This window comes from Paenibacillus sp. DS2015, assembly GCF_050433705.1.
Lineage (GTDB): Bacteria > Bacillota > Bacilli > Paenibacillales > Paenibacillaceae > Paenibacillus_AQ.
On sequence record NZ_JBNPWS010000021.1, the window covers coordinates 1 to 91,928 of the forward strand.

Below are 91,928 nucleotides of genomic sequence, written 5' to 3' on the forward strand. Positions count from 1 at the left end.
GGCGAAGCAGCACGCGGAGGAAGTAGCCGTGGTGGCGAAGCAGCACGCGGAGGAAGTAGCCGTGGTGGCGAAGCAGCACGCGGAGGAAGTAGCCGCGGTGGCGAAGCAGCACGCGGAGGAAGTAGCCGTGGTGGCGAAGCGCGCGGAGGAAGTGGCCGCGCAGGAAGTACCTTTGGCGGAGGTAACTCACGTGGTGGTTATGCTGGCGGCAAAGGTCGTTCGCGGAGCAAGTAGAGTATTTTTCGGATTAGAGAGGGGCGTGAGCCTCTCTCTTTTTTTTGCATAGATTACGTTCAAGCTGCTCATGATAATACAACATACCCAAGGTCTGTTGTATTTGATGGTTAGAATCTAATAATCAAGGCTGATTCAGTTTATAAAAGCAGGGTTAGGTAGAAGAACAATAGTGAAGTGGAAGGAGATCTTACGATGTCAGAAAATAAACATGTAGTAACCAAAGACGGTGATTTGGAATTGAACAAAGTAGAGGACACAATGGACCGAATCAGTGAGAGTCGTATGAATGGTATCCTAGCTGACTTTGAAGAGTTTCAGAGCTATTTGAATAAAAGACTACGTTTAGCAGAGTCCATTGGTCTTAATGAGGAGCAGTTGGCGCGTACTGCAGAGAAGATTGCTGGATATTTATCTGAGAATGAAGCACCCCGTAACCGTGAAGAGAAGCTTTTGCAGGAGTTATGGAAGGTAGGTACACAAGAAGAGCGACATAAGCTATCTCATATGTTAGTTAAGTTGGCTCGAGTATCGCAATAAGTAAGGGGATGTCTTTTTCCCTATAGGTAGCTAGTTAGTTTAAGCGCAGAGATCCATCCTTCTCCCGTACCTCTGGAGGGGGATTTTTTGAGTATAAATAGATCTGCATACATGCAAGTGGATCATCGAGCTAACCTGCAAACCCAGAGGGATGCTATTTTGTAGAAAAAGGATGGCCCATGGTATAATTTGAGAGCCACTCTAAATAAGAAAGGTCTTGACGACTTATGATAAAGCTTAGCATGCTTGATCAATCGACGATCTCGGAGGGAAGCCATCCAGTAGAGGCACTTGCACAGACCGCTATCATGGCTCAAGAGGCAGAAAAGTTAGGGTATCACCGTTTCTGGGTATCCGAGCATCATTTTGCCATGAGTCTGGCAGGATCAAGTCCTGAGGTGCTGATCTCACATTTAGCCGCTAGAACGTCTACACTCCGGGTAGGATCGGGAGGGGTGATGTTACCGCATTATAGCTCCTATAAAGTCGCTGAGAATTTTCGCTTACTTGAGGGTCTCTATCCTGGCCGAATTGATCTGGGTTTAGGTCGAGCACCAGGTGGGATGCCGCTTGCGACTAAAGCTCTTCAGGAAGGCAAAATACGGGGAGTCGATCGCTATCCCGATCAGTTGGATGATCTAATTGCTTATCTGAATAATAATTTAAGTGATGACCATCGTTTTGCGGGTCTAAAGGCAACTCCAATGGTGGATACCGTTCCAGAAATGTGGTTGCTAGGTTCAAGTGGTGATAGTGCTGTACTTGCAGCGGAGCGTGGAGCGGGATTTGCCTTTGCGCAATTTATTAATGGCCAGGGTGGTAGTGATTATATGCGAAGTTACCAACAACAGTTTCAACCTTCTAGGGTATTCAATACCCCTCAATCCTTAGTAGCGATCTTTGCTATTTGTGCGGATACGGAGGAAGAGGCGAACGAACTGGCTTCGAGTATGGACCTATCTTTGGTTTTATCAGAGAAAGGGGGGGCTTCCACAGGAACACCCTCCATAGAGAAGGCACGGAATTATCCTTACACACCCTATGAACAATTCCGTGTCCAAGAGAACCGGAAACGGATAGTCATTGGGTCACAAGCACAAGTGAAAGAGCAGATATTGCAGATCTGTGAGGATTACAATACGCAAGAAGTGATGGTTGCCAGTATTATGCACCGTTTCGAGGATAAGCTAAAGTCATTCCGTTTGCTTGCTGAGGCTTTTGATCTCCCCAAGGTAGAGGACGGTATCATATAAGTGTGATCATACCCAATATTTGCATTCAGATCGGTTTTAGGTAATGATTAGATGGAAGTATGAGGAATATCATATCACGAGAGCGAGGGTAAATAGATGTCAGTATATAATTTCAAAGCAACGACACCGGCTAATCATGAAGTTCCATTAGATCAATACAAAGGTAAAGTGTTAATTATCGCGAACACAGCTAGTCAATGTGGGTTAACACCACAGTATGGGGAACTTGAGAAGCTATATGAGAAGTATAAGGATCAAGGCTTAGAAATTCTCGGCTTTCCGTGTAACCAATTTGGTGCTCAAGAACCGGGTTCAAGTGAAGAGGCTGAATCTTTTTGTAAGGTGAACTTCGGTGTAACCTTCCCTGTCTTTAGTAAAGTTGAAGTCAATGGTGAAGGCGCAGATCCCTTATTTAAATATTTGAGAGAGCAACAACCAGGAGTAGGCGAAGACAGCTCAATCGCATGGAATTTCACTAAATTTGTAGTGAACCGTGACGGTGAAGTTACTAAACGTTTTGAACCTAAGGAATCCCCGGAGTCTATGACAAGTCTGATTGAGAACCTGTTGTAATCTTATATAAGTTTATAGTGAATCACATATAAAGCCTACTGAATGGCGTATATCCTATTTTGAGTAGGTATTGAGTAAAGACTTTTTGTTATTACAGGCTCTTGCCCGCAATCGTGAATAATTCAACGGTTGCGGGCTTTTATTTGTCTTAGTCGAGGCTGTATCGAGATAATAACTGCCAGATAAGCTCCCTTTGGCTGGTGACCCCTGTCTTGATTGTTGGTTCTCGGCAAAGAAGTTATAGATTTAAAAGCGGAGCGTACCTTGATTTGTTATAATTAGGAAAAGTAATTGGGAGGATACAATTCTATGAACCCAACAACAGACTTCGCGGAAGGATACATCCGCTTCTTGGAGGGAAACCTTGTCTACTTGCGCCCTGTCGAAGTAGAAGATGCCGCAAATTATTATAAAATACTATATCAGCCTGATGTCCGTAGACTAACGGGTACACAGGCTATATTTACACTCTCACAAGTTACAGCTTATCTCGAGAGTAAGGGGGGAGACTCTTCCTCTATTCTACTCTGGATTGCCGTGCGAGACACCAATGAGCACATTGGTGACATTGCGTTTCAGGACATCGATCGTAACAATCGTAGTGCTAACATTCGAATTGCAATCAATGGAGATGAGCATCAGGGCAAGGGCTATGGGTCAGAGGCTTTGCGACTGCTGCTTGATTACGGTTTTGGTATTCTCAATCTCCATCGGATTGAATTGAATGTATTCAGCTACAATGGTCGTGCTTTGCATGTATACGAGAAGCTGGGCTTCGTCCGTGAAGGCGTACAGCGAGATGCACTCTATTATAATCATGCCTATCACGATTCCATCATGATGAGCTTATTGGAGGATGAATATCGGATGCAACTTATAGACTGATGGGAGTATCCACTGGAGATATTTTTCAACAGATCCATGGGCAAATACACAATCTATTTTGAATAAGATTTGATGATCAAACCTTTTCTTATAAATGGTTGGGCTGTTCACCACCATTTTGCTAAGGAAAGGTTTATTTGGTGTGTATTTTGATTAAGAAACGACCCACGCTAGAAGTAATGTTCCTTTCGCGTTGCATTCGTAGACGTTCTGTAGAAAAAGAATCGTATCATTTCGGGTACTTACAACGATTCATTTCATAGTTATTCTGCACTGTATTCAGGTACAATAGGATTATTCGCATGTAGAGATAACATAGATAGAACTATTGGAGGTTACTTACTAGAATGAAACCTATTGTTGAAGTTGCTCAATCCTTCGGTATTGCGGAGGAACATTTAGAGTTGTACGGGAAATTTAAATGTAAATTGAACCCATCTCTTTGGGAAGAAGTAAAGGATCGACCCGATGGTAAGTTAGTATTAGTGACAGCGATGAATCCTACCCCTACGGGTGAAGGAAAGACGCTAACTACAATTGGACTTGCGCAAGCATTGAATGCAATAGGAGAACCCACCATCGCAGCACTTAGAGAGCCTTCTTTAGGTCCATGTTTTGGCATGAAGGGTGGAGCAACGGGAAGTGGTAAAGCGCAAATTGTTCCAGCGGATGATATTAATCTTCATTTCACAGGAGACATCCATGCGATTACCTCGGCTCATAATTTACTGTCAGCGATGATTGATAACCATATATTTCAAGGGAATATACTACGGCTGAATTCAGAGCGTATCGTATGGAAGCGAGTTATGGATATGAATGATCGAAGTCTACGGAAGATCGTCGCAGGTCTTGGAGACGGCAATGGTGTCACGCGTGAGACAGGCTTCATGATTACAACGGCTTCTGAGGTTATGGCTGTGCTCTGTCTCAGTGAGAACTTGACGGATTTAAGGAATAGACTCAGTAGGATGCTAATTGGTTATAACGAAGAAGGAGAGGCTGTAATAGCATCTCAGTTGGGCGCGGTGGAAGCTATGGTTGTTCTACTTAAGGAAGCCATCAAGCCCAATCTCGTGCAGACGATAGAAGGAACGCCAGTCGTGGTGCATGGTGGACCCTTCGCTAATATTGCCCATGGATGTAGTAGTGTGATTGGAACGAAACTTTCTCTGAAATTAGCCAACATAGTCGTGACAGAAGCAGGTTTTGGTGCGGATTTAGGTGCAGAGAAGTTCTTCGATATCAAATGTCGTCAAGCTTCATTGGCTCCTGCTGCTGCCGTACTTGTTGTAACCGTAAAGGCGCTTAAGTATAACGGTGGAGTAGCGAAGCAAGATCTAGGCATGGCCAACGATGAAGCTCTTAAGTCAGGGTTATCCAATATGGAGAGACATATTGAGAACCTTCATAAATTCGGAGTTCCAGTGTTGGTTGCGATTAATCACTATGTTGAAGATACCTCTCAGGAAATAGAATTTGTGAAAGAGCGTTGTCAGCAGCTTGGGGCTCGAGTAGAAGTCTCAAATGTGTGGGCAGAGGGCAGTGTGGGCGGTCGGAAGCTTGCTGAGAGTCTAGTTGAGCTTCTACATGATCAGACGACTACTTTTGCACCGCTCTATGAGGGTGAATTAGATATTCCTGCGAAGATTGAGAAAGTTGTAAGGGAGATTTATCGCGGAGAAGGGGTGTCTTACTCCCCAGCTGCCAAGCGTGGACTTGCAGAGATTATTCGACTTGGATACGAAAGCTTACCCGTATGTATGGCGAAGACGCCCTATTCTTTCTCGGATCAGCCGCGGTTGTTGGGTGCACCGGAAGGTTTTACGATCCATGTTAAAGACATTTCCATCTCCGCTGGCGCAGGGTTTATAGTTGTACACACAGGGAATATTGTGACGATGCCAGGTCTTCCTAAGTCACCTGCTGCGGAGCATATCGCGTTGGATGAACAAGGTGTCATTAACGGATTGATCTGAGTATTATTTCACTTTTTTTCCATAATGTTTAAGGTTATAATCATCCTTAATATAATCTTAACTCATGGAGGAACTTATGGATCGTAAATTAAGAACGATTATTGGAGCTATCGCCATCCTGGTAGGAGTCTTAATTCTTGTCTTTTATCGCGGATCTTCAACATATAGTGAACAAGATATTCCTAGTGATATCGAAAGACGGATCATAGCAAGTGCAGATGGACGTAACGAGGTGTCTGATATAGAAATACGTGATCATAAGATCGTTGGAAAGTACAGGGTCTATCTCTACTCCTACCAGTACCAGGATTCAGGTGAAGCGAATGGCTTCATCATATATGAAGAAACGAAGAGCGAACGATTTACGGTAAAAGATGATAATCAGTTATCTTCTAATTTGAAAAAAGTGAAGTTGAATAAAGGCATGCAATATATCTCTATGGATGGCTATCTCATTTTCTCGGGTATCATTCATGATGAGGACACCAATCGTTTCTCCATAATGTCAGGAACAACTGAGATCACAGATACGTATGAACGAAATAAATATTTCATTAAAGATTACATCCTGAGTAATCCGGAAGAATTTACAATAAAACCATTAGAGCAAGAAATAACAACTCCGTAGCTAGTGAAGTTAGGATGGATTTATTAAGTTGTTATACAAGATACGATGTTGATATGAGAAGGGCTATCTGTGGGGAATGTACCCTCTTCAGATAGCCCTTTTTGAATATAAATGAGGGCTGCTAGGCATAGTAAATAGGTGAATTTAAAATCGTGATCTGCCAAATATTAGATATGACATTCCTCACTCATTTTCATATGTGATCAAGAGTAATTCCTTCTAAATCCTGGAATCCAGCACGGTTAAAGGAGTTACGTAATTGTGAACATTGTGAAAACTTTATCAATGTCTATTGCAATGTGAAATATATCACACTATAATAAGGGACATCAGGTGAAACAATTCACAATACAATGAATTATAAATAGAATGACCATTTGGAGGAGGAAGAAATCATGAAAGTAGTCGTAATAGGATGTACCCACGCCGGAACAGCAGCTATCGTAAACACAGCCAAATTGTATCCAGAAGCTCAAATTACAGTGTACGAACGTAATGATAATATTTCATTCTTATCTTGTGGTATTGCGTTATATGTTGGGGGTGTAGTGAAAGATCCACAAGGACTTTTCTATTCTTCGCCAGAGCAATTGGCTGATCTAGGTGTCAATACCAAGATGCGTCATGAAGTAACGTCAATTGATACAGACAATAAGAAACTAACCGTACGTAGCCTTGTGACAGGTGAACAATTTGATGACACGTATGATAAATTGATCGTTACAACAGGATCATGGCCGATTATTCCGAATATTGAAGGAATCAAATTAGACAATATTCTACTTTCGAAGAACTATAACCACTCCAACACGATTATTGAAAAAGCACAACATGCGAAGCGCATCACCGTGGTAGGCGGAGGTTATATTGGGGTGGAGCTCGTTGAAGCTTTTCAGATGAATGGTAAAGAAGTCACTTTAATTGATAGTGTAGATCGTATTCTGAATAAATATTTGGATCCAGAGTTTACAGAACCTATTCAACAGTCCTTTACGGATAAAGGGATTAAGTTAGCACTTGGAGAGACGGTGACTTCATTTGAAGGCGTCGATGGTAAAGTAACTAAGGTGATTACAACCAAGGGTGAGCATGAAGCAGATTTGGTTATTCTCTGCATTGGCTTCCGTCCGAATACAGAATTACTCAAAGGGCAAGTAGATATGCTGCCTAATGGAGCCATTATTGTAGATAGCTACATGGAGACGAGCAAGAAGGATGTCTTTGCAGCTGGTGATAGCTGTGCGATCCATTACAACCCAACAGGTAAGCATGCATACATTCCTTTGGCAACCAATGCCGTTCGTATGGGAACATTAGTGGCGCGTAACTTGGTAAATCCTACAACTAGATATTTAGGTACGCAAGGAACATCAGGTATCAAAATATATGAGAACAATATTGCGGCTACAGGAATGACAGAATTAGCAGCAAAAGATGAAGGTCTGGATGTAGAGACGGTTACTATGACGGATCATTATCGCCCTGAGTTTATGCCTACATTCGACAGTGTGACCCTGAAGGTTGTCTTCGAGAAATCTACTCGTCGTATTGTAGGAGCACAGTTAATGTCTGAAGTGGACTTGACGCAGTCGATCAATACCATTTCTGTATGTATCCAGAATCGTATGACTGTGGATGAACTAGGATTCATCGACTTTTTCTTCCAACCACACTACAACAAGCCTTGGAACTTCCTGAATACAGCGGGACTACAAGCTTTGCCACCTGTAGCTCATACCAAGAAGGAAATGGCTACCGTATAATCCTATAGATACCTTGTGTAATCAATTAGAACAACCCTTGGCGGATATGCCAAGGGTTGTTTTTGTTATGCTTATTCAACATTTGAATTTCATTTAATGATATGGACACTGAAGGTTATTTACCACAAGCTTCTCCAATTGTCTGAGGATATCTTTAAGCCCATGCTCTTTTTCCAAAAAGGAGATCAGTGCTCGGATCAATATTAACTTGGGATGCTCACACTTTAGTTCTTCTTGAATGAGGAGGGTGGCTTCCTGGAGCTCCTTCTTCTCAGAGTTCGTTATAGAGAGCTCTTTAATCGTCGATATTAGGCGCTGAATGAGTTCGAATATTCGTGTAATATCAGATATGGATTCTCCTTGTAGCGCACATTGCAGATATTCTGTCATATCTGAATCTTGTAATAGCGGTGGTCTATCTTTGACTTGCATATTAGACGCCATATCCTCTATGGATTGAACAATAAATACGGCCATTTCCTGAGTATTCAGCGATTTACTCTCAAAAATCGATAGGAATATAAACTCCCGGACAATGCCATTATAAATAATCACGAGGTCCCAAATATGGGGTTCGATTTCCTCTCCAAATACGCGTATGAGACTCTCCCTATTGTATTTCAGTAGATTCGCCCTTAGACGTAATAAGAAGGGTGCAATTTTTCCATCAGGCACCGTTAACTTCTTCAACTCCTGCATAATGAAATTATTGTTCAAAAAGAACTCAATCTGACATTCCGTTTCGCGAATAAAGACTTCTCTTAAAGAGAGCGTTTGATCTTCACGTATATTTTGAATTTGTTCAGTCATTCTCCCCTGTTGCAACATCAGAACTTCGATGAGTAAATCTTCCTTAGAACTAAAAAAGTTATATACAGAACCTTTTGCCACGCCGCAGTCATCGGCAATGTTCTGTATGGATGTGGCAAGATATCCCCGGTCTAAAAAAAACCGCATTGCTGAATCTAGGATTTTTCTTTTGGTTACACTCACTTTCTCCCTCTTTTCAAGAATATATTGACTTTAGTTAAAAAATAAGTAGAATTAGTTTATCTTATATGACTAACTGGTTTTATTTAAAACTATATGGTCAATAGTACGAATTATTTCATTGTTGGTCAAGATAGAAAGAAGAATAGGAGAGAAATAACTGAATGTCTATCCCAAATGCAACAACTGCACCAGTCAATACAGAATTCTCCATCAAGGCGATTATTGCCCCTCTTATGGCGGTTATCCTAGGAATGATTATGGTCATCCTGGACAGTACCGTTATCAATGTGGCTATACCGAACTTAGAAGAATATTTCGGAACCACCTTGAAATCGATTCAGTGGACCATTACTGGATATACGCTAGCTTTATCGGCCGTTATCCCGTTGGCAGGATGGATGACAGATAAGTACGGAGCTAAACGGATATTCCTGATCACGATTACTTTATTCACGCTTGGATCTGTGCTTTGTTCACTGGCTCAGACCGCAGATCAACTTATTATATTCAGAATTATCCAAGGACTTGGCGGTGGTATGGTTGCTCCGATCGGGATGGCCATGGTCTTCAGACTTGCTCCACCTGAGAAGAGAGGGGCGGTTATGGGGATGCTAGGTATTCCCATGCTACTTGCTCCTGCTGCTGGACCTATTCTATCAGGTTGGCTGATCGAAGTTGCCTCATGGCATTGGATTTTCCTTATTAACGTACCCATCGGTATCGCTGCTGTTATTGTAGGTATTAAGTTCCTTCCTAAATTTGAGAACAAGAAGGTTCCTTCCTTGGATATTCTCGGAATGATTCTCGCACCCATCGCATTTGCCATGTTAGCCTATGGTGTGAGTGAGGGAGCAGCAGATTGGACATCTATAAATGCGAGAGTTGGATTGATTGTTGGTGGCGTTGCGCTCATCCTCTTTATCATTGTAGAGCTTAAACAGAAAGAACCTTTGTTAGAGCTTCGTGTTTTTGGATCCTCTGACTTCACACGCGGTGTGATCTTGTCTTGGATATTTCAGATCGCTATGTTTGGTGCCATTCTGATGATCCCGCTATATTTACAAAATGTAAGAGGTTTTACTGCGCTAGAAAGTGGTTATACGACACTGGCTCAGGCCCTAGCTTCGATGGTCTTTATGCCTATTGGAGGGAAACTGTTCGATAAGTGGGGTGCTCGACCACTTGCTCTGGTGGGTATGACAATAATATCTGTAGGCTTATTCATGCTTTCTCAGATAACCGTAGATACGGCGATATTTATGGTCGTACTTCCACTTATTCTTATGGGAGCAGGAATGGGTCTAACGATGATGCCACTAAATACCCATGTATTGAACGCAGCTCCACGTAGACTTGTAAACCGTGTAACTCCTTTAACAGCAGCTACACAACAAGTTGTCACATCATTTGCTATCGCTGGACTGACTGGATATCTAACTTCCAAAATAGTGAGTTATACGACGACTTCATCTACACCTGAAAACCCTCTACCAAGTATAGCATCTGCCTTCGGTGATACCTTCTTCTTGACAGCTTGTATTGCGGTTGCCGGACTATTGTTAAGCGTAATCTTGCGCAAACCACGGATGAAACCAGGCGATGAACTTGCAGAAGGTGAAGAAATGCCTGATGTAAAGACGATGATTTCACATTAATTTAAATTAGAGAAAATGAAGATTATTACACAAAAGGATGTCCCACTGGCCATGAAATGGCTGTAGGACATCCTTTTGTGTGTCAAGAGTCAACATTATTTTGAAAAATTCTGAGCCACCAATAAATGCTATCAAATCCGGATCCATTGCGTGGAACAGCGTTTAAATTATATTCGAAATCTGCTTCTTGCCAATCAATTAGAACTGACTCCATTTCTCCCTAAGCCCTAAACTTCCATTGCACTGGCTAGTGTGACGAGCTTTCTTATCGTTTCCCAGTTACGTATGGTCGAAGGTACGGCCAACTTCTGAATGTTATTGACAAGTTTAGAATTGCGTATACTATGACGGAATAAAAGGTGGATCTCACGGCCTTCTAGTCTATAATCATCATCTTTACTTCTGGAAGTGTTCAGTCGTTCAATCTGTTCTTGTGAAGGTTCTTCAAGCAATAGGGAAACGTAGAGACTCTCTCCTACAGATGAGGCCTCCGCTTCGGAAACTTCTTCTTCTGAGAATAGGCAATTCTCTGAAATTCTCTTTAACTCCTCGGCCGTTCTAATAATAACAATGATCGAGAAACCAAAGACAGCCTTGATTTCATGTTCAATTCGCTTTCGTAGCGGCTCGACCTCTTCATTCGATTCAAATAGAACATTTCCGCTTTGAATATATGTCTGAACTCGGCTCAGACCCATCGCTTCGAATGTACGCTTCAATTCGGCCATCTTAATCTTATTCTTTCCACCCACATTAATCCCTCGTAACAGCGCAATATAGACCGTCATCTCAAGCACTTCCCTCTATTGGTTTATTATTTTAGCCTGAATGGTGATTATAGTACATCGGCATGGCATACTGTGATTATAATCATTCATGTGATGTGAAACAATTCATATGATGTGAAATAATTCACGTTTAATATTATATTGTGATATATGTAACGTTTCTTATCAAATCAATTGCGTTACAATAGAATTAAATACACAAGATTTGAAGTATTAATTGGATCAAAGGAGATCATACACATGGCCTATTACAAACCGCAGCAAATAGCTGAACTAACGGTAGAAACAGGGACAAAGAAAGCACATAATCCATTATTAACGGTACTTATACTTGGTTTCTTAGGTGGTGCTTTTATCGCACTTGGCTTTTTATTAGATATCCGTGTTATTGCGGGAGCGCCTAAGGAATGGGAAACTATCGCTAATTTTATTGGAGCTTCTATCTTCCCAGTAGGTTTAATACTCGTACTTTTGGCTGGTGGTGAACTGTTAACGGGTAATATGATGGCTGTACCCCTTGCGTGGATGGCTAAGAAGATCTCATTCGCTGCCGTTCTGAAGAATCTCATTCTGATTACGTTAAGTAACTTTGTGGGTGCGTTATTTATCGCCTATTTCTTCGGACACATCGTAGGCCTCACAGGGAGTGGCGTATATTTAGATAAGGTAGTTGATATGGCAGGCCATAAATTAGATGTTAGTTTCGTACAGGCTTTCGTTTCAGGTATTGGTTGTAACTGGTTAGTAGCTTTGGCTGTGTGGCTATCATATGGTGCAGATAATATGAGCGGCAAAATTATGGGGATCTGGTTTCCGACAATGGCTTTCGTGGCTATTGGATTCCAGCACGTCGTGGCGAATATGTTCCTTATCCCGGCAGCCATTTTTGAAGGATATTATTCATGGGGAGAGTACCTGGTGAATTTCGTTCCTGTATGGCTTGGTAATCTGACCGGGGGTGTCGTCTTTGTTGCCGCCGCCTATTGGATGTCTTATTTACGCGAACCAAGTGCCGCCCACGGAACATTACCTAGTCATGTGCAAGCGAAAGATAATAAGCAGAAGCATGCTTGATAGACTAGGGCTGTGAACAGCGGTAGGACATCGCTAAGACAGCAATCGAACAGCAATCGAACATCAAAGTACATCGTAACCATACAGCATCAAAGTATCACAGTATCATCATCGATAGGTCTTCCTTACGAGGGGGCCTTTTTTGAATTACAAATCAAAAAAATTCGCCCTGTTCGAGTTCGGGGGAACGAAACTTGAACAGGGCGAATTTATGATGAAATTCATGGGATATAATAGAAATAATAATCCCTATTCTGCTAGTTATTTTTTACCCTAATCATATAAAATCGAAACACCCTTCAATCTTGTTAGAGTTTTCTTTGCAGAATTGTGGGAGCCGTTTTATGATAGACGTACATATGAAGAGGCAGGAATGGTGAAGAGGTCTATTTTTCAAAGGTAATATAGATTTGAGACATCTGGGAAATGACATCTGAAGAGAATGTTACAAACGCACCCTTATAGAAATAATAGTGTTTAAGCCACAAGGTTGATTATTCTTCGGGCAGTTCGCTCGTGGGGCTACTGATTACGATGTTTGTGTTCCAAGAACTAGGACATAATATGGCAGATGCGGGACTCGTTATTCTTATTCCATCATTAGGTGGAATAGTAGGGAAAATGGTTAGGCGTAATAGCTATATCAAAAAGATAGGTGTTGTAGATTTGTTTAGAAAGGGGTGGTGGGTATGAAATTCAAACAACGTACGATAGCTATCCGTTTATCCGAAATGAAGGATGCGCAGCAAATGATGGATCTAGATGCCATTGTATGGCAGGATTATAATGCTCCTGAACCTCTAAATTGGACCTCACGTGAAGACTTTCTACGTCACTGTCAGCCTGGATTACAGCTTGTTGCGGTCATCGAGGATGAAATCTGCGGCTATGTAGGATTTCGGTATCCAACGTTACTACAGAGCAATCGTCATGTGTATGAGATTAACATCGCTGTACATCCTCGTTATCAGCATGAAGGAATTGGAACAAGATTGATCGAAGCGGTGAAGGAATGGGCAGCTAGTGAAGGCAAGACAAAGTTGAGCTTACGTGTGCTTTCTACGAATCCTAACGCATTGAAATTCTATGAGAAGCTTGGTTTTGTGAGAGAAGGACGACTTATGAATGAGTTCTATGTGAATGGGAACTATGTGGATGATATTTTAATGGGATTCTATTTATAGACTAGTTTGTTAGGGTATCTGATTTCTTTCTCTTAAGAATAGATCTATCTTAATCCTAAATTTAGTGAAGGAGCATCATACAATAGTGAATTTACAAATCGTTTCTGTAAACGTTGGGAAGCCAGTTACTGTTGAATATAAGGGTAAATCATTACAGACCGGAATATATAAAGAACAAGTGGAAGGTAGAGTATTTGTTGGTTCGGAACAAATGACGGGGGATGGACAAGCCGATCTTGTGCATCATGGTGGCCTTGATAAGGCCGTGTGTGCATATCCTTATGAGCATTATTCCCATTGGGAAAAGGAGCTGGATAGGAAATTAGACTATTCTGCTTTCGGTGAGAATTTAACGGTCATGGGATTGCTTGAAACTGAAGTGTACATTGGGGATATTTATCAAGTGGGGGAAGTGGTGCTTCAGGTCAGCCAACCAAGGTATCCTTGCTTTAAGCTGTCCCAGAAGCACGGAGTAACAAACCTTCCAGCCCGGGTCATTGAGACGGGTTACAGTGGGTTCTACTTGCGTGTACTGCAAGAGGGTTATCTATCGGTAGCGTCTACCTTAAAGAAGCTTGAGTCGCATCCAGCACAACTTACGATAGCTGAAGTGTTACATTTAATGACCCATGGCCGAGATGCCGAGCAGGTTGAACAATTAAAGAAAGCTGCCGAACTAGATGTATTGGCCTTAGACCTAAGACAAAGATTTCAAGGCTGGCTTCATATGTAACGAATTATCTTACTTGTCTCCACTCACTTAGGATCATGCCATAGATGGCATGATTAACGTGGCCTTGGGCTAGCTGCTCAGCTTCACGTACAATACCTTCCAGTACAAATCCAAGACGTTCAGGTATAGCGCGGCTAGGATGATTTCCTGTAGCACAACGAATTTCGACTCGGTTGAGATGCATCTCCATAAATGCATAGTCTATGAAAGTTCTGCAGGCACTACTCATGAGACCTTGCCCTTCATAACCTTTGCCCAGCCAGTAACCGATACTAACGGAACGATTGCGCCAATCAATCTCATGGAAGCCAATAATACCTGCAAGCTCACCACGTGTCCAAATACCGGCACTAATACCACCATTCTCGGCTCCTTGCTTAACGGCATTCTTAATAAAGTTGAGTGTATGGTTAACTTCCGTAATGGAATCAACCCATGGAAGCCACTCTCGTAGTTTGTCACGTGAACGATTCGTTAGATCAAATAACTGTTTTGCGTGCTGGTGTGCTAGTGGTTTTAGTTCAGTCTGTTCATCTAAAACATAAGTAAACATGCCATGCAGCCCTTCTTTCCATTCTTAATAGAGTTACCTTGAGCGAGTCTGTTTCACATTTTGTTCGAGGGAATATAAATCATCCTCTAGCGAGGTCATTTGCTGTCTAACGAGGTGTCTAGAATCACTAAGTGCTTGATTATAGACAATGGGTGCCATATGCGACATGAAGAAGTCCATCACACTATCAGCGGCGAGATCACCAATAATCTCTCCACGCTCTTTTTCGAAATATTGTTGAATAAGTAGAATGACCTGATCTCGTTGATCTTTTGAAAGTTTCATCGTTTTCATATACAGAGTACCTCCTAAAATTTACATCGTCCCTATTCATGCTACCTCATAACAAATCCCCCGTCAAAAGGGTAGAGGTGAGGCTTATTGAACTATCGACGCATTACGGGTATATTTATATGAAGAGTTTTAGTACAGGAATAGACAGATAATATAAGGACGAAAGGTTGATTGTCATGGAGAACCCAAGTACACCCTCCAATTTTATTAAGAATGTGATAACGGAAGACCTGAACTCCGGTAAGGTAAAAGAAGTAGTAACACGTTTTCCTCCGGAGCCTAACGGTTATTTACATATCGGACACGCTAGGGCGATCTGGATTAACTTCACCCTAGCCGACGAATTTGGTGGAAGGACTCATCTGAGATTTGATGATACGAATCCCATTAAAGAGGACACAGAATATGTGAATTCCATTCAAGAGGACGTAAAGTGGCTCGGTTTCGAGTGGGAGGAGCTCCGATTTGCATCTGATTATTTTGATGAAATGTACAGCCGTGCTGTCGTGTTAATCAAGAAGGGCAAAGCATACATTGATGATCTTAGTGCGGATCAGATTCGTGAGACTCGAGGTACGTTGACGGAACCTGGTAGTAATAGTCCATACCGTGATCGTAGCGTAGAAGAGAATCTGGAGTTGTTTGAAGGCATGCGTTCGGGTAAATTTGCTGACGGTGGCAAGGTGTTACGTGCCAAGATTGATATGTCCTCACCTAATATTAACCTACGTGACCCTGTTATTTATCGCATATCTCATACTTATCATCACAATACAGGGGATAAATGGTGTATCTACCCTATGTATGCTTTCGCACATCCATTAGAGGATGCTATCGAGGGAATCACACATTCCTTATGTTCACTGGAATTCGAAGATCAACGTCCGTTCTATGATTGGGTAGTGGCTGAATGTGAAATGCCGAATGTACCCCATCAATATGAGTTCGGGCGCTTGAATGTGGCACAGACGTTAACAAGTAAACGTAAGTTGAAGTTACTGGTTGATCAACAGCATGTGGATGGCTGGGATGATCCGCGGATGCCAACAATTTCAGGACTACGTCGTCTGGGTTATACGCCGGAGGCGATTCGTAACTTCATTTATGAGACGGGTATTTCTAAGAGCCAAGGCGTCGTGGATCGTCAAATGCTGGAGCACTTTATCCGTGAAGATCTGAAGTTGAAAGCTCCTCGTACGATGGCTGTATTGAATCCGCTAAAAGTGGTTATTACGAATTATCCAGAAGGCCAAAGTGAATGGCTGGAAGCAGAGAATAATAGTGAAAATCCTGAGATGGGCAATCGGCAAATTCCCTTCTCACGTGAAATATATATTGAACAAGATGATTTCATGGAGGTTCCACCTAATAAATATTTCCGGCTATTCCCGGGTAACGAAGTAAGATTGAAGAATGCTTATTTCATTAAGTGTAACGAGGTTATCAAGGATGAGGAAGGGAAAGTCGTTGAAATTCATTGTACCTATGATCCTGAGACGAAGAGTGGAAGTGGATTTACCGGTCGTAAGGTGAAAGGCACGATCCATTGGATTGAGGCGAGTCAAGCCGTTCCGGCTGAATTCCGCTTATTCGAACCACTGATAAATGATGAGGAAGTTGAAGAGGAAGTCATTGAAGGGGCACAAGAGAAGACGTTCCTTGATCAATTGAATCCCAATTCGCTTGAGATTGTCCAAGGATATGTAGAACCTGGAATGAGAGTGGTAGCACCTCAGGATAAATTCCAATTTTTCCGGCACGGCTACTTTAACGTCGATTCCAAATACTCCACACCTGGACATCCAGTATTTAACCGGATCGTCTCGTTAAAAAGTTCCTTCAAACTTAAATAAACCAATTAAAAATAACGAGCCTGTAGGATTTTAACTACGGGCTCGTTATTTTTAATTTATTTCAGATCTGTGAACAGCACCTGATCTTCATTAGAGTCATCCAAATCTTCTTCCTGTTTAGGGGAAGGTGGCGTATACCCATGTTTTGCAATGACGTACCACATGGATCCAAATCCTAGGGCGCCAATGAAGGCGAACAAGGTACCTGTTCTATACATAGCTTCAGCACCAAAGCTCTGGAATATCCATCCACCCATGAATCCACCGACGATACCTGCGAAACCACTCCATGTTAGCGTATATACTGCTTGACCTGTTGCACGGTAAGGCTTGGGAACGAGGAGGAGGCTAAGCTGTGTACCCACATAGAAATAGCCTCCAAAGGTAATACAATGAAACACTTGGATCAATACAACCTGGATGGGGAGGGTGGCATCAGCCATAAGCATCCAACGAAAGCCAAAGAGTAAGCTTACGAGTGCGAGGCAACCCATCAACCAAGAAATGTTACGTTTGAGGTAACGATGAAACAGTAAAAATACAGCGACCTCAAAAAAGGAAGATAAGAATACGGCTAATCCTACCATCTTTTTGGAACCGCCAAGTTCTGTAATGTATAGAGACATAAATGTGTTATTCATGGCATTAGGAATGGAGACTACAACACCAAGAACAATAAATGAGAGAAAATAACGATTTACCAATATATTTGCGAATCCTCTAATATATAATGTGGGCGATTCCGAAGGCTTCTGAAGCTTAGGAAGTAGCATGAGTACTCCTATCGCCAACATAAGTAGAACTGTGAATACAATGGATATTTTTGCTACACCTGTCCAGTCTAGAATCAGTCCGGTAGCTATGGCGATGACGCCCCATCCTAGAGAACCCCACAGGCGGAAGGATCCGAATTTATAGCTTGTATCTTCAATATATCCAAGAATAAGACTATTACTGTGCGAGAACACAGGAGACTGGAAGAAGAAGAATAGAACCATAGATATATATACCAAGACAAAGGTATCAGATTGGAATACAAATTGAACCATAACTAGTGTCCCTATCATCATAATAAGGAGTACTCGTTTCATATTATGAACTCGTTCGCTCCAGAATCTCCAAAAAGGATTAGCCAATAGAGAAACGATAGGACCTAAAGCTAACAAGCTCCCAATTTCAAATTTGTTCATCCCAGCATCCTGCAAGTACAGTTGAAAGAAGCTAGTGAAGATTACCATAGTACCGTATATCAAAAAGTTAAACAGCTTTAAAGAGGATAAGGAAGATTTCGTATCTATGGATTCACGCAATAGCGACATTCCTTTCCGACTGATTGCTCTAACCGATAATGAATTCTTAGGAGGCAACAACAACACTTTATCACGTGTTGAAAGTGGTTTCAAACCATAAATTAAGCGAATTCCTAGATATTATAAATATCTCTCTAATTAAAGGGGAAATAAATGTAGTCAACACTTACGATTCATGCGGTGGATGATGAGACTGGCCCATCCAATAGCCATTTGTGGCTGTCTAGATCAGTTTATACTTTCTTGAATAAATATAACCACTGTACGAATGAATCATATATGGATGATGATGAGTTTACTCAAATAATGCACACTTGGGGATACACCTGCAGGTTATAGAAGAGTATAAGGTGACAAATTATATAGTAAGCGCTTGCAATATGAGTTATGATAGCGTTCAAGGTAGCCGATTCCCCCTAGTAATCGTATGCCGTGTATTGATAGAATATGATCCTCGTATAAGCGGGGATCCCTTTTTTTTGAAGTAGTAGGTGTAGGTGTAGGTGGTTATTATTTAGGCGGCGTAGTGTGAAGTAGATCACTTAAACTATTTAACATTTGATGTATTATTAAATCAAGAAAGCGCTATCTTTACGACTGCAGAGGAGGTTATGAATGATATGATGACCATGACTATAGAATCTTTAGATGAGTCTAAGGTATGCTTGAAGTGGATAGAGGGAAGAGGATGGGGTTATCAACTACTGATTGATTTCTTAGGTGGTCCACCGAGCTTGTCTTTAATCGCCCAATGGCGTCAGTATATGATGATGAGAGATGAGATTGTACTCACAGAGGGCGGACAGAAGCTGCAACAATTATTATCAGGCATCGCTCCACAGCAACTGATGGAAGTATGTATGACAGAAGAATCTGAATACAGGCGATTGTTTGATAGTGAGAATTCCATGTTTCCTTCCCTCTGTGAGAGTGTTTATCGCGGTTTGAAGGGGGAGGATCTTGCGAATTGTATGATGGATATCCATGAGATGTACGCTCACCATGGCATTGTCTTTAATAAGTTGAATCATGAGCGGGATGATCATATCGTTCTAGAGCTTGAATTTATGGCTGTACTTGTAGAACGCACTTTAGATAGCAAGCGGATCCATAGCTCACATCTTGAGCTTATTGATTCCCAGATTCAATTCCTTGATCAACATCTATTACAATGGGTCCCATTGCTTGCTGAGGATCTCTCCTTCATCACTCGGAGCCCCTTATATATGGAAGTTGCAAATGTTCTCAAAGAATTTATTACGGATGACATGAAGATGCTTTGTGCTTGGCGTGCTAGTATGATCTAATCATATCTCTACATTTAGGGATACATAGCCACATAACCACATAAGACGTATATAAGCTGGGGCCTTGGAAAGAGAAGGAACCGGCTTTTTTGTTGAAATGAGTCAAAGTAGTGACGTACATACCCCTATTCATCGTAATACGAATACCATCTTTTTGAGACGATATCGTCGTATCGTTAAGTTTCTATCCCTTGATCAGCGTTATTTCTATTCCTTGCTGAATCATTGCTATATCTTCAAGAGTGACCTTGCCGGCCATCTTATTCAACGTATTGGCAGTTCCACAGGCTGCACCAAGTAGAAGTACATCTTGGATGTCGGACCCACGATATAATGCAGAGACGAGCCCTGCCATCATGGCATCGCCACTGCCCACAGGATTGACAGCTTCTACCTGAGGAATATGGATTCGATACTGATAGTCAGCAGATACAGCGAGTGCACCGCGTTCTCCTTGGGATACAACAACAAACGGTGTACCCTCTTTGATAAAGGAAGACATAGCCTGAAGAGTAGATAGGTCATTACCTGGAGCTATTCCTAGCAGTTCGGCTAATTCATGCTCATTTAGCTTCACCAGATCTGGTCTTCCATGGAGACCTTCACGAAGGGCTTCGCCGCTGGCATCTAGGGCAACCTTGGCTCCCTGGTGATGGGCAATTTCGGTAAGCTCGGCATAGATCCATGAGGGACATCCTGAAGGTATACTACCAGAGAGGACAATACAGCTAGAGGATTTAGCTAATTGTTCAATTTTGTGACGTAGCCGTTGTAAGTCTATCTGGGTAATGGGTGGCCCAACCTCAATAAGCTCAGTGTGAGTACCTTGTGTAGGATCAAGGATGGTAATCGCACGCCTTGATTCGCCGTGCGCAAGAGTCAGGAAATCAGTAGGAATGGATTCTTCCTTCAGACCTGAGAGAATAGCAGCGCCGTTGTAGCCAGCAACGAAACCCGTTGTAGTCACACCTTCACCTAAAGCATGAACTACACGAGCAACATTAACACCTTTGCCGCCAGGAACGGATAGGTATTCATGGGTTCTATGTAGATGATCTACATAAAAGTTAGACACGGTATAGGTAATATCTAAGGCTGCATTTAAAGTGACCGTTGTAATCATCATGTGTAACTCCTTTACGAACTTAAATTCTAAAGATGGTTATACATACGTTATTTTATCATGAATGAGATCTGATATACGACGATACATCGAAAAGACGCGCCCACCTTTCCCAGAGGGAAAAGAGAACGCGTCTTTAAGTTCATTCGCTATACGTTGGAACGATTCCTTTTCAAAAAAATTTAAATCTCGATTAGCGTGCGATTAATCCTGTACTTTAGGTTTTCTGAATTTCATCAAGAATTCATATACAATCGGTACGATGACTAGTGTTAACACTGTAGAACTGATCAGACCACCAATAACAGTGATTCCGAGTCCGCGGGATATAATACCCGCACTGTCCTCAAGTCCAGTAACGAGTGGCAGCAATGCGCCAATAGTGGCTAGAGCAGTCATGAGGATTGGACGAAGACGTGTTCCACCTGCTTCGAGTAACGCTTCACGTGTAGTCATGCCTTCTTCTTCTTTATGAATAACGCGGTGAATGAGAACGATGGCATTCGTCACCACGATCCCAATGAGCATAAGCGCGCCCATAAGGGAGGACACATTCAGTGTTTCCTTAGCAAGCAACAATCCGACGAGCGCGCCGATGACTGTGAATGGTAAGGAGAACAGGATGGCGAATGGTGCGAGACCACCACCGAAAGTTACGACGAGCACAAAGTACACTACAGCGATAGCGGCCGCCATGGCAAGACCAAGCTGCTTGAAGGTGTCATTAATTTGTTCCGTCGACCCCCCAAATGTGATCTCGATCCCATCAGGCTTATTGATCTCTTTAATTTTAGCTTCAAGATCGGTAGAAGCGCTACCCACATCTGCGGTAATGATATTAGCCGTAATAGAAACAGTCATTTTACCATCTGTACGTGTAATGGAGTTAGGGGAGACACCCTTCTCTACCTTGGCTACGTCCTTGATGGGAACGGCCATACCCAGTGGAGAAATAATAGTCTCATTACTGATCTCATTCATATTTTTATAATCATTCGTGTCTGTTTCAATGTAAACTTTATAGTTTTTGTCATCTACTTCTATTTCAGTTAGAACGGGACGCTCACGAACAGGACTCAGTTTCATGGCAATCTGCCCTGCAGTAAGTCCAAGTGAACTCAATTTCTCCTGATCAGCTACAATCGTATATTGATCATAAGAAGTAGATAGACTAGTCTTCGCTTTGTCGAAGTGTTCTGTATCTTCCTGAACGAGTTGTAGAATTTGGTCGGATATCGGCTTGATATCTTCGAGACTATCACCGAATACACTAACGCTGAGACCCGAACCAAGCATGCCGCCAGTCATATCAAGGGTTGCCCATACGCCTTTTGGAACTTCCTTTTGTAAATTTTCAACCAGTTCTTTCTGGACATCTTCGAAGTTCTTAGTATCGGTATTGTATTCTATATAGAATAACCCTGAGGTGGATGCACCAGCCCCACCCATAGGATTACTACCTCCAATGGAATATTGCATCTTCTCAACACCTGGTTGGTTTAGGATATACTTCTCCGCCTCCAAAGCACGTTTCTCAACAACGTTCAGTGGGTCACCAGGTTCAGGTGAATAGGTTACCATTGCAAACTTATCTTTTTGTTCCGGCATGAAGCTCGTGCCGATCAATGGATATAAGAATAAGCTGCCGACGAGCATAAGAACGGCTATTCCGAAGGTTATCAATTTATGATTCAAGGTCCAGTTCAGGATGCGTTGATATCCTTTAGCCATTTTTCCTATTTCATGATGATTGGAAGCCTTCTTCTTCAGTTTGATACCCTTCTTGAACAGTGTATGTGCAAGCATAGGTACAATCGTAATCGCGATAATGAGTGAAGCAAGTAGAGCAAACACCATCGTTAATGCGAAGGGTAGGAACAACTCACCGACCATACCACTTACGAAAGCTAGAGGTAGGAATACCGCAATGGTTACAATGGTAGATGACATAATCGGAACGAACATCTCACTTGTGGCTTCACGTACTAATTCACGACCACGTAGCTTCTCACCAGGGTCTGTCATTCGTCTATAAATATTCTCAATAACGACAATAGAGTCATCGATAACCCGACCTATGGCTACGGTCATCGCACCAAGTGTCATCATATTTAGCGTAATGTCCATTTGCCATAACACAAGTAGAGCTGCAAGTAGTGATAGTGGGATGGAGATAATCGAAATAATAGTAGAGCGGATATTTCTTAGAAATAATAGAATGATAATGACAGCGAACAAGGCTCCGAAGACTGCTTTGCTAAGCATGGTATTAACAGAATCCTCAATAGGTTGCCCTTGGTCAAGCAGTGTTGTCAATTCCAATCCATCATAATCGCTCTTCAAATCAGTTGCTTTGTCTTTCACAGCGTTCACGACATCAACCGTATTCGCATCATTGTCCTTCACAATTTGAATACCTATGGATTCGACACCATCGGTACGGGAGATGGATTCGGCTTTACCAATAACTTCAATATTGGCAATCTCACTTAGCTTAATCGTAGGGATGCCAACAGCAGTTGCTGTTATTGGAGCTTCAGTAGTCGGAGTTGGAGTTGCTGTTGCACCTTCAGCTTGTGGACCCGCTGAAATTCCCGGTTGAGCGCCAGGAGCTGAACTGCTCATGTTGGGAACGACGGGAATCGTAAGATTCTTTAAATCATCCAGATTAACGATATTACCATCTACTACAACGGCCTTTTGAGATTGTTCTAGATTGAATAGTCCTAGAGGTACTCGTAGTGATGAACCCTGTACAATACCTTGGACCGTGTCTTGGGTAAGACCGAGTTCTTTCATTTTATCTTCATTGAATTTGAGTTGTACTTCTTTCACATATTGTCCTGATATGCTCACGGTAGCCACACCTGGGATTTTCTCCAATTCTGGTTTAACTTGATTCTCAATGACACGTGTTAACTCTTCCAAATCCTTAGCATTGTTGTTAGAGGCACTTAGAGAAACAACCGGAAATGAACTTATGCTGAACTTGGAAATCGTAGGTTTTTGCGCACCATCTGGTAAAGTGACTTCATTAAGGGCTTCACGTACAGCCGCAGTGGCTTGATCCAGATTAGTACCATAGTCGAACTCCATGGCTATGGAAGAGGCGTTCTCCATGGAGGTAGAAGAGACGGTCTTCACGCCATCTACATTACGCAGACGTTTCTCTAGCGGGATCGTGACGTCCTGGACAACACCTTCAGGAGCGGCACCGGGATAAATAGCCGTAATACTTAAAAAGGGAATATTGATATTAGGCATGGTCTCTTGCTTCATTGTGACTCCAGCGAATAATCCAGCAGCAGTGACAATAATGGTCAGAATCCAGATGGCAAACTTGTTATTCAATGAGAAATTAATAATACCTTTCATAATATGGATCTCCACTCCTCTTTCTATCTGTTCTTATTTTTACAACTTAAAGTGAACGGTCAGACTGACCAATGAAGTATAATTTAACGATCTCCAGTAACTCTTTCTTCATATCCTCAACTTCGGGAATTTGCTCTAGATTAGCTAGCATACCCATTAGAATAGCCCGACGAGGCTGATTGTTTACAAGCTCAGTCTCCAATATATGTATGGATTCAAGAGCATCCGTAAGCTGATCTCCCTCACATAATTTCTCTTTTAAAACGAATCTCATCTCTTTGGATATAAGTAAGGGATGGCGTTGAATACTAGCTTGTTTCCGGTCGGTATTGAACCAATGTGACAAGATATCTGAAGGAATAAGGGGTTCATAGTGGTTAGTTAGCATGCTATCTGCGACATGATCGAGTAAGAAAATTAATTGGTTGGACATATTTCGAATATTCAACGGTAGATATTCAGGAATAAACATAATCCGAATGTAGGAAATTAACATCCCACTAACCATCAAAATTAAATCCAATGTATAGGGTTTCAATTCGGGACCATAAATCGTTTCAAGTTTAGTCTTGAACCAATCTATTGTTGTGAATTGATCTTCAAAGATGCATCCTGACATTTCGTTTTTAGGGGGGTTTGCCCCGTCCATTAATTGATGTTTTACAAATTCACGTAGCTCAAGCATGTGGCTGAGAAGAGTTTCAAATTGTTGTTGGAGCTGCTCTTTCGGAGAGAGTTGTGTCTCTAGCTCGACTTGCATTATACTGTTGCTAATCATATGGATGCAGTATAAATAAATACTTTTTTCTAATTCTTCTTTCGATTTGAAATGAAGATAAAGACTTCCCTTAGACATCCCACAGACTTCGGCTATTTCTTGCATAGATGTTGAAGAGATTCCTTTAGTGGAGAATAGCTGCAAAGCGGCTTTCAGAATATGATTCTTCTTGTCCGTTGTTTTCTGAGACAACGTCTTGTTCTCTCCTTTCAGAACTACAGGGTTCCATTATTGACTGATCAGTCAATATTATAATATAAAGAAAAGGCGGTTACAACTTTCACTGTTAAGTGAAGTCCTAACCGCCTTTTGTTATGAAATCAATTTAAGTCCAATAGCGGAAACAAGGATCATGGAGATGAACATCATACGCTTCCATTCCTTCTTCTCGCCAAACATGAGCATCCCTACGACAGCACTTCCGACCGTTCCGATTCCTGTCCATACAGCATAGGCTGTTCCCATGGACAGACTTGTCATGGCGTATGAGAGTAGACTGAAGCTTAAGACAAATGAGCAAGCCATTAGCAGATAGAATTTCCATCCCTTATGATCGGCAACCCCCTTCATTCCGATCACGCCGAAGACTTCACATATACCTGCTCCAATAATTGCTAACCAAGCCATCAGACAGTCACCTCCTGCTGTTGCTCATGGTTATCTGTAATCATTTTCAGACCCATGACGCCCACTAATAGTAGGAGGATGAGTAACACCTTGGATATGCGGAAAGGTTCACCGAACACAAGCATCTCTGCAAGGACGGTTCCTCCAGTCCCTAGACCGGTAAATACCGCATAGACTGTTCCAATCGGAAGGCGTTTTGTAGCGGCTACAATGAGGCTGAAGCTGATAATAATCGTAATGCCCGTCAAGATCCATTCGAAAACCGTGTCAGCATGCTTCAAGCCCGATACCCAGAAGACCTCTACAATGCCTCCTATAAATACATAAAGCCAACTGCGATTCATAATGTTACTCCTTTACTCTTGGTGAGATTTAATGTAATGTATACCAGCCCAAAAGATGGGCCATGCAGCTTCAATTCTCTTCTCAGATTTGCTGAATCCCCCATAAATGATCTCTATCGTGATTCCGTCAATAAGTGTCATATAAGCGATAGCAATATTTTTAGTTGAATAGAGCATAAGGTCGTTTTGTTCAGACGTTTGCGCTAATAGTTTGGCTAAAGAGTCCTCCAATGATTCGAGAAAAGGATAAACAAGCTGCATAACCTCGTCATATAGATGAGTGGGCGGGAAGAAGGACATACGCAGCACGAATTTACTCTCGCCTTCAAGTGCATACTCTTCCTGAAGGAAATAGAGTAACCCCTTGAGCTGCATCGCGAGTTCTTGGTGTCTATTATTCAGAAAATATCGCTTGATACGGTGCTTTTCTTCAACTAGCGCTAACTTGAGCACTTCCAAGAACAAATCGTCTTTTCCTTTGAAATGGGCGTATATAGAAGGTTTCCGAATTCCAACTTCTTCTGCCACTTTACGAAGAGAGGTTCCCTCGAATCCATCCTTTGCAAAATGAGCAAGAGCCACTTTTTGAATTTTCTGTTTCGATGTCAAAATGAAGTTCACCACGCCTTCCTACCTATCGTTCGTTAGGTAATTATTTCACGTTCCAGGGAGGGTGTCAACGTGGTTATAGTAAAATTTCTATTTACTTGTAAAGTAGAGATAGGAAGATGATTATGAATCATGTACAATGTATCTTGTTATAAGAAATTAAGAAATTAATAGTAGTGCTCTCTAAATGAAGCTGACTAGAAGTGAGGGGAAGTATGAGAAGGGGATTGCAGGTTGTACTGATTGCCGCAATTTTATTTGCATTTTATTATTTTGGGTTCGGGGTAGTGGGTCATACAGCGGGGACAATTGTTAGTATATTTTCAACACTTACGGTCATTTCATTATGTTTTATTATTTTTATGGAAAATCGTAACCCATCCACCACATTGGCTTGGATTTTGTTGTTAGCCCTAATTCCGGTGGTTGGCCTTATATTTTACTTCCTATTCGGACAGAACTACTTCAAACGACGTAAGTTTGATAAGAAAATGGTTCGTGACATGGAAGCCTATCAAAGAATAGAGAATGAGGAGCTCCGGATCCATCAAGATCTGTCACAGTTTACATTCAACCAGCAACAGTTAATGAAATTATCGCAGCGTTTAGCACGCACCGCGATTTCATTCTCAACGGAGACGACGATCCTCACCAATGGAGAACAGACCTTCTCCACCTTGTTGAGAGAGCTTGAGCAAGCCAAGCATCATATCCATATGGAATATTACATTTTTCGTGCAGATGATATAGGAACACGAATTCAACAAATACTTATCCACAAGGCTAAATCTGGCATTAAAGTTAGATTTATGTATGATGCCGTAGGTAGCCTTCAATTGTCTAAATCCTTTCTACAAGAGTTGGTAGATTCGGGTGTGCATGTAGTTGCCTTTGGCAATGCGAAGACGATGTTCTTCTCCAGTCGGGTGAATTATCGCAACCATCGCAAGATTGTTGTTATCGATGGGAACGTGGGCTTTATTGGTGGACTGAATGTGGGAGATGAATATTTAAGTCGGAGTACAACTTACGGATTCTGGCGCGATACACATATGTTTGTTAAAGGTGAGGCCGTAAGGACATTACAGATTATCTTCTTACAAGATTGGCTGTATATGACAGGAGAGAAATTTTTAGATCAGGAATACTTATCACCAGCACTGGGTAGCATTGGGGATGGTGCGGTTCAGATGATTGCAAGTGGACCCGATAACGAGCGCCGTGTACTCCGTAATATCTTCTTCTCTATGATTACTTCAGCCAAATCGAGTATATGGCTAGCTACACCCTATTTTATTCCGAATGATGATATCCTAACGGCGCTACGTGTGGCTGCATTATCAGGGATAGATGTCAGGATTCTATTCCCTGCAAAGCCGGACAAGTGGCTTCCATTCTATGCCTCTCATTCGTATTTTCCTTCCTTAATCGAGGCAGGTGTGAAGATATATGAATATGAGAAAGGGTTCCTTCACTCCAAGTTGCTGATCGTGGATGGGGAGATGGCAACCATTGGCACGACCAACATGGACATGCGTAGCTTGAATCTTAATTTTGAAGTCAATGCTCTGTTAGTCCATACACAAAGTGTTCAACAAATGGTGTCAGACTTTAATCGAGATTTGAAATCAGCTACACTGATCGATAGAGAAGAGTTCAAGAACAAGAAAGTATGGGAGCGATTCTTAGAGTCTGCAGCACGCTTAATGTCACCTTTACTTTAGAAAGTAATGCAACTGGAGATAATAAAAAATAGTGCAATTGAAGATAATAAAAAGCATCCGTTAATTTAATCATGACGGATGCTTTTTATTGAAATATAAGAATTTATATGTTGTACATAATAAATGATCCTGATATTTTTACGAGAAACGGATGCCGTCCCTTGAAAGGACGGCGCAGCCGTTTCTTCTCATGTCATTTGCTATTAAAAACAGGGTTAGAATGTCGTTAAACCAAGGATTTTCTGTAATCTAAAGACAACATCTTTTAACCAAGTAGTATCCTCTTGATAAGCATCGAGTGGTAAGGTATACTGCGCATCTTCGTTAGACCAGAGTCGGTCAAAGTAAGCACTTATTTCATGATCTAATGTCGAACCCGCAGGAGCGGATATCCAGAGATCATTTTCTAAATTGTAATCGTCCAAATTGCGAGAGGTGAAGTTGGTCGATCCACCAATGATAACTGAATCGTCTACAGGCTTCGCGATATACAAAAGCTTGGAGTGATATTGTTCTTTCGTTGTGTTGTACCAACGAATATGGATAGCTTCCTTAGATCTAATAGACAATTCGGCAGCTACGGGCCTATTGGGGATACCGATCTTATCCCGTCCGAAGGCGTTCTGGTTAGGATCAAGGATCAGTCGAACATCCACGCCGCGAGCTGCCGCATCCAGTAGTGCATTCAGAACCTTTTCATCTGCTAAATAGAACATTCCCATCCATACAGTGTCCCCTTGGCTTGCCTGCTTGATTTCTTCCAATACATACTTATACACTTTTCCTTCTGTTAAGTACCTTACACCCATAGCATCATTAGATATGGTTTGGTTACTTGGCTTGGAGGTATACTCTGGCAGTTTAATATCACTAGAAAGGTTAGCAGCGGACTGCTCGGTAGCTAGAATATCTTTGATGATATCTCCTTGTACCTCAAAGGCGATATTAGAATGGTAGGCACTTGCATCATGGACATTTCCAGAGGAGACCAGGGCGGTATTCTCACTAATAACGACCTTGCGATGATTGGCTTTTACATTAAGGAGTTCAAGATAAGACCGGAGTGTAAGATTTGGACCATTACTTGCCATAAGATTAGGAAGGTGTCCATTGCCTGATTGTCCGAACCACTGAAAAAAGGTACGCCACACCGATGAATATACGGGTGTAGAGTCTCGTAAAGGATCAACATCCGTCATGATGACTTGAATGCCTGCTGTGCTCATTTCCTCAAGGAGATGATTTGGAGCAGAATCATAATTCGTATTGACTTGATCTGTAATGAAGATGATGTCCATGTCAGGGTATTGTTGTTGCTGAGCAATAAGCTTGTCTGTTAGCATACGGCTAACTTTAGGGTAAGAGTCACCTTCATGGGTGTAATCATTAAAAAGGAATAAATCAATGACGAGAAACTGCTTAGATTCTTCCACAATAGTTAGCATTCTTTTTAAAATTTGTTGTTCATATATTATTTTTCCACTCTCATTAGGATAGGTAAGATCATGCCAGAATTGGATGCTGTTGACTTGGTAGAGTGGGCTTTCATAAGAAGTTCCCTGTGGTAGTGGCTTATAAACGTGGTATAGCATAACGGCGAGCAACCATAGAATAATTAAGCCCAAGATTGTGTATATCCTTAGTTTACGACGTTTCTTCCGTTGAGGATTAATATTGTTATTTCTTGTGATGTGTTTCGTATATGGGGAGTGAAATCCCATGAATGATCATCCTCTCTTATGTACCCTACCCAAGTGTATTAACGTCAGAGTCTGATTTTGAAGCAGGTCGAGGTCAATTATGGTAAGAAATCAGCATAGTCTGGATGTCCGGTCAAAGGATGATGGGTTATTGCTTGTATGTCTGCATCAAACGATGAAATGATCTCTATATCAATGAAGGGTTGATGAACTAGTGACTTGTTGGGGGAGGCATGCCATGGCATGTCTTATGATATAATAGTAGGTATTAGAGGGAGCAGATCTGCTCACAGTCAAAGGAGAACTTGATATGAACGAGAGACAAGCCCCTGAAAGCCAAGATCCATCGCTATCAGGTAATCGTGATCTGAACGGTGTATCTAAAGAATCACTCATGCCTGAAGTGTCTACAGGTGAGCGTAAAATAGAGCATGTCCGCCTTTGTCTAGAAGAAGAGGTCGGTGGTGCAGGGATAACGGCTGGCTTTGAAAAATACCGTTTTCGGCACTGTGCATTACCGGAATTTAATTTCGCTGATATTAGTACGGAGACTAGCTTTCTAGGCCGATCACTCCGTACACCATTATTAATTAGCTCTATGACCGGTGGTAGTAAGGCGACGGGTGCCATTAATGTACGTCTGGCAGAAGCGGCTGAAAGTCGAGGCTGGGCGCTTGGTGTGGGTTCTGTCCGTGCGGCAGTTGAACGTGAAGAGTTGGCCGCTACTTTCTATGTTCGGGATAAGGCGCCGAGTGTGCCTATCATAGCGAATCTAGGTGCGGTGCAGCTGAATTATGGATTTGGACCAGCGGATTGTATGCGTGCTGTCGATATTGCAGGCGCGGACATGCTGGTATTACATTTAAATGGATTGCAGGAAGTATTTCAACCTGAAGGAAATACGAACTTTGGCAGCCTATTGTCACGAATTGCGGAAGTATGCCGTGAGCTTACGATTCCTGTTGGCGTGAAGGAAGTAGGCTGGGGTATTGATGGGGAGACTGCGGCAAGATTATATGACGCAGGAGTTGCATTCATAGACGTGGCGGGTGCCGGGGGCACATCTTGGAGCCAAGTCGAGAAGTTTCGTAGCCGCGATGCGGTACGCCGCGTGGCCGCGGAGGCATTCGCAGGGTGGGGAATTCCCACCGCGGAATGTATTGCTGAGGTGCGGGAGGTTTCTCCGCACGGAGGCTTGATCGGCAGCGGTGGGCTGAACAGCGGCGTGGATGCCGCTAAAGCATTGGCGCTTGGTGCCGATCTAGCGGGGTTTGGCCGCGGCCTACTTGGACCGGCTGTGCAGTCGGAGGAGGCGCTCCATGAACGCCTCGCAATCGTGGAGCTGGAGCTAAGAATAGCGATGTTCGGGATCGGCGTTGCCGATATTTCAGCGCTACGGTCAACGCAGCGATTAGTGCAGGTTTAGCAGAGAGGGGTAGGTTACTCTAATACTCATGATTCCTATATTGCTCAAATTACTCAAGAATGTAGGCGTTTATCACGTCTTGTTGTAGTGTGAGAGATAAGAATGGGTGGTCTAGTTCATTTGCGTGGATAACGGGAGTCGCCTTGGCGTATATTACGAATGAGTGATCTTCACTAATTCACACTCCGGGAGGCATCCATGCATGAGTAGTAAAAACAAAGATATGCTTCCAATATCGAGAGAAACGGTCGAAGTGGAAGGGGTATATGAGAATGAAAGTGGACAAGAGCAGTACTTGCGTAGAGGGGAAGAATTCCCTGCCGATTTGGTGCTCGGAAATACGGAATGGGAAATGACGGAGCTCGCTCTTGAGAACCATTCCGACGGCCAAACGGATAAGCGTCTGATTCCTAAGAAAGATAACGAAAACACATAACGAAATAACGGACGCCCTTCATCACCGGATTTCTATTCCTGCGATGAAGGGCGTTTGTAATTATATAAATTACGCTTCGCATAGAGGATAAGAAAGTAGCCATAGATATAGAGATCCACCCTAATGTATAGGTGACTGTCTTCTAGTCCTTGCTGGGTTATATGTTCTAATATATAATGGGAAAGATCAAGCCATAAATATAGTGAGATCTAAAGATCTAATACCTAAAATGGGAGTTGTCATATAAATGGTTTTAAGAGCGGGAATTGTTGGTTTGCCGAATGTAGGTAAGTCCACGTTGTTTAATGCAATCACACAAGCAGGGGCAGAAGCTGCCAATTATCCTTTCTGTACTATTGATCCGAACGTTGGAGTTGTTGAGGTGCCTGATGAGCGCTTGGATAAGCTTACAGAGTTAGTTGTACCGAAGAAGACTGTGCCTACGGCATTCGAATTCGTTGATATTGCTGGACTCGTACGTGGTGCGAGCAAAGGCGAAGGACTAGGCAATAAATTCCTTGCTCATATTCGTGAAGTGGATGCCATTGTGCATGTGGTTCGATGCTTTGAAGATGAGAATGTGACCCATGTTGACGGGAAAGTGAATCCAGTCAGCGATATCCAGACGATTAATCTAGAGCTTATTCTTGCCGATCTCGAAAGTATCGAGAAGAAGATCGATCGTGCGCGTAAGAATATAAAGAACGGTGAGAAGAAAATTGTACAAGAAGTTGAGGTTCTTGAACGTGTAAAGGAAGCTCTTTACAACGACATGCCTGCACGGAGTGTGGATCTGAGTGAAGATGATCTAGCGATTATTCGCGATCTTCATTTACTTACGCTTAAGCCTGTTCTGTATGCAGCGAATGTGAGTGAAGAGGGTGTAGCCGATGCAGACAACAACCCTTATGTGCAACAAGTGAAGGATTTCGCAGCAGCAGAGAACGCGGCGGTTGTGCCAATCAGTGCTAAGGTAGAATCGGAAATTGCAGAATTGGAAGGCGAAGACAAGGCGATGTTCCTAGAAGAGTTAGGACTGGCGGAGTCAGGTCTTAATCTTCTGATCAAAGCCGCTTATCGTCTATTAGGCTTGTACACTTATTTCACAGCAGGTGTTCAAGAGGTTCGTGCATGGACGATCATCAAAGGAACGAAAGCTCCACAAGCAGCAGGTGTCATTCATACTGATTTCGAACGCGGATTTATTCGTGCTGAAGTGGTGGCGTATGTTGATCTTGTCGCGGCAGGTTCCATGAATGGTGCCAAAGAACGTGGGCAACTGCGCTTAGAAGGTAAGGAGTATTTGGTTAAAGACGGAGATGTTATGCACTTCCGTTTCAACGTATAGCGACTATCCAAGTAACGCGAATGAGCTTGCCACAAGGGAGGCTTATTCGCGTTACTTGCATGGGTGCCCATGCAACACACTGGATCTATTCAACATGCATAAAGTATGATATAATAAAGAGTCATAAAAAATAATAAATGAAGTTTATTTTGATATAGGAGAGGTGACCCCCAATGTTGGACCGATTACAATCCTTGGCGGACCGCTACGAGAAATTGAGCGAAATGCTCTGTGATCCCGATGTTGCTAACGATAATACGCGATTGCGGGAGTATTCTAAAGAACAATCAGACTTACAGCCTGCGTTTGAGGCTTTTACTGAATATAGAACAGTTGTAGAAGAGCTAAACTCAGCAAAGGCAATGCAGGCTGAGAAGCTAGATGACGAGATGCGTGAAATGGTTAAGATGGAAATTGATGAGTTATCAACACGTCACGATGAGCTAGAGAGCCAGATTCGTCTACTGCTTCTTCCTAAAGACCCTAATGATGATAAGAATGTCATTGTGGAAATTCGTGGTGCAGCAGGCGGAGACGAAGCGGCATTGTTTGCTGCTGATCTTTATCGGATGTATACCCGTTATGCTGACTCACAGGGATGGCGAGTAGAGTTAATGGATGTGAATAGTAACGACCTTGGTGGCTTTAAAGAGGTTATTTTCTCCATTAACGGTAACGGTGCCTATAGTAAGATGAAATATGAAAGTGGTGCACACCGTGTGCAGCGCATTCCAACAACTGAATCGGGTGGACGGATTCATACGTCAACTTCAACGGTAGCTGTAATGCCAGAAGCGGAAGAATTTGAGATTGAAATTCATGATAAAGATATTCGTGTGGATACGTTCTGTTCTAGTGGTGCAGGTGGACAATCCGTTAATACGACGAAATCTGCTGTCCGAGTGACTCACATCCCTACGGGTATCGTGGCAACTTGCCAAGATGGTAAGTCGCAGAATAAGAATAAAGATTCAGCTCTTAAAGTACTTCGTACGCGGATCTCAGATATGTCGCGTCTAGAGGAAGAAGCTAAGTACGCAGGTGAGCGTAAAAGCAAAGTAGGTACGGGCGATCGTAGTGAACGTATTCGTACGTATAACTTTCCGCAAGGCCGTGTAACAGATCATCGTATTGGTCTGACTATGCACAGACTAGAACAAGTAATGAATGGTGATATTGCCGATATTATTGCTGCGCTAAGTATTGCTGAGCAGACAGAATTGATGGATAGTGGGGAATAATGTTGTGAACAGAGATCGTTTCAACTTAGCACCCAATCAGAGTATAAGGGAAGCCTTTGTGGAGGCTTCCTCTTTTTTGACGGATTGCGGCGTATTGGAGCCGCAGCGTAATGCCCAGCTACTGTTGGAACATGTGCTGGGTCTAATGGGCACCGCCTATTACATGGCGTTGCCTGAACCTTTCCCCGCGGCTAAAGCTGCCGCGTGGGTGGACGCGGTTACCCGCAAAGCGGCGGGTGAACCGGCGCAGTACATCATCGGCGAGCAGGAGTTCTACGGCCTGCTCTTTAACGTGACCTCGGCCGTGCTGATCCCGCGGCCGGAGACTGAGCTGCTGGTCGAAGCGATCCAGCAGCAAGCTGCCCGGATCTGGCCGGGCAGCACCGCCGTGCCGGCGGGAGCACCTGCGCCGCTGGGCGCGCAGCACTCCGCGGTGGCCGAGCAGCAGCTCGTGGCCGCCGACATTGGCACCGGCAGCGGCGCCATCGCCGTGACGCTGGCGGTGCAGGCACCACGCTGGCACGTGCACGCCAGCGACATCTCGCCGGCGGCGCTGCGCGTAGCCGAGCGTAATGCGGCGCGCCTTGCGGCAGCCGTAACCTTCCACGAAGGCGACTTGCTGGCGCCGTTCGCGGGGATGAGGTTGGACATCGTTGTGTCCAACCCGCCCTATATACCGGCGGCGGATATCGCCGGTCTCCAGCGTGAAGTGCGCGACTTCGAGCCGCGCATGGCGCTAGATGGGGGTGCGGATGGGCTATTGCCTTACCGCATCATGATGGAGCAGTTAACACTGCTCGCAGCACCTCCGCGCTTGATCGGATTTGAGCTAGGTATGGGACAAGCGGGTGATGTTGCCCAATTGTTGCGTGAAGCAGGGCACTGGAATGAGATTGTAATCGTACCTGACTTCGCGGGGATTGAGCGTCATGTACTTGGAGTAAGAATTTAGCATTTACTTTAGGGCGAGTATTCGCCTTTCATTACTTATCAGTTCTCCGATCTGTTACTGTCATTGTCCAATTGAATTTAGTTGGAGTATTCCTATACAATAGAGAGAAGTGCTCTATAAGGCACAAGAGGTGAAATACCTTGGCACAGGAGGGCGGCACATGCTTCAAAAGCTAAAAAGAATAGATTTCGTCGTTTTGTTAGTTCTAATAGCGCTCATGGCGATTAGCATATTGTCTTTATATAGCGTAACTAATGGAAGAGATAGCACCGGTTTAGATGGGCATCATATTAAAATGTTGAAGTATTACGCGGTTTCTTTTGTTGCCTTCATTGCGATGGTCTTGATTGACTATCGACTATTGATCAAATATGCCTGGGTTATTTACTTAGTGGGCTTGGCTTTACTTGGGGTTGTAAGTTTCGTAGGAGAAGCGAAGAACGGAGCAACAGGTTGGTTGGAATTGCCTGGGGTTTCATTACAGCCAGCAGAGCTGTTTAAACTATGCCTAATTATCTTCCTGACCTCCGTTCTTGTGCGGATCAATAAGAATCAGCTCTCCTTTTGGAGAAATGTTGTGCCCGTAGGCATGATTGCTTTCGTTCCGTTTGTTATCGTTATTTTACAGAATGACCTCGGGAATTCATTTAGCTATGTCATTATTCTGATTGGCCTACTCTGGATTGGGAATGTCAAATTCTCACATGCATTAATTGGTCTAGTTATCATGCTCGGAGCCCTCATTGGGGGCATTCAAGGATATATCCATTACCATGATGATATTAAGACAGCGCTAGAGTCTATTAAAAAGGATCACTGGATCGAACGGCTCGATCCTTGGCTTGTTCCTGAGAAGGCAACGGCTAAAGCAAGTTACCATACAGACAATGCCAAGCTTGCTATTGCTTCTGGGGGCATGGTTGGAGAAGGATATATGCAAGGAACTTCTGTTCAAAGTGAACGTGTACCTTATACGTATTCCGATTCCATCTTTGTGCAGATCGCAGAGGAATTTGGCTTCGTAGGAGCTTCTGTGTTGCTGCTGTTATACTTCGTGCTGATTCACCGAATGATTCTGATCTCATTGGAGTGTAAGAATCGAGCAGGGCCCTATCTCATTGTAGGTATCGTGGCTATGATGTTATATCAAATATTTGAGAACATTGGGGCCTTTATCGGGATTATGCCATTAACGGGGATTACCCTTCCCTTTATTAGTTACGGAGGAACTTCGCTACTCATAAACATGGTTAGTATCGGAATCGTTATGAGTGTTCGTGTTCACAGTCAGGAACCGGATGATGATTTAGTCGTTCAGAGTTCCAACTATTCTTCTGCAAGCTCTAAATAATGAATGTACCAGACGTCACTCTATGAAGCTACCTTGGCTAATAGGGTGGCTTTTTGTATTTTAATAGTCATTCATTATTTTAATAGATTAAGAGTTTAACCTCTCTAGAAATGGACATACTAATCCATATGAAGTGATAGAGGGGAGCGGCTTTAGAAATGAGGAACAGAGTCATAGGATCTGATGCACGACGCATCTTAGTAAAGAATACAGCTATTATATTTAGTATATTATTTCTGTTAGTTATGTCTTGGGAAGCGCAACGTACAGATGCATCTGTGGTGGAGGGGCTTATCCCGCAGGAGTCTATTCGATTACGTATTCTAGCCAATTCAGATAGAACCGGAGATCAGATAGTTAAGAAGGAAATTCGTGATGTTATTGTGGAACAGATGAACGGATGGGTGCAGGAGTTGGAAGACCCACAAAGCTTAGACCAAGCACGAGCAGTCATTCAACAACACCTTCTTGAGTTAAATAACTTGGTGGGAAAAGAGCTAGCCGATCGAGGAATACACTATACTTATAATGTTGAGCTCGGAATGGTTGCTTTTCCGACTAAATTATATGGGGGCACCGTATACCCAGCAGGTGACTATGAGGCATTAAGAATTACACTCGGTGAGGGAAAGGGACAGAATTGGTGGTGTGTACTATTCCCGCCATTATGCTTCATTGATGCTGGAACGGGTGATGCCGTAGCTACGGCAGCAGCTTCTACAGTAGAGGCTAAGAGTGAGGGTGGAGATGCAGAAGAAACCTCTGATGTTCCTGAAGTACGCTTTTTCTTATGGGATATGATTCTAGGGTTAATAGAGTGGATTAAGGGATTGTTCGTCTAGATAGATTGAACAATAACTTCTCCTCCAAATTTCTATAGATTCTAAGGAGAATCAAAATAATAGGCTGATCTTTAGTTCATTCTATAACGCTTAGTTACTTTGTTTTTATACAGGTTCATGGTAAAATTCTTGTATCTTAAGTGAAGGTGCTGAAGGTGCTTATTCTCTGCTCAAACGTTCGATGACTTCGTTCATTGTTCAATCGCAGATGGGGGCACTTTTTTCGTTTACAGTTGGCTCAAGGGTGGTAAATATAATTATTAATTTTGAGAAAGCATGTGATATACAATGGGAATGAACATAAATGAGGGTAAATATGATCATAAATATGATGAGAAGAACGAGAGTGATTCTCATACAACTTACTGGAATGTCAAGGCGATGGTTGATCAGAAGAGACGATCGAAGCAAGAAGTCACTCGTGAAGCTGATGACATTCAAGAAGCAGCTCAGTTATTAGCAAAAGGAGGAATTGTAGCCTTTCCAACGGAAACGGTGTATGGACTTGGTGCAGATGCACGGAGTACAACCGCAGTCGAAGCAGTATTTATTGCCAAGGGAAGACCCGCAGATAATCCACTTATTGTACATATAGCCAACCACATGCAATTAGATGAGATTGTGACAGAAGTTCATCCTGTAGCTGCTGCATTGATGGAGGCATTCTGGCCGGGCCCGCTGACCCTAGTATTACCACTGCGCGATGGGGTGTTGTCCCCACGGGTGACTGCAGGATTAGATACCGTGGGTGTACGTATGCCAGATCACCCTGTCGCGCTCCAGCTTATCGCCGAGTCGGGGTGTCCTATTGCGGCACCAAGTGCCAATCGATCTGGGAGACCGAGTCCTACGCTAGCAGATCACGTGATGGAGGACTTAGAGGGGCGAATTGATGGGATTTTGGACGGTGGCCCAACAGGTGTCGGGCTGGAGTCAACGGTTGTACAGGTCCAAACAAATGGTGAAATTGTCGTGCTAAGACCGGGTGGTATTACAACTGAACAATTATCTCAGGTAGAGGGTGTGGTTATCCATTCTGACTTAGCCTTTTCACAATCAGCATCTGAGGAGGATATTGTGCCAACATCAGATGCACTTGAAGGAACAGACTTATTTCAAATATCCAATACAGATCGTGACTCCTCCTTAGCTCCGAGATCGCCGGGTATGAAATATACGCATTATGCACCACGGGGTACGCTTAGTATTGTAAAAGGTAGCTCACCTCAGATTGTCGCGGATTGGGTTATAACTCGGCTTGATGAAGCTGTGAGTTACGGAGAGATTGTAGGAATCATGTTCTTTGATGAACATAAGGGGTTGTATCAAGATCACCCTAATCTTTGTATGGTTTCTATGGGACCCTTGTCATCGTTAGAAGCTGTAGCTCACTCCTTGTACGCGGGGTTACGTCAGCTCGACGAAGCAGGTATCACCTTTATTCTAGCAGAAGCTTGCCCTGAGGTGGGACTAGGGACAGCAGTCATGAACCGTTTGTCGAAGGCTGCTGGAGGCCGTGTAATCTTAGTATAGTCAAATGATTAGGCGGGCCCTCCCTTCAAGAATCCCTGTCATGAATTACTCCTTGTCCGCATAAATTTGTACAAGAAGCTAAGGGACTTGGAGGAATATTTATGTGGGAGACTTCTGCCAGTTTGGGGCAGCTGATTACGATTTTAATTATGGCATTGGCTTTAGGGCTTGATGCATTTTCGCTCAGTGTGGGGATTGGGATGAAGGGCATCCGGTTGCTACATATTTTTAGAATTAGCTTATGGGTGGGTGTTTTTCACGTTATTATGCCATTGCTAGGTATTGTTATAGGTCAATATGTCAGCTTGCTTTTGGGCACGATAGCAGGCTATGTTGCAGGCGGATTATTGATTCTGCTTGGGGGGCATATGGTTGTGAATGCTTTTCATGGTAGTATGACGAAGATCGTAGATTACCGTTCTTGGATTGGGATAAGTATTTTCTCGTTAAGTGTCAGTGTTGACTCATTTTCAGTCGGGGTTTCTCTGGGGATGTTTAATAGCAATGTATTGATAACCGTTCTTGCATTTGGTATGTGTGGTGCCTTAATGTCGGTATTAGGCCTTCTTCTAGGACGAAAAGTGGGTCATAATCTTGGGGAGTATGGAGAAGCTTTAGGAGGCGCTATACTTCTAGCATTTGGACTGTTGTTTATCTTTTGATACAATATAGAAAGAATTGACTCATGGGAGGTGGACAGGGCATGTTACGTATTTTGTTCGTGTGTACAGGCAATACATGTCGTAGTCCGATGGCTGAAGGCATTCTTCGTAAGTTAGCTAAGGAACGAGGTATTGCGCTTGAGGTTGAATCTGCTGGAGTGTCTGCTGTTGAAGGGGTTCCTATATCCCGTCACGCGGAGGCGGTGCTACGTGACCATGATATTAACGATCACATCACCTCGCTCCCGTTAAGGCATGATATTGTAACCTCGGCGGATCTTATTTTAACGTTAACACAGAGCCATAAGCAACATGTCATTCGGAACTTTCCTCAATCGCTGAGTAAGGTTTATACACTCAAGGAATATGCCGAAGATGATGAAGTGGTGCTAAGAGAATTACAAGAGCTAGACAGTCTATATGCTACTTGGGCAGTGAACAAGGCATTAGGTCAAGATTTAGATCGCAAGGAGCGCGAGCGGTTGATTGAGATACAGCAGCGTGTTCCGAGCTTTGATATATCTGATCCTTTTGGGGGATCACGGGAAGATTATGAAGTGACGGCAGCAGAAATTCGGACGGCTATAGATCGTATGTTGGACAAGCTACAACATGAGCGAAGTTCTTAGTCTTGAAATATAAGAAAGACTAAGTTTTCACTAACCTCTTTGCTTATATTTCTACGAGATACAGTTACCATTGCTTTAAGGATGACGAAGTGATTTCTTGTGGATCGAATACATTCCTAAATGTACGTTGCTTTTCAGTTGGGATTGCTTTATTATGAATTTAAATGAAAAACACGGTTCCGATGTAACTGGCGACTATGTGGAGAAACCACGATGGAGCATCGGGATATACGGCCGGTCGCCTGGGCACAAGAGCAATTCTACGAGACACTCGTAGACTGCTCTTTTTTCGTCTTCTAACCCTAGTAATGAGGTATAATGGTACAAGCGAGTAAGAAGCGAATTTGAGGAGGTTTTTCAACAAGATGAAGATTATTTTAGGAACTGACCATGCAGGTGTGGGCTTGAAACAAGACGTTATTGCAGTTATTCAGAAGCTAGGACATGAGGTAATAGACGTGGGGTGTAATTGCTCTGATTCTGTTGATTATCCAGACTATGCTCTTCCAGTATGCGAACAGGTTGTTGCCGGTGCGGCAGATCGAGGGATATTGATCTGTGGTACCGGGATTGGAATGAGTATAGCTGCTAATAAGGTGCCTGGTATTCGTTGCGCTTTAGTCCATGATGTATTTTCTGCTAAGGCTACAAGAGAACATAACGATACGAATGTGCTGGCTATGGGCGAACGCGTCATTGGACCGGGGCTTGCTGAGGAAATCGTCAAGGAATGGCTGAGTACAGAGTTTAGTGGGGGAGAACGCCACATGAATCGAGTAAACAAAGTCAAGGCCATTGAAGAAAAGTATCGGCAAGTCTAGGGGGCCCTTATGAATAACAATCAGGTGCTTTCTCTAAAGGAGCAGGTAGCGCTTGTCCTTCGTGAATTAGTGGAGATGGCTAAGCTTGGGCCAGGTAAGTTACTTGTAGTCGGTACGAGCACGAGTGAAGTGGTAGGCAAACGAATTGGAACATCTGGAGCTTTGGAAGTTGCAAATGATCTACTTGCTGGAATTGAGGACGTTCGTAGTGAATTTGGATTTCATATCACGTATCAGTGTTGTGAGCATTTGAATCGCGCATTAGTGATGGAGCGGTCACTATTAGAGGAACTCCGTCTGACAGAGGTTGCCGCAGTGCCTCATCCGAGAGCAGGAGGATCGATGGCGTCCGCTGCATACCGCTCCATGGAAGATCCTTGTCTTGCAGAATCGGTAGAAGCTCATGCTGGAATCGATATTGGGGAGACGATGATCGGAATGCATCTACTTCGTGTTGCGGTTCCTTTTAGACCAAGCATCCGTTATATAGGAGAAGCACGCGTAAATACAGCCTATACAAGACCGAAGCTGATTGGTGGAGAACGAGCACAATATGTTCTTGAACATTCAGATCAAGAAAAGAATGAGTCTCATCTGTGCGATTAACTTGTATTTACCTTGGAATCGATAGTGTATACTTTCAAACAAAATTTTAGGAGGAATATGAATTATGGACCAATTGCGCAAGAGTGACCCAGCTGTACTGGAAGCTATGGGATTAGAGTTAGCACGTCAACGCAGTAACATTGAGCTGATAGCTTCAGAGAACATTGTAAGTGAAGCGGTAATGGAAGCTATGGGTTCTGTACTGACTAATAAATATGCTGAAGGATATCCTGGCAAAAGATATTATGGTGGTTGTGAGCACGTTGATATCGTTGAGGATATTGCTCGTGACCGTGCCAAAGAATTGTTTGGAGCAGAGCATGTTAACGTACAGCCACACTCCGGTGCACAAGCGAATATGGCTGTTTATCTAGCAGCACTTAAACCTGGAGATACCGTTCTAGGGATGAACTTGGCACATGGTGGACACTTAACTCACGGTAGCCCTGCTAATGCTTCAGGTCTTCTATATAACTTTGTAGCTTATGGTGTTCAAGAAGATACCTTCCTAATTGATTATGCTGAAGTACGTAAGCTTGCGTTCAAACATCGTCCTAAGTTACTAGTGGCGGGTGCTAGTGCTTATCCTCGTACGATTGACTTTGAAGCACTTGCTTCAATCGCCAATGACGTAGGTGCGTTGTTCATGGTAGATATGGCTCATATTGCTGGACTTGTTGCTGCTGGTCTTCACCCTAGCCCAGTGCCACATGCTCATTTTGTAACAACAACTACACACAAAACGCTTCGCGGTCCGCGTGGAGGTATGATCATGTGTAGACAACCATGGGCGCAAGCCATTGATAAAGCCGTATTCCCAGGTATGCAAGGTGGACCTTTGATGCATGTCATTGCTTCCAAAGCAGTAGCCTTTAAGGAAGCACTTGATCCGTCATTTAAGGTATATGCTGAGAATGTAGTTAAGAATGCACAAGTTCTGGCTGAAACACTGATTAGCGAAGGTCTGAACGTCGTTTCTGGAGGTACAGATAATCACCTCATGTTAATCGATACACGTAGTTTGAACATTACGGGTAAAGTAGCAGAGAAAGTGCTTGATTCTATTGGTATCACTGTGAACAAGAACGCAATTCCTTTTGATCCAACAAGTCCTTTTGTTACTAGTGGTATTCGTATTGGTACGCCTGCAGCTACATCACGTGGTATGGACGAGAAGGCGATGGTTGCAATTGGTGAGATTATCGCGCTAACGTTGAAGAACACGGAAGACGAAGTTGTGCTTGCGCAAGCCGCTGCAAGAGTGGCTGAACTAACAGATCAATATCCGCTATATACAGACTTGAAATATTAGAAATTGTTCAAAAATTCATCTATAGGATTAGGATTCAAATGATGAAGTGATGAATATACAGCGAATGAACGGTTTTTTTATTCGCCTGTAACGACCCTCCCGATAGCAGTGAAAGAGACCCATTAACTTTTCTGGGTTCCATACTGTTATGGGGTGGGTTCTTTTGTTAATATTTACATAGTAATTCCTCATTGGCAGAGTCTGATCTTAACAGTTAGGGTTGAGTTAATCTTATTCAAGGTGATTAGCTCGTACCTTCTTAACGTAGTTATTCGTATTCTTTGTTCACAGACTTGAAATAAACATGTCCTACGTAGGTGCAAATTCTTTTGCGGGAATGATATAATAGACAGGGTTTGCAGATACTACAAAGAAGGCATAAGAATTGTATGCTCATAGAGACATACATCTACGGAGGGGCTATTATGGGAAAATTGGTGATTTGTGATCATCCTTTAATTCAACACAAGTTAACTTTTATACGAGATGTGGATACGAACACGAAAGACTTTAGAGAACTTGTTGATGAAGTAGCGACATTGATGGCATATGAGATTACAAGAGAAATTCAATTGGAGTCCGTTACAGTTCAGACTCCTGTTGCAGAAACAGAAGGTCATGTTATTTCAGGTCGTATGCTGGGGTTAATTCCAATCTTACGTGCTGGACTTGGAATGCTGGATGGGATGTTGAAGCTTATTCCTGCTGCGAAGGTTGGACATGTAGGATTGTTCCGTGATCCAGAAACGTTGCAGCCCGTGGAATATTATACGAAGCTTCCAACAGACGTTACGGAGCGTCAATTGATCGTGATTGATCCGATGTTGGCAACAGGGGGTTCAGCTATTGCGGCTATTGATGTGCTAAAGAAACGTGGATGCACTCAGATCAAGATGATGAATCTAATCGCTGCTCCAGAAGGAGTCAAAGCGGTGCAAGATGCACATCCAGATGTTGATATTTATGTTGCTGCCCTTGATGAAAGATTAGATGAACACGGATATATTATCCCTGGATTAGGGGATGCAGGAGACCGTCTATACGGAACCAAGTAAGGAGTGATAATGAGCATGTCAAAAATTAAAGTAATGACGATTTTCGGGGTTCGCCCAGAAGCAATCAAGATGGCACCGCTTATTCTGGAACTACAGAAGCATCCAGAGCATATTGAATCGATTGTTTGCGTTACGGCGCAGCACCGTCAACTGCTCGACCAAGTGCTTGATGTATTCGGAATCCATCCGGATTATGACTTAGATGTAATGAAGGAATCTCAGTCGTTAAATGAAATATCTATTCGTGTATTAGAAGGTTTAGAACCGGTTCTACGTGAGGTGAAGCCTGATATTGTATTGGTACACGGGGATACATTAACGACATTTTTGGCAAGCTATGCTTCAATGATGCAGCAGATCAAAGTGGGTCATGTGGAAGCTGGACTTCGAACATGGAATAAGTTATCTCCATTCCCAGAAGAAATGAACCGTCAATTGACGGGTATTCTTGCTGATCTTCATTTTGCCCCTACGGATTGGTCTGCGGGGAATTTGAAGAAGGAGAATAAATCAGAGTCAAGTATATATATCACAGGCAATACCGTGACAGATGTGTTTCAATATACTGTACAGCAAGATTACCGTCATCCTGTGTTAGATTGGGCAGCAGGCAAAAAACTTATTCTGATGACGGCGCATCGCAGGGAGTCTCAAGGCGAACCGCACCGTCATATTTTCCGTGCTATTAAACGGATTGCCGACGAATTTGAGGATATAGCGATTGTGTACCCTGTTCATCCAAGTCCCGCTGTGAAAGAACCAGCGTATGAGATATTAGGGAATCATCCTCGAATTAAACTGATCGATCCACTGGATGTTGTGGACTTGCATAACTTTTATCCGCATACCCATCTAATTCTAACGGACTCTGGTGGCTTGCAAGAAGAGGCGCCATCCTTCGGTGTTCCGGTACTTGTACTTCGTGATACGACGGAACGTCCTGAGGGAATCGAGGCAGGAACACTTGAATTAGTGGGTACTGATGAAGAGAAGGTGTATGAACGGACCAAGAATCTTTTGAGTAATCAGGAAGCCTATGACATCATGAGCAGGGCCGCCAACCCATACGGTGATGGACGTGCGTCAGAAAGAATTGTCAATGCGATTCTTCACTATTTCGGAGTTAATGATGAGCGTCCTGAAGAATTTCACAGAATGTTCACAAAGTTGCAAAACGTAGAATAGCCCAAATGGGTGCCCAAAGTTAACAGTGTACAGTTGAACTGTACGGTTTATATGGTTAATAGAGGTGTTTAGACAGTCGGATTCTACTATTTCTAGTCATGAGATTTTAGGGTTCACTTGATTGACAAACTCTTGTAACATTAAGTAAAATTAGTTGGGATTGTATGCGCATGAACGAACCGGATTATAAAAATAACCTTTGGCAGACAGCGTTACATTTGGGTGCCGCTGGAGGTCTGCTATCGACCTATATTCTCATCGGTTTTTTTGGAGGAAAATGGCTTAAAGGTCTTTATAATGGACCTAGTTATTGGCTGGCTATCGGAACCATTTCCGGGCTGGTAGTAGGAGCAGTTCATGTTGTCATATTGATCAAAAACTTTTTGGGGGAACAAGATGGGTGATATAGCTTCCATTCTGAAGGGTGTCACCAGATTGTCATTGGTTATCATGGCAGGGTTAGTAATGGGGTGGGCCCTTCATCCGGAATCCAGAATTTATACCCTCGGTATGGCTGTAGGAATGGTGGCAGGGTTGGTAAATACTAGCTATCTTTCTATGAGAATCCGGAAAGTAATACACGCCGTTACAACCCAAGAATCGAGGGCGTTCAGTCTAGGGTTCTTATCTCGAATTTGTTTCTCTATTCTAGCTGTGATGTTCTCCGTGAAATATGAACATTTTTCACTTGAACTAACCATTGCTGGACTCTTCTTACCGCAGCTTTTGACCATTCCTGTAGGTATATATTTGAGTGTGAAAAAGAAAATTTAATAGATTAAGCGAAAGGAGGGAATACATTTCAATGCACGATATACCCATTATTAATGTAGGGGGACTGAACCTCGATCTCTCTGCAATCATTATGCTCTTGGTGACTGTGACGATCGTTTTTGTACTCGTTAAGCTTTGCGTTAGGAATCTTTCTGTTGAGAACCCTTCCAAACTCCAGAATTTCATGGAGTGGGTTGTGGAGTTTGTTCAGAATCTGATTAACAGTACCATGGATTCGAAGAAGGGGAGACCCTATCTTTCATTGGGATTGACGTTAATTCTGTTCATTCTGGTAGCCAATTTATTGGGACTACCCTTTGCGATCATCACAGAAGCTGACGGCCCGAAGGAAATCTTCGGATATGTGATTGAGGCTACCCGCAATTTGGGACCTGGAGAACATGCTGAACTCCTATGGTGGAAGTCACCCACTGCAGATATCAATATTACGGCTGGGCTTGCAATAGTGGTCTTTATTCTAATGAATTATTTGGGATTAAAATTGAATCGGAAACATTATTTGAAGCATTTTATACTACCATTTCCGATTTTCCTTCCATTGAACATTATCGAGAATTTATCCAAGCCCTTTGCATTAGCACTACGTTTATTTGCAAATATTTTTGCGGGCGAGGTACTCATTACAGTTATTCTTAAGCTGAGTTGGGCATCCATCCCGTTCATGGCAGCATGGCAGGGATTCAGTGTATTTATAGGAGCGCTCCAAGCTTTCATATTCACAATTTTGACGATGGTATACATTGCCCAAATGACAACGCATGAAGAACATTAATTAACTTCAATGAAATAATTTAGATTCTTAGATTAATTTCACAGAAGATATTATATTTAACAAATAATAAGAAGATTTGAAGGAGGATATTCATAATGGAATTTTTAGCAGCAGCTATTGCAGTAGGTTTAGGAGCACTTGGTGCAGGTTTAGGTAACGGTATGATTGTAAGTAAAACGGTGGAGTCCATTGCACGTCAACCAGAGGCTACTGGCGCATTGCAAACAACAATGTTCATCGGTGTTGGTATCGTCGAAGTTGTGCCATTGGCTGCAACAGTTATTGCCTTCCTAATCATGTTTACTTAAATAAAATGTCTAACGGTTTGGCGGGGAGGGCCGATTGTCATCCGCGCCTTCCTTTTGTTTAGAATTGCACTTCGCGTTAACGGAAAGGAGTGACTTCAGTGAGTATTATTTGGGAAGATATGATATGGACCATTGCGGCATTTTTACTTCTTTATTGGTTATTAAATAAATTTGCTTTCGGTAAGTTATTTGATGTCATGGAGAAGCGACGCATGTTAGTTCTGAATCAATTAGAAGATGCTAAACAAACGCGGGAACAAGCAACCCAATATGTTGCAGATCAGAAGATTGCGTTGGATGAAGCTCGTAAAGAAGCATACGATATTATTGAACGCTCTAAACAGACAAGCAGTAAGCAAGCTGAACAGATTATTGAGGAAGCTAGTAATGCTGTAGTACGCCTTAAATCTGAGGCTGTCCGTGATATTGAGAGTGAGAAGAATAAGGCTGTTGAAGCATTGAGAAGTGAAATTGGTACTGTTTCTGTGAAAATTGCATCCAAATTGCTTGATAAAGAAGTTAAAATGGACAATACACAAGAGCACCTCGTGGATCAATACCTCAAAGAGGTAGGAGGAAGATCATGAGTCGAGATACGGTAGTCGCCAAACGGTATGCGAAAGCACTGTTTGATGTGGCATCACAGGAGCAAAGAACCGTTGAAGTAGAACAGGACTTGAAAAGTATCGTGGAAGCTATTCAATCGAATCCAGATATTGAAGCGTTCTTGTCTACACCAAACATTTCCGAAGTCGATAAATTGAATGCGCTCAGTAGGGCTCTTCAAGGTAAGATATCTCAGACTGTGATCAATACCGTGGAATTGCTTGTGAAACGGCGGAGAACGAATATATTCCCCGACCTTCTAGACAGCTACGTCAAATTCGAAGGTGAAAGCCTTGGACGAGCGGATGCAGTCGTATATTCCACTTATCAACTTGATGAACGGGAAAAAGAAACCGTGGCAGCTGAGTTCGGTCAAATTGTGCACAAAAGTATTCGTGTGACCAATGTTATCGACCCTAGTCTGCTCGGAGGATTGAAGGTTGTCATTGGTGATACTTTGTATGACGGCAGTTTGTCTGGCAAGCTTGCGCGTCTGGAACAATCTTTTGCAGGGCAAGCATAGTAGATAGGGGTGAAAATATTGAGTATCAGACCTGAAGAAATTAGTACACTGATTAAAAGTCAAATTGAACAATATAAATCTGATATTGAAGTGGCAGAAGTTGGAACTGTCATTCAAGTTAGTGATGGTATCGCACGTGTGTACGGGCTTGAGAATGCAATGTCCGGGGAACTATTGGAATTTTCCAACGGAGTAGTTGGATTGGTGCTCAACTTGGAAGAAAGTAATGTGGGTGTCGTTATTCTTGGACCTTACACCGACATTAAAGAAGGCGACCAAGTGAAGCGTACAGGTCAAATCATGCAAGTACCTGTAGGTGAAGCTTTACTTGGACGAGTAGTTAACGGACTTGGTGAGCCTATCGATGGTAAAGGACCGATTGCTGCAACCGAATACCGCCCAGTAGAGAGCAATGCACCAGGCGTTATCGATCGTAAATCGGTTCATGAACCGATGCAAACGGGAATTAAAGCCATAGATGCGATGGTTCCTATTGGTCGCGGTCAACGCGAACTTATCATTGGTGACCGTCAAACAGGTAAAACAGCGATTGCAATTGACACCATTATTAACCAAAAGGGTAATGGCGTTAAATGTATCTATGTTGCGATTGGTCAAAAACAATCAACCGTTGCACAAGTCGTTGAGACTCTTCGTCGTCATGGCGCTTTAGAGTACACGATTGTTGTAACAGCATCTGCATCTGATCCATCACCACTACTCTATATCGCACCGTATGCGGGTTGCGCTATGGGTGAATATTTCATGTACAAAGGCGAACATGCACTCATTATTTATGATGACTTGACTAAACAGGCATCTGCTTATCGTGAACTTTCCTTGCTACTTCGTCGCCCACCAGGTCGGGAAGCATATCCAGGGGACGTATTCTATCTTCATTCCCGTTTGTTAGAACGCGCAGCGAAGCTTAGTGATGCAATGGGTGGAGGTTCATTAACGGCACTTCCATTCATCGAAACACAAGCATCGGACGTTGCTGCCTATATTCCTACGAACGTTATTTCCATCACCGATGGTCAAATATTCCTGGAGTCTGAACTATTCTATTCAGGTCAACGCCCAGCTATTAACGTCGGTGTATCCGTATCGCGTGTAGGGGGTTCAGCACAAATTAAGGCAATGAAGAAGGTTGCCGGTGGTCTGAAACTCGACCTTGCGCAATACCGTGAGCTTCAAGCGTTCTCCCAATTCGGTTCGGATCTAGATAAATCGACATTGGCACGTTTGAATCGTGGTGCAAGATTAATGGAAATTCTGAAACAAGGCGTAAACCAACCGCTTCAAGTTGAATATCAAGTCATCAGCTTGTATGCAGCAGTTAAAGGTCATTTGGATGATATTCCAGTATCCGAAATTCGTCGTTTCGAGAAGGAATATTTAACTTTCGTTGAGAGCAATCACCCTGAAATTCTTCAATCCATTCGTGATACGAAGGATCTAACAGCAGACAATGAAACTGCAATTAAAGAAGCTATTGCGAAATTCAAAAAAGGCTTTGCTGTTTCGGTTTAAGTCCTAACTATAGACCGAGCCTTAGGGCTCGGTATCATTCTTTTTGAAAGAATGCTTACGATACTAGTTTTGACTTCGTCAAAACTTAAGTAGGTGCTTACGATGTAAGTTTTGACTTCGTCAAAACTTAAGTTAATGCTTTCGATGCTAGTTTTGACTTCGTCAAAACTTTGAGGTGGTGAAAACATGGCAAGAGGATTACGTGATATTAAACGTCAAATTAAGAGTGTACAGAGTACGAAACAAATCACCAAGGCGATGGAAATGGTAGCCGCTTCGAAGCTAAGAAGAGCTCAGGAGAAGGTCCAAGCAGCTCGCCCATACTCTGACAAGCTTAAAGAAGTTGTGAATAGTATTGCTGCGGCATCCGATGATATTTCACATCCAATGTTTGAACACCGTCCTGTTAAAAAGACAGGGTATCTGGTTATAACTTCGGATCGTGGTCTTGCGGGTGGATATAATGCCAACATCTTGAAAAAAGTAATGGGTACAATTGCTGAACGTCACCAATCCAAAGACGAATACGTGTTGTTCGTTATTGGTCGTAAAGGAAGAGATTACTTCCGTCGTAGAGAGATGCCTATCGGTAAAGACCTCACGGATCTATCGGATTCGCCTTCATTTGCTGACATTAAGTCAATTGCGTATACAGCGGTTCGTCAATTCGAGGATGGTCATATTGATGAGTTATTCATTTGTTATAACCGTTTCATAAATGCTTTGACACAAATTCCTGAATCAGAACAATTGTTGCCAATGCAGACTTTAGAAACGAACAAAGTTGAAGCTAATTATGAGTATGAGCCGTCTGCGGCTGCTGTTCTTTCGTTGCTTCTTCCGAAATATGCTGAAACACTGATTTTTACCGCCCTACTAGATGGTAAAGCTAGTGAACTTGGTTCGAAGATGACGGCGATGGGTAGTGCTACCAAGAACGCAACGAAGATGATCGGCGAATTGCAGCTTACTTATAACCGTGCGCGCCAAGCAGCGATTACTCAAGAAATATCCGAGATTGTGGCAGGAGCGAATGCGCAATCTTAAGATCTACGCTATAGCAGATTTGTAGGAGGGAAACAAAAGATGAACAAAGGACGCGTTGTCAGCATTATGGGTGCGGTTGTCGACATCGAATTTGAACGAGGTCAACTTCCGGAAATCTTCAATGCGATTAAAATTGAAACTGTCCTACCAAATGGTAGACAGATCAATCTGACTTTAGAAGCTTCAAATCACTTAGGGGATAATAGAGTACGTTGTATTGCTATGTCCAGTACAGATGGATTGGTTCGGGGTATGGATGCAGTTGATCAAGGTTCACCGATCTCTGTACCCGTAGGTCCTGCTACATTAGGACGGGTTTTTAATGTACTTGGAGAGCCGATTGACCAAGCAGGAGAAGTGGTATCTGAAATTAAGAATCCAATTCACCGCCAAGCTCCTAAATATGATGAACTGTCAACTCAATCTGAAATGCTTGAAACAGGCATCAAAGTTATCGACCTTCTAGCTCCATATCAAAAAGGTGGTAAAATTGGCCTTTTTGGTGGTGCAGGTGTTGGTAAAACGGTAGCCATTCAAGAACTAATCAACAATATTGCGCAGGAGCATGGTGGTATCTCCGTGTTTGCGGGTGTTGGTGAACGTACACGTGAAGGTAATGACTTGTATCATGAAATGACAGATTCAGGTGTTATTAAGAAGACTGCAATGGTATTTGGTCAAATGAATGAGCCTCCAGGTGCACGTCTACGTGTTGCCTTAACAGGTTTGACGATGGCAGAATATTTCCGCGATCAAGAAGGTAAAGACGTTCTTCTCTTTATCGACAACATCTTCCGTTTTACACAAGCGGGTTCCGAAGTATCCGCATTGCTCGGCCGTATGCCGTCAGCTGTAGGTTACCAACCAACACTGGCAACAGAAATGGGTCAATTACAAGAGCGTATTACTTCTACCAAAAAAGGTTCAGTAACGTCAATTCAAGCGATCTATGTTCCTGCGGATGACTATACGGATCCAGCACCAGCAACAACATTTGCTCACTTAGATGCAACGACAAACTTGGAACGTAAAATCTCCGAAATGGGTATTTACCCTGCCGTAGATCCACTTGCATCAAGCTCCCGCATTCTTACACCGGAAGTTGTTGGTGAAGAACACTACAACGTAGCTCAAGGTGTGAAACAAATCTTGGCGCGTTATAACGAACTTCAAGATATTATTGCGATCCTCGGTATGGACGAGATTAGTGAAGACGATAAATTAACGGTGGGTCGTGCACGTAGAATTCAACGTTTCTTGTCACAACCTTTCCACGTTGCTGAGCAATTCAATGGATTCCCGGGTAAATACGTGCCTGTTAAGGATACAGTACGTAGTTTCAAGGAAATTCTTGAAGGCAAGCACGACAATCTTCCTGAAGCAGCTTTCCTCTTTGTAGGAGCGATTGAAGAAGCAGTTGAAAAAGCGAAGACAATGGAATGAGTCTGAATTAGCCTAGCTGTTCTTTGTTGAATAGCTAGGCCAATGCTTACGAAGTGGCTATTCTTAGAATAGCTAAGCTAATGCTTACGAAGAAGGCTATTTTTCAAATAGCTAAGCCAATGCTTACGAAGAAAGCTATTTTTCAAATAGCTAAGCCAATGCTTACGAAGAAAGCTATTTTTCAAATAGCTTTTAGGAGGGGAAGATATGAGTACCATTTTACTTGAAATTGTGACGCCAGATCATATAGCCTATTCTGGTCAGGTTGAAGGCCTGGTCGTTCGTGGTGTTGAAGGCGCACTTGGTATTTTACCGGGCCATATTCCCTTTGTAACTCCATTACAGGTAGCGCCTATTATTGTTCAATTGGGTAAGGAACAGCACCTCTCAATTGCAATAAGCGGTGGCTTCGTGGAAGTGCGCAAAGATAAAGTGGTTGTGTTGGCTGAGAGTGCTGAACTATCAGAAGAAATCGATGTGGAACGTGCTCGTGCTGCTCAAGAACGTGCTGAACGTCGTTTGGCTGCTCGGAGTACGCAAGATCATATTGATTTCCAACGTGCGGAACTTGCTCTGAAGAGAGCAATGAACCGGATCGATGTATCTGGTCAGAATAAATAATTCTATTTTTAAAAAAACGACCAAACTGGGTTTCCAGTTTGGTCGTTTTTTTATATATGAAAGCACTTAACCTAGGATAGGCGCATAATCTATTGTTAATGCTAACTCTAAGAGGAGTTTGCCGGAATTCACATACGCAACTATCCACTATTTTGCAGAAAACTGATCCTTAGCTGGATTATTTAGCCTCTGCCAAGTATGATATAAGGGTCGCATTGTGTTATTACGAAAATATAGAAAGGGTATGAGAATAGAATTATGGACCTAAGCGGAGCAAATAACGTATCTGGAGTTGTTGGCGTCAGCGGCCTGGTCTCAATCGTAGTGTCACTCTTATGTATTGCGCTGGCATGGTGGGCTCTGCAAAATTTGAAGCTTGATTTATTCATTCGTCATCCAAAGGGTGCACAGGGTAGGCTTCTACAATTGTTTATAGCCATTGTTCTAGGGCATTTTGTATCTAGCTTTATACTGGAATACATGACATGGAGTCAAATGATACGTTACATGTTTTAAGTGTACTGTGTTGGGTTATATGTTACATAGACTGTTTTTGTATTTCTGAGGTCTATGCCATACATATGAACTGTTTTGTCGAATAATAACAATTCATTATGTCAACAATGTGGAATAAGTAAGGTTCTAATAACCTAGATAAATCCATTAAATGATGATATTAGTGGTAATCAATTATAATCTGTAACTCTAAAAAACGCTTGTACACTTGAAATGATCAGTGTTATGATGGCATTTGGGAATAAAAAGTGATTTTTAAAAGTTATCTGAAATAGAAAAATTAGGACGCGGAGGGAATCATTGATGAGCAAATTTATCGTCCGCGGTGGCAATAGATTGACCGGAAGTGTCAAAGTCAGCGGAGCAAAAAACTCAGTTCTTCCGATCATCGCTGCCTCTTTACTGGGGGAAGAAGGGCAAAGTATTATTTATGACGCTCCTCCTCTTGACGATGTGATGACAATTAGTAAAGTACTGGAGTCATTTGGTGTAAGTATTAAATACGATAACGAAGTTATGCATGTAAATGCAGAAACAATAACAAGTTGTGAGGCACCCTATGAGCTGGTTCGCAAAATGCGTGCTTCTTTTCTTGTAATGGGTCCACTATTGACACGTATGGGTTATACCCGAATTTCATTGCCGGGTGGATGTGCAATTGGTACACGACCGATTGATCAGCATCTAAAAGGGTTTGAAGCACTTGGAGCTGAGATTAGTCTAGGACAAGGATTCATTGAAGCGAAAAGTAATGGCAGACTACGGGGCGCCAAGATTTATTTGGACGTTGCAAGCGTAGGGGCTACTGAGAATATTATGATGGCAGCTACTTTAGCTGAAGGTACTACGGTTATTGAGAATGCAGCTAAGGAGCCGGAAATTGTCGATTTAGCTAATTATTTGAATGGGATGGGTGCCAAAGTTCGCGGTGCCGGAACTGGTGTTATCCGAATCGAAGGCGTCGACAAAATGCACGGGGTAAGTCACACCGTTATTCCTGACCGAGTGGAGGCAGGGACATACATGGTTGCTGCTGCCATTACGGGTGGGGATGTGTATGTGGAAGGTGCGATTGCAGACCATCTAGGTCCAGTTATATCCAAGATGCAAGAAATGGGTATAACGATCGAGCCAGATGAGAACGGTGTGCGTGTTATTGCGAAACAACCGCTACGTTCTGTAGATATTAAGACATTGCCGTATCCGGGATTTCCGACGGATATGCAGTCTCAAATGATGTCTCTTCTACTTGTATCTGAAGGTACGAGCGTTGTTACGGAGACTGTATTCGAGAATCGCTTCATGCATGTGGATGAATTTCAACACATGAATGCAGAGATTAAAGTCGAAGGACGCACAGCAATCATCACTGGTGGTGCAAGTTTAAATGGCGCTAAAGTAATGGCTACAGATTTACGAGCAGGTGCAGCGTTAATCTTGTTAGGACTAGTTGCCAATGGAACAACCGAAGTTGAGGGTGTGCATCATATTGATCGCGGATATGTCCATTTGGCTGAGAAGTTGTCTGCACTTGGTGCGGATATTTGGCGAATTTCTGTTGATGAAAAAGTTACTGTCGAACAGCCTTCTCTTAGTGGGTTAGTGAAAGAAGATATTAAGCATTTCTCAGCACAGCCTACCTGGGTATAATAATCGTTAAGAGTCATTAAGTGCGCTTTAATTGTGGAAGATTAGGTCCTATGGACCTGATCTTTTTTTTGAATATTAGGATATTAATTTTGATACATATTTTTATCAATAAGCCAATAGGTCCTTCGGGGATAGCATTGGTTTATTCTTGTTGTATCAGAACTCAGTAACTTCTATCCCCTCTTCTATTTCTCATTTCAGTGAATCTCTTTCTCTCTTAAAAGGTTCTATCAGCTCTTTCAAACTCATATTTATAAGATAGGAATGAAAGAAATCATAGTAGATAGAAGACACTAGGAGATGAGGGTTGCTGAAAAATGAAAGATCCATATAAACAAATCAATGTGATTATTGAACCCATGGGTACATTTGAGGAATCTAATAACCTGCGTGAGGGCTTCCCGCGCGCATATGTACGACAGCACCTTTTGCTAGTCCCGCGTAAGGACATAGGTGAGTCAACAGCGTTGCCTTTTCCGTGTACGGGCGAGATAGGAACCGATGAGGCATCACAACCTTCAACTCCACGTACGCGTCGGGCTAAGTTAGGAACAACGAAGTCAACACCACCAATAACTCCGCGTACAGCTAAGTTAGGCACAACGAAGTCAGCGTCACTACCAATAACTCCGCGTACAGCTGAGTTATTCTTATTATCGCGGGAACATGCTACCGTTGGCGAACTGCCGCAGCTACGCCGGGTGCGAGCGGCCAAACGGCCCGCACCCGGAGCTAGATTGCGCGCGAGCCGCCAAGTCGCCCGCCTTCGCCTACGGCGCTGGGGCGCAGCAGCTAAGCGCCAGCGCCCCAATAGCAGCGCCAAGTGGCGCTTACACCCCGCCGTACTTGCGGCGGGGGCTCTGCTTGCGCTAGCGCTGCTGCTGCCCGTGCTGGTGGTGATGATTCCCCACCAGCCCAACCCACCGGCGCCTGAGATCGCGGCGCCGGGCGTTCAGCACCCTTCCGCACCTGTGGAAGCGGAAGAGCCTAATGTGTCCGTCTATTTAACCAAGACGGGACAGATAGAGACGCTACCGCTTGAAGAGTATGTAACAGGTGTCATCGCTGCGGAGATGCCTGCAGATTTCGAATTCGAAGCACTCAAGGCGCAAGCGATTGCAGCAAGGACTTTTATCGTTCGTCGTTTAATGTCGAATGATAAGAGTGGAGTGCCTGCAACAGGTGAAGGTGCCATTGTAACGGATACCGTTAATCATCAAGCCTATATTTCTAAGGATACCTTAGAGACGGAATGGAAACAGAAGGGGAAAGAAGCACAGTTAGAGAAGTTAATACGTGCTACGCAGGCTAGTCGAAATACGGTGATGACGTATCAAGGTAAGCCGATTACCGCTTCATTCTTTTCCACAAGCAATGGGTATACTGAGAATTCAGAAGAATATTGGACAGAAGCTATTCCTTATTTACGGAGTGTATCCAGTCCATGGGATTCTAAGATTGCCCCTCACTATAAAGATACGGTAACCATTAGTCAGAAGGAGTTTTCGAATAAATTAGGGTTATCGAATAGTGCCATTTCTGCGCTAGCAATGGGGAAGTCATCTAAAGACTCTCTTATTCACATTATTTCAACGACAACAGGGCACCGGATTAAGGAGTTGAACATTGATGGCATTACTTTTAGTGGACGAGAGGTAAGAGAGAAATTGGGTTTACGTTCTAGTCAATTCACTTGGACTCTATCAGGTAACGATATTGAGATCACGACGTACGGATATGGGCATGGTGTGGGTATGAGTCAGTGGGGGGCTAATGGAATGGCTCAAGAGGGGTATACGGCAACTCAAATTCTCAAACACTACTATACAAGCATTCAGTTTCAACAAGTTACGAATCTATTGCCCGCAAAAAAAATAAATTGAAAGATACGTATAAACGAATCTCACTTGGTAAACAATGGTTACTGAGGTGATAGCATATGAATGAAAAAAACAAGAATCAACCCCAAGGAGATACTCCTAAATATCAAGGAGGAACGGCACCTAAGCCCTCTTCATGGAAAAGTCTGTTGTCCAAACGGTGGGTATACCCGGCAGTCTACATGGCCGCAGCAGCAATCATACTAACCTTAGTGTGGGTCTATCAGGATACCAGCCAGAAATCACTTACCCAAGACCCCACTAATGTGTCGGACAATGTCAGCCTAACTACTAAGATTGGTGCAGATCTTGACCAAGCCGCTGTTGAAGTTATTGCTAAGTCGGAGAACATTGCATGGCCTGTAGCTGTGGCTACAGAAGTGAATATTGTGAAGCCTTTCTATGATCCGAAAGGAACAGCAGAGAATCATCAAGAAGCAATGGTTCAATACAACGATACCTTTGAGCCGAATATCGGTGTCGATCTGGCCCGTGCAGACGATAAGACATTCGAAGTTAAAGCAGCGTTCAGCGGTAAAGTTACTCGTGTTGAAGCACCAACCATTCTTGGTACAGTGGTAGAAGTGACACATCCGAATAACATGAGAACGGTATACCAAAGTTTAACTGATGCCAAAGTTAAGCTTGGCGATGAAGTCAAGCAAGGGGACACCTTGGCTATGGCAGGTCGCAGTGAAATTGAGAAGGATCTTGGAAACCACTTGCACTTTGAAGTGTACGACAATGGTAACCTGGTAAATCCGGCAGAAATTTTTCCAAGTAAATAAATACGGTAGCAATAGGCTATAAGTTAGGTTACTGAGGATGAGAAAGACAGGGAATTTCCTGTCTTTTTTGTGCTTTTAAGAGCTATTTTCAACATCATAAAATCCCTCAAAGGTAACATGTACACAAAAAAAATGGGTCTGACTAAGCTTGTCACACCGTGAAACCGCGAATATATAAGCACGCTCCTCATATAATGTACCAAACTATCCACAAGTAGGGAGGCGGGAGCGTGCACGATTACATCAAAGAACGTACCATTAAGATTGGACGTTGTATCGTGGAGACAAGGAACACGGTCCGGACCATAGCCAAAGAATTTGGCGTGTCGAAGAGCACAGTGCATAAAGATTTGACCGAACGTCTGCCTGAAATTAATCCTGAATTGGCTGATCAAGTGAAGAACATTCTCGAATATCACAAATCGATTCGCCATCTTAGGGGAGGCGAGGCAACCAAAATTAAGTATAAAAAAACGAACAATAAAAAAAGAGAGGCAGTAGGCGTGGTGAAGGGTTAACTTTTGTAGACTTGGCCAAGGAAATCAAGTTGAATGAACCCCCTAAATATGATATGTTAAAAGATGGTATGAGGTCGATTTGTGTAACTTGAAATATTCGAAAATGAAATGATTGTGTAGATTCTTGTCGAATGTAGTTAAGTAACACCGAATGACTATTCAGAACCATACAAAAATAACATTTGGGGGCTCTTTTCATGATGCTTAGCAAGGATATTGGAATTGATCTCGGCACGGCCAATGTGCTCATTTACGTCAAGGGGAAGGGAGTGGTGTTAAACGAACCTTCTGTTGTGACCATTGAAAGAGACACCAAAAAAGTTCTTGCTGTAGGAGAAGATGCACGTCGAATGATCGGACGTACACCAGGCAACATTATGGCTATTCGTCCTTTACGTGATGGAGTTATTGCTGATTTTGAAATTGCAGAAATGATGCTTAGGCACTTTATCGACCGCGTGGGGGCACGTAGCTGGCATAGCCGCCCACGCATCCTGATCTGTGCACCAACGAATATTACATCGGTAGAGCAGAAGTCAATTCGGGAAGCCGCAGAACGCAGTGGCGCCAAAGAAGTATTTCTAGAAGAAGAACCTAAAGCCGCAGCGATTGGTGCGGGGATGAATATATATGAGCCGAGTGGTAACATGGTTATCGATATCGGCGGCGGAACGACAGATGTAGCTGTTCTTTCTATGGGGGACGTCGTTACCGCCTCTTCTATTAAGGTTGCAGGGGACCAATTCGACGAAGCCATTACGAAATACATTAAAGCTAAATATAAATTATTGATCGGTGAACGTACGGCCGAAGATATCAAAATAGCGATCGGAACAGTGCGACCTAGTGGTCGTCAAGCAGAAATGGACATCCGTGGACGAGATATGGTGTCAGGACTGCCGTTAACACTAACAATTACTTCAGTAGAAGTTCAGGAGGCACTGTGGGACTCGGTAGCCTCTATCGTACTAGCCGCTAAATCGGTATTGGAACGTACTCCACCAGAGCTATCTGCTGATATTATTGATCGTGGTGTTATTCTGACAGGTGGTGGAGCATTACTGAATGGACTGGACGAGCTGCTTTCCGATGAACTTCGAGTGCCGGTATTGGTAGCAGAAGATCCCATGCATTGTGTCGTAAAAGGGACGGGAATTATGTTAGATAATTTAGATAAAGTAGTTAAGAAAAGATACTAAGCAGCCGATATAGAAATAAGGTGCTACATATTAGCTTGAGTATAGGCAATTTTCAGAACTCTGGAAATTTGTTGAACGATAGATGAACTGACGAGATGAAGAAGAAGGAGGCGTTAGCTGTATGATAAGAGGACTATATACTGCTGCTGCGGGGATGATGACGGAGCAGCGTCGTCATGATACGATCACACAGAATATTGCTAATATCAATACTACAGGATACAAGCAGGTTGATAGTGTAGCTCGTTCCTTTCCCGAAGTGTTGATCTCCGTTGTGGGTGGAGATGCAAATAATTTAGATCGCAAGCTAGGAAAACTCAATACCGGCGTATACTTGGAAGAAAGTATCTCGATGTTCTTACAGGGAGACGTAACGGAGAGCAATAAACCGACGGACTTTGCCCTTGTATCTGAATTGGGACGTAATGATCCAGCTACAGGACAACCTATTGTTTTTGATGCGGCAGGCAAGTATGTGGATGATACGGGGAACATCTTGTACCGTCCTCAAGCTTTTTTTACTGTACAGGATGACCAAGGCCAAGTCGGTTATACACGGGACGGAAGTTTTCGTGTTAGTAGAACAGGTCAGTTATTAACCTCTACAGGTTATCAGGTTTTGGATGTGAATAATCAGCCGATCGTCGTGACAGGTTCTGTTGAAGATCTCAGAGTGGATGGACAAGGTCGTATTTTAGATAAGGCAACGGGACAGCCGACCGGAGCTAATATAGGGATTAGTATTGTGGAGAATGCCAATGAAATGGTGCGGGATGGCAATGGCGTGTATAGCATAGCAGATCGTGATGCGGCAGGTGTGCGTTTGAGCGCGGCTGACGATAACATGGAAGTAAGACAGGGATACTTAGAGAGATCGAATGTGGACTCTACCCAATCCATGGTAGATATGAATCTTGCCGTACGTGCATATGAAGCGAACCAGAAAGTTATTCAATTCTACGATCGAAGTTTGGATAAGGCTGTGAACGAAATCGGCAGAGTGTAACTAATCATGGTTAAGATGTCTGATACCGTTTCACAATTTATAGGAGGTTAATTATGAACAACTCCGCGATCAGCGCGATGGTTTCCTTAACGAGTATGCAGAATAGACTCAATGTCATTGCTGATAACATTGCGAATCTAGATACCAATGGGTATAAACGTAAAGAGGCTTCTTTTGAAGATACCTTGACACGTGTACAACAACAGGGTGATGATTTCGAACAACCAGGTCGAGTGACTCCTTTAGGATATAACATGGGTTTTGGTATCCGTCTCGCTTCAGTTACTTTAAATATGGAACAGGGAACGCTACAAGAGACAGGTATCCCTACAGACTTGGCAATTGAAGGAAATGCATTATTTGCAGTAGAAAGTAATGGGAATACCGCTTATACTCGTGAGGGAGCATTTCATTTCGTTCCTGATCCTGCAGATGAGAAGTACATGTTACTGGTGAATAACCAGGGTGATCGTGTACTTAATAATGATGATCCATCCGTTCCAGTTAGAGTGCTTGCTAACAGCAAGGTTGCCATTGATGCCACAGGTAATGTATGGACTACACTGCCAGGCTCTACGACAACAAGGATTACGAATAGCATAAGAATAGTAGAGCCACAGAAACCTGAAGGATTGGTTCAATTATCAGGTAATCTATTTACCTTGGCGGCTGGACTTACAACAGACGATGTGTTTGGAGCAGGGTCTCCTTCTCCTACACGTGGAGATAATCCACAAGTGGCTATTCGTTCAGGGTTCTTAGAGAAGTCTAACGTGGACTTAACGACAGAAATGGCTGAGATGGTTCAGGTGCAACGAGCTTATCAATTGACAGCACGTACACTGACCTCAAGTGATACCTTGATGAACCTTGCTAACAATATGCGGGGATAGGAGTTATTCATGAGTAAAGAGAACAAGCCACCGAAGAGAAAAACAGCCACGTGGAGAATTGTATTTCGTTGGATGATTCCACTCTTTCTGTTCTTGTCTTTAATTGGAGGTATGATGGTAGGTTACGTTGTACTGGGTAAGGAAGAGATGTCTGAAGTGTTTCAACTTGAGACTTGGGAACACGTAATGGATCTGATATTTGCCCCATAAGCGGGCCGACATAGTGAGAAGTTTAAGGAAACTCCGTATCTTTGGGAGTTTTCTTTTTATGTATGATAACTGTATAATGATGGGGGACTAACAAGAATATACGGCCCTGCCGTACATGAACAAAAGAACCTTCTCCATTAGGTATTAGATACCTAACCGAGAAGGCCCCTTATCTGAACCTCCACTCTCTGCAGTAGATGAAGGATAATAATAGTATGACCCCATAATCTTATGGTTATTCGAGAGGAGCGCATGACATTGTTAAATATCCAGCAGATTCAAGAAATTATTCCACACAGACCACCATTCCTATTGGTGGACAGAATTCTAGAAATTGAGAATGGTAAACGTGCTGTAGGGATCAAGAATGTGACCATTAATGAACCATTTTTTGTTGGACATTTTCCTGGATATCCTGTAATGCCAGGGGTTCTTATTACGGAAGCGTTGGCTCAAGTGGGGGCTGTCGCTATTTTGAATGTGGAGAGCAATAAAGGGAAAATAGGATTTCTAGCAAGCCTGGATAACTTCCGGTTTCGTGGGCAAGTTGTTCCTGGAGACACACTGAGATTAGAAGTTGAGATCGTTCGTTTGAAGGGAAGCTTTGGTAAGGGTAAGGCAGTAGCCAGTGTTGAAGGTAAAGTCGTAGCTGAAGGCGAGATTATGTTTGCTTTATCAGATCCTGATCCAGTGCAATCATAACTTATAATACATCTAATCTAATCTCCAGATAAGGAAAGGCGGACTTATACATGACATTATTAAGTGAGCAAACTAAAGACCAAATTCAGGAGTGGCTTCAAGACGAGCATATTGATGAGGCTACTAAGCAGGAACTTCGTGATCTTCAGAACGAACCTAATGAATTAGAAGATCGTTTCTATAAAGATTTAGAATTCGGCACAGGGGGACTTCGTGGCATTATTGGTGCAGGCAGTAATCGTATGAATCGTTACACTGTGGGTAAAGCGACGCAAGGTTTCGCACAATATATTCTTGCGAAACACGGAGAAGTTGAGGGTAACCCCTCTGTTGTTATTGCGCATGACTCGAGACATTATTCACCTGAGTTCGCTTTGGAAGCTGCGCTTGTATTAGCGGGTAATGGCATTGTGGCGAAGCTCTTCCCTTCTTTGCGTACCACTCCGCAATTATCGTTCAGTGTGCGTGATTTAGGAGCAACAGGTGGGATTGTAGTAACAGCAAGCCATAATCCACCAGAGTATAATGGATATAAAGTGTATAACGATCAAGGTGGACAGCTTATTCCGCAGGAAGCGGAACAAGTGATTAATTACATACAAGAGGTAGAAGACTTCTCGGCTGTGAAGCGATTAGACCAAGCTACTGCAGAAGCACAAGGCCTGCTAGAATGGCTTGGAGAATCAGATGACGAAGCGTTCATACGTGCGGTTGCAGAGACAAGTGTCAATGCTGAGCTTATTCGTTCAACGTTAGGTAGAGATTTCACAGTTGTATATACTCCACTACATGGTACGGGTAATCTGCCGGTTCGTCGCGTTCTAGAGTCTGTTGGATTTACGGATGTTCATGTCGTGCCTGAGCAAGAACAGCCTGATGCTGAATTCTCGACAGTCAAATCACCAAACCCAGAAGAACGTGAAGCTTTCACACTGGCAATTGAACTTGGACAGAAAATAGGCGCAGATATTCTAATCGGAACAGATCCCGATTGTGATCGGATGGGAGCTGTCGTTAAGAATAAGTCAGGTAAGTATGAAGTGCTTTCAGGAAATCAATCGGGTGCGATCATGATTCACTATTTATTGAGTCAATTGAAGGAAGCGGGACAACTACCGGATAATGGACTGGTTATTAAAACCATTGTAACGAGTGAGATGGGTGCAACAATCGCTAAGCATTATGGCGCAGAAGTAATTAATACGCTGACAGGCTTCAAATACATCGGTGAAAAAATGACACAGTATGAACAATCCGGTGAGTATACGTATTTATTTGGATATGAGGAAAGCTACGGGTATCTGGCAGGTAACTACGCGAGAGATAAGGATGCCGTACTTGCTTCATTACTTATTGCAGAAGCAGGAGCTTATTATAAAGCTCAAGGGAAAACCTTGTATGATGTATTACAGGAGTTATATGAGCAATTCGGATATTTCCAAGAAAGTTTGGAGTCGCGAACGCTCAAGGGTAAAGATGGTGTGGCTCAGATTCAAGCTAAAATGACAGATTGGCGCAGTCAGCCACCACAAGAAGTGATGGGAGTACGTGTACAGCAGGTTCTTGATTATTCCTTAGGATTAAATGGCCTGCCCCAAGAGAATGTACTGAAATTTATGCTGGAAGACGGTTCTTGGTTCTGTTTAAGACCTTCCGGTACGGAACCGAAGATCAAAGTGTATTTTGCAGTTCGTGGTGATTCTTTAAGTGATGCACAAGAACGCATTACATCATTAGCATCTGAAGTTATGGCCCGCGTTGACGCGTAAATAGTTCCGAGATTCCTTGGGTGTACCTCGCATAAGGAATCTCGGAGAAAAGAATGAGGAGGTACTTGTAAAGTGCATCGTAAATGGCAACTTTGGAGCATTTCATCCCGCAAGTGGTTATGGATTCTTGTCGTTATTGGAATTGTAGCAGCACTACCTGTGGCGTATGATCGCTGGAAGACAGAAACATCTTCTAATCATGTGGAATTGGTATTTGACTATCGTGACTTAGTGGACGTAGCTGCATATCAGGCTCATCCACAGGATTATATTAATCAACAGTTAGATCGACTGCAAGCTGCTGGTGTTGGCAGCATGGCTGTGTTTGAAAGTACGTTGAATGAATTTCAACAGACTAAACGGATTACTCTTTATAACAGTAGCGATATTGCTAAAGTAAATAATGAGGTACCGCCGGCAAATGATAATTTGACCTATGTGGTGTTCGCGAACGAGGAATATGCAGATCAGTTATCACCGATTATTGACGGAACATTCCGTCGATTAGGAATCGATGTCACATCGTGGACGTTCCAGGACAGACGTGCGCTCATTATTGATACGCCCGTGGAGAATGCTGTACTTAAACCCATGCAGTCTGATCCGATCACATTAGAGATGCTGCATAATAAAGGATTTACTATTGTGCCTCGTTTGGGTGATAGCCTGCCTTATAATGAAGCGTCCGTGGAGCAGATGCTCACGTATTACGAGTCATTAGGCGTTAAGCGAATCTTGTTCGAAGGGATATCGGTTAAGGGTTTCAACGATCAGGAGGAAATGAAGAGTTTGAACTCCTTCGGAAGATTACTTAAAGAACATGATATTGGTATTTCAGCTATCGAGAACTTAAAGAAGCCCCAACTTGGATTTAATAAGTTGGCGTATATCATCGATTATGATGTAGTACGCTTGTATTCATTAAGTGAAGGGGATGCTAATCGAACTGTAGATGTGATTGCGGATCGATTAGCTCTTGCAAGTAAAGATCGTAACATTCGTATGTTCTATCTCAATGCAGCCCCGTCTCGTAATATGCTCAAGGCATCGATAACGGACCCATTAGATAATTTAATCGATAGTTTGCAAGAGCCTGGTAATGCTATTAGTAAGATGGAGAGCAATGGCTTTACATTAGGACAAGCCACTGCTTTTGATATTCAGGATTCCTCACTACAGCATTATTTGAAATTGATCGTTGTACTAGGTGCAGTGGCCTTTATCGCGCTGATGGTGTCTTATTTCCTCCCTATTCTGACCATTCCAGCGTTTGTGTTTGGAATGATTGGAAGTGCAGGGTTATATGTCCTAAAGCCTGTGTTATTCGAACAGGGACTAGCTCTACTCGTAGCCATTAGTGCCCCAACCATAGCGATGGTGTTGGCTGTTCGCAAGATTAATGAAGTGAACAAGTCTGCGATAGATATGAAACTTAGACGTCGAGTTACACATACCCTAGTTCTGTATATTAAGACATCTATTCTTTCACTTTGTGCAGTTCCTTTTGTAATTGCGTTACTCAATAATGTTACGTACCAATTGGTGTTGGAACAATTCCGTGGTGTTAGCTTGCTTCATTTTGCCCCGATTGCTCTAACAGGTGTGTATGTTCTACTCTATCGTGGGGGTCAGATTGTAACTAGCATGCGTAAATTACTACATGTTCGTATTACAATTCTTGGAGTTATTGTAGCTGGAATTATAGGCGTGATTGGCATGTACTATTTAAGTCGTACAGGTAACAGTGGTAACGTAACTCCGCTTGAAATGTCCTTCCGATCTCTTATGGAGAATACATTCGGTGTTCGCCCACGGAACAAAGAATTCCTGTTGGGACATCCACTATTTATATTAGGTGCCTTCTTGGCATTTAAATATCGGAATGTTATCTTCGTTATGATTGTTGCTTCTATTGGACAATTATCCATTGTAGATACGTTTGCTCATATTCATACCCCAATGATGTTGTCAGTCGTTCGTGATGTAATAGGGTTAGGATTGGGACTTATTATTGGACTTGTAGCAGTTGCGGTATGGCAAATTGCAGAAGGGTGTTGGAAACGATGGTCACCACTCCTCAGACAGTAGTCATATCAGGGTATTATGGCTTCAAGAATAGTGGAGATGAAGCTGTGCTTCAATCGATCCTGACAGCTTTGAAGGTTCAGGGCGAACAAGCGGGGTTTAAGATCGACCCTGTAGTGCTCTCTATTGATCCTGAATGGACAAGTACGACATATGGTGTTCAAGCTGTGCATCGTATGAAGCTAGGTGAAGTAAGACAAGCACTTAAGAACAGTTCTGGGCTAATTAGTGGGGGGGGGAGCCTCCTCCAGGATGCTACAAGTTCTAAAACAATTCCCTACTATTTGAGTGTCATTAAGTTAGCTCAATGGATGAAGAAGCCTACATTTATTTATTCTCAAGGCGTCGGGCCCGTAAACCGTGGTTTCTTTCATCCCATGATTAAATCCGTATTTAACAAATGTGAATATATATCCGTACGTGATTCTCAATCTGCAGACCTATTACAAACGATGGGAATCCAAGGAAAGGCAATCCAGGTGGTGCCTGACCCCGTGATGGGTTTACAGGCAGTGGAAGACAGACTTACCGCGACTCAGGGCGAACCTTATAATACAAATGGGTTGCCCGTCATTGGGATATCTGTTCGTTATTGGGAGAAAGACCGTAAGGAACTTATGGCTATAGCGGATGGACTTCAACTAATTATGAAGAAGCAAGCTGTCCACTTACGTTTCTTACCGTTTCATCTTCCGTCGGATGTGGAAGCTTCGGAATTTATCATGGATCGACTGGGAGATGTAACTTTAGGTGGAAGCTCTGTGAGTCTATGTGAAGATGCTATCCACCCACAGGACATGTTGTTAGAAGTTAGTCGTTGTCAGTTGGTCATAGGGATGCGTCTTCATTGCTTAATTTACGCTGCTAATGCTCAAGTACCCCTAGTTGGTATTTCGTATGATCCGAAGATAAATCATTTCCTCAAGAGATTGGATATGGTACCTGCGGGGGTTACTTCAACGCTAGTAGCTGAAGAAGTATCAACGGCCATTGAGCAGTTATTGTCTCATGAAGAAACTTGGCGTAAGAAACATGAGTTGCAGATTGCGCAGTTGAAGCAAGAAGCACAGGTACCTGCAAAGGTTATTATTGAATACATGTCCTCTAGAAGGTGATTAGTTATGACTACAAATAAATTAAAGAAAATATCTACCGTTTCCATCTATGGTATTCCTGTATGCAAATGGGGGATGAGTGATACAGTACAGTATTTAACTGATGTGATCATATCCCGAGTTCCCCATCAAGTGATAACAGCTAATCCGATTATGGTGATGGCTGCACTGGATGATCCGTCTTATATGACCATTATGCGGAATGCTGAATTGGTTGTTCCTGATGGTACGGGTGTTGTATGGGCAGCTGCTAAGGTGGGTCAACCCGTGCAAGAGCGGGTCGCTGGTTTCGATCTGTTACATGAAATGTTGCGAGTCGGAGAAAACTATCAATGGAAAGTGTATTTACTCGGATCAACTCCGGAAGTGATTCAGGAAACAGCGAGAAGGTTACAAATTCAATATCCAGGGATTGAGGTTGTAGGGTATCGTGATGGCTACTTCGGTCCTAATGATGATGATACAATAATTCAGGAAATTCGCGTGCTCTCGCCAGACATCCTCTTTGTGGCAAGAGCATCGGATACTCAGGAACCTTGGATTGCCCGTTATAAGGAAAAGCTAGCAGTCCCACTAATGATGGGCGTTGGCGGGAGTTTTGATGTCATATCCGGCAAGACGAAACGAGCGCCTAAGGTATTTCAGAAGTTACGAGCGGAATGGTTATATCGCTTGCTTAGTGAGCCAACAAGGTATCGTAGGATGCTTGCATTGCCGCAATTCGTAGCTAAAGTGCTTCGGGACAAAGATAATGTAACAAAAGTTACGTGAAATGAACGAATTTGGGCGATTTCATTAATAAATTGCTGGAATTAAGGATTGGTGTTTATTTTTCTATCGGAGTATAATTTAGTCCGTTAGAGAAAAATGGAGGTTGATTGATTAAATGTTAATGATGTCTATCATCGGCTTGGTTCTGTCTTTGGGACTTGCGCTCTTGTTAACGCCACAAGTGAAGAAGTTTGCATTCAAAGTTGGTGCCATAGACGTTCCCAATGCACGTAAAGTGCATACGAGAGTCATGCCCCGTCTGGGCGGGTTAGGAATTTATCTGGCGTTCATTATAGCACTCTTTCTAGTATTACCCTTTGTATATCCTGATTTATCTCTCCGTGATACTAATTTCATCAAAGCCTTCGTGGTTGGTGGATCGATGATTGTATTGATTGGTGCATTGGATGACCGATTTGAGCTATCTGCTAAAGTTAAACTTCTGGGACAGATTATGGCTGCGTGTGTGGTTGTTTTCGGTTTTGATATATCGGTTGATTTTGTAAACATTCCTTTCCAAGATAACTTTAAATATTTAGAGAGTTGGATTTCGATTCCGCTCACTATATTCTGGATTGTTGGAGTAACGAATGCCATTAATTTAATTGATGGTTTAGATGGACTTGCAGCAGGTGTATCGGCAATCGCCATTGGAACAATTCTAGTCATGTCCCTTCTTATGGGGAATATGATGATAGCTCTTCTATGTATGGTTTTGTTAGGTGCGATTATCGGATTTTTATTCTTTAACTTCCATCCAGCTAAAATATTTATGGGTGACTCAGGATCCTTGTTCTTAGGCTTCTGTCTAGCCATGTTATCATTGCTTGGATTCAAGCAAGTTGCTATTGTGTCTTTTATGACGCCATTAATTATTATCGGGGTTCCTTTATCAGATACTTTCTTTGCAATCATTCGTCGTTGGGTTCATAAGAAGCCTATATTTGCACCAGATAAGGGTCATTTACATCACTGCTTACGTCAACTCGGATTTAGTCATCGTCAATCCGTATTAATTATTTACAGTATTGCGGCCTTCTTCGGAGTGCTTGCGGTCATTCAATCATCCGCGGCATTCTACGATGCGAACTGGGTTACCTTTGTAGTCATCTGTATTATGATGTTCTTTATGCAGATCGGTGCTGAAGTCATAGGTCTGGTAGGTTTGACCAAGAAGCCACTTCTTAGTCTACTCTCTAGATTGAAATTGAAGCCTCATACGGAGCGCGGACCGAAATAATAAGGAATTCATATATTATACTTGAGTTAAGCCTCATCCCTTAGGGATGAGGCTTTTTTATTGTGAATCGTACACTTTCTACCATAAATATAGGTTGATAGGTTTTTTTATCGAATATTTCTTCAAATTTATATCGATTAGACCGATAAAATAGTTAATTGATTAAAAAAGGAGAGATTCATTTCATGCAACGTACCAAGAAGTCATTCATTTGGATGCTTATATTGACACTAGTCGTAGCTATAGTTCAGCCGGGGGTGACACCCACTGCATCAGCAGCAGATGCAGCGACAAGCTATTTCACACCGGATATTCCAGGGATTCGTAATACGGTTGTTCTGACACCAGAAAAAGGCACAGCAAAGGAACAAATATCAAGAGATAACTTATATCATGTAACAGAATCAGAATTAGTGGTTACAGGAACATTTACCAAAGTAACAGGTTCTTCCCTAGGTGTAAATCTTCAACAATTGAATTGGAACCCACAGACTAGTAAGTGGGATGAAGATCCTACTCATGTCGCTCCAGGTGTCGTGCTGTTGGATGTAGATAGACCAGACAATCGCTTTAATGCGAGAGTAACCTTATATCCTGGTGTTAACAAAATTACATTCACTGGGTCACAAGGATTAAATGATCGTTCTGAGACTTTCTATGTGTTATTCGATCAAGTGCCGTACGTTGAGAAGCTTTTAGTGCTTGGTGGCGCAGATAAGCTTAATTTAAATGAAGGCGCTCAATTAGTCATTGCAAGAGATGAGATCACATTGGAAGGTAAAGCACAGAATGCGACAAAGGTTACGATCGGAGTAAATGGTAAGGCGGCGCTTGCTACATCGCTCTTACAGGACGGGACGTTCTTCACTCCGCAATTAAAGCTTAATCCAGGTCTTAATGACTTGAAATTGGTTGTACAGAATGCTTCGGATACACTCACATTTAATTACTCCATATATTATTATGATGAGAAGAATCCGATAGTAGAGATGTATTTGGTTGATTCTATTGGTAATGCCCAGAGTTTATTGGGAGAAGAGCCTATATTTACTGAAACAACCGATAGTGCTGATCTGTTCGTTAAGTTATTGGTTCCCGACAACGCGGGTATAGCATTCCAAGGCTCTGGTGGTATAGTCATGGATAGCACCTCAGTAACGGCGGTTACGTATTATAAGGGGATGAAGGTAGAGGATACTGGCAAGCTAAAAAAAGATCCAGGGTCTGAAGTGTTCATTCCAGGCATAACTACGAACACGCCAGCATATCGTTTAGTAACCTTCTCTGTCGACAATTTTAATTTTAATAAAGATACGGCAGGACTTGTACTGACAGATCAGAATCATAATCTGTCTATCACTTATGGAACAAAAACAATTAATAAAAAAACTGATTTTCAATATATGCAAGGACAGACAGTCATTAAAGATTTAAAGCTACTGAAGGGATATATTCCGAATCCCTCACCACCGACAACTGCTACAAATATTCCTGGAAGTGTGGCGTTGAACGGGGCTAAGGTTGATTCTAGTGATTTCTATATCTTAGTAAGTACGAATAGCGCTCCCGCTAGTCCAAGTAGTTTAATAGCTAATTACTTACCTTTGGCAACTCAGCCTGTTGGTATTACATTAGTAGAGACCTTGTCTGATACCCAATATATTTATAAAATATCTGGGTTTCAGAATGGTAACCAAACGGTTAGATTTAACTATTCAGGTTCAAATGCTTATAAAGATGCTACGATTTCATTTGCATCTAAGAATTATATATATGTAGCTAATCTTACAGATGGGCAGACATATACCATTGATTCAGGCGGTAGTGACCAAATCATTGTTAAAGGACAGTATGTTGATTTCGACACGCTGGCTAGCGATTATTTTGTTGCTGAAGCATATGTTAATGGATTAAAGGTTAGACCCATTGACAATGCGAGTTGGCTGGATGATAAAGGTAATTTCGTATTACCTCTTCTTGTATCAGCGGCTAATGGCCCATTAGTATATGGTGAGAACAGAATTATATTCACTGGAACAGGTTCAGATGATAAAGGACAAACACGCGAAGTCCGTAAAGAGTTACGTATTTACATTGTGGATCAGAATGTCTCTATGGTTACCAAGTTCCAACCAGCAGTAGGTAAGGATCGTCCCATGTTCCCAGAGAGAAATTTCTCTTCAAATAACGAACAACTTGCTAAAATCTTTAACTTGACACCCGATTTTATTTACAATGATAACAAATATACAACTAGCTTAAAGACGTATGATTTAGTGTTGAGAGGTAGCGGAGCTATTAAAGCTAATCTAAACATGGGTACCAAAAATATTTTATCTGTCGACATACCCGAGACTTCAACCGCAGGGACTGAGGCCGTTACCTTTGCTAATGATAGGTATTCCTATGAATTTGCAGGTAGTCGTAGAGACTTTATTATGAGAATTCAAGATTTCGTCACAGACCAACCGGGCACATATGTCTATACATTAGAATTGATTAATGAAACAGGTGCTAAGACAAGTCAGCGTCTTGAACTTGTTAGAGAAGCGAGTTCATATCGTATAATTTCACCTCAACCTACAGTGGGTGATAAGTATGTAGTGAATAAGAACTTTGTACACTTTGATATTGAAGCTGAAGGAGCAACATCAGTTATTATCGATAAAGAACCAGCGTTGAAACGTACCGATCTAGGAGATAACCGTTTCGTGCTGGATTATGTGGGCCTTAAGCAAGATAAATCTACGAAGATTAAAATTCAAATCGTTCGTGGTGGTGTAACCAATACGGATACCATAGAAGTTTTCTATACAGGCACCGTTGCGGTTGATGCGCAGTATATGGCTCCTAAGGTAGCTAATAAGTACAGTGTGTTTAATAAGGCGGTTCAATTGAATTTTCCTAAGGGAACCGTATTACAGGGGACAGATGTTAGAGGTCTAAATAAATACTATCCAGATACTAAACTACTCTTTGGTATCGCTGAGCCCAATTCGGGCGTCGTAGAACGTCGTAATGATTATGGTAATGTCATTGGCTTCCCAGGAACCGGAGAGAATAGTGGTGCGTCAACATGGAATATACCAGATCAATTCTTATTGAATTTCGGTTCCACAGTTAAAACGAACAATTTCAGTCGTGTATCTGAAGTTTACTGGATCAGTGGTGGACTTGGAGAGCTTGGAGATAAGGGGACAGCAGCATATAAGCCAGCAACGAATGGATTAGCTCCGTACTCTGTCGATGGTTTGTTCGGAGACCCAGAAACACCAGCAGAACGTAAAGTAGTACCCTCTCAACGAGGAACGTTGACGTTATCTTATAATACTAATGTAGTAGATGATGCAGGGTACACGATTACTGTGTTCCGCTATAATGCGAATCGTCAATGGGAGAACATTGCAGGGGTAGTAGATTCTAAGAAACATACCGTAACTGTACCGTTTGATGAGTTTGGTTATTATACTGTGATGAAGATGAGCCGTGGTTATTCAGATGTTACGAATCACCAATGGGCTCGTAATGTGTTGAATGCACTATATTCCAAAGGCTTCATGAATAACATACGCTTTGAACAGTTTGGAGCCGATGATCAGACGACAAGAGGTGAGTTCGCTACATTACTTGTTAAGGGGTTAAGTCTTCCTCTTAAGTATAGTAATAAACAAACTTTCGCAGATCTCGTTCCAGGGGCAAGTTCCATCACTTGGGATTATGCACATATTGAGACAGCGGCTAGAGCAGGAATAGTAACAGGCCTTACGGATGGAATATATGGGCCCGATCGCGCAGTTACTCGTGAACAGGCGGCTGTAATGATCGCTCGTGCACTGAAATTGAAGCTTGCAATCAATGACCAGAAACTTAAAGATTCTGTCGCTAAATCCTTCCTAGACTCCGGTAATATTGATTCCTATGCACTGTCTGCGATTCAAGCAGTGACAAAAGCGGGCATTATGTCTGGATCGGCTGTGACACAAGCAGGACAGAAGAAGCCTTCTTATAATTTCAATCCGAAATCGAATATGACTCGGGCAGAAGCAGCTAAGATCGCAGTTGAACTTCTTAAGAAGAGCACGAAAATTTTCCCTAAAAATTTAAGCTAAATTAAGTAGAACCTAATGTAATCAGTGGTCTAGACGTAATGGAGGACAGATTTAGGTCCTCCGTTTTTTATCTACCATTTGTCTGTCTTTGTAATTTCATGGAGTTTAATATACAATAATCATAGAACATAATTTTTTTTGAAGGGTGAAGGCTATCTTATGAAATCGATATATTCTAAGGCTCAAATGGATTATATGAAAGCAAAAACCGTATTTGAGAATAGAGCAAGTGTCATGGAGAAGAAGATTGAAGCAGCACGTAAGACAACGGAGATCTCCCAACAGGTTATGGAAGGTCTAGTTCTTGAAACAGGCTTTCATGATGCGTACAACAACTTGGTATTGGCTGAGAATGCATTAATTGAATGGTCGCACACGACAATTAAGCATGAGAAAACATACCGTGAGAACAAACATCCTATTGAAGATATGTATCAGAACCTGAATGGGAGTCCAGAAATGCGGGCTCAGATTATTCAGTTGGCTATGAAGATTCGTTAAATGCAATAATGAAGGGGACGCCGCGAGGCGTCTTTTTTTATTGTTGAAGTAAGTTTGAATTGGGATATTATAGGTTATATATAATTGAGCTACATTGGAGATTATCCACTGTTCTCGGGTGACTTCATAGAATAAGTGACAAAATTGAAATTATTTTTTTGAAAAAGGTGCAACTTTTAAGAAACATGTGCGTCTAAGTATGTAAGAGTCAATTGATAATGGGAATGTCCCAAGATTGTCCTAAATAAGAAGGTTATCTATTAATTAGAAAATTTATCTTTACGGCAACTTGGACTCATTGTATAATACTCTAAGTAGGATAGGACACTACTCTATTTTTGTGCGATTCTGTTTACCAGTTTCTGTGACATCATCACAGACATCATTTATATTTAAATGCTCAACTCTAGAAAGGGGGTGCAACGACAAATGAGTAATACGAGCCCATTCAATGAAAATAATAAAAATAATAATGTAATGTTCCCCCGAGGAGGAGAAAAAAAGGTTATGAAGAAAATTTTATCAGTAGCTTTATCTACAGCAATGGCATTCTCAATGTTTGCTTCTGTAGCGTTCGCTGACACTGCGGTAACACCAGAATCTAAATTCAACGCACTAAAAGACAAAGGTATTTTCAATGGTTACCCAGATGGTAAAGCACACCTTGAGAAAGAGATGACTCGCGCTGAGTTCGCTAAAGTGATCACTAAAGTTATGGGATTGAAAGAAATCTCAGGTGTTCTTTCTTACAATGATAAGAATTACACTGCTAAGAACTGGGCTGTTACTTATATCGAAGCAGTTAGTGCTGCAGGTCTCATGGAAGGTAAGAACGTAACTAAGAAAATCTTTGACTTCAATGGTAATGTAACAGTTGAAGAATTGGCTGCTGTTCTAGTTCGTGCTTTGGAACTTGAAGTACCAACAACTATAGACAACACTGCTTCCGTTTGGGCTAAGGGTTATGTTCAAGCGGCAATCAACGCTGGTCTAGTTTCTCAATCTTCTAACTTCCAAAAGAATGCAACTCGTACATTGCTAGTAGAAGCAGCTTATGCTGTTGATGAACTTAGAAGTATTCCTACTGTAGCTTCTTATGTAGTATCTGAAGGTGGTAAAGTAGTAGATTTTACTCTTTCCAACAAAGAAGTTGTTAAAGTAACTTTGGAAAAAGCTCTTGAAGCTAACAAAGAAACTGAAATAACTTTCAAAACTGCAGATGGTAAAGAAATCACTACTAAAGTTACTTATGTAGTTGAAAGTGCAACTAAAGTTGTTTCTGCAAGTTCTGTTAACCTTAAAGAAGTAGACGTTGCTTTTGATGGTAAACTTAATGCTGCTACTGCAACTGACAAGAACAACTACTCCATTGATGCAGGTGCAAAAGGAATTAAGTCAATTACTCTTAATGCAGATACTAAGTCAGTTCGTATCTTGTTGAACGAGTCCAGCAAATTTGTACAAGGAACATCTTACAAAGTTGTTGTTAAAAATGTGAAATCTTCTACTGGTACTGTATTGCCACAAGGTGAAGTTTCCTTTACTTCTTCTGACAATGTTTTACCTACAGTAAGTGAAGTGAAAGCTCTCGGAACTAAAGTTATCAAAGTAACTTTCTCCGAGCCGATTGTAGCTCCAACAAGCAGCAACTTCCAATTGGATGACAAAGCTTTTGTTGGTTCTGTAACTCAAGGTGCTAACCAAAGAGAAGTAATCCTTCGTGATTACACAGGTTCGATCTCTGTGGGCACTCACAAATTGACAACTTCCTTAGTTGAAGATTATGCTGGTTTGAAATCTTTGTCAGCAACAACTGAATTTAATGTAGCTGTTGATTCTGAAGGTCCTAAAGTGACTGATATCTCTGCTACTCTAGAGAAAGTTACTGTTACTTTCGATGAAGAAATCGATCCAGCTTCTGTAACTAACGATAGCTTCTACTGGAAAAATGGTACATCTAACAAAACTGGTAAAGTAACGCAAGTTGCTTCCAATGTATATGAAGTTGAATTTAATTCAGATAACCGTCTGCCAGGATATGAGGCTACTTTGTTCGTAGAAGTGAAAGACTACTCCGGTAACGCTAACGCTGTGAAAGAACACAAAATCAACGCTTCTGTTGACTTGGTTCGTCCACAAGTAGTTGAAACTACATTTGGTGACAGAACTAACACATTGACAGTCCGCTTTGACAAAGCTGTAACTGCAGCTGACAAAAAATACTTTACTGTGAAAAAAGGTAGCGATGTAATCCCTGTAAGCAGTGTAGTAGCAGCTGATTCTTCCAACAAAATCTTCTATGTTAATTTCTTTAGTACACTTGCTAGTGGCACTTATAACGTGAAGGTTGCTGATGTTCAAGATACTACTGCGTTGAGAAACACATTGGTAGAATACAATGGTACATTCGTAGCTAATGATACTGCGAACCCATCCATCTCTTCTACTGATTACAATGAATCTACTCGCAAAGTTACTTTGAACTTTGGTCGTGAAATGGATCTTGCAACTATTAATGTAAAAGGTAACTACTACATTAACTTCCAAAAAGATGGAGCTAACGCTCAAAACATCGCTCTTCCTAGTGAAGTTAGCGTGAATGCAGTTAACGGTAGTAAATCCGTAGTGCTTCAGTTCCCAGAATACATCGAAGGAACTAAAGTTACTTTCGGACCGAACGGATCTGTTAAAGGTGTAGTAGCAACTGGTTTGAAATCCAAAACAGGTCAAGTAGTATCTTTGGATTCTTCTAGCCTTAAAGATGCTGCTGCTAACCAATTGAAATGGACTAATGCTGTACAAAAAGATGCTAAGACTTTTGAATTAACGTTCAACCAAGTAATCGCATCTGCAAGTATTGGCGACTTCCAAATCAATGGTGCTTACCCTGCTTCTGTAAGTATTGACGAAAACAAAGTAACATTGAAGGCTTCTGATGAAACTACTGGTGGCACCATCAATTTGTTCGCTAACAACTCGATCGAGACATATTCTAACAATAAATTGAACTTGTCTTCGAATGCTAGCATGCCAGTTAATAACACAGTAGCACCTCGCGTTACTAAAGTTGAAGATATTAGAAGTGCTGTTGACAATTCTTTCATCATCACTTTCTCTACAAGTGTTACAGAGGGAGTATATGGTCAACTTGAGAACGACTTTATTGTTAGAAACACTGGTGTAACTAACTCTCCAAAAATTGCTACAAGTGGTTATACTGCTGAAGTAACTAGTGATACAAAACAAGTTAAAATTACAATTATAGATCCTGATGCACTAAACAAACCAATTTCTGTTCAAGTTCGTAAAGATGCTGAGTACTTAGTATCTGCAACAGATAACAAAGTTGTCGCTGTTGAATCTGGCGTGTATAATGTTGCCGCTCCATCTTCAGCTTCAACTAACGTAAGTGTTACTTCTACAGAAGTAACTAATAAAGTTGATGGTGTGAAAGCTTCTGCTATAGGCGATCAAATTACTTTGACTGCTACAGAAACTGGGATTAACACTGGTAAAATTACAATTGTAACTGCTCCGGTTGCTGGTGTAGTTCCTGCTGCTGGTGAAGTAGCTTCTGGAAGCATTGCTTACAACGCTACTACAAAAACCTATACTGTAGCTGCTGATGTTACTGTTAAAGTTTTGCTTGCTAATATCAATGCTACTCAAGCAGCTGATTATACAGCTAAAGCAATTGTTGATGAGGCTCTTGCTGTAACTGCTGATGATCTGACTTTTGCTGGTGGAGTAGCTTATAAAGCTGGTACATTAACAGTTAAACTGAGCAAAGCTGTAGCTTCAATCAAAGATGATAAAGTTACAATTGATTCCAAAACTTATACTGGTGATAAAGTAGCATTGAACGGTTCTAAAAACGCAATTATTGTTACCTTAGGTGATGATGCTGTTGCTGGCGGACAATTTAAAGCTACTGTAGTGGATGGAACTAAAGAAGTTCCGGTTTCAGTAACTATCGCTTCTAAATAGTTCGGGATTAATTAGAAAGACCAGAGAACTATGTTCTCTGGTTTTTTCTTTTTTATTTGTCCATTTCTAATGTACTTGCGGATGCTAGATTGAGTACTAATTGAGTGGAAATGTCTTAATGAACAACAGGATAATGACGTGGACAAGTACTATTATCTGGATTATTTCTCTACCCTTATTATTCCCAGAAGTAACAATGTTTTATACGTCTAATTACATCAATATTGCAAATAATACTCTTGCAAGAACATCATGCAGGAGGTGTAAGTATAATGGCTAGAAATAATCGGACAGTCGTACCGGAAAGTCGTCAGTTGATCAATCAGATGAAGTATGAGATTGCTGCTGAATTTGGATTAAATGTAGGTGGATATGGTGGGATTGGTGGACTGGATACTGAATTTGGTTCTGAACTTGGACACATAGGTGGAGTATCCAACAGAGGTAACTATAATGGAGGTCATTTGACTTCAAGGGAAAATGGGTCCGTTGGCGGTGAGATTACGAAGCGCTTGATCCAACAAGCAGAGCAAACGCTGTTATAGGAACATAATATATATGATTGAAGTAATTGACTTTATACTATGGAATATGCCAGTGCCGTGATTGACACAGAAAGACAATTACGTTAATATTGCCATTGAGGATTGTACAAGCAACCTTTTCCAATCGGAGAAGGTTCATTTTTTTGCTTACTACTCAGAGAAATGTATAGTGTCCTTATTAGGAAAGCTAAGGAGGTTTTAACATTATGTCTGTCAAAGGACGTCATTTATTTACATCTGAGTCCGTTACCGAAGGACACCCAGATAAAATTTGCGATCAGATCTCTGATGCAGTGTTGGATGCATTCCTAGAGAATGACCCCAATGCACGTGTTGCGTGTGAAGTAGCTGTAGCTACTGGTCTTGTACTTGTTATTGGAGAAATAAGCACTAATTCCGATTATGTAGATATTCCGGCTATTGTTAGAAATACAATTAAGGAAATTGGTTACACTCGTGCCAAATATGGTTTCGACTATAATACATGTGCGGTTCTGACTTCATTAAATGAGCAATCAGCTGATATAGCACAAGGAGTTAATGCTGCCATTGAGAATCGTGACCTTAACCAAATGGATAAGGAAACCGAAAGTATTGGTGCAGGAGATCAAGGATTAATGTTTGGGTTCGCAACGAATGAAACTCCAGAATTAATGCCACTCCCTATTGCTTTGTCACATCGCATTGCACGTCGACTAGCTGAGGTTCGGAAGAACGGTACGCTGAATTATTTGCGTCCAGATGGTAAGACACAAGTGACCATTGAATATTTAGATGATAAGCCTGTGCGTGTAGATACAGTTGTTGTTTCTACTCAGCATGCTGAAGATACTACGCTTGAACAAATTCAAGCTGACATTAAAGAACATGTTATTTTGCCGGTTATTCCTGCTGAATTGCTTGATGCTGACACGAAATATTACATTAATCCTACTGGGCGTTTCGTAATTGGTGGACCCCAAGGAGATGCAGGCCTTACAGGACGTAAGATCATCGTAGATACATACGGTGGTTATGCCCGTCATGGCGGGGGAGCATTCTCTGGTAAGGATCCAACAAAGGTTGACCGTTCTGCAGCTTATGCTGCTCGTTATGTGGCTAAGAATCTAGTAGCTGCGGGTCTTGCTGACAAAGTAGAAATCCAGCTAGCTTACGCTATCGGAGTTGCTACACCTGTATCGATTAATGTAGATACGTATGGTACAGGAAAAGTAAGCGAGGAGAAGTTAGTAGAATTAGTTCATAATAACTTCGACCTTCGTCCTGCTGGTATTATCCGTATGCTTGATCTACGTCGTCCTATTTACAAGCAGACGGCTGCTTATGGACATTTCGGTCGTACAGATCTAGATGTACCTTGGGAACAAGTAGATAAGGCAAGTTTATTGAGAGAACAGGCTGGTCTATAATCAGAGTACATTCATAATATTTAGTTAGGCACGTGCGAATGGGCACGTGCCTTTTTTGTTGCTCAAGTGTCATATATTGCATTTCTAGCATTATAAGTTTGTTGTTCTTCCTTCGAATAATTGTTGTTAATTCTAATAGGTTAGATGATCTTAGCCTGATATGAATGAAGCTAATAAACATATGTTCTACTAAACTATAGAGGTCTTTTTGCCGAAATAAGGAATAGGACTCTTTTTACAGATATATGCTGTTTGTATACATAACGTTGGTTGTTTTAATAAGAGATGATGACATGAAGTAGAAGATAATGTGGAAAGTAGATTGAAGGGAGAATTATATTTATATGAAGAAGAAGATATCATTCTTAATGGCCGCAGTGCTAGCGGTTGAAATTGTATTAGGTGCTGGATCGGGACTTGGGATGGGGGCAGGTATAGGAAACAATACAGCTTATGCAGCCTCCACAGTTATGATTACAAATGTATCACCTATAAATGCCTCAAATAACGTGGATCCTATGTTAGCGAATCTCCAGCTAGAACTCAATGGTGCAGTGGAGAAGAATACAACAGCTACTGCACCCACAGATTCAATTGTAGTTAAAGGAACTTCACTTGTTAATTCAGCCCCAACTAGTACGACCATTCTACCAGCGAATGTTGTGACATCTACAGTGAATAACAGCACGGCTGTCAATATCACCTTACCTGTGAATATACTAACCTATAATACGCAATATGAGGTTACCATTCCGGCAGGATATTTTATTGATCTGAGTAACAGTGATACCTCTGAGGTCACTAAGTGGTCATTTACAACGTCGACTCAGGAGAGTGGCGTTACAGCTACCTTCTCTCTTAATGGACAGACGATTGATCTAGCAGATAAGACGTCGCTTGATTTCAAGTTGAAATTCAGTGCTCCAGTAGTGAAGGGTACAGGTAAGATTAAGTTGATCAGAAAGTCTGATAATGTCGTTAAGAAAGAGATAGATGTCTCTAGTAACTTGGTTCAATTCATAGCTAGTAACCCGGTGAATAATACAGAAGCTACCATGACGATTGATAATTTAGATGATATGAAGTTAGAGGCAGGAACTTCGTATGATTTACTATTAGACTTGGGTGCTTTTAAAGATTCGGATGGTAAATTGATAGCTAGTAAGACTTGGTCATTCTCTACCAAAAGTGCGGCCATCGTCATTAAATCACTTCAACCTGTAAAAGGGGCAACGGCAGTTCTTATTGGTGCTCCTGTGCAAATAACGTTTGATCGTATCGTAACTATGGGTAGCGGATCCATTATTGTTTCTCCTGGAGCCACGAGTGATAGTAGAGCTATTAAGATTCCTGTTACCTCAACAAACATCACTACCGTATCTGGAGTGAGTGTGGTTACGATCCCCTTATCCAGTCTGCTATTATATGGTACCACTTACAATGTGACGGTCCCAGTAGGCGCATACAAGGATGTATACGCAAATTCCTCACCGGCGGTAGGTGGAAGTGAATGGACCTTTACAACCGTTGCTGCTCCTGCCACTCCAGGCTCTATAAGTATTTACAGTATGTCACCATCGCATGGGAGTACGTATGTTAGCTTGAACTCCGAAGTCATTGTGACATTTAGTCATAATGTCGCGTTTAAGAATGGAATTTATAACAACAAGATTACTTTGAAAAAAGCAAACGGAACCATTGTCGCGATTAGTACACCTACGATCAGTGGTTCTCAAGTTAGATTCAAGCCGACAACGTCGCTAGAATCGGACACTAGCTATTATGTAGAGATGGGTTCAGATACATTAGTAGGCTATAGCAATCCTAATATAGCCTTTGGTGGAATTAGTGGAAGTAATGTGTGGAATTTCAGGACCCTTGTCGTAGATAAGACAGCCCCTGTTCTGCAGAGTGCTCAGATGTATAATAATACAACGATTCGTCTCGCTTATAATAAGACACTAGATGGATCAGCTTATTTATACAATGCGAATTTCACGGTTACAGTGAATAATGAGAGTCGCCGAGTAAGCTATGCTTATACTAATGGTGAAAGTGTCTATGTTGTGTTAGAGGTTGGTGTTGCTGTAGGGCAGAAGGTCTTCATCTCTTACAATGGAAGCCTCGGTAATTCAATTCAAGATACCTCTCTGAATAAGGCTGCAACGTTCTCTTTGAAGGAAGTTGCTAATGGGATTGATACAGCTTTGCCTAAGCCAAGAGAAGGAACGATCTATGGGAATAGCTTGTCTCTGACGTTTAATGAAAGTCTGAAGTCACCCTCGAGCAATGCTTATGATCAGTTTGTCGTAACCGCAGATGGTAGTTCTATGGGCATTAGAAGCATGACCCAGAGTGGATCTATGTTATATTTCACCTTAGACAGTTCCGTTAGTAATGGGGAAGTGGTTAAGGTGTCCTATGCTCCGAGTTCATATCCAATCCAAGACTACCGTGGGCAGGATATTGCTGAATTTAAGGATTTCTATATCCGTAATTCCTATGACACCAAGGCTCCTGTCTTTATGGAAGCAGAAGTCTCTGGCAACAAAGTGAAGATTAAATATAATGAAGTTCTGAAGAGCAGCAATATGCCAGCTAAGAACCAGTTATCTGTGCTCGCTAACAACTCACCGATCTTCGTAACAGGGATGGAGATTATAGAGGATCAAGTGGTTCTGACATTAGCATCTTCGATCACCCAAGATCAGACGGTTACCCTCTCTTATGTGCCGGGTTATGGTACGAATAGATTTACAGATCTTAATGGGAATGCAGCAGGATATATTAATTTGGTACCTGTAACCCTAGCAGCAACTACATCGGTTTCTTCGATTAAGTCAGCTACGATCACGGGAAATACACTTAAACTTCAATTCACCACAAGCATGACAACCACGTTAGGAAACATTGCTCTGAATTCGTTATTCACGGTGAGTGTAGATGGTGTGAACCGTACGATTCAATCTACAAGTCTGAGTGGTGATACACTGACTCTTCAACTATCTGCTGGGGTAAGTGCTGGGAACAAGGTTCAAGTCAACTTCAATGCAGGGGTAACCCCAATAAAGGACAGTTCAGGAAATGTCATTCTTTCATTTAGTAAGCTTGATGTTGAGAATAAGCAGACCCAGAATGGTAATACGAGTACAACTATACCTATCGATCTAGCACTACTGAGCTCTAGTGAATTTGGTAGAGCCATGTATACATTAAGCTCTAATGCGGCGACTTGGACGAATGGTACATCAAGGTACAATCAGTCCATTAAGAGATATACGCTGGATCAGAGCAAATTAATAGCAGCTTTTGATTATGTACGGACAGCTAATACCAATAGTCACACAATCGTATTTGAAGTTCCAGCAACAGAGAAGGCGGCTTATGTGAGTATCCCTTTGAATACTTTACAAGAGATATATGCGAAGGATCAAAGTTCTCAGATTGCTGTAAGATTAGATAATAGTATATATAGTTTACCGCTACGAAACATCAATATTGCCGAAATTACTCAAGGTCTGAATATAGTACCATCCAATATTACAATCACAATTCAAATAGAGAAGGTTCCTAGCTATTCAGCTACGACAACGCTCGAAAAGCTGAGACAATCAGGATCAAGTGTTATTATTGAGACTACAGATTTCTATGCGACGGCAGTGAATACTTCATCAAGTCAGTCTGTGCCGTTAAATTCACAAAGTGAGTACCTACTGCGTACGACTAGTGTTGTACAAGGAACAACTTCAACACTTGTGTATTTCGATTCATCGGTTTCCCAAATATCATTCATACCTACAACAATAGCAAGTGGGAATCCGAATACGACTTTAACAGCTAATGCCAAAGGGAATTATATGGTTACAGGTATAACATCTAGTAAGTTCTATGGGGACCTAGACAATCATTGGGCAAAGGATGTCATTGATGAATTAGTCTCCAAGTATGTTATTAGTGGTAGGAATGCAGTTTCATTTGCACCAAACAAGAACATTACGCGTGGCGAATTTGCAGTCTTCATTGCTAATGCTTTAGGTCTTAACGGAGATGCACAAGCAGCAACACGGTTTAAGGATGTCATAACCTCATCAGCAGAAGGTGCCTACATCGGCGCAGCTAGTAAAGCAGGGATCATTAGCGGTTATGCAGATGGCACGTTTAAAGCGGGGAGCTTCATTACAAGAGAACAAATGGCTATAATGGTGGTCCGTGCTATGAATTATGCAGGATATAAGAGCACACTGTCTGAGACACCTTCGCAAACATTGAATGGTTTTAAGGACCGTGCCAAGATTCAATCACCAGAGTCGGTTGCTAAGGTTGTTCAAGAAGGGATATTACAAGGGGTCACAGCGACCTCATTCCAGCCTAAGGGAAATGCGACTCGCGCTCAAGCGGCTGTGATGTTGAAGAGATTACTAGTTACGATAGGCTACCTTTAATATTTTAGTATCGAACAATTATATGTAATGCCATCAGTTGTCATTAACTACTTGAGACCCTATTTCCTAATGAACGAGGAAATAGGGTTTTTTTGTCGTATATTCAACCTTTTTAAAACTAAATCTATCAATTTCGTAACTTTTTCTCTTAAAAACAGTCTATTAGATGTAGTCTTTATTCATAGACAATCGTTTTGTGCAGTTTATATAACTTCGCTAATTAAGATGGGAGAGTAACATTTCATGAAAAGTAACATCGAATACAGTCAGAACAATGGGGTTAGATCGACAGGTAAAAAGTGGCTTGTGATTACGATAGCAGGCTTATTATGGATCGGTCCAGTACTAGGTAGCGGTATACCACTAAACGGTGTAGCTACAGGATCTGTAGCTAGCGCTGCCTCTGCGACGGTTAAGAAGCTGGGAGAAGAAATTATTACCTCGGGTGCTATACTTATGAAGTATCAGTTCACAACGACACGTTCTGGATCGACAGCTAAGGCGTTAGCGGATGTGATTAGAGTTGATCTCGACAACCCTAATGTGAAGCTTGATGTTATGAATGGTAAGGATGGTAAATTCACAACCAAACAAAGCACAGGAGCTATGGCTAAGGAGAATGGAGCTGTGGCTGCTGTGAATGGTGATTATTTCATAACAAGTGGAGAAGGAGCGCAAGGAGCTCCTCTGGGCGGGCAAGTAACAGATGGTGTTCTCATGTCTACTCCTGCCGATTTGAAAGGTATGTATTCCTTTGCAGTTACGACAGCGGGGGAACCACTCATTGACGAGCTAGCTTATGAAGGATCGGTTACGGCTCAAGATGGTGCGTCGTTCGCTTTATCTGGTATTAATAAAACAATCTATTATCCTGAAGGTACAGGTTCAGCCTATAGTCATGTTAATGCCATGTATATGTATACTAGCGCTTGGGCATCGAAAGACCGTCCGAAGGACAGTCTTTCTACACCTACGGAAATTCTGGTGCAGAATGGTATTATTACTCAAATATCCAATAAAGCAGGATTGTCCATCTCTGTTCCAGAAGATGGATTTATTCTGCGGACTCATGGTACAGCGGCTACTTTTGCGAATGCTCATTTCGCAGTAGGGCAGACATTGGATGTTCATTCGATGCTTCGCTCGGAGACTACAGGGAAACAAATGGATCCGACCACTATACAGACGATGATCGGTGGGCATACACTTCTAGTCAATAATGGTAAGGCATCTGCCTTTACACGTGATATCAGTACAATTGCTGGAGTTCGTGCACGTACGGCTCTAGGTTACTCGAAGGATGGGCGTTACGCATACATCATAGCAGCTGAAAAGAATGGAAACAGCTCGGGTATGTCCTTAGCTGAGCTTCAGACGTTCATGGTGAATGTTGGGGTATGGAAGGGAATGAATCTCGATGGCGGTGGCTCTACGACGATGGTGGATCGTCCCTTGGCCGAATCTAATGCGGTACTAAGCTTTGATACGGAATACGGCACAACACAACGTAGTATTGTGAATGCACTGGGTGTATTTAGTACAGCGAAACAGGGAGAGTTGAAAGGGTTCAAGATCAGTGGAGGTACTTCATTATTAATAGGACAGGAAGTATCCTATTCACTCAAGGGATATGATACGTATTATAACCCGATAGATGTGTCTCAAAGTAATCTAAGTTGGACATCTAGTAATAGTAATGTGAAAGTTAGTGGGCAGAAGATTATTGGCGTTAAACCAGGTACAGCTACCATTACTGCCAAGAGCGGTCAAGCGAATACTAGCCTGAAAGTGAACGTATTAGGCGCAAGCGAAATTTCGAGACTGACAATAGCGAATTCGAGTGCGTTGCTGAAAGCGGGCACTACCGTATCTATTCCTGTCACGGCTACAACGAGAGATGGACAGAGTAAGCAGATTGCGGCGAGCGCTCTGAAGTGGGAGTTTATTGGCTTTAAAGGGAAAGTCATAGGTGACCAACTGACCGTATCTTCTGTGGATGCTACAACTAAAGTGGGATATGCTATTGGGCGATATGACGGGTTTAGTACAGTCGTTGTTCTCTCAGGAACGGCTACAGAGAGCATTTGGGAGAATTTCGAGAATGTGAGTTATCCGATTAAATTCACAAGTAACGCAGCACAAGTTACTGGATCTGCATCGATTACTCAAGGTAGCGGCGATCATGCAAGCTCGAAGGTGATGCAGCTTCAATATGATATGACTAAAGGTAGTGGCAAGATGTATGCCTATAGTGAATTGAATGGTACAACAGGTAAGACCGTACCCGCTACTGCGACATCCATGTCTTTGGATGTGGAGGGAGATAATAGTCTAAACTGGCTTCGGACAGAACTGATAGATAGTGATGGGAAGACGGTATATGTTGATCTTGCAAAAACAATCAATTGGAGTGGTTGGAAGACGCTTAACGTTGATTTAAGTGGAAGCAATATTAAATTTCCAGCGAAATTAAAGAGACTATACGTAGTTAATGTAGAAGAAGGACAAGACGAACGAGAGTTAACAGGTAAAGTTTCTTTTGACAACATTAAATTTACGATGCCATCTTTATCTAGTGATGCTAATCTACCACAAGCAAAAGCGACGATGAATATAGGCCTCAAGTCAATGACGGTGAATGGTCAGAAAAAAGCAATAGATGTGGCTCCGATTGTGGCAAATAATACGACGTATGTTCCCATTCGATTTGTTATGGATGCTTTTGGAGGTACAGCAAGTTGGGATGCTACCAATCAAAGAATAACGGTTATACGAGGAAGCAAAGTGCTCGATCTTACGGTGGGTAAGAAGGAGTATATTCTTAACGGGAAGTTGAATAGTTCTCAAGTAGCACCTTTTGTTAAGCAAAGCAGGACTTTAATTCCACTTCGATTAGTGTCCGAGCAACTAGGCCTGAATGTGAAATGGGAACAAAGTACGAAGACCGTAACTATTGAATCATGATATGTTATGATAAGAATTGTAATGGATACGGCAAGGTTAGATATGGAGTAGAAATGGAGTAGATAAGTGGACTTTCAAGCTGAGGCATTAGATAAAGTAATCAAGAATGCTATCGAAGTGGTAGAGAGTAGTAAATATCAAATATTTGAGATCCTAGAGAGTGCTAGGGATGAATTACTTTCTCTGAAACAAGAACTTCAATTCGTGATGAAGGAAACTGAGACAACGCTTAATCGTGTTGATCAACTTGAAATAAACTATCGCCGATCAAGGATTCGGTTGACAGAAGTCAGCCGGGACTTTGTGAGGTATAAAGAAGAGGATATTAAGCAGGCCTATGAGAAGGCAACCCAGTTACAGCTTGATCTGATGATTTATCGTGAGAAAGAGATGTATCTTAAGGCAAGGCGAGACGAATTACAGAAGAGGTCTCGTAGTGTAGAGAATTCTGTAGCCCGTGCCGAAAGTGTCGGATCACAGATGGGTGTGGTCATGGAATATTTAACGGGAGAGATTGGTCAAGTCAACAAGATTATTAAGACGGCCAAGAATCGACAATTTATTGGGTTGAAGATCATCCTGGCTCAAGAAGAAGAACGAAAGCGAATTGCGCGTGAAATACATGATGGTCCTGCACAATTGCTTGCAAATCTAGTTCTTAGGACGGAAATTGTTGAAAGAATGATAGCAAAGCAGGATTTTAATATGGTCCAAGCCGAAATAGTAGATTTAAAGGGACAAGTTCGTGCCAGTCTTGAGGAGATGAGGAAGGTCATATTTAATCTGCGTCCGATGGCACTGGATGATTTAGGACTTATACCTACGCTGCGTAAATTTGTCCATGATTTCGAGGAGCGGACGAGGATTCGTTCATTGTTCGAGACAAGAGGGAAGGAACAACGTTTCTCTTCTGCTATGGAAGCAGCCATCTATCGTCTTGTACAGGAAGCTATAACGAACGCTTTTAAACATGCAGCCCCTACTTATGTATTGGTAGAAATGACATTTCAAGCACAAATGGTCAAAATCGTTATTCAAGATAACGGTTGTGGATTCAAAATCGCACTGATCGAGGAGAAGAGAAATGAGCATTTCGGATTAATAGGTATGCGCGAACGTGTGGAGCTACTAGAGGGCAGGATGGAGATCTCATCCGAACTGGAACAAGGGACTAAAATTGTAATACATATCCCGACGAACGTCGACAAGCGAAAGGAGTAACAGATGGTGAGCATTGATTCTGGGAAAGCAACAATAAAAGTCCTTTTGGCTGATGATCATCAGTTATTTCGTGAAGGTCTTAAGCGGATTTTGAATATGGAAGAGGATATGGAGGTCATCGGCGAGTGTGGAGATGGCATTCAGGTGTTGGAGTTTTGTAATGTAACGAAGCCAGACATTGTTCTTATGGATATAAATATGCCTCTAAAGAATGGTGTGGAGGCAACGGAGAAGCTACGAGGGCTTTTCCCTGATATTAAAGTTATTATATTGTCTATACATGATGATGAGAGTTATGTATTTGAGACGTTACGTAAAGGTGCTAATGGTTACCTTCTGAAAGACATGGAGGCTGAGTCTCTCATTAATGCCATTCGTTCCGTTCATGAAGGGTATGCATTCATACACCCTAAGGTAACGGGTAAATTGATTCAACAACTACGACGCATGACTTATGTGAATGAGGCCGGTGCAATGAGTGAGACTTCGGTTAAAGAAGCCGGTGTTAAATTTGTTGGCGGAGAGAATAATCCGTTAACTCGTCGGGAATCTGAAGTTCTTCGTCTTATGGCTGAAGGAAAGAGTAACAAGATGATTGGCGAGTTCCTCTTCATTAGTGAGAAGACAGTTAAGAACCATGTGAGTAGCATTCTCAGTAAGATGGATGTGGATGATCGCACACAAGCCGTTATAAACGCAATTAAATATGGTTGGGTAACCCTATAGAGTTTGTTCAAAAAGTCATCTATGGACCATGTAGTATCACAATAAGAATATGCAGCATCAAATCTAGGTTTAACCGTTGAAGGTCGTAAATTATGTAGGATCTGCGAGTGCATGTTTACGAAGCGGTTTTATCGAAAACGTGTAAACATGTAACTTCGCTACTCCTTCTTCAATTTAAACTCACCTTCCAGGCGCTGAATAGTTGAATTTTTGAACACGCAGTTATAGGTTGAATATGTGAAGTTAGCCGTTCCCTTTACTTGTGTTGTGGGCGAGAGTCGCTAGCCCTGTCACCGAGCCTCTTCTACCGGCATATATTGTCAGTAAAGAGGGAGGTGAGTTTCTATGGTTATCCAATTAATTTGGATTATTGCCATTTATGGGTTAGCTGTGGCTATCGTCCATGGACTCTACGCGTTGCGTAAGCTGAAGGGAAATTCAGTTCAGGAACATTGTATTCACTATATACTTGTAACTTCCAATCATGAAGGGCAAGTGGAATGGTATGTGCGGGCGCTGCAACTGTACGGATATTTACGGGGCAAGATCATATACATCACTGTAGTCGATGATGCGTCTAGTGATGATACGGTAAGAATCATTCAGAGGCTTGAGGGACTGTCAGGTATTTATTCATCGGTCGTCTCAGGTTCACTAGGGCGTAGAGATGAGATAAGTAGTTACTTATCAACGGAAATTCATGGGGAGATTATTATGGTAGATCTCAGAATTTCCCAGGAGGCTGATCAGATCCCCTATGTTCAGGGATAAATATCGGTATACAATCGCTAACAATTGCATATTTGATAAGGTGTGAAGCACACTCTCAAGTTCGGTATCCCCGAAGAGAGTGTGCTTTTTGCGTTGCGATGACGTGATTTTAGATTTATAGAGGAAGGAAGGAGTGAGACTATGAAAGTTAAGGTGTATGCCATTCGCTACGGAGGAAAGTGGCGAATAAAGATATCACTAGATATAAGGGTAGATCTATTATGGTGGGGGAGTATAGATCCTTCAGAACCTTATAAAATAGTACTCCTGGCTAACGAGTTACCCCTTAGCTGGGCACTCAGAATAGAGAGAGAGTTAACTAATAGACAAGTTGAAGGGAGGGTGAAAGGACAGCAACAAGGGAAAGGGAACATGAATATAACAACGAAGGGACAAGCGAGGGAACAAGATAATACAGAAGGTATGAATCACAGACAAGATTACAGGCAAGGGCTGGGGCTGAGACAAGAGCAGAGACTAAGCGAAACAATGGGAATGGATCAGTGGGGGGTGTTGCAGTGGAGACAATATATGATTCAAGTAATGAAGCATGAATTGGAAGGAGAGTACTTTCATCATTCTCATAAGTACTTAATAAGTACAGATAGGATGTGGATATGGGAATTTCATAAGGGAGCGGGAATGCCATGGGAAGGAGGGCATGTGAGAGATGTAAGGGGTATACGGAATACAAGAGATATAAGAGATTTAAGAGATTTAAGAGATTTAAGAGATTTAAGAGATTTAAGAGATGTAAGAGATGTAAGAGATGTAAGAGATGTAAGAGATGTAAGAGATGTAAGTGATATAAGTGATGTAAGTGATGAAGGAGATGGAAGAGGCGAGAGAGATTTAAGAGACGTGAGAGACGTAACGAATATGGGAGGTATAGGGAATATACGAAATGCAAGGGAGAATGAGGTAGCAAGCAATGCTACGAAGATTAGGATTCTCTGGGAGGGATCTGGAGAGGCTTGTGGAAGTAGGCGAAAAGCTGGAGATCTAGGTAGTCCGTTAGTTATGCAAGGATTGGCTAGAGAAGCAGACGTGCTAGTAGAGGTATTGCGTGGCCGTTCGCTCCTGGTAGGGGAAGTCGATGCATTAATGGAGGAGACTTCGCCAGCTATGGTCTCCACTTGGTTCACGGCTGCGCAGCTGGCCTACCTTCAGGGCCAGCTCGCCTTCGGCGCAGGCGTTGCGCCTGCCACCGAGCCGCCCCGCGGCGCCCCTTGGCGGCGGCGCCGCGAAGCTCCCCGCTGCCGACGTTGCGGCAGCGAAGCTCTGGGCCGCACGGCATGCGCCTCGTGCGGCTGCGCGGCTTGCGCCTACTGCGAGGCCTGCCTCGCGCTGGGGCGCAGCCGCGCTTGTACGCTGCTGCTTCGCGCAGCAGCGGGTCCGGCCGTGCGTGGCGCGGCCGGGGGTTACCCCACCGAGGCCATGGGCCGGTGGGGGCTGAGCGCAGCGCAGGCGGATGCAGCCAGCGCCGCGCTGCAGTTCTTGGCGCAGCCGCCGCAGGCGGGCGTAGCTGGGGTGAGCCACGCCATGGCCAGTGGCCGGTGGGGGGCCAGCGAAGCGCAGAGCGCAGCCAAGGGGCCCGCCCGCTTCCTCCTCTGGGCGGTCACGGGAGCGGGGAAGACCGAGATGATATTCCCGCTGCTAGACTCCATCCTTCAGATGGGAGGTCGTGTGCTAGTAGCCACTCCGCGTAGGGATGTCGTGCTAGAATTAGCGCCACGTCTCGCTAAGGCCTTTCCAGGTGAATCCGTGGTCACCCTATATGGAGGGAGTACAGAGCGCTGGCGACCGGGTTCATTGACATTAGCGACTACGCACCAATTAATGCGTTTCTACCAGGCGTTTGATCTCGTTGTCATCGATGAGCTGGATGCCTTACCATACATATCAATTAACACACGATATTAATTGAAAGTGATCTTTTCGATAGATGCCGGTATGAATTTACCCTTACGAGCTTGAGCTTTTTC

80 protein-coding genes, 2 pseudogenes and 1 riboswitch are annotated in these 91,928 nt (G+C 42.5%); of the genes and pseudogenes, 69 read left to right on the forward strand and 13 right to left on the reverse strand.

The window, feature by feature from the left end:
- From J2T13_RS17185 to J2T13_RS17220, 8 genes and pseudogenes are all read left to right on the forward strand, one after another.
- Window positions 1-234, forward strand: a pseudogene (locus J2T13_RS17185) (hypothetical protein); the annotation flags it as partial.
- A gap of 195 nt (window positions 235-429) precedes the next feature.
- Entirely contained in the window at window positions 430-774 is a 345-nt protein-coding gene (locus tag J2T13_RS17190; protein ID WP_429373445.1) for a DUF3243 domain-containing protein, read from the forward strand.
- Window positions 775-1,001: 227 nt separating this feature from the next.
- A complete protein-coding gene (locus tag J2T13_RS17195) occupies window positions 1,002-2,027 on the forward strand; it encodes an LLM class flavin-dependent oxidoreductase (RefSeq protein WP_429373447.1) in 1,026 nt (341 codons plus the stop codon).
- 96 nt (window positions 2,028-2,123) lie between these two features.
- Window positions 2,124-2,600, forward strand: a complete 477-nt coding sequence (locus J2T13_RS17200; protein WP_429373449.1) for a glutathione peroxidase — start codon at window positions 2,124-2,126, stop codon at window positions 2,598-2,600.
- A gap of 309 nt (window positions 2,601-2,909) precedes the next feature.
- Window positions 2,910-3,485, forward strand: coding sequence for a GNAT family N-acetyltransferase (locus J2T13_RS17205; protein ID WP_429373451.1), 576 nt, complete (start codon window positions 2,910-2,912; stop codon window positions 3,483-3,485).
- A 347-nt stretch (window positions 3,486-3,832) separates the two neighbouring features.
- Window positions 3,833-5,464 carry a formate--tetrahydrofolate ligase gene (locus tag J2T13_RS17210; RefSeq protein ID WP_429373453.1) on the forward strand — a complete coding sequence of 544 codons (1,632 nt, stop codon included), beginning with the start codon at window positions 3,833-3,835 and terminating at the stop codon, window positions 5,462-5,464.
- A 76-nt stretch (window positions 5,465-5,540) separates the two neighbouring features.
- Window positions 5,541-6,092 (forward strand): hypothetical protein, encoded by a 552-nt coding sequence (locus J2T13_RS17215; RefSeq protein ID WP_429373455.1) that lies wholly within the window; start codon window positions 5,541-5,543, stop codon window positions 6,090-6,092.
- Between the two features lie 395 nt (window positions 6,093-6,487).
- Window positions 6,488-7,855, forward strand: a complete 1,368-nt coding sequence (locus J2T13_RS17220; RefSeq protein ID WP_429373457.1) for an FAD-dependent oxidoreductase — start codon at window positions 6,488-6,490, stop codon at window positions 7,853-7,855.
- A gap of 93 nt (window positions 7,856-7,948) precedes the next feature.
- Here J2T13_RS17220 and J2T13_RS17225 read toward each other — a convergent pair whose 3' ends face one another.
- On the reverse strand, window positions 7,949-8,848 hold the full coding sequence (locus tag J2T13_RS17225; RefSeq protein WP_429373459.1) for a TetR/AcrR family transcriptional regulator: 900 nt from the start codon (window positions 8,846-8,848) through the stop codon (window positions 7,949-7,951).
- Between the two features lie 161 nt (window positions 8,849-9,009).
- Here J2T13_RS17225 and J2T13_RS17230 point away from each other — a divergent pair, with 161 nt between their 5' ends.
- The gene (locus tag J2T13_RS17230) at window positions 9,010-10,503 is read left to right on the forward strand and encodes a DHA2 family efflux MFS transporter permease subunit (RefSeq protein ID WP_429373460.1); all 1,494 of its coding nucleotides are present in this window, start codon (window positions 9,010-9,012) and stop codon (window positions 10,501-10,503) included.
- A gap of 227 nt (window positions 10,504-10,730) precedes the next feature.
- On the opposite strand, the gene J2T13_RS17235 is transcribed toward J2T13_RS17230, so the two are convergent.
- On the reverse strand, window positions 10,731-11,291 hold the full coding sequence (locus tag J2T13_RS17235; RefSeq protein WP_429373461.1) for a DUF1697 domain-containing protein: 561 nt from the start codon (window positions 11,289-11,291) through the stop codon (window positions 10,731-10,733).
- Window positions 11,292-11,531: 240 nt separating this feature from the next.
- Here J2T13_RS17235 and J2T13_RS17240 point away from each other — a divergent pair, with 240 nt between their 5' ends.
- From J2T13_RS17240 to J2T13_RS17260, 5 genes are all read left to right on the forward strand, one after another.
- The gene (locus tag J2T13_RS17240) at window positions 11,532-12,365 is read left to right on the forward strand and encodes a formate/nitrite transporter family protein (protein ID WP_429373462.1); all 834 of its coding nucleotides are present in this window, start codon (window positions 11,532-11,534) and stop codon (window positions 12,363-12,365) included.
- A gap of 142 nt (window positions 12,366-12,507) precedes the next feature.
- On the forward strand, window positions 12,508-12,642 hold the full coding sequence (locus J2T13_RS17245) for a hypothetical protein (RefSeq protein ID WP_429373463.1): 135 nt from the start codon (window positions 12,508-12,510) through the stop codon (window positions 12,640-12,642).
- 239 nt (window positions 12,643-12,881) lie between these two features.
- Window positions 12,882-13,058 carry a hypothetical protein gene (locus J2T13_RS17250; protein WP_429373465.1) on the forward strand — a complete coding sequence of 59 codons (177 nt, stop codon included), beginning with the start codon at window positions 12,882-12,884 and terminating at the stop codon, window positions 13,056-13,058.
- Entirely contained in the window at window positions 13,055-13,549 is a 495-nt protein-coding gene (locus J2T13_RS17255; protein ID WP_429373467.1) for an N-acetyltransferase family protein, read from the forward strand. Before J2T13_RS17250 ends, J2T13_RS17255 begins: the two co-directional genes overlap by 4 nt.
- A gap of 85 nt (window positions 13,550-13,634) precedes the next feature.
- Window positions 13,635-14,282: an MOSC domain-containing protein gene (locus tag J2T13_RS17260; RefSeq protein ID WP_429373468.1), complete on the forward strand. Its 648-nt coding sequence runs from the start codon at window positions 13,635-13,637 to the stop codon at window positions 14,280-14,282.
- 4 nt (window positions 14,283-14,286) lie between these two features.
- Here the strand turns inward: J2T13_RS17260 and J2T13_RS17265 are convergent, their stop codons facing one another.
- Both J2T13_RS17265 and J2T13_RS17270 read right to left on the reverse strand, forming a co-directional pair.
- Window positions 14,287-14,835: a GNAT family N-acetyltransferase gene (locus tag J2T13_RS17265; protein ID WP_429373470.1), complete on the reverse strand. Its 549-nt coding sequence runs from the start codon at window positions 14,833-14,835 to the stop codon at window positions 14,287-14,289.
- A gap of 33 nt (window positions 14,836-14,868) precedes the next feature.
- The gene (locus tag J2T13_RS17270; protein WP_429373472.1) at window positions 14,869-15,129 is read right to left on the reverse strand and encodes a DUF2164 domain-containing protein; all 261 of its coding nucleotides are present in this window, start codon (window positions 15,127-15,129) and stop codon (window positions 14,869-14,871) included.
- A 176-nt stretch (window positions 15,130-15,305) separates the two neighbouring features.
- On the opposite strand from J2T13_RS17270, the gene J2T13_RS17275 reads away from it, so the two are divergent.
- The gene (locus J2T13_RS17275) at window positions 15,306-16,982 is read left to right on the forward strand and encodes a glutamine--tRNA ligase/YqeY domain fusion protein (protein ID WP_429373474.1); all 1,677 of its coding nucleotides are present in this window, start codon (window positions 15,306-15,308) and stop codon (window positions 16,980-16,982) included.
- A 56-nt stretch (window positions 16,983-17,038) separates the two neighbouring features.
- Here J2T13_RS17275 and J2T13_RS17280 read toward each other — a convergent pair whose 3' ends face one another.
- Window positions 17,039-18,292: an MFS transporter gene (locus tag J2T13_RS17280; RefSeq protein ID WP_429373580.1), complete on the reverse strand. Its 1,254-nt coding sequence runs from the start codon at window positions 18,290-18,292 to the stop codon at window positions 17,039-17,041.
- Between J2T13_RS17280 and J2T13_RS17285 the strand changes: the two genes are divergently transcribed.
- Window positions 18,207-18,392 (forward strand): hypothetical protein, encoded by a 186-nt coding sequence (locus J2T13_RS17285; protein ID WP_429373594.1) that lies wholly within the window; start codon window positions 18,207-18,209, stop codon window positions 18,390-18,392. The two genes, J2T13_RS17280 and J2T13_RS17285, sit on opposite strands and share 86 nt — an antisense overlap.
- A gap of 520 nt (window positions 18,393-18,912) precedes the next feature.
- On the forward strand, window positions 18,913-19,599 hold the full coding sequence (locus tag J2T13_RS17290; protein WP_429373476.1) for a TorD/DmsD family molecular chaperone: 687 nt from the start codon (window positions 18,913-18,915) through the stop codon (window positions 19,597-19,599).
- 184 nt (window positions 19,600-19,783) lie between these two features.
- On the opposite strand, the gene J2T13_RS17295 is transcribed toward J2T13_RS17290, so the two are convergent.
- From J2T13_RS17295 to J2T13_RS17320, 6 genes are all read right to left on the reverse strand, one after another.
- Window positions 19,784-20,725, reverse strand: a complete 942-nt coding sequence (locus J2T13_RS17295; RefSeq protein WP_429373478.1) for a 1-phosphofructokinase family hexose kinase — start codon at window positions 20,723-20,725, stop codon at window positions 19,784-19,786.
- Window positions 20,726-20,926: 201 nt separating this feature from the next.
- Window positions 20,927-24,097 (reverse strand): efflux RND transporter permease subunit, encoded by a 3,171-nt coding sequence (locus J2T13_RS17300; protein WP_429373480.1) that lies wholly within the window; start codon window positions 24,095-24,097, stop codon window positions 20,927-20,929.
- A 46-nt stretch (window positions 24,098-24,143) separates the two neighbouring features.
- Window positions 24,144-25,067: a TetR/AcrR family transcriptional regulator gene (locus tag J2T13_RS17305; RefSeq protein ID WP_429373482.1), complete on the reverse strand. Its 924-nt coding sequence runs from the start codon at window positions 25,065-25,067 to the stop codon at window positions 24,144-24,146.
- A gap of 120 nt (window positions 25,068-25,187) precedes the next feature.
- Window positions 25,188-25,502, reverse strand: coding sequence for a DMT family transporter (locus J2T13_RS17310; RefSeq protein ID WP_429373484.1), 315 nt, complete (start codon window positions 25,500-25,502; stop codon window positions 25,188-25,190).
- A complete protein-coding gene (locus tag J2T13_RS17315) occupies window positions 25,502-25,846 on the reverse strand; it encodes a DMT family transporter (RefSeq protein WP_429373485.1) in 345 nt (114 codons plus the stop codon). The genes J2T13_RS17310 and J2T13_RS17315 overlap by 1 nt, the downstream gene beginning before the upstream one ends.
- 12 nt (window positions 25,847-25,858) lie before the next feature.
- On the reverse strand, window positions 25,859-26,455 hold the full coding sequence (locus J2T13_RS17320) for a TetR/AcrR family transcriptional regulator (RefSeq protein WP_429373487.1): 597 nt from the start codon (window positions 26,453-26,455) through the stop codon (window positions 25,859-25,861).
- 215 nt (window positions 26,456-26,670) lie between these two features.
- Between J2T13_RS17320 and cls the strand changes: the two genes are divergently transcribed.
- Window positions 26,671-28,179, forward strand: coding sequence for a cardiolipin synthase (gene cls / locus J2T13_RS17325; RefSeq protein ID WP_429373489.1), 1,509 nt, complete (start codon window positions 26,671-26,673; stop codon window positions 28,177-28,179).
- Between the two features lie 215 nt (window positions 28,180-28,394).
- Here cls and J2T13_RS17330 read toward each other — a convergent pair whose 3' ends face one another.
- Complete coding sequence (locus tag J2T13_RS17330) at window positions 28,395-29,900, reverse strand: phospholipase D family protein (RefSeq protein WP_429373491.1); 1,506 nt, start codon at window positions 29,898-29,900, stop codon at window positions 28,395-28,397.
- 77 nt (window positions 29,901-29,977) lie between these two features.
- Window positions 29,978-30,124 (reverse strand): hypothetical protein, encoded by a 147-nt coding sequence (locus tag J2T13_RS17335; protein WP_429373493.1) that lies wholly within the window; start codon window positions 30,122-30,124, stop codon window positions 29,978-29,980.
- Window positions 30,125-30,273: 149 nt separating this feature from the next.
- Here J2T13_RS17335 and fni point away from each other — a divergent pair, with 149 nt between their 5' ends.
- The 51 genes and pseudogenes from fni to J2T13_RS17590 form a co-directional block, all read left to right on the forward strand.
- Complete coding sequence (fni, locus tag J2T13_RS17340) at window positions 30,274-31,305, forward strand: type 2 isopentenyl-diphosphate Delta-isomerase (RefSeq protein ID WP_429373582.1); 1,032 nt, start codon at window positions 30,274-30,276, stop codon at window positions 31,303-31,305.
- Window positions 31,306-31,507: 202 nt separating this feature from the next.
- A complete protein-coding gene (locus J2T13_RS17345; protein ID WP_429373495.1) occupies window positions 31,508-31,741 on the forward strand; it encodes a hypothetical protein in 234 nt (77 codons plus the stop codon).
- 247 nt (window positions 31,742-31,988) lie between these two features.
- On the forward strand, window positions 31,989-33,089 hold the full coding sequence (gene ychF, locus J2T13_RS17350) for a redox-regulated ATPase YchF (protein ID WP_429373497.1): 1,101 nt from the start codon (window positions 31,989-31,991) through the stop codon (window positions 33,087-33,089).
- Window positions 33,090-33,262: 173 nt separating this feature from the next.
- Window positions 33,263-34,330 carry a peptide chain release factor 1 gene (gene prfA / locus J2T13_RS17355; protein WP_429373499.1) on the forward strand — a complete coding sequence of 356 codons (1,068 nt, stop codon included), beginning with the start codon at window positions 33,263-33,265 and terminating at the stop codon, window positions 34,328-34,330.
- A 4-nt stretch (window positions 34,331-34,334) separates the two neighbouring features.
- The gene (gene prmC / locus J2T13_RS17360; protein ID WP_429373501.1) at window positions 34,335-35,282 is read left to right on the forward strand and encodes a peptide chain release factor N(5)-glutamine methyltransferase; all 948 of its coding nucleotides are present in this window, start codon (window positions 34,335-34,337) and stop codon (window positions 35,280-35,282) included.
- Window positions 35,283-35,442: 160 nt separating this feature from the next.
- Window positions 35,443-36,633 carry an FtsW/RodA/SpoVE family cell cycle protein gene (locus J2T13_RS17365; RefSeq protein ID WP_429373503.1) on the forward strand — a complete coding sequence of 397 codons (1,191 nt, stop codon included), beginning with the start codon at window positions 35,443-35,445 and terminating at the stop codon, window positions 36,631-36,633.
- 158 nt (window positions 36,634-36,791) lie between these two features.
- Window positions 36,792-37,475 (forward strand): stage II sporulation protein R, encoded by a 684-nt coding sequence (spoIIR, locus tag J2T13_RS17370; protein ID WP_429373505.1) that lies wholly within the window; start codon window positions 36,792-36,794, stop codon window positions 37,473-37,475.
- A 381-nt stretch (window positions 37,476-37,856) separates the two neighbouring features.
- Window positions 37,857-39,008, forward strand: coding sequence for an L-threonylcarbamoyladenylate synthase (locus J2T13_RS17375; RefSeq protein WP_429373584.1), 1,152 nt, complete (start codon window positions 37,857-37,859; stop codon window positions 39,006-39,008).
- A 101-nt stretch (window positions 39,009-39,109) separates the two neighbouring features.
- Entirely contained in the window at window positions 39,110-39,670 is a 561-nt protein-coding gene (locus J2T13_RS17380) for a manganese efflux pump MntP family protein (RefSeq protein WP_429373507.1), read from the forward strand.
- Between the two features lie 41 nt (window positions 39,671-39,711).
- The gene (locus J2T13_RS17385) at window positions 39,712-40,299 is read left to right on the forward strand and encodes a low molecular weight protein arginine phosphatase (protein WP_429373509.1); all 588 of its coding nucleotides are present in this window, start codon (window positions 39,712-39,714) and stop codon (window positions 40,297-40,299) included.
- A gap of 174 nt (window positions 40,300-40,473) precedes the next feature.
- Window positions 40,474-40,554: riboswitch (ZMP/ZTP riboswitch) on the forward strand.
- Window positions 40,555-40,664: 110 nt separating this feature from the next.
- Entirely contained in the window at window positions 40,665-41,120 is a 456-nt protein-coding gene (gene rpiB / locus J2T13_RS17390) for a ribose 5-phosphate isomerase B (protein WP_429373511.1), read from the forward strand.
- Between the two features lie 9 nt (window positions 41,121-41,129).
- Window positions 41,130-41,726, forward strand: a complete 597-nt coding sequence (locus tag J2T13_RS17395; protein ID WP_429373513.1) for a TIGR01440 family protein — start codon at window positions 41,130-41,132, stop codon at window positions 41,724-41,726.
- A 61-nt stretch (window positions 41,727-41,787) separates the two neighbouring features.
- On the forward strand, window positions 41,788-43,038 hold the full coding sequence (glyA, locus tag J2T13_RS17400) for a serine hydroxymethyltransferase (RefSeq protein WP_429373586.1): 1,251 nt from the start codon (window positions 41,788-41,790) through the stop codon (window positions 43,036-43,038).
- Between the two features lie 425 nt (window positions 43,039-43,463).
- The gene (upp, locus tag J2T13_RS17405) at window positions 43,464-44,093 is read left to right on the forward strand and encodes a uracil phosphoribosyltransferase (protein ID WP_429373515.1); all 630 of its coding nucleotides are present in this window, start codon (window positions 43,464-43,466) and stop codon (window positions 44,091-44,093) included.
- Between the two features lie 15 nt (window positions 44,094-44,108).
- Window positions 44,109-45,278, forward strand: coding sequence for a non-hydrolyzing UDP-N-acetylglucosamine 2-epimerase (wecB, locus tag J2T13_RS17410; protein WP_429373517.1), 1,170 nt, complete (start codon window positions 44,109-44,111; stop codon window positions 45,276-45,278).
- Window positions 45,279-45,448: 170 nt separating this feature from the next.
- A complete protein-coding gene (locus J2T13_RS17415) occupies window positions 45,449-45,682 on the forward strand; it encodes an AtpZ/AtpI family protein (protein ID WP_429373519.1) in 234 nt (77 codons plus the stop codon).
- Window positions 45,675-46,052, forward strand: coding sequence for an ATP synthase subunit I (locus J2T13_RS17420; protein ID WP_429373520.1), 378 nt, complete (start codon window positions 45,675-45,677; stop codon window positions 46,050-46,052). The genes J2T13_RS17415 and J2T13_RS17420 overlap by 8 nt, the downstream gene beginning before the upstream one ends.
- Before the next feature lie 31 nt (window positions 46,053-46,083).
- Complete coding sequence (gene atpB / locus J2T13_RS17425; RefSeq protein WP_429373522.1) at window positions 46,084-46,845, forward strand: F0F1 ATP synthase subunit A; 762 nt, start codon at window positions 46,084-46,086, stop codon at window positions 46,843-46,845.
- 95 nt (window positions 46,846-46,940) lie between these two features.
- Window positions 46,941-47,153: a F0F1 ATP synthase subunit C gene (atpE, locus tag J2T13_RS17430; protein WP_429373524.1), complete on the forward strand. Its 213-nt coding sequence runs from the start codon at window positions 46,941-46,943 to the stop codon at window positions 47,151-47,153.
- A gap of 119 nt (window positions 47,154-47,272) precedes the next feature.
- Entirely contained in the window at window positions 47,273-47,740 is a 468-nt protein-coding gene (gene atpF, locus J2T13_RS17435) for a F0F1 ATP synthase subunit B (RefSeq protein ID WP_429373588.1), read from the forward strand.
- The gene (locus tag J2T13_RS17440) at window positions 47,737-48,282 is read left to right on the forward strand and encodes a F0F1 ATP synthase subunit delta (RefSeq protein ID WP_429373526.1); all 546 of its coding nucleotides are present in this window, start codon (window positions 47,737-47,739) and stop codon (window positions 48,280-48,282) included. The genes atpF and J2T13_RS17440 overlap by 4 nt, the downstream gene beginning before the upstream one ends.
- 18 nt (window positions 48,283-48,300) lie before the next feature.
- A complete protein-coding gene (atpA, locus tag J2T13_RS17445) occupies window positions 48,301-49,815 on the forward strand; it encodes a F0F1 ATP synthase subunit alpha (protein WP_429373528.1) in 1,515 nt (504 codons plus the stop codon).
- A gap of 186 nt (window positions 49,816-50,001) precedes the next feature.
- A complete protein-coding gene (atpG, locus tag J2T13_RS17450) occupies window positions 50,002-50,862 on the forward strand; it encodes an ATP synthase F1 subunit gamma (RefSeq protein WP_429373530.1) in 861 nt (286 codons plus the stop codon).
- Window positions 50,863-50,901: 39 nt separating this feature from the next.
- Window positions 50,902-52,305, forward strand: a complete 1,404-nt coding sequence (atpD, locus tag J2T13_RS17455) for a F0F1 ATP synthase subunit beta (protein WP_429373532.1) — start codon at window positions 50,902-50,904, stop codon at window positions 52,303-52,305.
- Between the two features lie 207 nt (window positions 52,306-52,512).
- Entirely contained in the window at window positions 52,513-52,926 is a 414-nt protein-coding gene (locus J2T13_RS17460) for a F0F1 ATP synthase subunit epsilon (RefSeq protein WP_429373533.1), read from the forward strand.
- A 258-nt stretch (window positions 52,927-53,184) separates the two neighbouring features.
- Window positions 53,185-53,442 (forward strand): DUF1146 family protein, encoded by a 258-nt coding sequence (locus tag J2T13_RS17465; protein WP_429373535.1) that lies wholly within the window; start codon window positions 53,185-53,187, stop codon window positions 53,440-53,442.
- A gap of 303 nt (window positions 53,443-53,745) precedes the next feature.
- Window positions 53,746-55,092: a UDP-N-acetylglucosamine 1-carboxyvinyltransferase gene (murA, locus tag J2T13_RS17470; RefSeq protein WP_429373537.1), complete on the forward strand. Its 1,347-nt coding sequence runs from the start codon at window positions 53,746-53,748 to the stop codon at window positions 55,090-55,092.
- Between the two features lie 317 nt (window positions 55,093-55,409).
- On the forward strand, window positions 55,410-56,975 hold the full coding sequence (spoIID, locus tag J2T13_RS17475) for a stage II sporulation protein D (protein WP_429373539.1): 1,566 nt from the start codon (window positions 55,410-55,412) through the stop codon (window positions 56,973-56,975).
- A gap of 56 nt (window positions 56,976-57,031) precedes the next feature.
- The gene (locus tag J2T13_RS17480) at window positions 57,032-57,760 is read left to right on the forward strand and encodes a peptidoglycan DD-metalloendopeptidase family protein (protein ID WP_429373541.1); all 729 of its coding nucleotides are present in this window, start codon (window positions 57,032-57,034) and stop codon (window positions 57,758-57,760) included.
- Window positions 57,761-57,990: 230 nt separating this feature from the next.
- Complete coding sequence (gene spoIIID / locus J2T13_RS17485; protein ID WP_429373543.1) at window positions 57,991-58,278, forward strand: sporulation transcriptional regulator SpoIIID; 288 nt, start codon at window positions 57,991-57,993, stop codon at window positions 58,276-58,278.
- Window positions 58,279-58,478: 200 nt separating this feature from the next.
- Window positions 58,479-59,477, forward strand: a complete 999-nt coding sequence (locus J2T13_RS17490) for a rod shape-determining protein (RefSeq protein WP_429373590.1) — start codon at window positions 58,479-58,481, stop codon at window positions 59,475-59,477.
- 121 nt (window positions 59,478-59,598) lie between these two features.
- Entirely contained in the window at window positions 59,599-60,483 is an 885-nt protein-coding gene (locus J2T13_RS17495; RefSeq protein WP_429373545.1) for a flagellar hook-basal body protein, read from the forward strand.
- A 53-nt stretch (window positions 60,484-60,536) separates the two neighbouring features.
- Complete coding sequence (locus J2T13_RS17500) at window positions 60,537-61,376, forward strand: flagellar hook-basal body protein (protein WP_429373547.1); 840 nt, start codon at window positions 60,537-60,539, stop codon at window positions 61,374-61,376.
- A gap of 9 nt (window positions 61,377-61,385) precedes the next feature.
- Window positions 61,386-61,586 carry a DNA-directed RNA polymerase subunit beta gene (locus tag J2T13_RS17505; protein WP_429373549.1) on the forward strand — a complete coding sequence of 67 codons (201 nt, stop codon included), beginning with the start codon at window positions 61,386-61,388 and terminating at the stop codon, window positions 61,584-61,586.
- 258 nt (window positions 61,587-61,844) lie between these two features.
- The gene (fabZ, locus tag J2T13_RS17510; RefSeq protein ID WP_429373592.1) at window positions 61,845-62,288 is read left to right on the forward strand and encodes a 3-hydroxyacyl-ACP dehydratase FabZ; all 444 of its coding nucleotides are present in this window, start codon (window positions 61,845-61,847) and stop codon (window positions 62,286-62,288) included.
- Window positions 62,289-62,338: 50 nt separating this feature from the next.
- Window positions 62,339-64,057, forward strand: coding sequence for a phospho-sugar mutase (locus J2T13_RS17515; protein WP_429373551.1), 1,719 nt, complete (start codon window positions 62,339-62,341; stop codon window positions 64,055-64,057).
- Window positions 64,058-64,129: 72 nt separating this feature from the next.
- On the forward strand, window positions 64,130-66,145 hold the full coding sequence (locus tag J2T13_RS17520; protein WP_429373553.1) for a DUF5693 family protein: 2,016 nt from the start codon (window positions 64,130-64,132) through the stop codon (window positions 66,143-66,145).
- On the forward strand, window positions 66,121-67,257 hold the full coding sequence (csaB, locus tag J2T13_RS17525) for a polysaccharide pyruvyl transferase CsaB (RefSeq protein ID WP_429373555.1): 1,137 nt from the start codon (window positions 66,121-66,123) through the stop codon (window positions 67,255-67,257). The genes J2T13_RS17520 and csaB overlap by 25 nt, the downstream gene beginning before the upstream one ends.
- A 6-nt stretch (window positions 67,258-67,263) precedes the next feature.
- Window positions 67,264-68,028 carry a WecB/TagA/CpsF family glycosyltransferase gene (locus J2T13_RS17530; protein ID WP_429373557.1) on the forward strand — a complete coding sequence of 255 codons (765 nt, stop codon included), beginning with the start codon at window positions 67,264-67,266 and terminating at the stop codon, window positions 68,026-68,028.
- A gap of 115 nt (window positions 68,029-68,143) precedes the next feature.
- A complete protein-coding gene (locus J2T13_RS17535) occupies window positions 68,144-69,268 on the forward strand; it encodes an MraY family glycosyltransferase (RefSeq protein ID WP_429373558.1) in 1,125 nt (374 codons plus the stop codon).
- A gap of 185 nt (window positions 69,269-69,453) precedes the next feature.
- Window positions 69,454-73,377 (forward strand): S-layer homology domain-containing protein, encoded by a 3,924-nt coding sequence (locus J2T13_RS17540; protein WP_429373560.1) that lies wholly within the window; start codon window positions 69,454-69,456, stop codon window positions 73,375-73,377.
- Between the two features lie 159 nt (window positions 73,378-73,536).
- On the forward strand, window positions 73,537-73,878 hold the full coding sequence (locus tag J2T13_RS17545; protein WP_429373562.1) for a hypothetical protein: 342 nt from the start codon (window positions 73,537-73,539) through the stop codon (window positions 73,876-73,878).
- 429 nt (window positions 73,879-74,307) lie between these two features.
- A complete protein-coding gene (locus J2T13_RS17550; protein WP_429373564.1) occupies window positions 74,308-77,865 on the forward strand; it encodes a hypothetical protein in 3,558 nt (1,185 codons plus the stop codon).
- 272 nt (window positions 77,866-78,137) lie between these two features.
- Window positions 78,138-78,410 (forward strand): small, acid-soluble spore protein, alpha/beta type, encoded by a 273-nt coding sequence (locus tag J2T13_RS17555; protein ID WP_429373566.1) that lies wholly within the window; start codon window positions 78,138-78,140, stop codon window positions 78,408-78,410.
- Window positions 78,411-78,616: 206 nt separating this feature from the next.
- Window positions 78,617-79,819, forward strand: a complete 1,203-nt coding sequence (gene metK, locus J2T13_RS17560) for a methionine adenosyltransferase (RefSeq protein ID WP_429373568.1) — start codon at window positions 78,617-78,619, stop codon at window positions 79,817-79,819.
- 344 nt (window positions 79,820-80,163) lie between these two features.
- The gene (locus J2T13_RS17565) at window positions 80,164-84,261 is read left to right on the forward strand and encodes a SwmB domain-containing protein (protein ID WP_429373570.1); all 4,098 of its coding nucleotides are present in this window, start codon (window positions 80,164-80,166) and stop codon (window positions 84,259-84,261) included.
- Between the two features lie 243 nt (window positions 84,262-84,504).
- Window positions 84,505-87,225: a stalk domain-containing protein gene (locus J2T13_RS17570; RefSeq protein WP_429373572.1), complete on the forward strand. Its 2,721-nt coding sequence runs from the start codon at window positions 84,505-84,507 to the stop codon at window positions 87,223-87,225.
- A gap of 66 nt (window positions 87,226-87,291) precedes the next feature.
- On the forward strand, window positions 87,292-88,446 hold the full coding sequence (locus J2T13_RS17575) for a sensor histidine kinase (RefSeq protein WP_429373574.1): 1,155 nt from the start codon (window positions 87,292-87,294) through the stop codon (window positions 88,444-88,446).
- A gap of 3 nt (window positions 88,447-88,449) precedes the next feature.
- A complete protein-coding gene (locus J2T13_RS17580; protein WP_429373576.1) occupies window positions 88,450-89,172 on the forward strand; it encodes a response regulator in 723 nt (240 codons plus the stop codon).
- A 345-nt stretch (window positions 89,173-89,517) separates the two neighbouring features.
- On the forward strand, window positions 89,518-89,943 hold the full coding sequence (locus J2T13_RS17585; RefSeq protein WP_429373578.1) for a hypothetical protein: 426 nt from the start codon (window positions 89,518-89,520) through the stop codon (window positions 89,941-89,943).
- A gap of 1,014 nt (window positions 89,944-90,957) precedes the next feature.
- A pseudogene (locus J2T13_RS17590) lies at window positions 90,958-91,842 on the forward strand (DEAD/DEAH box helicase family protein); the annotation flags it as partial.
- Window positions 91,843-91,928 lie beyond the last annotated feature (86 nt).

Coding starts and splice junctions, on each gene's coding strand:
- J2T13_RS17210 (WP_429373453.1), top strand. CDS start 3,833: ATGAAACCTATTGTTGAAGTTGCTCAATCCTTCGGTATTGCGGAGGAA.
- J2T13_RS17265 (WP_429373470.1), bottom strand. CDS start 14,835: ATGTTTACTTATGTTTTAGATGAACAGACTGAACTAAAACCACTAGCA.
- atpG (WP_429373530.1), top strand. CDS start 50,002: ATGGCAAGAGGATTACGTGATATTAAACGTCAAATTAAGAGTGTACAG.
- atpB (WP_429373522.1), top strand. CDS start 46,084: ATGCACGATATACCCATTATTAATGTAGGGGGACTGAACCTCGATCTC.
- cls (WP_429373489.1), top strand. CDS start 26,671: ATGAGAAGGGGATTGCAGGTTGTACTGATTGCCGCAATTTTATTTGCA.
- J2T13_RS17415 (WP_429373519.1), top strand. CDS start 45,449: ATGAACGAACCGGATTATAAAAATAACCTTTGGCAGACAGCGTTACAT.
- J2T13_RS17310 (WP_429373484.1), bottom strand. CDS start 25,502: ATGGCTTGGTTAGCAATTATTGGAGCAGGTATATGTGAAGTCTTCGGC.
- J2T13_RS17300 (WP_429373480.1), bottom strand. CDS start 24,097: ATGAAAGGTATTATTAATTTCTCATTGAATAACAAGTTTGCCATCTGG.
- J2T13_RS17535 (WP_429373558.1), top strand. CDS start 68,144: ATGTTAATGATGTCTATCATCGGCTTGGTTCTGTCTTTGGGACTTGCG.
- J2T13_RS17375 (WP_429373584.1), top strand. CDS start 37,857: ATGGTTGATCAGAAGAGACGATCGAAGCAAGAAGTCACTCGTGAAGCT.
- murA (WP_429373537.1), top strand. CDS start 53,746: ATGAGCAAATTTATCGTCCGCGGTGGCAATAGATTGACCGGAAGTGTC.
- J2T13_RS17465 (WP_429373535.1), top strand. CDS start 53,185: ATGGACCTAAGCGGAGCAAATAACGTATCTGGAGTTGTTGGCGTCAGC.
- J2T13_RS17345 (WP_429373495.1), top strand. CDS start 31,508: ATGAGTAGTAAAAACAAAGATATGCTTCCAATATCGAGAGAAACGGTC.
- J2T13_RS17380 (WP_429373507.1), top strand. CDS start 39,110: ATGTGGGAGACTTCTGCCAGTTTGGGGCAGCTGATTACGATTTTAATT.
- prfA (WP_429373499.1), top strand. CDS start 33,263: ATGTTGGACCGATTACAATCCTTGGCGGACCGCTACGAGAAATTGAGC.
- J2T13_RS17490 (WP_429373590.1), top strand. CDS start 58,479: ATGCTTAGCAAGGATATTGGAATTGATCTCGGCACGGCCAATGTGCTC.
- spoIID (WP_429373539.1), top strand. CDS start 55,410: ATGAAAGATCCATATAAACAAATCAATGTGATTATTGAACCCATGGGT.
- J2T13_RS17220 (WP_429373457.1), top strand. CDS start 6,488: ATGAAAGTAGTCGTAATAGGATGTACCCACGCCGGAACAGCAGCTATC.
- J2T13_RS17500 (WP_429373547.1), top strand. CDS start 60,537: ATGAACAACTCCGCGATCAGCGCGATGGTTTCCTTAACGAGTATGCAG.
- J2T13_RS17230 (WP_429373460.1), top strand. CDS start 9,010: ATGTCTATCCCAAATGCAACAACTGCACCAGTCAATACAGAATTCTCC.
- atpE (WP_429373524.1), top strand. CDS start 46,941: ATGGAATTTTTAGCAGCAGCTATTGCAGTAGGTTTAGGAGCACTTGGT.
- J2T13_RS17385 (WP_429373509.1), top strand. CDS start 39,712: ATGTTACGTATTTTGTTCGTGTGTACAGGCAATACATGTCGTAGTCCG.
- ychF (WP_429373497.1), top strand. CDS start 31,989: ATGGTTTTAAGAGCGGGAATTGTTGGTTTGCCGAATGTAGGTAAGTCC.
- J2T13_RS17530 (WP_429373557.1), top strand. CDS start 67,264: ATGACTACAAATAAATTAAAGAAAATATCTACCGTTTCCATCTATGGT.
- J2T13_RS17215 (WP_429373455.1), top strand. CDS start 5,541: ATGGATCGTAAATTAAGAACGATTATTGGAGCTATCGCCATCCTGGTA.
- J2T13_RS17495 (WP_429373545.1), top strand. CDS start 59,599: ATGATAAGAGGACTATATACTGCTGCTGCGGGGATGATGACGGAGCAG.
- J2T13_RS17205 (WP_429373451.1), top strand. CDS start 2,910: ATGAACCCAACAACAGACTTCGCGGAAGGATACATCCGCTTCTTGGAG.
- J2T13_RS17545 (WP_429373562.1), top strand. CDS start 73,537: ATGAAATCGATATATTCTAAGGCTCAAATGGATTATATGAAAGCAAAA.
- J2T13_RS17570 (WP_429373572.1), top strand. CDS start 84,505: ATGAAAAGTAACATCGAATACAGTCAGAACAATGGGGTTAGATCGACA.
- J2T13_RS17315 (WP_429373485.1), bottom strand. CDS start 25,846: ATGAATCGCAGTTGGCTTTATGTATTTATAGGAGGCATTGTAGAGGTC.
- J2T13_RS17515 (WP_429373551.1), top strand. CDS start 62,339: ATGACATTATTAAGTGAGCAAACTAAAGACCAAATTCAGGAGTGGCTT.
- J2T13_RS17395 (WP_429373513.1), top strand. CDS start 41,130: ATGAATAACAATCAGGTGCTTTCTCTAAAGGAGCAGGTAGCGCTTGTC.
- metK (WP_429373568.1), top strand. CDS start 78,617: ATGTCTGTCAAAGGACGTCATTTATTTACATCTGAGTCCGTTACCGAA.
- spoIIR (WP_429373505.1), top strand. CDS start 36,792: ATGAGGAACAGAGTCATAGGATCTGATGCACGACGCATCTTAGTAAAG.
- J2T13_RS17290 (WP_429373476.1), top strand. CDS start 18,913: ATGATGACCATGACTATAGAATCTTTAGATGAGTCTAAGGTATGCTTG.
- J2T13_RS17550 (WP_429373564.1), top strand. CDS start 74,308: ATGAGTAATACGAGCCCATTCAATGAAAATAATAAAAATAATAATGTA.
- J2T13_RS17580 (WP_429373576.1), top strand. CDS start 88,450: ATGGTGAGCATTGATTCTGGGAAAGCAACAATAAAAGTCCTTTTGGCT.
- csaB (WP_429373555.1), top strand. CDS start 66,121: ATGGTCACCACTCCTCAGACAGTAGTCATATCAGGGTATTATGGCTTC.
- rpiB (WP_429373511.1), top strand. CDS start 40,665: ATGAAGATTATTTTAGGAACTGACCATGCAGGTGTGGGCTTGAAACAA.
- J2T13_RS17555 (WP_429373566.1), top strand. CDS start 78,138: ATGGCTAGAAATAATCGGACAGTCGTACCGGAAAGTCGTCAGTTGATC.
- J2T13_RS17480 (WP_429373541.1), top strand. CDS start 57,032: ATGAATGAAAAAAACAAGAATCAACCCCAAGGAGATACTCCTAAATAT.
- J2T13_RS17270 (WP_429373472.1), bottom strand. CDS start 15,129: ATGAAAACGATGAAACTTTCAAAAGATCAACGAGATCAGGTCATTCTA.
- atpD (WP_429373532.1), top strand. CDS start 50,902: ATGAACAAAGGACGCGTTGTCAGCATTATGGGTGCGGTTGTCGACATC.
- J2T13_RS17505 (WP_429373549.1), top strand. CDS start 61,386: ATGAGTAAAGAGAACAAGCCACCGAAGAGAAAAACAGCCACGTGGAGA.
- J2T13_RS17195 (WP_429373447.1), top strand. CDS start 1,002: ATGATAAAGCTTAGCATGCTTGATCAATCGACGATCTCGGAGGGAAGC.
- J2T13_RS17240 (WP_429373462.1), top strand. CDS start 11,532: ATGGCCTATTACAAACCGCAGCAAATAGCTGAACTAACGGTAGAAACA.
- J2T13_RS17330 (WP_429373491.1), bottom strand. CDS start 29,900: ATGGGATTTCACTCCCCATATACGAAACACATCACAAGAAATAACAAT.
- J2T13_RS17255 (WP_429373467.1), top strand. CDS start 13,055: ATGAAATTCAAACAACGTACGATAGCTATCCGTTTATCCGAAATGAAG.
- upp (WP_429373515.1), top strand. CDS start 43,464: ATGGGAAAATTGGTGATTTGTGATCATCCTTTAATTCAACACAAGTTA.
- J2T13_RS17365 (WP_429373503.1), top strand. CDS start 35,443: ATGCTTCAAAAGCTAAAAAGAATAGATTTCGTCGTTTTGTTAGTTCTA.
- J2T13_RS17540 (WP_429373560.1), top strand. CDS start 69,454: ATGCAACGTACCAAGAAGTCATTCATTTGGATGCTTATATTGACACTA.
- J2T13_RS17460 (WP_429373533.1), top strand. CDS start 52,513: ATGAGTACCATTTTACTTGAAATTGTGACGCCAGATCATATAGCCTAT.
- J2T13_RS17295 (WP_429373478.1), bottom strand. CDS start 20,725: ATGATGATTACAACGGTCACTTTAAATGCAGCCTTAGATATTACCTAT.
- J2T13_RS17585 (WP_429373578.1), top strand. CDS start 89,518: ATGGTTATCCAATTAATTTGGATTATTGCCATTTATGGGTTAGCTGTG.
- atpF (WP_429373588.1), top strand. CDS start 47,273: ATGATATGGACCATTGCGGCATTTTTACTTCTTTATTGGTTATTAAAT.
- J2T13_RS17565 (WP_429373570.1), top strand. CDS start 80,164: ATGAAGAAGAAGATATCATTCTTAATGGCCGCAGTGCTAGCGGTTGAA.
- J2T13_RS17275 (WP_429373474.1), top strand. CDS start 15,306: ATGGAGAACCCAAGTACACCCTCCAATTTTATTAAGAATGTGATAACG.
- J2T13_RS17200 (WP_429373449.1), top strand. CDS start 2,124: ATGTCAGTATATAATTTCAAAGCAACGACACCGGCTAATCATGAAGTT.
- wecB (WP_429373517.1), top strand. CDS start 44,109: ATGTCAAAAATTAAAGTAATGACGATTTTCGGGGTTCGCCCAGAAGCA.
- J2T13_RS17420 (WP_429373520.1), top strand. CDS start 45,675: ATGGGTGATATAGCTTCCATTCTGAAGGGTGTCACCAGATTGTCATTG.
- J2T13_RS17440 (WP_429373526.1), top strand. CDS start 47,737: ATGAGTCGAGATACGGTAGTCGCCAAACGGTATGCGAAAGCACTGTTT.
- J2T13_RS17190 (WP_429373445.1), top strand. CDS start 430: ATGTCAGAAAATAAACATGTAGTAACCAAAGACGGTGATTTGGAATTG.
- J2T13_RS17235 (WP_429373461.1), bottom strand. CDS start 11,291: ATGACGGTCTATATTGCGCTGTTACGAGGGATTAATGTGGGTGGAAAG.
- J2T13_RS17335 (WP_429373493.1), bottom strand. CDS start 30,124: ATGCCATGGCATGCCTCCCCCAACAAGTCACTAGTTCATCAACCCTTC.
- fni (WP_429373582.1), top strand. CDS start 30,274: ATGCCTGAAGTGTCTACAGGTGAGCGTAAAATAGAGCATGTCCGCCTT.